Origin of the sequence: Lactobacillus sp. B4007 (assembly GCF_026535895.1) — a bacterium.
GTDB classification, from domain to species: Bacteria; Bacillota; Bacilli; order Lactobacillales; family Lactobacillaceae; genus Lactobacillus; species Lactobacillus panisapium.
This window is the reverse complement of the sequence record NZ_JAFNPA010000003.1, coordinates 115,343-230,685: the sequence shown is the minus strand read 5'-3', so window position 1 is coordinate 230,685 and position 115,343 is coordinate 115,343. Positions and strand designations below refer to the sequence as shown.

The window sequence follows — 115,343 nt, the reverse complement described above, 5'->3', positions numbered from 1 at the left end:
TGGTCAACGTGACCCATGATTGTTACTACAGGTGGACGCTTAATCTGATGCTTAGATTCCTTAGAGGCTTCCATTCTCTTATTGTATAAGTTATCAATATCAGACATGTCCTCATGAACTTTTTCTTCAGCATTAATTCCGTATTCAGCCGCTACTAGTTCAATTGCGTCCTTATCCAAAGATTGATTTTGATTAGTCATTACACCAAGCATGAATAACTTTTTAACAATTTCTGCTGGTTCACGATGAAGAATTTTACCCAAATCTTGTGCATTCATCCCAACTTCATAAACTAAAGTTTCTGGTAATGGACGCTCTTTTCTTTGAGTTGGCTGCTTTTTCGGCATTTGTTCATATTGCCGTTTCTTATTCTTGCGCTTACGCTTCTCTTGGTGCTTAGAATAAGTATTGTTGTTATTGCCAAATGCTTGATTCTTTCCTTTGCGACCTGGTTTACCATTATTACGTGAATTATGGCCATTACCACGATGCTTTTCTTCTTTGGCAGGCTCTGGAACAGAGTTATTGTCGATAGCCTTTGGCCGCTCTGAAGTAGCAGTTTGGTTTTGCTTCATTCTAGCTGGCGAAGGCTTAATAATTTTAGGACCGGTCACTTTAGGAGCAGAAGTTTCAACTTTGTTTACTTTAACAACTTCTTGCTTCTTGGCACTGGTTTCTTCCTTAGTTTCTTGTGGTTTACTTGTATTATTCTTATAAGACTGACGAGCCTTTTCAGTTTGACGATTCAGCGTACTCTCTTCAACTCTCTGTTTTTGTTTTAATTGTTTCAAAAGATCTTGTGCAGCGGGTTTCTGTGTTCTTGTGGATTGTTCTTGGTTAGAACGTTGCTGTGAATGATCTTGCTCTTTGCGATTGCGGTTATTTGAACGGTGGTTATTACTGTGCCAATTGTTCTTATTACTTTTACCGTCTTCATGGTTTTTCTCATTTTTACGAATAGAAGTAATAGAAATCTTAATCTTGCCACTCTTTTTAGCGGCCTTTTCTTGTTTTTTGGCGGGAGTGGGTTTACGAAAACTAACCTTTAACTGATTCACTTGTGAATCCTCTAGTGATGACATATGATTTTTTACATCAAAGCCAAGGTCTTTCGCCTTATTGACCACATCTTTATTATCGATGCCTAAATCTTTTGCAATTTCATAGATTCTTTTCTTAGCCATCAAATCACACTCCTTCATTTATCTTTTGTATTAACGCTTTGCAAAAACCTGTATCAGTAATCCCCAATACCTTACGGTTTTTACCTATTGCATGCGATATCTCGCTACTGCTGAATTCAGAAATGACAGTAACATCATTTTGCTTAGCAATTCGAGTAAGCTTTTCGCTTGTATCCGCGTGACTATCATTAGCCAAAATTACTATTTTAACTTTTTTTGCCTTTAAGCCAACTGATACGATTTCCAAACCGGAAACAAGCTTACCAGCTCGCTCAGCAAGCCCTAGCAAATTCAATGCCTTTTGTCTATTTTGCAACTTTAATCATCACCAAACAATTCTTTTCTTGCTTTTTGATGATCAACATAGGAATATAATTCTTCATAAAATGAAGCGGCAATTTTAACACCTAAGCTTCGCTCAAGAACTCCTTTTTCTTTTGCTTGCTCAATTTTGTCAGGATCAAGCGATACATATGCACCACGTCCTGGTTTTTTCCCTGTAGGATCAACAGAAATGTTTTTTTCCTTATCAATTACAATCCGAACTAACTCTTTTTTCGGTTGCATGGTATTGGTTAATAAATCTTTCCGCATCGGAATTTTTCTTTTTTTCAAAAGAGTTCACCCCCTGCCTTATTCGTCGACAGTATCTTCACTTTCAGTAGAAGTTGGTTCAGCATCTTGCTCTGTTTCTTCATCCTCTTGAGTAGAAGTAGCGGCATTCTCATCTTCATCATCAACTGAAGAATCGTCGTCAGCTGAAACGGAATCAGCAATATCTTCAGCGGCTTCATCTACTACATCGTTTAAAGCAGCATCTTCATTTTCCTGATTTGCTTCGTTTGAGCTTTCATCGACAAACTCAACTTCTGATTCTGGCCTGATGTCAATCTTGTAGCCCGTTAGCCGAGCAGCTAAACGAACATTCTGACCCTTTTTACCAATGGCAAGCGATAACTGGTAATCCGGAACAATTACCAATGCACTTTTTTCATCTTCTTCATCGCCAAATTGAACCGCAATAACTTCTGCAGGGTTCAATGCATTAGCAATAAAATCAGACGGATCTTCTTCATACTTAACGACGTCAATATTCTCGCCACCTAGTTCATTAACTACGTTTTGAACTCGGGCACCGCGTTGACCAACACAAGTACCAACAGGATCAATGTTTGGATCGTTAGACTTAACAGCAATCTTAGTTCTGTCTCCCGCTTCACGCGCAATCGAAACAATTTCTACTGTCCCATCGTAAATCTCAGGAACTTCTTGTTCAAAAAGACGCTTAACCATATCAGGGGCTGTCCGTGAAACAGTAATTTGTGCGCCCTTGGTATCAGAACCAACATGAGTGACAAGTACCCGAATTTGGTCTTGAGGGTTATAAGTTTCGTTAGGCATCTGGTCGTTTCTAGGCATAACAGCTTCAACATTACCAATTTTAACATAAACAAAGCGGTTGTCGCGCCGTTCAACTGTACCCGTAATCAATTCATCTTCATATTGTGAATATTCGTTAATGATATGGTTTCTTTCAGCTTCCCGCAAATGTTGCATAATAACTTGTTTAGCTGTTTGTGCAGCAATTCGACCAAAGTTTTTAGGTGCAACCTCAAATCTGATTTTATCGCCCAATTCGTATGCTTTATTAATGGCTAAAGCATCTTTCAAACTGATCTCAAGTCTGTCGTCGTGAACTTCTTCAACAACAACTTTCTCAGTCATTAATTTGAAATCGCCTCGGCGCTCATCAAATTCAACAACAACATTGGTTGCCTGATTATAATTCTTTTTATATGCCGCAACAAGCGCTGCCTCGATAGCTTCAACAATCACATCTTGTTTGATACCCTTTGTTTTTTCTAAAGTAGCAAACGCCTCTAGCATTTCTTTAGACATAAGTTTTAATCAGCCTTTCTAAAATTCAATTGCAAAACGTATATTTGCAATTAACTTACGGGGAATAGTTAATTGTTTCCGCCTTGTTTTTATCTTTACTTCTAATTCGATTTCATCAGTATTAAATGACTTTAACGTACCTTCGTATTCTTTTTCACCGAGAACTTTTTGGTAAAGGCCAACGTGAACGTAATTATTCAAAGCTTTTTGCCAGTCCTTCTCAGATTTTAAAGGTCGTTCGATACCAGGAGAAGATAATTCTAAAACGTAAGGATCGGGGAATGGATCAGGCTCGATTTCATCTAACTTGGCGGAAATTAATTCGCTAAGTCCAGCTATTTCGTCCATATCAATTCCATTTTCACGGTCAACATATATTCTTAAATAATTTTGACCTTTTTCTTTTGCGTATTCAATATCTACAAATTCATCATTGCGTTGTTCAATGATTGGTTTGATCTCTGCAAGTACAGAATCTTTAACTTTCGCCAAGTACTTTCCTCCGTAATAAAAAGAGTGAGCAAAACTTGCTCACTCCGAATCATTTATTCGAACTTCTTTAAGAAGTATACCATAATTATATTAATACTGCAAAATTTAAAAGAGTGAAAGTTGATTTTGGTCAGGCATCCCTTCCAAAACTTCATTTTCTTCTAAATAATCCATTATTGTTTGCGAAACTTTTCCTCTCTTAGATAAGTCTTCTTTGGAGAGAAATTCTTGCTCAGTCCGAGCAGCCACGATTTGCTTTGCGGCATTATTTCCTAGACCGGGAACAGCGTTAAACGGAGCCAAAATAGTATGCTTATCAATAATCTTAAAATTAGTTGCTTCCGAATTATTGATATCAACCATTTTAATCTTAATTCCCCGCTCAAGACACTCATTTGCAATTTCTAAAACAGTTAATAAGCTTTTATCCTTTGCTGAGGCATCATTACCCTTTTCTTGAATATCAGCCATTGCTTTCTTGACAGTATTTTTACCATGACTCATTGCTACTAAGTCGAATAGGTCAGCACGTACAGAAAAGTAAGCAGTGTAGTATATTTCAGGGTAATATACTTTAAACCAAGCAATCCGCAGAGCCATTAGAATATAAGCAGTCGCGTGGGCCTTCGGAAACATATATTTAATCTTCAAACAAGACTCAATATACCAGTCAGGTATTTTATCATTTTTCTTCAAAACTGCCATGTCATCATCACTAATGCCACGCCCGTGACGAACAGATTCCATCGTGGAAAATGCAACCTCTGGTTTTACCCCCCAGTGAATCAAGTCCATCATGATGTTATCCCGACACCCAATTACATCTTTCAACTTGCAAGTTCCATCATTGATAAGTTCTTCGGCGTTGCCTAGCCAAACATCAGTACCATGAGAAAGTCCAGAAATCTGTAACAATTCAGAAAATGTGGTTGGCTTGGTTTCTTCTAGCATTCCACGAACAAATCTAGTTCCAAATTCTGGCACCCCTAGCGTTCCAGTTTTTGACTGAATTTGTTCAGGAGTCACTCCTAATATTTTTGGACTTGAGAAGAGTGACATGACACCTGGATCATCTGGTGGAATAGTCAGTGGATCAACTCCAGACAAATCTTGCAGCATTCTGATCATCGTCGGGTCATCGTGTCCTAAAATATCAAATTTTAAGATATTATCATGAATTGAATGGAAGTCAAAGTGCGTTGTTTTCCAAGCAGCATCAACATCATCAGCTGGATATTGAACAGGCGTGAAATCGTAAATGTCCATGTCGTCAGGAACAACGACGATTCCCGCTGGGTGCTGGCCCGTCGTTCTTTTTACTCCACTGACGCCAGCGGCCAACCGATCTAGCTCGGCTTTTCTTAAATTAAGTTCTTTTTCTTCATCGTAATGCTTAGCATAGCCATAGGCTGTTTTATCAGCCACAGTGGCAATAGTACCAGCACGATATGAATTGCCTGGGCCAAACATAACCCGAATAAAATTATGGGCAACAGGCTGATAGTCACCGGAAAAATTCAAATCGATATCTGGGACCTTATCGCCGTGAAAGCCTAGGAAAGTTGCAAACGGAATATCTTGACCATCTTTAACGAGCTCGGCACCACATTTAGGACATTTTTTGTCGGGCAAGTCATAACCAGACCCATATTCACCATTTTCAAAAAACTCTGAATACTGGCACTCTGGACAACGATAATGCGGCGCCAAAGGATTAACTTCAGTAATACCAGACATTGTTGCAACTAGACTAGATCCAACCGATCCCCGCGAACCAACTAAATAGCCATCTTTATTTGACTTAGCTACTAGTCGTTGAGAAATCAAGTAAATAACGGCATACCCGTTAGATATAATCGAATTTAATTCCATATCCAAACGATCTTGAACAATTTTTGGAAGTGGCTTGCCATAGAGTTCATACGCTTTATCGTAGGTTAGCCGTTTCATTTCCTCGTCGGAATTTTCAATATGAGGTGGATACAGTCCATCCTTAATCGGCGCAATTTCTTCAACGGATTCAGCAATTTTGTTTGGATTAGTAATTACAATCTCTTTTGCAGCCTCTTCACCTAAAAAGCTAAACGCATCAAGCATTTCTTGCGTTGTATAAAAATGCAAATCGGCTTGTTTCTTGTTTCGTTCAGGATTACTACGCTGAGCAGAAATTAAAATAGTCCGGTAAATGGCATCATGTTCTTCTAAATAATGAGCATCGCCAGTTGCAACAACTGGTTTATCCAGTTCATGCCCCAACTTATAGATATTGGTTAGGATTTCTTCCAATTCTGCTTGGTCGGCAATTAAATGATCCTCAATTAACTGCGAATAATTTGCAGGTGGCTGCACTTCAAGGTAATCATAAAATTTAGCTTTTTTCCGTGCTTCGTCATACCCTTTCTGCATCATTGCAACAAAGACTTCGCCTTCAGAGCAACCGGAACCATATAGTAACCCCTCATGATTTTTAACTAAATCTGATTTAGGTGTACGTGGAATGCGGTAAAAGTATTTGGTACTGGCTATTGATACCAAACGATACATATTTTTTAAACCTGCTTGGGTTTTAGCTAAAACGGTCATATGCTGCGGTCGCGCCCTCTGAAAGACTTGTCCGTGGGCAGCATAATCATTCATTTTACCAAGATCATCCTCACCATACTTTTTAGTAAAAGCTTCTAAAAGCTTAAACATTAAGTAACCCGTTGCTTCGGCATCTTGATTAGCACGGTGGTGATGTTCAAGAACAACATTATATTTCTTTGCAAGAGAATCTAACGTATGACGCGTTTGTTCTGGGTGAAGCAGCCTCGAAACTTCAAGTGTATCAACAACTGGTTGCGTAATTTCTGCTAAGTCCGCACGTCGTAAAGCGGCATTAACAAAGCCGACATCAAACTGAACATTATGACCACATAACGGACGATCGCCATAAAAATCTTGAAACTGCTTAATAACAACAGCTTCATCATCGGCAGCCGTGACCATTTCATCAGTAATCGAAGTTAAATTAATAGTTTGTTCACTTAATGGATGATGCGGATTAATAAATTTATCAAAGCGCTCCAGGACTTCACCGTCCTTCATTTTGACAGCACCAATTTCAATAATAGTGTCATAAACAGAAGACAAACCAGTTGTTTCAACGTCAAAAATCACAAATTCCCGGTTTTCGTAAGTCATAGGAGCTGGATTTAGCACTAACAAAGCATGATCATCAATCATGTTGGCTTCCAGACCATAAACAATTTTGACACCATTTTTCTTACCAGCATTATATGCTTCAGGGAAGGCTTGGACATCTGCGTGATCAGTAATTGCAATTGCCTTTTGACCAAATTTTTTAGCTGCGGCAACAAAATCCGAAGCAGTATTAGTTGCATCAAGCTGACTCATATTAGTATGAAGATGCAATTCTACCCGCTTTTCTTCACCATCGTATTTTTCTTGCCGGCCGACATGTTCTACTGCTTCAAAGCTGGCAACATTGAAAACCACATCATGACTCCATTGATCTTCTGAAGCTGATCCCTGCATTTTTGCCCAGGTGCCAGGTTTTAACTCTGAGATGCTATTCATTTGTTCTTTGTCAGAAATAAATTTCTTGAAAGAAATTGAATCTGAATAGTCAGTAATTTCACCGGTAAAAATCACGGTACCCGTCTTTAATTCGCGACTTTCAATATTAAAAATGTTACCTTCAATTACAACATTACGCGTTCCGTCAATTACCTCTTTTATTTGAGTGATTGGTAAACTCTCGTTAAGTTGTCGGCTGCCATAGCGTGTTTTCCTAGTCGGATAATTATTTTGCTGCTTCGGTTTTTCTTTAGGCGGAGCGGCATTGTATGCCTCCTGCATAATTTGCTCATGTTGCTCTTGTAACTGCTGTAAGCTGGCCAAGTTACTCTGTGAATTTGCTTCGTCTATTTCGGTCACAAATTTAAGATTAAAAAAGCCATAGTCGCGCATTTCTTCAGCAAGCTGGTCCAGCATTTTTTGCTCAATTAGACCATCAACAACTAAATTATCGACTGGAATAATCCAACGACCATCCTCTTTTTTGGGTTTATGGCTAGAAATAAATTCGCGTGCCACCGGTTGTAAAACTTGCGAATTTTGCACAACAAAATGCCAATAGTCCGTGAGATAGTCGTCTAATCCATCTTTCGTACGCACAAATAGACGGGTTTTAACGAAAGATGAAAAAGTAGCATTTATCGCTTTATTTAGTGCGTCATATGTTTCAAATTTAAGGGGTGTAGTAAAAAGAACGTGAATATCCCACCTATGTTCTTTAGCGTAAACATCCACGTTCTCAATTTCGCCTTTTTGCAACAAATCATTATCTGAAAATTGATTTGGAAAATTAATTTGTTGTAAAAGTCGTAAGAAAAGTTCGTTTTTATTAGTCACGAAAATTATCCTAACTCTTTATTTACAAAATCGGCAAGCTCAGCAACCGAAATTTCGCTAGCCTTATCATCTGTTGGTCGCTTAACTTCCACAATACCTTCACTAGCCTTTTTACCAATAGTAATTCTAATTGGGGCTCCAACTAAATCTGCATCAGCAAATTTAACACCAGCCCGTTCGTTACGATCATCATATAATACATCATAATTAGAACTAAACATTTTCTCAAGTTTTTCAGCTAACTCGGTTTGTTCTTCATCCTTCATTTTCATTTGAACAATGTGCAAATCAAATGGAGCAATTTCCTTTGGCCAAGCAATGCCAAATTTAGTAAGATGTTGTTCAATAACAGCAGACAAAACTCTTGTTACACCAATGCCATAGGAACCCATGATTACGGGTTGTGTCTTACCATTTTGATCTAAGAAATTTGCACCCATTTTTTCGGTGTAGTACGTTCCCAACTTAAAGATGTGTCCTACTTCAATTGAAGTCGTAAATTTTAATGGTAAGTGATCAACTGGATCAGGTTCGCCCTCGTTCGCAACCCGAAGGTCAGCAAATTCATTTACTTTAAAGTCGCGGTCAAGGTTAGCATTCTTATACTGATAGCCCTCTTTGCCTGCACCAACAATGACGTTAATCAGACCTTCAACTGTCTTATCGGCAATCACTTTATCTGCCCAATCAGAAGCAACTGGGCCTACACTTCCCTTGCCAACTCCCGTGATTTCCTTTAATTCATCGTCAGAAGCAACACGAACAGAATCTGCATCAAGAGCATGAGTTAACTTGACTTCATTAATTTGTTTATCACCGCGAATAAGAACCAATACTTTTTCTTGTTCATTTACAATGTATAAAACGCTCTTAACAATTTTAGTCTTAGGAAAAGCTAAAAACTCAGCTAAATCAGCAATTGTTTCTTGTCCAGGTGTAGCAACTTCTGTTAATTCAGCTTCATCTTCGGGCTCTGGTTTAAAAGTATCTTCGCTGACTGCCATTTCCAAATTAGCAGAATATGTTCCTGTTTCATTGGTTGCAATAGTATCTTCACCAATTGCAGCAGGTGCTTGAAATTCAGTTGAGTTTTTGCCACCCATTGTTCCTGAGTCTGCAATTACTGGAGTTACTTTTACACCGCAGCGCCGAAAAATTGCTTCAAACGCCTTTTTTTCATCATCAAATTGTTGATCAAGTTGTTCTCTAGTTGCTGCAAAGCTATATGCATCAAGCATAATAAATTCTCTGGTCCGTAATAAACCAAATCTTGGGCGATTTTCATCCCGAAATTTAGTTTGAATTTGGTAAAGAGCAATTGGCATTTGCTTGTAGCTCTTAAGATTTTTGGCAACAATTTCTGTAAATGTTTCTTCATGAGTTGGTCCTAGCAGGCTCTGACGACCGTGACGGTCTTTTAACCTGAACATTTCTGGACCATATTTTTGCCATCTACCAGAATCTTCCCACAAAGTTGCAGGTAAAAGTTCAGGCATTGCCATTTCTGGCACATTAATTTTAGCCATTTCTTCTTCCATTATTCTTTCGGCCTTTTTTAAGACACGATAGCCTAATGGTAAATAAGCATAAACACCAGCCGTTACTTGACGGACATATCCGCCACGAAGCATCAGCTTATGACTTTCAGCAACAGCATCTGCTGGTGCTTCTTTTGACGTAGGCATAAATAATTTAGATTGACGCATTAACAATTCTCTCCCAAGAAATAAATTTCTAGATTTTATTTTATAAAGTAGCGGTAAATATCATTACCGGTAACTGCGATTATTAATAGTAATAAAAGGCCAAAACCAATTAATTCAACTATTGCTTCATGATCTTCCGATATCGGTTTGCCACGGAAAATCTCAATGAGATTAAGCAAAAGCTTTCCCCCATCAAGGCCAGGAATTGGCACTAAGTTCACAATTCCTAGATTTATTGAAATCATTGCCAAGAATGCTAATAAGTAGGTAAAGCCCATTTGTGATACCTGTGAAGTTTGTGAATAAATACCTACAGGTCCAGACAGCTTATTTAAGCTAAAGTGCCTAATCAAGCCGCCAAGTGCATTAAAAATCATTCCGGTTGTTGATACTGCCGTATCCCAACCACGCTTAGCCTTTGCAAGGACACGGTCATCACTTTTGGCTTTGATACCAATTTGATAAACTTTTTGACCTTGTACTTTTACCGTTTTGGGCTTAACAGAGACCGTCTTAGTTTTACCATGACTTGTTAAAACAATACTTAAAGCTTTGCCTTTACTGGCATTTATTTGATTAGAAATTTCATTAAAAGTAGTTGTTTTATGACCATTAATTGAAACAAATTTTGATCCAGGTTCAACCGCTGCTTGTTCAGCTGGTGAATTAGCTTCAACAGCTCCAATCGTAGTTGTTGCCGGACCGGGAATAGTAAAGGTCCAAAATAGAAAGACAACGAATCCCAAGATAATATTCATTAGGGGACCCGCAACATTAGTTGCAAGCTTTTGCCAAACATTAGCTTCTTGAAATTGGGTGTCACGAGGAGCAATGATTAATTCCGTATTGGATTGATCAATAACAGTTGCATCGTGATTAACCTGATAAGAAACCAATTTATCCTCTTCACCATTTTCATAGCCTTTAATAACGAGTTGATCCACTAAATCAACTTCTGTTATTTGAAGCGGCAGGCCCTCAATCGGAACGTCTGATCCAGAAGCATCAATCCGAACGACTTCATTTTGATCATTAGTCTGCAAAATTACAGTCATTCCAGGTTTAAGCTCAGTTTCATCGTCTTTACTGGCTAAACGAACATAACCACCAAGTGGTAACCAACGAATAGTATAAGTTGTAGGATTTCGACGAACTTGGAACAATTTTGGTCCCATACCAATAGAAAATTCGCGCACTAAAATACCGCATTTTTTTGCGACGATAAAGTGCCCGAATTCATGGACAAAAACCAAAAGACCAAATACAACTAAAAAGATTAGTATTCCCTTCATGGAATTCTCCTAATGCACGATTCCTAATAAAGCAGCAAAGACGGGTAAAACAAACAGCATACTATCAAACCGATCTAAAATACCACCATGTCCCGGCAGAATTTTACCTGAATCTTTAACGCCATAATACCGCTTATAAGCAGATTCAACTAGGTCGCCCATTTGACCTACAATGGATAATACAAAGGCAAAGATAACCATTTGCCAGAATGGATAATTAACATTAACAAAGTAAACGTAAATTGCGGCACATATTACAGCACAAATGGTTCCGCCAATTGAACCCTCCCAGGTTTTATTAGGACTAATTACAGGCCACAACTTATGTTTACCAATTTGCCTTCCTATCATATAGGCACCAGTATCTGTTAGCCATACTACAACAAAGACATAGCATAAAAGTGCTAACCCATTGCTGCTATTTCTAATACTTGCCATATAGTGAAAACCGGTACCAATATATAGTGAACCTAACGTGTAAACTGAAACATCGTCAAAAGTTGTCTTGTTTTTTGACAAAACTGTCCAAGTTAGCATCATCATGATTAAGGCAAAATAAATTCCATATTTAGTCCAATGGAATGGCATTGACTTAATAAAGCTATCTGGAACCGCCCAAGTAATTGTTGCAAGCAGTGCCAACAAAAAGTTAACAGAAACCAGTATCTGTTTTTTCATTAAAAAGATTTCACTGATGCCGACTGCAGCAAAGGCCACGGTCAGCCAGTCCATCCACAATCCACCCGCAATAACGATTGGAATAAATAAAATTAAAGCAATAACTGCTGTGATTATCCGTTGTTTCATATCAAAATTACCTAACTATCCGATTCATCTAGTTTGCCAAAACGGCGATGACGGTTCTGAAAATCAATGACAATTTTTTCTAAATCTTCTTTAGTAAAATCAGGCCAATTCTTCTGACTAAATGCAAGTTCAGAATAAGCCAGCTGCCATAACATAAAGTTGGAAATACGCTGTTCACCAGAAGTTCGTATTAATAAGTCTGGATCACTAAATTCTCCAAAACTAGCAGTCATCAAACGTTGAGAAATCATTTCTTCATCAATTTGATCACTATTAATCGCTCCTGTTTCAATTAGCGTTCCAATCTCTTTGACAGCTGAAGTGATTTCACTTCTTGAACCGTAATTAAAAGCAAAGTTCAAAATTAGTCCAGTATTATCTGCCGTTTCAGCCATTGCACGTTGAACAACATCATAAGTTTTACGCGGCAATTTGTCCAAAAAGCCCATGATATTGACCTTAACGTTATGCTCCATCAAGGTAGGCATAAACTTGTCAAAAAAACGGACTGGCAGATTCATTAAGTATGCGACTTCTTCTTTAGGACGAGCCCAGTTTTCTGTCGAAAAAGCATAAAGTGATAAAACCTTAATTCCCAATTCCTCTGCTGCTAAAGTAATCCGTTTAACATTGTTCATACCTTCATAATGACCTGCTACACGCGGCTTACCCTGCTTAGTAGCCCAGCGGCCATTACCATCCATGATAATAGCAAGATGATTTAATTGATTCTTTTTTACTGCCATATGTTAGCCTTGAGTAATTTCTTTACGTTTTTGCTCAGCCAGTTCATCAATTTTCTTGGTTGCTTGATCAGTTACCTTTTGAACTTCTTTTTCTAAATTACGTTGTTCGTCTTCGGTAATTTCATCGTCTTTTTGTTGCTTTTTAAGAGTATTCATAGCATCACGGCGGACATTTCTAATCGCAATTTTACCCTCTTCAGCCATTTTATTGACTTCTTTAGCAATCTCTTGTCTTCTTTCACCAGTCAATTGAGGAATTACCAGTCTGATAACTTTACCATCGTTTGCTGGAGTTAATCCTAAATTTGATGCTAGTAAAGCATGTTCAATATCATCCACACTGTTTTGATCATATGGCGTAATTAATAAAACACGTGGTTCAGGAATAGTGACACTAGACATCTGGGTTAATGGTGTTGGTGCACCATAATAATCAACTTTAACTCCATCTAGCAATGCGGCATTAGCAACACCAGCACGGATAGTACCCAAGTTTTTCTCAAAAACAGTGATTGATTTGTCCATGTTTTGTTTTGCTTTTTTAATTGTTTCGTTATTCATTTATTTGCCTCCTTCAATTACTGTTCCAATATGCTCGCCCATAACAACTTTCTTAATGTTACCTTCAGTATTTACGTTAAATACAATTAGCGGAATATTGGTATCCATTGAAAGCGAGCTAGCGGTCCGATCCATAACTTTTAAATCTTTTGAAATAACGTCGAGTTGAGTCAGTTCGCTAAACTTCTTTGCCGTTGGGTCTAATTTTGGATCGGCGGAGTAAACCCCGTCAACACCATTTTTGGCCATCAAAATAACATCGGCATTAATTTCCGCTGCGCGTAGAGCTGCAGTAGTATCAGTAGAGAAGTAAGGATTACCAGTACCTCCGCCCATGATAACAACGCGTCCTTTTTCTAAATGACGAATTGCTTTTCTTCTTATATAAGGTTCAGCAATTTGTCTCATTTCGATTGAAGTTTGCAATCTAGTCGGGACACCAACATGCTCCAGACCATCCTGAAGAGCTAAACCATTCATGATAGTTGCTAACATGCCCATATAATCTGCTTGTGAGCGTTCCATGCCAAGTTTTTCACCAGTCTCACCACGCCACATATTACCGCCACCGCAGACGATACCAATTTGAACTCCTAAATCGTGCACTGATTTGATTTCTTCAGCCAAATGACTGATAACTGTCGGATCTATCCCTGTTCCGTTGTTACCGGCCAATGCTTCTCCAGAAATTTTCAAAACGACACGTTGATATTTAACTTGAGTCATGACAACCTCCTCTATTAACTTAAATTATTCTAACATATTAAATACGCAAATGTGGGGCAACAAAACAAAAGAGAATAATTTTATTTTAAAAAAGTAAATTTCGCTAAATTTTTCTACATTACCACCTATATTTCTTTTTTACTTTTACTGTAGATAAAAAGTAACAGCACATTTCTGGTTCAATTCTAAATTTTTATGTAAAAAAATGCTTCGTTAAGATTATTAATTTATCCTAATAAAGCATTTTTCTATTTCTTTTTATTGTAAATATCTTTGTGCATGTTGAGCAGCATTTCTGCCGGAATAAAAGGCATAACCAGCGCAAGTACCCGGCATGTTAGGGCCATAGGTGTCACCTGTTAATCCTGCTGCATCATTACCGGTTGCATAGATACCAGAAATTGGTTTACCGTATTTATCTTCAAGCTCATTATCAGGGGTCACCTTTAAACCGCCCATTGTACAAAAAGCACCAACACTCAATTTGAAACCATAAAAAGGGCCTTTTTCTACCGACCTTAGATATTGGGGATCCTTACCAAAGAATTGATCCTCACCATTTTCAACAAACTGGTTGTATTCTCCAATCGTCTTTGTTAACTTTTCTTGAGGAAGATTCATTTCTTTTGCTAAATTTTCAATAGTGTCGGCTTTAAAAATAAATGGTTTGTTATCAATAAGAGCTTGATCAATTTCATCTTGTAAATGAGTCATTTTTTGCCCACGTTTAACATAGACGCCTAAGCCCATAAAATTCCCTTTTTCAATCATTTCGGTAATATTCTTTTGATCTAAAATACTATAGACACTATTTTGACTGTACAAAGCATTTCCAGCATAAGAGAAATTATAAATTACTGATTCATCAACAAAACGCTCGCCGTTCTCATTAACCCAAAGTAGTGGCTGCTGCCCAGCAGCAACGTTCATCTGACTGTTCATCATTTTAAAAGATGGTTCTTCAGGGTCTTTTAAATAGCCACCAAATAGCATTGCCATGCCCATTCCTGCTTTTTGTCCGCCTACTTGCCAACCTAAGCGTAAACCATCACCAGTACCTTTACCAGAAGAAACGGTAACTAATCTCGTCAAATCATAGTCAGTATCATGAGCCATCATTTCTGAATTGTTCAGATAACCACCAGCAGCTAGAATAACCACCTTAGCAGTAACTGTCTCAGTTTGACCATCAGCCTCGCTTTTAAGAGTTATTTTTTTCTTACCCCCGCGACAAATTTCCAAATCAATTGCAGAAACCGAAGTCAACAATTCGCCACCTAATTTTTTAAATTTAGGCTGTAACGCTTTATGCATCACTGCGTCCCCAAAGCCTTCATAAATATGCCAAGTAGCCTCTCCTGCTCCCATTGCTTGAACGCCTTCATACTTAACACCTTCATCATGGAGCCATTGGACATTTTCTGCACTAGCATCTAAATATTTGCGCCAAATTCTTGAATCAGCTTTATACTTTGAATATTCGACTTCTTCTTGCAAAACATCAATTGTTGAAACGTCAATTCCTTGCTTTTTCTGTAAATATGAATCAACTGCAAATAAACCCTCGCTATAATTAGCCGACCCACCTGTATGACGTCCTTTTTCGAGCATTAAAACTTGATTGCCATGTTCAACGGCGGTTAAGGCAGCAGCCTGACCTGCAGCACCCGAACCAACAACGACTACATCATAAGTTGATAACTTTGTTAAACTCATTAGACTTTTCCTCCAAAATAAACAATTTATGCTTTAATCCTAGCTTCTATCTGCGTAGAATGACAGGTAGAATATTTTGCGTCAGGCGAAGATGGAGGTTCGGGTAAAAATGAATTTTGATCAACTAAATACTTTTATATCAGTAGTTGAAACGGGCAGTTTCCAAAAGACTGCAAAGACTAAATATGTTAGCCAGAGATCTGTTTCTCAATCAATGCAAAAATTGGAAGAAGAATTAGGCTTTGAACTTTTTAAGCGTGGCAAAAACAAAATTATTGTTACTGATCAGGGACAAGCATTCTTCTTAAAAACTAAGGAAATGCTTCATAGCTACTTTGTTGAAATTAATTCTTTACGTCATCAAACTACATCAGTTCACCAAGAATTTAAAATTGGTTATTTTTCACCATTTGAAGGAGCATTAATGCGAAAGCAAGTTTATGCTTTCAGTAAGAAGTATCCGAACATAAAATTTAAAATTACTGAAGAAAGTATCGAGCACCTTATTTCTGATGTATCTCTAGGTATTCTAGATATGGCTTATATATTGGACTACGGTTCACAAGAATTTTTGACAAAAAATCTAACTAGCAAAACCGTATTTCAGAGCACAATGGTTATTGGCGTCAGCAAACTCAATCCCTTAAGTCAGAACAACACCTTTCCTATTAAAGCATTGAAAGATAAACCGATGCTCTACTATAGTCCAGAAAAAACTAATTATCTAAAACATGCTTTTCTTGCAACTTTGCCAGAAGCATATCAAAACATTCCAGTTGCACGTGTTTCAACAATTGAGCAAATGCAAACTTTAGTTACAGCTAATCAAGCTAATGCATATTATCCCGATGGTCTGATTCAATTAGGTTCTAATACCGAATCAGAAATTAGCTACCTACCTTTGCAAGGAAATGAAAACAGTCAAAAATTTAAAATTCAGTCTATTTATCCTAAGCAAAGCAAAAAGTGTAACTTAATTAATCAATTTTTAGGTTAAAAATCCTGTCATTGCATCTTGGGTTCAATTAAGCTCGATCTAATTAAACGTAATCTTGGCATGATTCTCTCAGAGCATAAACTATATTCAATAGTCACAAGACTTACATATTATCCATTATTGATCGTAGTGATTACCTACAGCATTCCTTATCTTCCAATTTAAACAGACTAAAGATATGCTTTGCACTAGTATCCAGATGAAAGCTGCTGTTTAAATGACTATCAAAAATTTAGGTTTAAACTAAAGCAAAACATGGTAAAAAGCAACAAATAGTTGACACCGGTTTATGCATAGCAGTTGAATTAATCATTATCTAGACTAAGAAAAGGACCAACTCCAATTAAATTTTGGGAGTTGGTCCTTTTCTAAAATCTAATAAATTGCTTTCATTTGCAACAGATAGCGATTTTTACGGATCGTATTTATCTTAAACAGTTTCGTGATCTGTTTGTAACAGTAAATTATATAGCGAGCCGTACAAATTAGAATCATTTCTAAACTTAGCAGCAACAATTTCCGGTTTAGTTAAAGTTTGACCGATAATCGAATTATCATCATTAACTAGTTGATCATAAGCTTGCTTAATTCCATCAATCAAGCATGATTGGGCACTAATTCCACCACCAATGGCAATTTTATTAACGTCAACCACAGTTTGCATGTTAAGAATTAAAGTAGCAATCTGCAAACAATACTGTTCAAAAATAGCAACTGCCTCAGGAACATGGTTTTTAATTGCTTCAAAAGCGTGAACACCATCGCTTACATCCTCATAATCTAATTGTTCATTTACCTGGCTAACAAAGCGAACTGCCGAGCATAGCTTGCCGATACTACCCTGCATATCCTTAGGATTAGAAATATCAGCAATCATGAAGCTCATTTCTCCGGCTTGATTATGCGTACCTTGAAGAAGGTGACCGTCGACTATAATACCGCTTCCTACTCCGGTACCCAAGGTAATCGCAGCACAGTTTTTTTCGTCTTTTAAGTTTCCTAACCAATTTTCTGCTAAAATGCTTGCTTTACCATCATTAATTACGGCAACAGGAAAATCTTCTGCTTCATAAATTTGACCAAAATCTATTCCATCTAAAAAAGGAATAGCACCACCAAACCTAATTTTCGTTTTGTCAATTTTACCTGGTGCACAAAAAGCTAAACCTTTAATTGAACCGGAATATTTTTGAACAATTTGATCAATTTGTGCCAGAAACTTGTCTTTACCATCTGGCGTGCTCACTTTACCTTTTTCAATTATATGACCAGATACATCAATTTGTGCGTACTTGATTTCAGTACCGCCAATATCAATACTTAAATAATTTTTCATACTAACCCTTCAAGAAAAAATTTAGTCAAAAACCAAATAACTATCAAAACTTAAATTTAACATGGAATCATCTTGAAACAATGTCTGATGAAATTTCCTTTTAAAATTATAACTTAAAAAAATTTCTTTTTTGATAAAATTAGATTTTATTTGTTTCTTTGCAAGATTTTAAAAAAATTTTTTTGTCTTTGAGAATATCTGACTAAGCAAAAAAACTGACTTCAATAAGTTTGAAATCAGTTTTAAGAAAAGTTTTTAAACAATTTGATAATGTTTAGTACCAGCAGTCATCCTAATTAATCTTGCGAAACACTATCAATTATAGTTAGCGCTTAATTTTTTGCAGCGTTTATTCCGGCTAAACGGCCAAACGTTTGAGCATGACTTGATGCTAGTCCGGGAACACGATCATTATATGACCCCCTTTTTATTTGTGTTGCTTAAAAAGCCATGGTAATAACTCTGGGGTATTAAAAGCTCTCGCCCAACTTGCATGCGGATTAGGCTTAACAGTGTTCTTAGGATAAACAGTGACCTTCAGCTGCTTGCCCCCTGCTTGGTGAATGGCTTCTTCAGCTTTCTTAGTTCCGAGTACCCCAACAGTTGGATCATCTTCGGCATGAAAGGCCCAAATTGGTAATTGTGACAAAGTCTTACCTTCTTCAGGGCTTGCAAGCATATACCGTCCCTTTCCTTGATCACCATAACCTTTTTTGCCATCATCATATACATAACCGGAACAAGGCACTAGAGCGGCAAAAAGATCTGCATGATGTACGCCCATATACCAAGTTGTCGAAGCACCATTTGATAAGCCAGTTAAATAAATGCGCTTCGTGTCAATGTTGCACTCAGATTCTATTTGTTTAAGTAAAATGAACAGTGCTTTGCGAAAATCTTTTCTGAACCACCCATTTAGAGTTGGTGCCCAAGTAGCTTGCGGAACTAAAATAACAGCATCTTCTTTAGTTTTAGCATAATCATGCAAGGTCTTTGGCACATCATTGGCCAGTAGCGGCATGCCATTGTTAAAACCACGCTCGCCAGAACCATGTAAAAACAGTACTAACGGCCGCTTTTTCCGATTGGTGCCAGAAGCATAAATTGAATAGCTTAATTGAATTGTATCCGTTTGAATAATTTTTTTATCAAAATCTGCTAAAAATGGATCTGGTTGAAAAGCAACTTCAATTTCAGGTTGCATCCCGTTAACGTGAAGCATTATTTGTGGCAAAGCTACCTGATTAATAAACTTAGACGGATCAAAACTTAAGGCTAACAATTCCTTGGTCAATTTAAAATAATAGATTATCTGATTTTGCTCTTCCTCAATCTTAGTTATTTGTAATTCTTTACCTTCTATTGTAAAAGAAATTCGTTTTTGTAAATCTTTGGTTATTTGACTTGGCGTAATCTTGGCGCTGGTTACGAAATAACCATTATCAGTAACTTCTTCTTGATACACTACATTTAATTTCATGCTCATAACTCCTATTTTGTTGTTTTTCTTAACCTATTGTTTCTAATAATTGCCAAAATCACAAAAACAATTCCGACAAATACTAAATACCACATTGCAATTCTGATAATGTTCATTGGTCCCGACAAATGTAAAATGGATGCTGTAAGTGCCATCGTGTATGGTGAAATAAAAGCTCCACCATTGTTAAATACTTTTGCCAAAGATAAGAAGAAATCCTTGGAAGTTGCTGGCACATCTTCCATTACCGCACCATAAATATACGGAAAAATAATATTCGTGGCAGAAATTACCATCATAGATATCGTGAATACCAGCATATTAGGCGAATGAAGCACGCCCCAATAGCCAATAACCCCTAACAACATCGTAAATACTGGTGTGTAATGTCCCAGTAACCGGTAAATTTTGCCATAAAAAGCTGTAAAAACTGCGCCAGCAAGTCCTGCTAACGCTAATGCAGTTGAGAAAAACTCTTGGTGTGCTAAATTTAGTTGCTGAATTACCAGCGGAGTATCTGTTTGTTGTGGCATAATTGCATTGAAATATACAAATGACATTAATATTGCTACTAACGCTAAGATCGGCACATTAGTAGTTTTCTTTTCGGATTTAGCTTTAACTAGTTCTTCTTTTTGCCGAGATTTAATTTGTGCTTCAGTCTCTTTGCTATAGCCTAAAGCAAATAACAAAATGATTGGGATAAACAGCAGGTAAACTAAATAAGCTGCTTGCCAATTAATTTCAAGTAGTAAACCAGCAACAAAAACCGCCAAGCTTTGACCAAATGTTTGAATTGCTGACTGATAACCAAGTAAGGTCCGTTGCTCATCCCCACTCCAAATATCTCCAATTAAACTGGCCGTTGAAGTTGAATATAAACCGTTACCTGCTCCTAATACAAAACGCGCAATTTGAATCAGGTGAAAGTTGGTGCTAAAAAATGGCGCAACGCCCCCAATTAAACCGCAAAATAAGCCAAGCAAAACGGTTTTTCTTTTACCCAAGTATTTAATAAATAACGTTGACAAAAGGACAAAGATTACCATCCCAATTGAAGGAATAGTCACTAATGCTTTCACATTCGCTACGCTTTCATGGGTAAAGTGCTTTGTCATCATTGGTAAAGTGCCCGAAACCGCACTAGCTGCAGTTAACAAGGTTGAAATTGATAAAATACCTACTTTTAAAAGTGGACTATTTTGCTTAATATTCTGAGTCATTTTCCTCTCCTTCCATGTAATCGCTTACTAAGATATTATAAGAGAAGAATATTGACTAAATATTGCAATTATTTTTATTAAATAGGTAAATTATTGACTTTTTAACTTTTTCCGATAAGTGGACGGTGTTGCACTATAGACATCTTTAAATATTTTTTGCAGGCTTCGAACATTGGCAAAACCGCATTGGTCGGCAATAACGGTAACAGGCAAGTCAGTATTAACTAGTAAATCATAGGCATGTTGTAAACGAATCAGCTGCAAGTAATGAATCAAGCTTGTTTGTACTTCGGTTTTAAATAAGCGATCTAAATATGCCTTTGAAAGACCAAAGTGATCAGCAACTTCGCCTAAGGTTAAGCTATCTCGATAATTGGCGGTTAAAAAATTAATGATATCTTTGACCTTGTCCTGCTTTCTGGCATCATTAAAGCAAATAATATTCTTTTTTGGTACAACAAAATTTTTGAGAAGAAGCGCCATTAAAAGATAAAAATGTCCTAATATTTCAATCTTATTTTCATGATCATGTTGATTAGTCCTAAGCTGATAAATCCTTGTTAGCTCAGTTTTTACCTTTAGCATTATTTCCTGATCAGTGATTTGAGAAATAAAATACAAATGATTAATTTCAGGCAGCAATTCATTCAAGAACTCAAATGGAACAAGAATGGTAATTGATCGACGAGCATCACCTGGACCAATATTTTCGACACCATGAACTTCACCAGAATTAATAATTATGAAATCGCCGTCACTCAAGTGCGTTTTGTGCCCCGAAGTTAGGTAATCGCCTTCACCATGAATAGTAAAATCAATTTCTAGGGCACGGTGCCAGTGTTTAGTAATTTGAAGTGCTGAAGAATTATGAATAATAATCTTAAACGGTAAGATTCCCTTAGTAACAATAATTTCATGACGAAACATCTTTATCTTCCTTTACTGTGGTAGATAATGATTAAGTAATAAAAAATGGCGTAGTAATTGATTAAATAATTGCGGTACTTCTGCCATTATATCGTGACCACAATTTGGCACAATGGCAGCGGTAATTTGAGGATTTTGTTCTGCCATCCAGTTTGCGAACTGAAAAGGATAATATGGACTCTTTTCAGCCGCAAAGATAATCATCTTCTGGCTGCTACGTTTAATTATTGTCCGCCAGTCTAGCTGAACATGCTCTCGCAATAAGTCCAAATTGGCTTTTCGATCAAATGGGTAAGCAATTTTGGCTGGTAATAATTCCGTCATAACAGAACTATCGATGCCATGAATCGTTTCATGCACCTGCGGAGCTAATAGGGTCAAGTCTTGGTAATTTTCCAAAGTAAAATTCATAAAGCCATAGTGCCAAGACTTCGTATTTAGCATATATGGGCTTTGATCAATAATAACTGCTATATCAATAATTTGCGGTTTAATTTTTAACAAGTTATAAATAATACTCCCGCCCATTGAATGGCCAATAAACGTGGCCCGAGTTATTTTTAGAAAACTTAATAGCTCAATTAGATCCTTAGTTAGTCTTTCAAGTGATTGTCCTTTGGCTGTACGCTGGCTTTTACCCATATTACGGTGATCATAAGTTAAAACGCTATAACCCATTTTTCTAAGGTAGGAAACTTGTTTTGTCCAAACTTCTTGATAGCCACCAAAACCGGTTATTAGAATCAGTGGCTTACCGGTGCCATAAAAATGAAAATTAAGTTCTACGTTATCGCTTGTTTTAAAAATACTCATTTATTTTCCTGTAAAAATTGCCAGGGATCGACAACTAGAAGTGGTCCCGCAGCGGTTTTTACCAAAGTTTTTTTACTACGATTAGCAGCATATTCCTCTAATGAAAAACCGTTTTGACCTTTGACTACTTGTACATCAGCGTGCACATGATACTGATTCAGCTTTTGCAAAAGTTCTTGGGCCTGACTTCTGTTTAACGTAGGAGTTTGATAAAGTAGCAAATCCAAGTCACTGACATGTTCCGTCGTGTTTTTAACCATTTTTACACCGGTTGCCATTTCATATCCTAACGAGCCTCCTATTCCCCACTGAAAATTGCTTAATAGCGGGACTATCTTTTGTAATGCCTGAAAAGGTGGAAGTTTTTGTCTATCTTCAGATAACCTTTCCCAACTATTATGTTGAATAAAGTACTGGGGATGATATTGCTTTTTAATGGCTGCAACATTTAAGTAGCAAGCAAACCTTTGCCTTCTTTCGTAACCTCTTATTCCAACTGGGATCAAATTATCGTTGATTAAGCCCCGTCTAACCACCACTGTTTTTGTCTCAGACAAAGAATCCTTTGCCCAGCCAGGTAAAGGATTCTCGGTTAAAACTAGGTCTTGCAAACTAGTGAATTGCAGTAAATCATTGGGCCATATTGCCGTTAATCGTTCCATTGGTCAAACACAGCTTTACGCATCTCATTAGTTGCCTTCCGGCCACTTGCAATGGCAACCGGATTTTCATACCTATAATGTAAATCGGTCGAGTGCTTCTTGGTACTTGTAATGGCCTCATTAATAATTTGCTCAACTTCTGAAACAGCCGCATCATTTGCGTCCCAAGAAGAAACATCAGGGACTAATTTATACAAAGCACCCAATTTGGCATAATTTTTAATGTCATAAGCCATTGCCGGAACGTGCTTCGTAGCTTCTTCTAGTTCTGGAATTGATCTTTGGGTAATTCGAGCAGCCGAAGCTTTTGACATTGCCTGAATGGTAATTGAATCATCAGCTAAGGCAATCATTCTGTTGGATTGCAAACCGTGGGCTAAAAAGCCGCCTGAAACTGCATCCCCTGGAATAAAGGCAATAACTGGATGACCGGCTTGCCGAGCCTTTGCATAGGCGGCTGCCGCAGAAGCTAAACTAATGTGAATACCTATCAATTCCTCCTTATACCCATAAGCTTGGCTTGGAACATCAACGATTAAGATAAGCGGACGTTTAACATCTTTATTTTGATCTTCAGCAACAATTTGATTAACGATTTTTGCAACTAAAAATCCTTCTTGCAACCCCACCTCACCGTGACGTACACGAGGAAAGCGGTTATTTTCATTAGGAACAATCGCAATAAATTCTTTGCCATCTTTTTCCGCATGAAGAACTGTTGGATAATCTGATTTTGCATTCGGTAAACCAGTTAGTTTTTCAAACCACAAGCGGCCACGAGACTTGGTAGTTGCCTTATCCCCAGCTACCGCTTGGTTTATATCATGCTTATTAGCCTGATTTTTAGCATAAAGAGAACAATATTGCTTTGTAGTAAGGGGTTTAGCAAAATCAATTTGATCAAGTAAAGATAGATAAAAATCAGATTGCTCAGTCCGATGAGCATCCTTTTTTTCTTCGATTGCTCTATCAATAGCTTTTTTAATAGTCGTGATATCATCTTCGTCAACTTCATCTGCAATTCCTGTAGCTACTCTTTGACGAGTTCCAAGCGTATTCCAAATTAAGTCCTTATCACTAGAATCAAATTCACGTACACCAGCTTCTTGTTCGATAACTTCGGGACCATTTAAAGCAATTCTAGCTTTTGGAGTTGTGATTAAGTATGACATAATTGCACTAGTAATTGACATTCCACCAAAGCTGCCGACCCTTCCCGGTACTAGTCCAATTACGGGAACATATTTTTTCAAGGCAATAATGGCATTTTGAATTTCAGAAATAGATAATAACCCGTAATTAGCTTCTTGCAGACGAACACCACCAGTATCAAGAATAATTATTGGGTATTCCTTTATACCTTGCTTGTTATCATCTAAGGTTTTTTCTAAAGCTGCGACTATTTTGGCGCCAGATACTTCACCAATTCCACCACCTTGAAACTTTCCTTCGATAGAAATAATTACGACCCTTTTACCGTTTAGTTTACCTTTGACAAGAACAACACCATCATCACTTTCTGGAACAATTTTTTGCGGCTCAAGATGTGGTGAAATCATATCATATTCTGGTCCAACTAATTCTCGACCAGTGCCTTTATCAATTAAAGCATTTGCTCGTTGACGACCATTTAATTCTACAAAACTATTCTTCATTATTTAATGCCTCCATTGCCTGTGTTAATCGTAAATTAACGACACCCGGTGTGGCTCCAAAATCATGAATAACAAACCTGCCTTGTAAAGGATACCTTGCAAAAAAGCGGTCAAGGACATTTTGCCAAACCTGTTTGAAACCGTCACTACCAGTCACAATTTCTAATGTAGTTTTGTCATCAGGATAAATTAATACTTCTAAATCTCCGGAGGCAACGACACCAACATGAACAAATTTAGTCACTGGCTGAGTGTTTTGATAGCTAAAATTAAGTTTTTCCATTTTATTAACCTCCTTATTATGACCATGACCTAAACTTGGCAGGTGGATTGTACAAGCCATGTGACCATTGCACTAAATCGTCCATTGTTTGAGCAGCCAGTAATGAACGTTTTGCATCCCGGCGGGCAACACCAATATCTTCTGGTAAAGCAACGATCCCTTGATCGCGCAGTTTTTGGACCTCTTTTGGCTTTGAGCGTAAGCCAACCGGTGTCACACCTGCTACTGCTTCAATTGCAGCTTTTCTTTGTTCCATACTATCAGTTTTATACAGATATGCGATTCCTTCTTCAGTCACGATATGGGTCGTATCCTCGGTATAAATCATAATTGGAACGTTAGCTAATTTAGCTTCTTTACGTACCTTTTCAGCATCTAAGTGATCAACAAAAACGGGCTTTTTATTAGAACCAAATGTTTCAACCATCTGCACAACGAGCTTTTGCCCTTTTGCCAATGGGTTATCTTCGGGCTTCAAGCTTTGCCAAGCAGGAGTTGAATGACGCCGACCGGTTGGATTAGAGCCCATGTTAGGCGCACCACCGAAACCAGATAAACGACCATTGGTGACTGTTGAAGAATTACCCCATTGATCGATTTGTAAAGTAGAACCAACAAACATATCACAAGCATATTGTCCGGCAACTTGGCCTAGGGCACGATTCGACCGCATTGTTCCGTCATTACCTACAAAGAAAATATCTGGCCGCGCCATAATGTACTTTTCCATCCCTACTTCACCACCAAACGAGTGAATTGATTCCACCCAGCCGCTTTCGATTGCTGGTATTAAGGTTGGAGTTGGATTTAGTTCCCAGTTACGACAAATTTTACCTTTTAAGCCCAGTTGCTCACCATAAGTTGGTAAGAGAAGTTCAATTGCGGAAGTGTTAAAACCTACACCGTGGTTTAAAGTTTGAACATTGTGTTTTTCATATATTCCCCGAATTGCCATCATGCCCATTAAAATTTGCAGTTCGCTAATTGCTTGTGGGTCACGGGTAAATAGTGGCTCAAGCTGGTAAGGCTGATCAGCGGGAATAACCACATCAACCCAACCGGCAGGAATATCAACTCTTGGTACTTGATCAACGATTTCGTTAGCTTGAACGATTACAATGCCATCATGAAAAGCTGCTGCTTCGACAATAGTCGGTGTTTCTTCAGTATTAAAGCCCGTATATAAATTGCCTTCATGGTCTACTTTATCAGCGGCTACTAAAACAACATTAGGAATTAAATCGATAAATAGACGGCCAAAAAGTTCCAAGTATGTGTGAATGTCGCCAACTTCCATGGTGCCATCAGAAATCATTTGCGAAACGCGAGTGCTCTGAGGACCTGCGTATGAAAAATCCATTTTGGCAGCAATTCCTAAGTCAAAAATGTCTAAATGCTCTGGCCTAGAAATACTTGACATAATCATATGTAAGTCATGAACTTTTTCCGCATCTACTTTTGTCAGTGCTTCTGACAAAAATGAAGCTTGCTTTTGATTATCGCCTTCCAAAACAACCTTGTCTCCAGGTTTAATTAGTGTCTCAAGAACCTTAACAACATCCTCTGTTTTAGCAAATTTCCCCTCGAGCAGTGTCGCCGCTTTTGCTAAGCGTGCATTTTTAGCATCCCGATGGGTGTGCCAATTTCTTTCAGTCATTATCTTTTCCTTTCCATTTATGTAATAAAAAATCTGCGTCATCAATCGTCATATTTGCCAAAGTTATATTAGCTAGTTGATTCGTTTTTGCCTTTAATAATTTAGTAAAAGCAGTTCCTGGAGCAAATTCCACGCTTACTTGTGGGTTGTATTCAAGAGCCACATTGATCATTGTTTCCCAAAAAACGGGATGAGTTAGGTTATTGGCCAAATCATAGCTAATTTCAGCTATATTTTTAACCGGATGCCCATTATTATTTGCTAAATAAATACAGGTAGGAGAATGCAACTCTAACTGCCCAATCTGTTTGGTCAATTTATCCGCCACGCTTTGCATCAATGGTGAATGCGAAGGATTCGGAACTTGTAAAAGTTTAGCCTTGGCTGCACCACTTTCTTTAGCTAATTGGAGTACGGCTTGAATAGCAGTTATTTTGCCAGACAAAGTGTTTTGCAATTCAGAATTTTGGTTTGATAAAAAGACCGGGTCTTTTTCCGTGTTCACTTGTTGCACCAAGTTCCCAACTTCTTGACGAGATAGACCTACAACGACACCCATGCCATAGCCTATTGGAAATGATGATTGCATTAGACTTGCTCGCAAACTTACAAGTTTAAAAACATCCTCTTTATTAATAACGCCGGCAGCATAGGCGGCGGCAAAAACTCCAAGTGAATGTCCCGCTACGATATCTGGCAGCCAGCCTTTTTCTTTGAGCTGATCAATTTGCTGAACTTGCAACAGCAAAATACTAAGCTGAATTTGTTGCGAATTTAGATAGCCCTTTTCACTGTCTACAAGCTTCACACCTGTCCAACTTTCAACCTTACTTTTTAATGTCGGGTCAATCTTTTGAAGCATCCCGGCCTTTTGACCCCCTTGACCGGGAAATAACCATAAGTATTTCAAGTTATCACCTCTTTGGATCTCACAAAAACAGTTTAACCCTAATCGATAACCATTTATAATAGATAATAGGAATAATAGTTAACTAAAAGGTTATCAATTGGTGTAAAAAATGAATTTAACCGGATTAAAATATTTTGTTAGTGTCGCAAGTATAGGTTCAGTGACTGAAGCAGCTAAGCTAGCATACGTAAGTGAATCAGCAATTAGTAAAACCATCAGGCAATTAGAAGAAGAAATAGGCGTTAAATTGTTTGACCGGCAAGGAAGAACAATTCAGCTTAACCAACAAGGAAAGATTTTTTATTCATATGTTTCCGATAGCTTAAATTTACTAAACCGTGGAATTAAGGCTGTCCAAACTAATAAAGACCAAGAAAATAGCCAAATTAATGTTCTTTTTACTGTTGGCTCACCGCTCATCCCACTTGTTGCCCTTAAAATGCAAAAATTACTGCCTAATGTCAGTCTAAATATTCATCAACGGACAACCTTCGCTAAGGATTTAAAGCAGTTTGATTTTATTATCTCTTCCAATAAAATCGACCATTTCACCGCAATTCCGTTATTAAAAGAAGAAATAGTAATTGGCTGGCAAAAGAATTTTATGCAAGGTAAACATAATTTAGATGTTAAAGATTTACCGAATTTTACTTTTGTCGGCGAAAGTGATGAAACTGAATTGCAACAAACAATTAATCAGTTTTTAGCTAAAAATGAATTAAAACTCAATTTTAAATATCAATCTGATGAACCAGCTACGGTGCGAGAAATGATTGCAGCAGGTCTAGGCATGGGCTTTATTCCCAAAGTTACCTGGGGAAGCTTTTTTACCAATTTTCATTTAATCGACAGTGCAAGAATTTTCCCCAATTCGCCGCAAAGAACAATTTATCTAAATACTCCCTACCAAAATTTAACTGATAACCAAAGATTATTTAGTAACGAAATCGCTGCAGTACTAACGGGTGCACAAAATAGTTAGAATATAATTACTAAAAATGGGCTTGCGTTTTTACCAAAAAGCGCATATATTAAACTGGAACTTCTTAGGGATCTCACGAATCTTCTAAGAAAGGTCTTAATTAAAATGGATAAATATCCTTATCCCACCTATAAAATTGCTGACATTGGTGACTACTTAAAAGTATTTGCTTGTACAGCAGTGATGTCTCAACCAATCATGTCCTTAATCATGGGAAGTGGTCAGCCTATAAGAACGCAGGACATTTTTGGTATTCTGTATAATTTAGTCAAATATACTGCTCCAGCCTTTATTTTTGGCATTTTATATACCACTATTAGAACTAATGATTTAGCGGGAAACTTTTCTTACCGCAAGCATCTGCGTTCAAGTTGGTCGAACTTGTTTGTACCAACTATTTGGTGGACTTTGATTTATTTACTAGGAATGCCTTGGCTCCAACAGATTAATCAATTTCATAATTTTGGTTCTTTTTGTTGGCATTTTATTAATGGTAACGCTGCGCCACATTTGTGGTACAACACAATGATGTTGCAATTTATCATCTTAATGCCACTTTTCTGGGCAATCAGTTGCTTTGTCGGCAATAACGTGAAAAAAGGAATTGCTGTAGCATTAATCACCCTAGTTTTATATTTAGCTTGGCTCTTGTTTTACGACACAGAGGTATTTCACGGTGCGCATGAAAAAACGTGGTATCTGCTTGATCGCGTGTTTATTTCGTTTTTTATCTACGGAGTCTTTGGTGTCCTCTGCTGGCAATTGCGGAATCAAGTTAATAACTTTTTACAAAAATTTTGGTGGCTGATCTTAATTGCTTTTGTTGCTTGTTTCATTTGGACCAATTTTGAATTATATCAGTTCGGTCATCCCGTTCTTTTTGCCAATGCACCGTATTATAAGCCATCAATGACATTTTATTGCTTAGCGGTTATTGCATTAATCGCTGCACTTTGCTTATATCAAGTACGAAAAAATTCAGAAACAGCTTTAACAGTTTTCCATTTTCTTGCTACTTATGCCTATCGTGCCTATTTATCAAATGTCTTTTGGAATCAACTGGTCTGGCGCGGACTAAATATGCAATTCCACGCAACATACCACCCATTCTTAACTTTCTTTGGCACATGGGTATTAACATGGATTTTGTCATTCACGTCAGCTTATTGTCTGCATATTTGGTGGACGAAAATAAAACAAATAATTTAACTAGATAAAAAGGCTTGGTTCGGTAGTCAACTGAATCAAGCCTTTTATGTTTTACTAATATGCGAAAATTACGTAATAAATAATTGAGTTTGAAAGCTTTACTTTTTGACAATAGAAGCTAATCCGGCCATGATGTTTTCATACTGCTGCTCATTTTCAACAAATTTGTCATTATTAACGATAATATCTGCAATTTCTTTAACCCTCAATGCCCCATGTTTTATCTTAAACTGGTCTTTTTTCTTGGTTCGTTCAACTATTTCATCAAAGGTATAGTTTTCCCCATTATCGATAGTTTGTTTCTTAAATTCGCGTTTCGCCCTAACCTCAAGAGGAGCTTCAATATAAATATTAAGCATCTTTGCTCCTAGTTCCTTTTTCAGGTATGCCCCAAGTTCTGAGCGATACAAACTTTCAATCGAAGCGTAATGAGTTCCTGCCTCCTGCATTTTACCAATTAGACGATACAAGAATTCACGAAAAATCTGTTCAGGATTGTTTGCATATAACTTTTTGAAATCATTTTCCGTTGGATGTCCGGTAAATTGATAGTTTCGTTCAAGCATCATCTCTTTTTCAATTGCAATGATTTTCATTCGCTTTATGCCAATACTATCAAAATAAAGTCCAGCTGCTGATTTACCGCATTCACTTAAGCCACCTAATGAGAACATTCCCTTAACATATTCTTTTCTCTTAGTAAATTGCTCATCGGTTATTTTCATGATAATCTCCTTTCATGACCGAAATGGTTTGTTACCATTTAATTGACAGTGCAATTGTATATGCTACCAGAAATAAACTTATTTGGCAAGCGCTTTCAGTAATCAGATAGGAAGGATACCAGAATTTCCTAACTATTTTTAGTCCAGACTTCGAACTAAAAGCTATAGTTTCGATATTTTATTAATCTATTTTGGTAAGTTTTGTTTTACCTATTTTTCTAATAAAAAAGAATCTTATCATCACTGATAAGATTCTTTTTTGCTTATATTATAATTTTAATTATTTCATTTGTTCTTGAACTTCAGCAGCAAAGTCTTCTTGCTTCTTTTCAATACCTTCGCCAACTTCATAGCGAGTGTAAGCAACAACTTCACAGCCTTCTGACTTAGCATATTCAGCTACTGTCATGTCGCCATCCTTAACGTAAGGTTGGTCAACTAAACAAATTTCACTTAAGTATTTGTTGACACGACCTTCAACAATCTTAGGAATAATGTTGGCAGGCTTGCCTTCATTCTCAGTTTCCTTAGTGAAAACAGCCTTTTGGCGATCAAAGTCAGCCTTTGGAACAGAATCCTTATCAAGGTATTCTGGGTTAATTGCAGCAACATGCATTGCAATGTTCTTTGCTGCTTCTTCGCTGTCACCCTTTAAGGTAACAACAGCAACAATTGCACCGCCGTTATGCTTGTAAGCACCAAAAACTTCATCATCGTTCTTATTAATTAAATCAAATCTTCTTAAAGTGATCTTTTCACCAATAACAGCAGTTAAGTTAGTGATTTCTTCACCAATAGTTGAATCACCCATTGGTGCCTTTAAAGCTTCTTCAACGTTAGCTGGCTTTGCAGCAAGAATAGCCTTAGTTACATCATCAACCAACTTAATGAACTTATCATTTGATGAAACGAAATCAGTTTCTGAGTTGATTTCAACAAGAGCAGCAGTGTTACCTTCAAAAGCGTATTCTGCTAAACCTTCAGCAGCAATTCTACCACTCTTCTTAGCAGCTTTAGCAACACCATTTTCTCTTAAGATATCAATTGCCTTTTCAATGTCTCCGTTAGCTTCAACCAAAGCCTTCTTGGAGTCCATCATTCCGGCACCAGTACGATCACGTAACTCTTTAACTTGTTTAGCAGTAATATTTGCCATTGATGTATCCTTCCAAATAAAAGCTAATTATTAAATTAATCTTCTTCTGAACTTTCTTCAGTTTCAGCTGCTTGTTCTTCGTCATCAGCTGCAGCGTCTTTAGCCATTTCAGCTTCAACGTTTGCATCGCTGTCATCTTGGCCTTGTTTTCCTTCGATAACTGCATCAGCCATTGCACCTGAAATTAAGCGAATGGCACGGATTGCATCATCGTTTGAAGGAATAACAACATCAACTGGATCTGGATCAGTATTAGTGTCAACCATAGCAACAACAGGGATACCTAAAATGTTAGCTTCGTGAACAGCAATCTTTTCCTTCTTAGGGTCAACTACGAACATAACATCAGGAATTCTAGGCATATCTTCGATACCACCTAAGAATCTTTCAAGTTTGTCCATTTCTTTAGTCAAAAGTGAAGCTTCCTTCTTTGGTAATACATCAAAGGTACCATCTTCTGACATCTTCTTTAAATCTTTTAATCTTTGAACTCTACTTTGGATAGTCTTCCAGTTAGTCAAAGTACCACCTAACCAACGTTGGTTAACGTAGTATTGACCTGCACGAGTTGCTTCTTCAGCGATTGAATCTTGTGCTTGCTTCTTTGTACCAACAAACAAGATAACTCCACCATCTTGAGCAACGGCTCTAACAAAAGCATAAGCGTCATCCAACATCTTGATAGTTTTTTGCAAATCAATAATGTAGATACCGTTTCTTTGAGTGAAGATATATGGAGCCATCTTAGGGTCCCATCTTCTAGTTTGGTGACCGAAGTGGACACCAGCTTCAAGTAATTGTTTCATTGAAACTACTGACATAATAAATTCCTCCTATGGTTTTAGTCCTCTCAAGCGGTCATTTCAACGCTTCACCAATGTTTGGCACCAAAACGTTGATCGCTCTTGATGTTTTCTAACTGTGTATTCACACAACACACAGATAAAATCATACTAAATTTAAGGCTAAGAATCAAGTCTAAAAATTAACAGCATGCTCATGTAAAAATTTTTCTTTCCATTGGCGTGTATGGTGTTTAAACCAATATTCTCTTTTTAAAGCTAAGCGTTTATCACTAAATTCTTCATGATAGATCATTTTGACCGGTCGCCTATTTTTAGTATATTTTGCACCCTTCCCCGTATTATGGGCCTCAAGCCTTTTAGTTAAATTGTTAGTAAAGCCGCCATAAAAACTTCCATCGCTGCACAATAAAACATAAAAGTAATATTTTGCTCGTTGATCGTGCTTGGCTTTTTCTTCTGGTGTTTCGCGAATGATTTTTTGAATCGCTGGTAAAAATGAGCCATCGTGATCGTGGACTTCAATAGCATCTTTTAAAACTAAGCCATCACTAGCAGTGTGCCTGACAGCTTCAATTATAATCAAGTTTGTATCTTCGCCGCGATGAGAAACATAAGGCTGAATGAATTTAATACTTAGGTCATGTTTTAAACAAAAATAGGCAATTTCATTTAACCGTTCGGGTCGATGAACCATGTACATCTTGCCCTTCATTTTTAATAAACCACTAGCAACTGCAATAATTTCTTCTAAAGTAATCATTATTTCATGGCGGGCAATTGCCTTTTTAGGATCGGGATTAACCTTGTGATCTTTGGCAACTTTAAAATAAGGTGGATTGATAACAATCACATCATAAGAATCTTTTCGCAAAAACTGGGCGGCATCCTTAACGTTTTTTTGAAAAACATGGATCCGATTTTCCATTTGATTCAATTGAACAGAACGCATAGCCTGTGAAGCAGCTTCTGGTTGAATTTCAACTGCATCATACTTTGCCCGGTTAAAATAAGCCATATAAATGCTCGCAGCACAATTGCCAGAACATAAGTCCGCAACTTTAGAGCTATCTTTAATCGCGTCTTTGGCCGTAGCCGCTAATAATAAGGTATCAAGTGAAAAACTAAAGGCATCTTTATCTTGAATAATTTTCAAATTATCGCTATACATATAGTCGATTCGTTCATTTTTGCTCAAATTTACCATAAATATTTTATCCCTTCGCAAAGCTTTGCTATAATATTTTACATCATTGGAGGAAAATATGTTTTATCACATTATACGGCCCATCGCCCGCTTCATTGTGTGGGTGTTAAACGGGCATTTACATGTTAATCATCAAGATCGTATTCCCGAGGGAAATTATATCTTGGCTGCACCTCACCGTACTTGGTGGGAGCCGATTTTATTTGCATTAGCTGCTAGCCCTAAGGAATTTATGTTTATGACTAAAATTGAATTATTCAAAAATCCAATTTTGCGCTTTATATTAAAGCACGCACATGCATTTCCAGTTGATCGTAAAAATCCAGGCCCATCCGCTTTAAAAACCCCAATAAAGGGATTAAGAAAAGGTAATTACTCACTGATTATTTTCCCATCCGGCACACGTCATTCGGCTGAACTTAAAAGTGGGACAATTGCCATTGCTAAATTATCTGGTAAACCAATTGTTCCGGTTGTTTATCAGGGGCCGTTAACTTTTACTGGGCTATTAAAAAGGGAACCGTTAGAAGTTTGTTTTGGGCAACCATTTCGGGTAGATCCGAAAATAAGGTTAACCCACGAAAATGAACATCTTTTAGATAATCAGCTAAAAGATGCTTGGAAAAAAATTGATCAGGAACAAAACCCTGCTTTTCATTATCATGCAAAATAAAAAGATTGAATTCGAAAGAGTTCAGTCTTTTTTTGTAGTGTTAAAATAAATTACAACAGTAATTGAATGGAGGAATTCTAAAATTGTTAGAAAAGTCGTTTTATAAGAAGATGCTAAGCAAGTCATTTCCTTTTCCAATTAAGGTAACTTATTGGGATGGCAAAAGTGAAATTTACGGCAATGGCACTCCCAATATTGAAATTGTTTTTAATGAAAAAATTCCAATTAGTGATATAACGCGCAATGCTTCCCTAGCTTTAGGAGAAGCATATATGGACAAAAAAATCGAAATAAATGGTAGTTTGCAGAAGCTGATTTTTGGTGCTTATGAAAGTGCTGATAGTTTTATGCGTTCCAGCAAGTTTCGTAAATTTATGCCTCACCAAAAACACACTGAAGAACAAAGTGAAAAAGACGTTCAAAGTCATTACGATATCGGAAACGATTTTTACTGTCTTTGGTTAGATCCAACCATGACATACTCATGTGCCTATTTTAAAAAGGACAATGAGGATGACTTAGAAAAAGCACAAATTGACAAAATTAAGCATATTCTTGAAAAGCTGAATCCTGAAAAGGGTAAAACATTACTAGATATCGGTTGTGGTTGGGGAACCTTAATGCTCACCGCAGCTAAAGAATATGGTTTAAAAGTCACTGGTGTTACTCTCAGTGAAGAACAATACAAGCTAGTTCAAAAGAAGATTTATGATGAAAACCTGCAAGACGTAGCTGAAGTTAAGCTTGAAGATTACCGTGAACTTGGTAATGAGCAGTGGGATTATATTACATCTGTTGGGATGTTTGAGCATGTTGGCAAAGAAAACTTGGGTCAATATTTCACTGATGTTGCCAAATACCTTAAAAAGGATGGTGTTGCGTTAATTCACGGCATAACTCGTCAGCAAGGTGGAGCAAGTAACGCATGGATTGACCGTTACATTTTCCCAGGTGGTTATATCCCCGGCTTAGAAGAAAACGTTCATCACATCGTTGCAAGTGGCTTGCAAATTGATGATATGGAAATGCTTAGACGCCATTATCAAAGAACTTTGGAAATTTGGGACAATAATTTTAATAAGCAACGTGATGTTATTGAAAAGAAAATGGGTGAACGCTTCACCCGAATGTGGGACTTGTACTTACAGGCCTGTGCAGCCTCCTTTGAATCAGGTAACATTGATGTTGTCCAATATTTACTAACAAAAGGTGCTTCAGGTAAAAACTTACCAATGACACGTGATTATATGCTAGGTCAATAAATAGCGCAAAAAAAAGAATGAGTTAACTCATTCTTTTTTATTGCCAAAATTTACATTTCAAAGATTTTTCCTGGATTAACAATGTCATTTGGATCAAATAACTTTTTAACCTCACGCAATAGCTCTGTATAATCATGACCATAGAACTCTTCGTAGTAATTTGCTCGTGCATAACCAATTCCGTGTTCACCAGACATATTGCCATCTAATGACTTAGCCGTCTTATAAAGTTCTGAAATGACTTTATCACTAGTTTTAGCATATTCTTCTGGTGTCATTTCATCAGAGCAGAGATAGATGTGCAAATTACCGTCGCCAGCATGCCCAAAACTAGGTATTCTAATCTTTAGCTCTTTTTCTAACTCTTCAATGCGGTCCAGCACATCAGGAATATGATTAATTGGTACGCAAACATCAATTTCATCCATTTTTGGCGTTGATTTCTGAATTGCCAGCAATAGCTCTTCCCGACACTTCCAGATCTTTTTAGCTTCTTCAGAGTCTGCACTTAAAACAATTGCTTCTTCAGCTTTAAACTTTTTAACAGTTTCTAGTGCTTGATCCAATTCTGCACGCCATTCTCCCTCAGTGAATGAGTCTAGGCCCATAATGATAAAACCATCACCATTCTTGATTGGAAATTCATCATTAGCATATTTTTCCCATAACTTAATTACTTTTCTGCCCATAAATTCAACAGTTGTTGGTACAACTCCAGAAGCTAAAATTGCTGGTACTGATTTAATAGCATCATTTAAAGTTGGGAAAGGAATGATAGCATTGATTGTCTTATGTGGTTTAGGATATAGTCTCAATGTTACTTCCGTTACAACACCAAGCGTTCCTTCTGCTCCAATAATTAAGTCTTTTAAAGAGTAGCCGGAAGATGATTTTACCGCTTTAGAACCAAACTTATATAATTTGCCATTCGTTAAAACCACTTTTAACTCACGAATATGTTCTCTGGTTACGCCGTATTTAATTGCCTTTAACCCACCAGCATTAGTTGACACATTACCACCAATTGTTGCCCAATGCATTGCAGGTGCTGGCATATAAGTAAATGGCTTATCAGCCAAATATTCTTCGATATCCTTTAATCTTATTCCTGCTTGTACGGTCATTGTTAAGCTATCTGGATCATATTCCAAGATCTTATTCATTTTAACCATATCAAGAGAAATACCGCCGTCAACAGATAAATTGGCTCCCATCAAGCCGGTTGAATTACCCCGTGGTACCAGAGGAATGTGCTTTTCATTCGCATACTTAACTACTTGGATAACTTCTTCATTATTAACCGGTTGAATAACCAAGTCCGGCAGAGCGGTTACTGTTCGAAATTGATCGTGATCCCAGTGCTTTGTAGGTTGATTAATAAAACGTTCTGGATCGGAAATAAATTTACTTAAGTTTGTCCGATCAGTTTGATCTATTTTATGATATTCCATGATATTTTTCTTCCCATTCCTAAATCATAAACTTAATTAATATCTGACATAAATAATCTACTCTTTTATGTAAACGCTGTCAATACTATATTGGAAACAAAAACACGAGCTCTTTGTGAACTCGTGCATAAAGTTAATTTTGGTTATTTTGAAGGGTATATAAGTTATAATAATAACCCTTTTGGGAAAGCAGTTCCTCGTGGTTACCACGTTCAATAATCTTACCATCATTTAGAACAATAATCTGGTCAGCATCGACGATAGTTGATAAACGGTGAGCAATCGCTAAAGTTGTTCTTCCTTTTCGTAAGCTCTTCAATCCCTGCTGAATCAAGGTTTCTGTTTCGGTATCAACATTTGCAGTAGCTTCATCTAAAACCAAAATTTTTGGATCAGTTACTAAAGTTCGTGCAAAAGAAATCAATTGGCGTTGTCCTTGACTAAATTCGCTGCCATTCTCGCCAACTTTAGCGTGATATTTGCCAGGCAATTTTTCAATAAAACTGTCAGCCTGGACAGTTTTTGCGGCAGCCTTAATTTCGTCATCGCTAATGTTTTGGTTATACAGCCTAATATTAGAATTAATATCACCGTAAAACATGAATGGTTCTTGTAAAACTAGACCTAATTTTTGCCGTAATTCCTTTTTCGGGTACTTCTTAATATCTACGCCGTCAATTAAAACTTCACCCCGGTAGAATTCATAAAAGCGCATCATAACATTAATGATTGAACTTTTACCGGAACCTGTATGACCTACGATTCCAAGAGTTTCTCCTGGATTAACGGTAAAGGAAATATCGTGTAAAATTTCGTTTTTTCCATCGTAGGAAAAGCTTACGTGCTTAAATTCAATTTTCCCTTGTGTGATTGTTAATCCCGGTTGCTCTTGCTGCTTAGGCTCATAATCAGTATTATCTAAAATTCGAAAAATTCTCTTACCAGCAACTATTCCGTCTTGGAAAAAGGTCATCTGGTCCATCATGTTTGCAATCGGATTAAAAAACTGCGAAATATATTGTGAAAAAGCGTACACAACACCTGCAGGCACAAAAGTCTGGCGTAGTGGAAAGCCAAAGTACATTAAAGTTAAAGCAAGGGCCAGAGAATAAAGCAAACTGGTTAAGGGCGAAAGTAAAAGCGAATTAAGATTGATCATGTTAAAACGGGTTTTCATTAGTGCCGTGTTTTCACTTTCAAAATGGCCAGTCATTCGTTTTTCTTGCTTGAATTGCTGAATCAGAGAAACACCTTCAATTGATTCATTTAAATTAGTGTTTATCCGGCTTAACCGCTCACGGTAACTACGATAGAGTTTGGAACTTCTTTTAGAATATTGCCAAATAATAAGTAATAATATTGGCAAGAAAGCCAATACGATTAGTCCAGCTAAAAAATTAGTTGTAAACATTGCTACTAGCGCTGAAATAATCGAAAAGAAAGAGATAACGACACTAGATAGGACCGTTAAAAAATTGCTCAAAGTCATCGTATCGTTTGTTACTCTTGACACAATTGAGCCTGCTGGCGTTTGGTCAAAATAACGCATTCCCAACTGATGGAGTTTTTGGTACAAGGCCGACCGTAGGCCCTCCAATGACTTTTCGGATCCAAGAGCAAAAAAGTATTCGTAGGTAAATTGAAGAATACCCTTAATTACTGAGCCAAAAGCATATAAAAAACCAGCAAACAAAATCACTTGCGTCGTAACATTGGCTTTGACTAAATAATTATCCAAGAAATACTGCAGACCATAAGGTAACAGCATATTAATGACGCTGACAAGAAATGCACCCACACCAGCAATAATCATTTCATTTTTAAAGTGCATCACAAAACGAAGTAGTCGCTTGAAGATGCCAATTTGTTCCTTGACAGGTATTTCTTTGGACCAGACTGATTCATAATTATTTTGTTCTTCCAAGCTATTCACCTACCTTTTCTTCTAATTCTTGCCGTTGCCACATATCAGCGTACCAGCCATTTTCTGCTAATAACTGATCATGTGTGCCTCGTTCAACAATTCGTCCGTCTTTTATTACCAAAATCAAATCTGCTCCCATTACGGAAGTTAATCGGTGAGTTGCAATTAAGGTTGTTTTCCCTTTTCTCTCCTGCCGAAGTGATTTCAAAATTGCCATTTCTGTTCTGGCATCGACTGCTGATAGCGCATCGTCCAAAACCAAAATTTTACTTTGCTTTAAAAGCGCCCTAGCAATAGACATTCTTTGTTTTTGACCACCAGATAAGGAAACGCCATTTTCGCCAATTAGCGTATTATATCCGCCAGGCATTTGTAGAATATCATTGTGCAAATCACTCTTTTTCGCAGCAGAAATGACCGCACTTTCATCGGAATTTGCATCAGAAAAAGCAATATTTTTTTGAATACTAGTAGAAAAGAGGTAATTGTTTTGCGGCACGTATGAAATTTGTCTTAATAGAACATTCAGAGGAATTTCCCGAATATCATGACCGTTTAAAGTGATTTTGCCATCATATTGATCAAATTCGCGTAACAAAAGTTGAATGATGGTCGTTTTACCAGCACCAACTTTACCGACCAAGCCAAGAGTCTGACCTGTTTTCAAAGTGAAATCAATATTGTGCAAAACTGGAATTTGTGGTTCATCTGGATAAGCAAAGGATTTTACTTCATATTTTAAGTCGCCATCAATATCTTGAGCATGAATGCTTTGATCAGCATTTTGATCAGTAATTGCAGGCTTTTCATCCAGTAACTTTTCAACACGGTCGTAACTGGCACTACCACGTTCTAGAATATTAAATAAATAGCCAATTGCAAACATTGGCCAAACCATGTTCCCAATATAGGCAATGAAAGAAACTAATTGGCCAATTGTAAGAGCCCGGTTACTAACCAATAACCCACCATAGATAATTGTAATTGTGTAAGTTAAACCGATTAGTAAAGTACCTAGTGGATCAAACAACGAATCCCACTTAAAAACACGTTTATTGATTTTGATCGTATTAGCAATCATATCATTGAATGCTTGCGTATCTTCTTTACCCTGACCAAAAGTTTTTAGGACCTTAATTCCTGAAACAGATTCTTGTGTTTTATTATTGAGGCGGGAAAAAGCAGCCTGTGATTCATCAAAGGCATCATATAATTGATCGCCCAACTTCCAAGCTCCCCAAGCTAAGAATGGTAAGGGAATTAAAGCAACTATCGTCAACCGCCAGTCAACAAAGATGATCATTGCGATCATGGTTGAAACACTCATTAATAAAGAATCGACCAAAGTCAAAACACCTTCACCAGCAACTTCTTGAATAGCTGAAACATCATTGGTTGCGTGCGCCATTAAATCACCTGTTCGGTGGCGTTGATAAAAAGTGCGATCCATTTCCATAAAATGCCGAAATAATTTCGAGCGCAACTGCAGTTCTAGTTCTGCCGCTCCACCCCATATTTGCCTGCGCCACAAGTAACGAAAGCCATATAATAGTAGTGCCGCGAAAATGATTGTCAAAATTAACAAGCCATATTCTTGCCAAGAAATATGTCCTTTATCGAGCTGATCAGCCATTAGTCCTAATATTCGCGGTGGAACCAAATTAATTACAGACGTTAAAGCCAAGAAGGTCACACCAATTAGGTACCGTTTTTTCTCCTTTTTAAAAAACCATCCAAGCTTAAAAAATATACCCATTTTTCACCTTTCTTTCCAAATAAAAAGGCGGAGAAATAATCCTCCGTCTTTATTTTCAATTCAGTAAGATTGACTATTTTTGATGCTTCATCATGTTCATCACCTGGTTAACCTTCTTAGCGGAAGGCTTTTGCCCCATTTGTGACATCATGGCAACGATCATATCCTCACTGATTGGTGGATTATCTTTAAAGTATTTCTTCATGTATGCTCTTGCACCATAAAAACCGCCAACAAGGCCAATTAATAATGCAACAATAATTAAAACAATCTCTAATCCTAAATTCATAAAATAATCACCTCAATTTGTCCAATAGATATATCTTACCGAAAATCTAAGTAAATTTAAAGACGTAAATTAGTCTTTTCGTAAACCTTTCTTCCGCTGAGCTTTCTTTGCTTTTTCAGAAGTAATTTCCTTGCCATTTTTATCAATTATGACCAGGTTTTCAACATCTTGCTTAAAACCGGCACGAAAGTTCTTGATAAATTCTTGATGAAGCTTTTCACGTTCTTTTTCTTCTTCATCAGACAAACCTTCTTTTTCTTTCTTATGATATAGTTCGTTTATCCGATTAATCATCTTTTTTTCATTGTCTTCTGTCATTTTTTGCACCTCTTTCGCACTTCTCAATAAAAAGAGTCTACCCTATTTCAGCTAAGAAAAAAAGTTTAATTTCTTAGAACGCTTGTTTGTATTATGACTTAATTTCTGTTAGAATATGTTTATCAGCAAATAGACTATCATGGGAGCTAAAGATGACTAACAAACAAAGTTCAAAACAATTACAAATTTTACGTTATATCTATGACACAGTTGAAAAGCGCGGATTTCCGCCAACTGTGCGAGAAATCTGCCAAGGAGTTCAACTTTCTTCGACTTCGACTGTTCACGGTCATTTGTCACGATTGGAACGCAAAGGCCTTATTGTTAAGGATGCCACCAAGCCGCGAGCATTGGAAATAACAGACGAAGGTAAGAAAGCCATTGGCGTTAAGCCAACTGAAATTCCTGTTGTTGGTGTTGTTACTGCCGGTCAGCCAATTTTGGCGGTTGAAGATATCGAAGATTACTTCCCTCTTCCACCAGATTTAGAAAATGATGCTGGTGACTTGTTCATGCTACGTGTTCACGGGGAAAGTATGATTAATGCTGGTATTTTAAACGGTGACAATGTTATTGTTCGTAAACAAAGCTCAGCAACAAATGGTGAAATTGTTGTTGCCATGACAGATGAAAACGAGGCAACTGTTAAACGTTTTTATAAGGAAAAAGATCATTATCGTCTTCAACCTGAAAATGATAACATGGCACCGATTATTCTTAATAGTGTTCATATCTTAGGTAAAGTTGTTGGTCTTTACCGCAATAATATTAATTAGCTTTTTAGTCTGTTAGATCGTTTAATTAAAAACTGTTCATTTACTTGATGAGCAGTTTTTTTAGTGTTTTTTTCAATGCCACTAAAGCTTTTTTTCTATGGTGCAGTTCTCTGATTGCAGCATCATTTTCCGCTATTTTTTCTTCGATTAGCCGAAGATTTTGCTCATGCTGCTTTTTTGTGCCACATGACTGATCATGCAGTGCTTTGATTGCGCAAATTTCTTTTAGTGAAAAGCCCAATTCTTGTAAGTTTTTTATTTCCTGAAATGATTCTACTTCATTATCAGTAAACCAATAATTTTTTCCCTTTCGTATTGGCGTTAATAAGCTTAATTCAAGATAAAACCTAACTGTATCCTTAGTAGTATTCATTTTAGTGATAAATTCTTTTAAATACATGTATATCCTCCTTGACGTTGGGTAAACCCCCCATAGTTAAATAGCGTTAGGAGGAAAGAAAATTGAAAATTTCAACTAATTTATTGACTATTATTTACGGAACAATAATGATAATTGCGGCCTTAGCTAGCATCCCCAAAATTCCTGTTTGGTTAATCTGCTTAAACGTTATCGCAAGCGTTTTCTTAATACTGACCTGCTTAACTGGTTACCATAAATATGCGCCAATTTGTTTATTTGCACTCTTACTCATTGCGTTAATTAATGGCTATTGCCTAAAGGGAAGAATCAATTGGCTTCACTGGTTTATCAGACTGACCATAACTATTGCTTTAAGTTGGTTAAACTGGTGTTTTTAAAATAATGGCATTATTTAGTTTACAAAAGAGACCTTCTGTTTGCTATTTAATTCCACTTCAATATATTTGTTACCATTTTTAACGTTAAGTCAAGTATAATCGCTTTCATAAAAAGAATCTGATGACTTTCCACATCAGCTATGCTTTTTAACTTCACAAAGTTTTTGGTAATTTTTAGCAATAAATGCCGATATTACAACATTTTTATTTTATATTGTGAATAATTTAGGTGTTTCACTTTGGTTTCACAGCATTACTTTTCACAAAGTCAAAACTACAATTGATCTAGTATGCTTGTTGATAGTTCCAGTCCTTTACCATGCGCATCTTTACCCCAGCCACGTTCTTGATGATCCTCAATATCATTAAGTGAATCTGCAGTAAATAGAATTTGCGCAAAATCAGCTTGCCGAAATTGTGCACAAGCAGCCATTGCGGCACATTCCATTTCAACGCATGCAGCACCAAGTTTCTTAAATTGCTTGACCTTTCTAGCAGTTTCTCTGAAAAAACCATCAGTAGTCCAAGTCGTTACCTCTTTGACTTTAAAACCATTTTGCACCATCAAGTTTTCAGTTTTAGTTAAAAAGCTGAACTCAAATCAACGAAGTTGCCTGGCTCCATGTAATGAAAAGATGTTCCTTCATCACGAATGGCTTTGGTCGGAACCAAAAAATAATTTTCTGGCAGATCAACAAGTGTCCCTGCTGAACCGATTGCTAAAATCTGCTTGACACCATAGCTAATGAGCCAGTCTAGCATTTGAACCGCAGCAGGAGCGCCAAGCATTGCCTGACACAAAGTGATTTTTTCTTTTGGCATCTCCACCTCATAAATTAAGGTCACTTTACCAAAGCAATCGAATTGACCCAAAACTCGGTGCGGATGCTGAGCTAAGAAGTCATCAATTGCTTCTTGCGTTAAAAAGGCAAAGAGCAATTTTGCATGAAAGTGATAATGCGTTTCATTTCTTTCATGATCTGGTTCTAAAACCGCACGCGGAGTTGAATCAAAATCTAATAAAAATGGTTTGCTCATCAAATTACCTCCAAATTAAGATATTGATTAAAATGCTATCATAAAAAGCACAAAAAAAGAACCATCTCTTAAATGCGAGATGGTTCTTTTTTAATAGTGAATTAACGACGTTTTTCCGCAATTCTTGCAGATTTACCGTGACGTTCACGTAAGTAGTAAAGCTTAGCACGACGAACACGACCGTGACGTAATACTTCAACTTTAGCTACACGAGGGTCGTTAACTGGGAAGGTACGTTCAACACCAACACCAGAAGCAATCTTACGAACAGTGTATGTAGCAGCAATGCCTGCACCCTTACGCTTGATTACGACACCCTCAAACATCTGAATACGTTCATGACTACCTTCAACAACACGTACGTGAACACGAACTGTGTCACCAGCACGGAAGTCAGGAATATCATCACGTAATTGTTCTTTAGTCAATTCTTGAATTAATGGATCCATAATTTTTCTCCTTCTGCGGCATTCATCAACGTCCTATGCGCCAGCGGAACACCCATAACTATTAATGCAAAAAATTTGCACCTCAATCATCTTAGCAAAATAAAGTTATTAAATCAAGCTTCATCATCTTCATGCTTAATTTCTGCAAGCAATTTCTTTTCTTCATCACTTAAGTGGTAATCTGCTAATAAATCCGGGCGATATAATGCAGTAGCACGCAAAGATTCTTTCTTTCGCCATTCAGCAATTTTTTGGTGATTGCCAGAAGTTAATACTGCAGGAACTTTCATCCCCTCAAAATCTTCTGGCCTGGTATATTGCGGATATTCAAGCAAACCATGTGCAAAACTTTCTTCAATTGGCGAGTCAGCATTCCCTAAAATTCCTGGAAGTAAACGAACAGTAGCATCGATCATGCTCATTGTTGGCAACTCACCACCAGTTAAAACATAGTCCCCAATCGAAACAGTCTCGTCTGCTAAGTCATAAATCCGCTGATCAAAACCTTCATAGTGACCACAAATAAAGGTCAAATTTTCTTCTTGGGACCAATTTTGTGCCATCTTTTGGTTAAAAGTTTTACCCTGTGGAGCTGTTATAATGACTTTGCCCTTATTTACCAGAGAATCCAATGCCTTTTTGATTGGCATAATTTGTAAAACCATGCCTGCACCACCACCATATGGCGTGTCATCAACGTGATGATGGACATCGCTTGTGAAATCTCGAAAATTTACTAAGTTAAGATCCCATTTTCCATCTTCCAGTCCACGTCCTAACATTGAAGTTGTTAATGGGGTAAACATATCAGGAAAAAGAGTTAAAACATTAATCTTCATCGCGTAAGCCCTCCAATAACTCAACATAAACTTTTTTATTGGCAATATCGACTTGCTTAACGACCTCATCAATATATGGAATTAAATATTCATTGCCCGAGTCTTCGGTTATTTCCCAGACATCGTTTGCACCGGGGGTTTCAATACCCGTAATTTTGCCTAGGTCTTGGTTGGTTTCGTTATCCAAGACTTGGCAACCCAAAATATCGCGGTAATAGTAGGCGCCAGCAGGTAATTCGTGTTGGTTTTCCTGACTAATTACGATTGTTTCTCCCTTTAATTTTTCAGCATCATCAATCGTACTGATTTCTTCAAACTGCAATAGCCAGAATTGTTTAAATGGTCGACTGCTTTTAACGGTTAGGACAAAATTGGGATTGTCTTTTAAAGAAAGTTCACTCCCCGGTGAAAAACGTTCTTCAGGAAAATCAGTAATTACTGTTACCTTGACTTCTCCATTTAAACCATGTGTGTTCAGTATGCGTGCGACATCGTAATATTGCATTTCTTCTCCTAAATTCAACAAAGAAAAAAGTTTGAAGCAAACTGCTTCAAACTTTTAAAGTAAACAAATCAATTATTTGTTAAATTTTGATTCATGCAGCTTCTTCATTAAGCCGGCACCAGAAAGAAGTGACCGAACAGTGTCTGAAGGTTGTGCACCCTTCTTTAACCATTCAAAGATTTTATCTTCATCAAGCTTCAATTCTTTTGGTTCTGAAACTGGGTTGTAGTAACCAACTTCTTCGATAAAACGACCATCACGAGGCATTCTTGAGTCTGCTACAACTATTCTGTAGAAAGGCTTTCTCTTGGCACCCATGCGGCGCATACGAATTTTAACTGACATATTAAATTCCTCCTAAAAACTTACGAATAATAATATAGCACTTTTTAAAATAGGTGTAAAGTGTTTTTCCTTAACAGATATTTTTTTAAGAATGATAACGCTTGACTTTCATTCTCTTCTTCTTGTTCTTCTTAAACTTTTTACCCATGCGGCGCATTGCAATCTTGCCCATTGGTGAATCCATTCCAGGAAGATTGCCCATGCCCTTTAGATTACCCTTTGTAATCTTGCTCATCATATCACGGGCTTGTTTGAATTGCTTAATCATTCGGTTAACTTCAACGATTGGTCGTCCAGAACCTGAAGCAATTCGCCGGCGCCGACTTGGGTTAAGCAATTCGGGATTTTCCCGTTCTGCTTCTGTCATTGAAGAAATGATTGCTTTGACGTAAACAATCTGTTTCTTATCAAAGTTCATGTTCTTCAATTGTGGGTTATTGGCCATGCCTGGAATCATTTTAATTAACTGATCAAGCGGACCCATCTTTTCAACTTGTTCAAGCTGGTCTACGAAGTCATTAAAATCGAAGGTATTCTCCTTCATTTTCTCTGCAACTTCTTCAGCCTTTTTGGCATCGTAATCTTGCTGCGCCTTTTCAATTAAGGTCAGCATGTCTCCCATGCCTAAAATTCTTGAAGCCATCCGGTCAGGGTGGAATTGTTCCAGATCACTTAACTTTTCACCTTGACCAGTATAAATAATTGGCTTACCAGTGACAGCTCGAATCGATAAAGCTGCACCACCACGGGTATCACCATCAAGTTTAGTTAAAATTACCCCAGTAATATCTAGTCGACTATCAAAACCTTTAGCCACATCCGTAGCGGCTTGACCTGTCATGGCATCGACGACAAGCAAAATGTTGTCTGGTTGAGCAACCTTTTTAACTTGCTCAAGCTCTTCCATTAATGGTTCATCGATTTCTAGTCGACCAGCAGTATCGATAATTACATAATCATTTTTATTGTCATCAGCCTGCTTTAAGCCATTTTCAACTATTTTGGCAACATTTTTTTCATCGTGTTCACTATAAACAGGAACATTTAACTGCTCACCAATTTGTTCAAGTTGATCAATTGCGGCGGGACGATAAATATCACCGGCAATTAACAATGGACGAGCTTTATCCTTGTCAATTAACCGCTTAGCTAATTTACCCACCGTAGTCGTCTTACCAGTACCCTGAAGACCAACCATCATAATGATCGTCGGAATATGCTTGGACTTGTTAAGAGTGGCTGCACTCTCACCCATCATCTTGGTCAGTTCATCATTGACGATCTTAATTACTTGCTGACCAGGATTCAGGCTTTCCTGAACTTCTTTGCCCAGAGCCTCTTTTTTAATCTTTTTAATGAAGTCTTTGACAACTTTAAAATTAACATCGGCCTCTAACAATGCCAATCTAATTTCTCGGCTAGCAGTATTGATATCTTCTTCGGAAATTTTACCTTTGCCAGTTAGGTTGCGTAACGCTTTTTGAATTCGTTCACTTAAATTTTCAAAAGCCATGAATCATTCTCCCCTCATTTTACTTAATAATTGTTCTATTTGACTAAGCGCACATGCTGATTGATTTTCTTTAATCGTTACAGAAATTTTAGTTAGTTTTTGTTCAATGTCATTATAATCTCTTTGCATATGCAATTTTTCTTCATAATTCGTCAAAAGCTTGCGACAGCGCCGAAGGTTATCATAAACTGCCTGTCTTGATACCTGATGATTAAGGGCGATTTCTCCCAAGGATAGATCATTATAATAGTAGTCTTCGAAATAGTCTTGCTGATTTTTGGTTAGCAATTTTCCGTAATAGGCGTATAAATCGCCTAATATTTCATTTTTTACGAGTTCATCCATTACTTTCACCTTGAACCAGTATAGCAAAAATACGGGTAATTGACGATCGAGAAAGCTAATATTGTCTGAAAATCTCCTACTGCGAAACTTGCTTTTTGATATTAATGCCTGTATTATTACGAATGTTTATTTCACATAGAAATATAGTAGAATAATTACAAAATTATTTGATAGGACTTAACTTTTTTAAAAACAACTATCATAATAGATAAGTAATATTAAAATCAATTTTAAAGCGATCCAAAGTAGTTTGATTATCAACTAGCAGTTTTACTTGAACAATTAGCTGAACTTGGATCATTTTAAGTCCTCTGATTTCGGAAAAAATAATAAGGAGATTTTAACGTGAATTTATGGAAAAAAATGAATCGAAAAGAAAATCCTAGTATTTATCAAGAAAAAGACGGACATTTAGTTCGAACATTAAAAGTACGGGATTTCTTAGCACTTGGTGTTGGGACCATTGTCTCTACGTCGATTTTTACTTTACCAGGTGAAGTGGCAGCTTTACATACGGGCCCAGCTGTAGCAATTTCCTGTGTGATTGCCTCAATCGTCGCTGGACTTGTTGCCTTTGCCTACGCTGAAATGGCAGCAGCGATGCCATTTGCAGGTTCAGTTTATTCCTGGATCAATGTTATTTTTGGCGAATTTTGGGGTTGGTTCTCAGGTTGGGCTTTATTAGCGGAATACCTAATCGGTATGGCTTTTGTTGCTTCTGGATTATCAGCTAACTTTCGTGCCTTAATTTCTCCCCTAGGTTGGCGTCTGCCGAATGCTTTAGTCAATCCTCTTGGAGTTAACGGCGGAGTCTTAGATTTAGTTGCCCTAATCGCTATTTTTTTGTGTGCTATTTTAGTTAGCTTCGGTGTTTCAAAAGCCTCCAAAGTAGAAAACTTTTTAGTGATAATTAAAGTCTTGGCAATTATTTTGTTTGTTGTGGTTGGTTTAACTGCAATTAAAAAAGCCAATTTTCTACCTTTTGTGCCGCAATACCGGGCAACAAGCCATGGTCCTTTCGGTGGTTGGCAAGGTATCTACGCTGGTGTATCAATGATTTATATTTCTTTTTTAGGCTTTGACACAATTGCTTCAAATTCAGCTGAAGCCGTTAATCCGCAAAAAACAATGCCACGCGGTATTATTGGTTCATTATTAATTGCTGTCGTTTTATTTGTTGCAGTTAGCCTCGTATTGGTTGGAATGGTACCATATCACCAATACCTTAATTCAGCCGAACCCGTTGGTTACGCTTTGCGGCATACTGGACATGGCGTAATTGCTGTAATCGTTCAATCTGTCGCCGTTTTAGGGATGTTTACGGCATTAATTGGTTTATGCATGGCCAGCTCACGCTTAGTGTATTCTTTTGGCCGAGATGGGATGTTACCTAAAAAATTAGGAAAATTAAATAGTGATCATCGTCCTGCCAATTCACTCTGGACAGTTGCAATCGTAGCTATTATCATTTCTGCCTTTATTCCTTTTTCATTTTTAACACAACTAGTTTCCGCAGGTACTCTGATTGCCTTCATGTTTGTTTCAATTGGAATTTATCGTCTGCGGCCTAGAGAAGGTCATGATATTGTGGATCCTGCATTTAAGATGCCTCTTTATCCCGTCCTACCGTTCCTAGCCTTTTTAGGTTCTTTCGCAGTTTTCTGGGGATTAGATTTACAAGCCAAAAAGTATATGCTCTTCTGGTCAATCATCGGGATACTAATTTATTGCTTTTACGGTATCAGACATTCCAACATTAATAATAGAAAATAAAAAAGCCTCTCGCTAACTAAATGATCCGTACCGTGTCAAGTAGACGGTCGAAATATTAGCGGGAGGTTTTTTACTTACCACACATTTTTGACCTATTCTTCCAGCAAGAAGTTTTTAGGAATCTTTTGACCAAAATGCAGCAATTTCTGATACCAATAAAAAGAATCTTTAATAAAGCGGCGATTGGTTCCTTTACCTTCATCGTCTAAATCAACATAGATTAAACCATATCGTTTAGACATTTGTGTCGTAGACGCTGATACCATATCAGTTGTCCCCCACATTAAGTAGCCAATTAACTCAATTCCATCATTTGCCAAAGATATTAACATTTCTCTGATATGTTCCTTTAAATAGGCAATGCGATAATCATCATGAACACGGCCGTCAGAAGTCAAGCGATCAGTGGCACCAAGACCATTTTCGACAATAAAAAGAGGTTTTTGATAACGATCATACAAATTTATCAATGTTAGTCGTAACCCAATCGGATCAATTTGCCAGCCCCATTCGTTTTTGGGCAAGTATTTATTGTAAACTCCAGTTGTCCGATTAGCTTTAGTCACCTGCAAGTTTGAAGTATCATAGGCCGCACAAACTGAGGAATAATAAGAAAAAGCAACAAAATCAGCTGTGTTCTGGCTCAATAACTTTAATTCATCCTGCGTCATTTTGATGTTGAGTCCCAAGTTTTTAATTTTATTGAACAAGGCGTTAGGATACTTTCCCCTAATTTGAACATCACTAAAAAGATAACTCTCACGCATAATTTCTGTTGCTGCTAACGCATTTCGCGGATCACTGTTATAAGGATAAACCATTGTACTGGTGATCATCCCACCGACTTGTAAATCAGAATAGTTTTGATGAATGTATTTCGTTATCTTAGCAGAGGCAACGAACTGGTAATGCATTGCCTGGTAGATTACTTCTTGAAAATTTTTGTTAGGAAAACGATCCTTGACTAATCCAGCTGAAGAATACGGGTGTCTGATAATGCTATCAATTTCATTTATTGGTATCCAATATTTTACTTGGTTATGATACCGATCGATAACAGTCTTAGCAAACCGATAAAAATAATCAATTAACTTTGGATCATACCAAGCATCATAGTTCATTATTAAATTAAGTGGCATCTCGTAATGGGATAACGTAATAATAGGCTGAATTCCGACTTCATGCATTTTGCGAAAAAGACGGTCATAAAATTCTAAACCTTGTTTATTAGGGTTAGTATCATCCCCATTAGGAAAAATTCTACTCCAAGCAATTGAAGTTCTAATTGCCTTAATTCCAGTTTGTGCTAGCAGTTCAAGATCTTTTTCATAGTAATGATAAAAATCTACACCATGTCTTTTGCCCCATTTTCTGGAGCTTTGATCTTTGATAGCGGTCAAAATTTTTTGAGTAGTCATATCGTTAACTTTTTGGTAATCAGTCACATCTATTTGTGGTTGATATTGCTCACAATCAGCAATCGACATGCCTTTCCCATCTTCATTCCATGCGCCTTCTACTTGGTTAGCCGAAGTAGCGGCTCCCCATAGAAACCCTTTTGGTAGGTAAAAATATTCCATAATTACTCCCTATGCTAAAACTAAAACAGGATCATCTATTGTAACTTTCTTTGCTTCATCTGAAGTAGTTTGTACAGGTAAAACTTGCAAAAAATCCTGGGTGTTAGTGATAATCATCATGATTGTAGGATCATAGCCAGCTTCCTTAATCTTATCTAGGTCAAACTCAATTAGTTCCTGACCTGCTGTAACTTTTTGTCCTTTTTCAACTAGCTGCCTAAATCCCTGACCCTTTAATTCAATCGTATCAATACCAATATGGAGTAAAATATCAGCGTTATTATCGAGGTGAAGGCCAATAGCATGCCCGGTTTTAAAAGTTGCTGTCACAATACCATTGCCTGGTGCATAAAGCCTTCCACTGGCGGGAATAATCGCTATACCTTGTCCCATTACGCCACTAGCAAAAGTGGTATCATCAACTTTTGAAAGATCCTCAATTCGACCATATGCCGGTGCATTGAGAGCATGCTCTGATGACTTATTTACAGCATCATTTAGCTTTTCTTGCGACTTTGTTTTCTCATCTGCTGGATCATCAAAGCCAATGAGCCAAGTAGCAATGAAGGTAACAATCGTGGCAACAATCATAACAATAATAGCCTGAATAACAAAGTTTTCTGTCTTTGAAACCCACATAGGTAAACTCAAAATCGCAGGCGTCACATAAATATAGGCTTTAAGTTTGAGAAAGCTAGCCACTAAGCCAGCAACAGCACCACCAATCATTGCTCCGTACATTGGCTTCTTAAGTTTTAAATTAACCCCAAATAATGCCGGTTCGGTGATACCTCCCAAAAAGGCTGTTGCACTTGAAGACAAAGCCAGCGATTTTAATTTTTGATCTTTACTTTTAAGTCCGACAGCTAAAGCCGCAGAGGCTTGAGAAATATTAGAGCAAAGAGCTACAACACGAATTATCGGATCAAATCCTTGTTCCGCAACGAGTTGAATACTAATCGGAGATAGTGCCTTATGAATCCCTACTGAAACTAGCCAAGGATAAGCCGCAGCTAGGATAGGAATAGCAATGAATCCTGCATGATGGAAAAGCCACATTGAAATAAACGCAATTCCCTGAGAAATCCAATTAGACAGTGGCCCAATAATTAAGAAAACTAACGGTGCAGTTATAAGCATTGTTAGCATCGGCTCCATAAAAACTTTAATCATTCCTGGAGTAATTTTCTTAACCCACTGATAAATATAGGACATAATCCAAACGGACAGAATTGCTGTGATTAAAGTTGATGAATACTGGATTAGGGGAACTTGTATTCTGAAAAACTTAAATGGTTTATTCGCAGTGACGATTTGTACCCAGTTAGGATTAACAGTTACCAGGCCAATAAAAGCACCTAACATGCTATCCGTATTAAAAATTTTTGCTGCCGAAAAGCCAACATAAGCGGGAATAAAATAATAGCCAGTATCAAAGATTAGGTTTAGCAGCTGATAAGTTTGGCTTTTATCTGATAAAACATTTGTGATCGTTAGAATGAGCAATAAGACTTTCCCCATCCCGGCTCCTGCCAATAAAGGAATGGCAGGCGCAATAGATCCAGTAATCGCACCAATAATTTTATCAAATAGATGCCCTCCAGTTTGCTTGGTACCCTCGGCTGGCTTAAGTTTAATCATTGATATTAGCTCATTATAAACTTCGTCAACATTGTTACCGATTACTAGCTGATATTGACCGCCCTTCTTGACCACTTGTAAAATGCCCGATATTGATTCGGCTTTTTGATCATCAGCTTTATTTTCATCTTTTAAAACAAAGCGGAGCCGAGTCGCACAATGAACGACTGACTGAATATTATCTTCTCCTCCGATTGCTTGCAAGATCTGCTGGATCATTGCCTGATATTTCATTTTTGATTCCTCGTTTCTGTAGTTATTTTGTTAATATGAATGGCTAAATACATAACTTCTTCATTACTCAGGTTATATGAGTAATTTTGGTGAATAAATTTTTTAATTTCTAGTGCGCATTCGTAAGCTGCAACATCACTATTTTTGATAACTGCCAAAATTTCTTTACTTAAATCGCCAAAGCCATGGCTTTTTTGCCCATACATCATGTATTTCCAGAAAAATTTTAGGTGTAAAACAAAACGGTTATAGCTCAGAGATTGACAATCAAGGTCTAAGTCAAAATAAAAACGGACTAGTTTGGTAATTTCCTTAATGAAATTAACCGATTGACGAAAATCATTGATATCATTGCCTAACTCCCCACTAATAATATGGACCGCAATAAAACCTGCCTCATCCTCTGGAAATTTCAACTTAAATTGATCATTTAAGAGCTTCAAAGCCCAAAGCCCATAATGATATTCCTTGGGATAATAATTTTGAATTTCCCATAAAAAATTATTATTCAAATATAGCCCCTTTTTCCCCCTCTCAACACTGGTGGCCAAGTGATCCGTCAAAGTTAGATAAAAACTATCGGCTAATTCAATGTTTTCTTCTTTTTTTAAGCGATCAACAATTTTCTGGGCTATTTGGAAAAAGATTGGCTCAGTTTCATGAATCGTTTGTAATAAAAGCTTTTTCTCTTGGGTATTAAAAGCCGTAAAAACTTTATAAATTTTTGTTCGATCAATTTCATCTCCTATCTTTTTGCCATAGGCAATTCCCTTACCCAAAACGATCATTTCCGCTCCTTCTTTATTATTAACGATGACACTGCCGTTATTGAGTATTTTCCTAATCCTCATTCCTACTCCTTTTAAAAACAAAAAGGCCCACCTATCCCATATTTGGGGATAAGCGAGCCTTGCACCGTCTTAGCGGTTAACAATTTCACTTTTTTCACTTGTCTTAATCATAATAACGCTTACAGCTATCTAAAGCAAGGTAATTTGCTAGATTTGCCAAGTAAAAAACTTGTATTTCACAACCTGTGTCATACAAGTTTCTTCTAAAGATTATAAATTAGCATCCATGTTAAAAGTTAATTTTGACATGTTAATGGAATCAATCATCATTTGTGCCCATAATTTTTCTGAACGCTTACGAGTATAAGCAACTGTTTCTTGGTTCGCCTTTGTCAAGTATTCAGTTAAGGCAGCACCGGACTTATCGCCAGCACCATCAATTATTTCGTGCACACGACGTCTGAAATATTGATTCAACTCATTTAAATAATCAGTATCCAACTGAACAAATTGTGGATAATGGCTTTCAACTAGTGCAGCAAGTGACTTGTAATACCACCATGCATCATTCATGTTATAGTCCATTGATGTATTGTTATATGATGGATCAGTATCACTCATATTTGCAAAGAATGGTACAAATGGCGTAAAAGTAGGTCCACCAATACATAGCCACATGATAGCTGCCTTATCAGCAGCAACATCATTTCTAATTTGTAAAATATGCGCATTTTGGGTCCGATTTAAACCAATTGGACGGAAACGGTGCTTTTCTTCTTCTGTTCCCTTGCCAAAAGGATCAAACGGAGTATTTTGATAATGGCTTCCTAAGACAAATTCGATATCTTCACGGGTAATTTTCTTAGCAGCCCGGCGAATAAATGGCAAATCACCATCAGTTGGTTCTTGTTCAATTTCAGGATTAAAATACTTTTGCCCATACCATACACGATTAGTGTTGTAATAACGATCTTGTTGACTGTAAGTACCAAAAATATGACGGAAATTCCAACCTTCATGGTCAACATTTAGGTGGTGATCAGCAACAAATTCTCGTATACCGTCACTCCACATGAAGTTATCTGAATCAGTGAAGTCAACCTGCTCAATTGAAACCCGATTAGCCGCAACAGCGTATGCATCATCTGGGATACGCTGTGCAACCCAATGATGACCAGTTACAATTTCCATGTACCAAATTTCATCTTTGTCACCGAATAAAACAGAGTTACCCGCAGGTGATCCGTATTTGGCAATTAATTTGCCTAAAAATTGGACACCGTCTTTGGCCGAATGAATGTATGGTAAAACAACCGACTGCATACAATCTTCATCTAAACCATCCTTCACCAAGGGATCATAGGCCAAAGCACGTTCATTACCATAGGTTGATTCTGTACAAGACATTGCAACATTATCTTGGTTAATACCACTTTCATCGTAATAACCCCGGTGCTTGTAATCAACATTAGGTACTGCAGGCACACGTTGTGCATCTTCTGGAAGATCCATTTCAAACTTATTAAGCCATGATTTTATCTTCCGCCCCTTTTCGCCTTTTGCCTCTGGGTGAATAATAAATTTTTGCGGGGTAATTGGTCGAAAAGTATCGTCATTTCGAGCAATCATCGTTGAACCGTCAACGGATGCTTTTTTCCCAACCAAAATAGTTGTACATGCGCTATATTCTTTCATTAATAAACTCCTTTTGCTTTTTTCTTTATCTTAAACCAAATCATGGAAAAGACCAACTGCATAATCAGCCGCGTCAAAATCGGCTAAATCGCTAGCTTTTTCGCCTAAGCCAACCAATTTTACCGGTAATTTCATTTCATTTCTAATTGCTAAAACAACACCACCCTTTGAAGAGCCGTCTAACTTGGTTAACACCAAGCCAGTCAATTTTGTCGTTTTATCAAAGTCCTTGGCCTGCAATAATGCATTTTGTCCAGTTGATCCATCTAAAACTAATAAAGTTTCGGTTGGTTCATCCGGCGCCTGCTTTTTGATTGTTCGCTCAATTTTTTCGAGTTCACTCATCAGATTCTTTTTGTTTTGAAGACGGCCGGCTGTATCAACCAACAAGTAATCAGCATGTTCCGCAATTGCTTTTGTTGTTGCATCAAAGACAACAGAGGCTGGATCGGCCTGCTCTTTTCCAGTAACTACCGGGACATCAACTCGTTTGCCCCATTCAACTAATTGTTCAACTGCTCCAGCCCTAAAGGTATCAGCTGCCGCTAACAAAACAGATTTTCCTTCATCTTTGAATCGTTTAGCCAATTTGCCAATCGTTGTTGTTTTACCAGCACCATTTACACCGACAAATAAATAAATATTTGTTTTACCGTCATCGTGAGAGCGCAATTTTTCATTAGCTGCATCCCCATTTTGATCGTAAAGTTCAACTAATTTTTCAACGATCACTTTTTTCAAATCATCACGTGACTTCGCTTTTTGCAATTTGGCTTCGTCTCTTAGTGCAGTTGTTAATTGCTCAGCCGTCTCGTAACCAACATCGGACTCTATTAACAGTTCTTCCAAATCGTCAAAGAAATCTTCATCAACTGTTCTAAATTGAGCAAAAAATTTATTTAAACGTGCTCCAAAGCCTTGGTTGGTCTTTTCTAGCCCTTTTTCATAAAGTTCAGTTTGGCTATCAGATTGATCAGTTTCTTCTTCAGCTTCATCTGCTTCAGACTTTGCCGTTACGTCACTTGAAGCTGTATCGTTGTCCTGAGACTGGTTTTCAGTTTCAACCGCAACCGGCTTTTGTCCATCTTCCTCTTCTGCCTTATTTGCAGCTGAACTTTTTGCTGAAATTTCGGACTGACTGTCAGCATCACTTTCTTTTAGATGACTATTTTCCTCTTCTTGCTCAGATTCAGACAGCTTTTCAGAATCGCTATCTGCCTGATCGTCATCTTGAGCCTCTTTGTCTTGGGATTCCTCTTCAGATTTTTTATTCTTTTCCTCTTCTTCATTGTCACCAAACAATGATTTTTTAATTTTATCAAATAAACCCAATGTTAATTTACCTCATTTTTTAGTTCTTTTAATGAAACGGAAAGTACCTGCGATACACCAGACTCCTGCATCACAACGCCATATAATTGGTCAGCACGCTCCATCGTGCCCCGCCTGTGCGTGATTACAATGAATTGCGTATGCATATCGTAATCTTCTAAAAACTTAGCAAAACGCGTTACATTAGCATCATCAAGTGCTGCCTCGACTTCATCTAATACGCAAAATGGTACTGGTTTGTATTTCAGCATAGCAAATAATAATGTAATGGCAGTCAGTGCCCTTTCTCCTCCCGAAAGTAGGCTTAGTCGCTGCAATTTCTTGCCAGGCGGTTGCGCAATAATTTCGACACCCGTCGTTAACATATCATCTGGATTGGTTAAAACAAGTTTCGCATTCCCTCCGCCGAAGACTACAGGGAATAATTGCGTGAAACTCTCAGATACAGCGCTAAACGTGGCGTTAAACCTAGCAGAAACTTCTTGATCAAGTTCTGCCATTGATTCCCGCAAATTATCGCGCCCCTTGATTAAATCATTTTGCTGGTTGTTTAGAAAATCATATCTCTTCTTAACGTCTTCATATTCTTCAATTGACTTAATATTTACCGGACCAATATCTTCAATTGACATTTTATGCAATTTGACACTTTTTTGCAGTCGCTGGCGGGTTTCTTCATCATTTTCACAGTCGGCTTGGGCTAAAGCTGCCTCAAATGTCAACGAATAATCTTTACTTAGTTGATCCAAGCGCTGATCGATTTGACTAGTTAACTGTGCAATTTTGACGGAAAAGCTTTCTTGTTCTGCCGCAGCATCTTTACGTAAATCATAGTTCCGGCTAGCAACTTGGTCTAGCTGCGTAATTTTAGCGTCAGCCTTACCTAATTGGGAACTTAATTGACTTAACTGCGTTTGCAACTGCTCTTTTTTTACCGCTCCATTTTTTTGCTCTTCGTCCATTTGCTGCTTTTTTTGCTGGTCAAGTTGGCCACTCTCATTGAGCGTCGCTAACTTTTTAGTTAAAGCAGTAATTTGTTTTTCATGCTGATTTAAATCACGTTTTTTATCTGACTGTTGCTTGCTCAGATTTTCTAATTTATTGGTATAAACTGCAATCTGTGGATCAAGTTCAGCTAATTTTTCCTGAACCTTTTGATTTAGAGCGGTAAAGTTTTCGATTCGATCCTGGATATTTTTAATTGCCGCTTTTTGTTGCTCAATTTGCTTAACAAAGCTAGCCTTTTGCTGCTCGGCTTTTGCAATCTTTTCCTTAAGCTCGACAACTTGTTCATCGCGTTCTTTTTTACGAACTTCAAATAACTGATTAGCTGCCTTTAAGCGGTTGACTTCTTTTTCTTGGTTTTGATAGGAAAGAACTGCCTCACCAAGTTCACGGCTATAATCCTGCTGCTTTTTTTGAGCTTCAGTAATTTTTTGGTTTAAAGCATCACTTTCAGCAGCTAAGGCGGTAAAAGCAGTTTGATCTTCTGTTAACTGCTTTTTTAATTGAACCCGGCTTCTTTGTAATTGATTAAGTTCAGTTACGGTTTGCAGTGGCGAATTATTTTTCTGGTTTCGCGTTCCCCCAGTCATTGAGCCCCCAGGCGAAATGACGTCACCATCTAACGTAACAATTCGGTAGCGAGCAATTCTCTGACGGATTTTCATGGCATTGTCAATTGTATCGACAATAATCGTACTGCCTAATAAATAATTGATAGCAGGCGTAATATCATAATCTGTGGCATTTTCTACTAACTGATTAGCAATTCCCTGAACGCCATCATAAGATTCGATAATTTTAACTGTTGAAGGCGGGATGAAATTTTCTCGTAAGCCATCAAGCGGTAAGAACGTTGCTCGACCAGAATGGCTACTTTTCAGTTGATTGATGGCATCACGGGCACTTGTCTTCGTTGTAGTAACTAAATCTTGCACACCGCCTCCAAGTGCAGTTGCCATTGCAGCTTCAAATTTAGCTGAAAAGGAGATTAACTCACCAATTGCACCGATCACGCCAGGATAGTTCGTTAAATTATTAAGAACATTTTTAACCCCATAATAATATCCTTCGTGCCGCTTACGAATGTTTTCTAAAGCTTCATAACGAGCATTTATCTGACTATAGCGCTGACTATTGGTATTGACAACTTGCCGCAAATCAGCTAATTTTTCCTGTTTTTCCGCTTGCTGGCTGGTTAATGCATTAACCTGGTCTTTTTTTGCTTGATGCTTTTCCTTCAGTTGTTTGCCAGTTTCACGCAATCTATCTAATTCTAAAGTTGCTTTTTGCAATTGAGCAGCAACATCATCATTTTGATATTCGTCATTTTCAGCCGTCCGTTTTAGTTCAGATTTCAAATAAACAATTTCATTATTATTAGAAGTCTGATCTTGCAAAAGTTGGATATAATCGCTTCTTAAATCATCTAATTTTTGTGATAACTTAGTCGGATTTTCATCTAATTGATTAGTTAATTCTGTCCGTTGGTCTTGCAAAAGCTTTTGTTCAGCAGCTAAACTTTGCTTATTTTCGCTTAATTCAGAACATTCATTTTGTAAGGTTACCACTTGCTTTTTTAAATCAACTAATTCAGATTCATATTCTTTTTTAGTAGCTTCACTATACTGTTTACTTTGCTCAGCTACTTGTAAACTGGTATTTATTTCGGAAAGTTTCTTTGTCAAAGCCAGCAATTCCTCTTGAATTTGCTCACGCTGCCCGCTAATTTCTTTGTATTCATCCCTTTTAGCAGCCACTGCAGCTTGCGATTCTTTGACTTCGCGATCAAGCTTTGACAAAAGAACTTGATTTTGATCAGCTTTAGTTTGAACGGACTTTTTTTGAATATCCAAATCCTCAATTTCAAAGGCTAAAAGTGTTTTCAGCTCTTGATCCAAGCCATCTTTTTGAAATTGGTATTCCTTTGCAAGGGAACTTTGCTCATGTAAGGGTTCAATTCGCTGTTCAAGTTCTTTCACTAAATCATTAATTCGAACCAAGTTATCAGTTGTTTGCTCAAGTTGAACTCTCGCTTCTTCTTTTTGCTTTTTAAAATGTAAAATTCCCGCGGCCTCTTCAAATAACCCCCGGCGGTCTTCAGGGTGTGAATTCAAGATTTGATCAACCCGACCTTGAGAAATGATGGCTAAGCTATCTTGCGAAATCCCTGAATCTAAGAAAAGCGCTCGAATATCTTTTTGTCTTACATTACGCTTATTAATCAGATATTCATTATCGCCTGAACGTAAGATACGCCTAGAGATGATGACTTGATCTTCATCAAAATTAAGTTCACGTTTATGATTATCAAAGATCATCGACACTTCGGCATGGCTAGCAGGCTTACGAAATTCACTTCCAGCAAAAATCACATCTTTCATATTCGAACCCCGGAGTGATTTTGCACTAGATTCACCCATTACCCAGCGAATAGCTTCCGTAATATTACTTTTACCACTACCATTTGGTCCAACAATGCCGGTAATTCCTGTATCAAATTTAATTCTGGTTTTTTCTGCAAAAGATTTAAAACCATCAATAATAAGTTCTGTTAACGGCAAGTACTCATCCCCCTAATTGAGTTTATGCAAAGCTGCACGTGCTGCTTCTTGCTCCGCAGCTTTTTTATTATGTCCTTTGCCTTGTGATAATACTTTACCATTAACTACCAGTTGAACGGTAAATCGTGACGGCATTTGTTCTTCTTTTATCACTTCGTACTCAATTTTTACTGGACCATCTTGTTGTAAAAATTCTTGCAAATCAGTTTTATAATCGCGAGAGGCATCAAATTTACCCGCATCAATCAAAGGAAAAACCGTCAAACTCAAAAAGTGTTCAACTGCATCCATGCCCTGATCAAGAAAAAGGGCACCGTTGAAAGCTTCAAATACATCTTCCAAAAGTGTCTTGCGTGAACGAGCACCTGCTTTTTCTTCACCATGACCTAGATTTATTTCTGCTGGAAAGCCAAATTTTTGAGCGAATTCAGCGAAGCCTTCGGTATCAACAATGTTAGACCTCATGCGAGTCAATTCGCCTTCATTTAGCTGAGGAAAGTTGCGGTATAAATAATCTGAAATAGCCAATTCAAGTACTGCATCGCCTAAGAATTCAAGCTTTTCGTAATCACGCACGCCATCTCCTGGGTGTTCGTTGGCGTATGAAGAGTGAGTGAAAGCTTCTTCTAATAATTTTGGGCTATTAAATCTAATTTTATATTTTGTTTTTAATTGATTAATAAATTTCGTACTGACCATCTTTTCAACCCCTTTTTCTTTATAAATTATACCAGTTTTTGTAAGCGAAAATGAAAAAGAAAACTATTACACAGACTTAATGCAATAGTTTTCTTAATTTTTAAATATTTTAATTGTTGCTTATTCAGAAAAATTGCTTTCTATTTAGCAAAACCAACGCGATACCATAATTGATGACTGTTATTCATCTTTGAAGGTTTGAACGAATAACCAGTCAGCTTGCTATTAAGCGCATCAATTTGATATAGGTTATAAGTTGGTACAACATATGCCTCGTCATTCATATACTTTTGCCATTCATGGAATTTTTCGACACGATACTTGTGATCAAAGGCTTTTTGCGAATCCATTTCTTTCAACAGTTTGGTATTTTCAGGAGTAACAAACCGAGAGTAGTTTTGCATTGTTCCTTCGCTATAAAGTTGTTCTTGTGATGGTTCACTTGATAACGTCCATCCACCTAAAAAGACATCAACTTTAGGATCATCATGCTGAACCTTATCATAGAAGGAATTAAATTCGCTCAGGCGGCCACCGACTAATTTAACATTTAGGCCTGCTTTGCCCCATTGCTGAATGTAATTTTGAATAATCGGCTCATCAATTGGTGTACTTGCCTTAGCCAATAAATTAATTGTTAATGCCTTACCTTCAGGAGTTGTGCGCCACTTACCCTTCTTTTTATAGCCAGCCTTGTCTAAAATTTGATTGGCTTTCTTAAGGTTAAAGGTATAGCCTTTATTACTCTTGTCAAAGTAATCACCATATTGTGCAGGAATTAAAGTTGGAATCTGAAAACTCAAGCCATCAGTATAGTGTTTATATACTGAATCCGTATTAATAGCATACGCCATTGCCTGCCGAAGAGATTTATCGTTCATCTTGGCTTTCGGATTCATGACATTCTTCGATTGCTTAGCATCCCATTTACCTACTTTAAATGCCATGTAGTAATATGCCAAAGGAATTTGAGCAACAAAGTTTACATCTTTAGTATCCTTAACTTCCTTCCACTGACTATTAACTACCCGAGCAATATCAAATTTATGACTCTTAATTGACTGAGAAGCAGATTTTGGTGAGACTACTTGATAAATAATTTTGTCTAATTTTGGTTTACCCCGCCAGTAATATTTGTTGGGAACCCAAGTAACTGATTGTCCTCGAACCACTTTTTGAACTTGATAAGGGCCAAAATATAATGGCTTCTTTCTAACTTGATCTGAGGATTCCAATTTTGAAAATGGAATGTTCTTCAAGTAGTGGTATGGTGCTGCACTTTCCCAAATATAGCCATTACCACTGTTATACATACCAGGCTTCAATTCTTTGCAGTGTAAAACTACTACACGACCATTTTCGCCATCTGGCATTTCAATTCCAGAAATGGTTTTTGCTTTACCTTCGTGATATTCTTCCATGCCATTAATAATATTAAATTGGGAAGCATAACGTTGAGATTTAGTCGCTTTATTAGCAATAATTTCGTATGCAAATTCGACATCCTTGGCTGTCACTTGTTTGCCATCAGACCACTTAACACCCTTTTTCACTGTAATCGTAACAGTTTTAGCTTTACGGTCTAATTTTAATGTAGCTGCTCCCTTATCATTAATTTTGTAATGATCGTCAGTATCAAAGAGGGATTCTTGACCAGGACTAGAAACGTCTGCACTAGGCTGATCCATTTGTAATTCCTCATTAAAAACGCCAGTAAATGGTGTATCAGACTCTAGCGCTATTTTAATTGTACCGCCCTGTTTTGCGGTTTTATTTGCTGTCTCAATCGGAAACTTGCTGGCAGTTTTTGCACCTTCATTGCTGCTATTATTGCCTTTACCACAGGCTACCAAAGTTAAAGCTGCTGCGGATACAACTCCCAGTGAACCTAGAAATTTACCTTTTTTCATAAAACTAGTTTCTCCTTATTAATTATTATTTTTTAATTGAGTATTCAAAACAAGTTAATAATTAAATAATATCATTAAAAATGAAAAACACAACATTTTTATTAATTTAAGTCTAATTATTTTGTATTATTAGTTCGACTAGAATTGCAAACAAAAAAGAGCAGAGATATTTTCTCTACCCTTTTAAATTGATCAACAAATTATTTTTATCTTACTTAGCAAAAGCAACTTGGTACCATAATTGATGACCATTGTTTAATTTCGATGGTTTCAATGAGTAGCCAGTAATCTTACTATTAACAGCATCGATTTGGTATTCATTATAAGTTGGAATGACATAAGCTTCATCATTCATGTATTTTTGCCATTCGTGGAACTTATCAACACGGTATTTATGGTCAAAGGCCTTTTGTGAGTCCATATCCTTAATGAGCTTCGTATTTTCTGGAGTTACAAAACGTGAGTAATTGGACATTGTCCCTTCACTATACATTTGCTCTTGAGATGGTTCTGTTGAAAGTGTCCAGCCAGCTAAAAATACATCAACCTTAGGATCATCATGTTGCACTTTATCATAGAAAGAATTGAATTCAGTTAATCGTCCACCTACTAGCTTAACGTTTAACCCAATCTTGTTCCATTGTTGAATAAAGTTTTGAGCAATTGGTTGGTTAATTGCTTGACCTGACATTGCCATAAAGTTAATTGTCAGTGGTTTACCATCAGGAGTAGTGCGCCACTTACCCTTCTTCTTATAGCCAGCTTTATCCAAAAGTTGGTTGGCCTTCTTTATGTTATAAGTATAACCTTTGGCATTCTTATCGAAGTAATCGCCAAATTGTGCAGGAATCAAAGTTGGAACTTGGAAGCTTAAGCCATCAGTATAATGCTTGTATACCGCATCAGTGTTCATTGCATAAGCCATCGCTTGCCGTAACGATTTGTTATTCATTTTAGCTTTAGGATTCATGACGTTCTTAGACTGTTTAGCATCCCATTTACCAACTTTAAAGCCCATATAATGATATGCTAATGGTACTTGGGCAACAAAGGTAACGTCGCTAGTACCCTTTACTTGTTTCCATTGGTTATTGATTACACGAGCAATATCAAACTTATGACTCTTAATTGCTTGCGAAGCAGAATTTGGTGAAATTACTTGGTAAATAATCTTATCTAATTTTGGTTTGCCACGCCAGTAATATTTATTTGGAACCCAGGTTACAGATTGACCACGATTAATTTTCTGTACTTTATAGGGACCAAAATACAAAGGTCTCTTTCTGATTTGATCAGAAGCTTCTAGTTTAGAAAATGGAATATCTTTTAAATAATGATATGGTGCGGCGTTTTCCCAAATATAACCGTTACCACTGTAATACATGCCTGGCTTCAATTCCTGGCAGTGTAATACTGCAACGCGACCGTTTTCACCATCAGGCATTTCAATCCCAGAAATAGTCTTGGCTTTACCTTCGTGGTATTCTTTCATACCATTAATTATATTAAATTGAGATGCATAACGTTGTGATTTAGTTGCCTTATTGGCAATAATTTCATATGCATATTCAATATCTTTGGCCGTTACTTGCTTACCGTCAGACCATTTTACGCCCTTTTTAATTGTAATCGTAGCGGTTTTAGCTTTACGATCAAGTTTCAAGGTAGCAGGACCTTTATCATTAATCTTGTAGTGATCATCTGTATCAAATAATGACTCTTGACCAGGACTTGAAACATCAGCGTCGGGTTGACTCATCTGTAATTCATCATTAAAGATACCTGTGAAAGGAGTATCAGTTTCTTCTGCAACCCTAAGTGTACCTCCTTGTTTCGCAGTCTTAGTTTTAGTTTCGATTGGAAACTTGCTTGCAGTTTTTGCACCTTCATTACTAGTATTGCTACTCTTACCGCAGGCTACTAATGTTAAAGCAGCAGCTGAAACAACTCCCAGCGAACCTAAAAATTTACCTTTTTTCATAAAACGAGTTTCTCCTTCTTAATAATTAATTTTTAATAGTGTTCGAAACAAGTTAATAATTAAATAATATCATTATAAATGAAAATTGCAATGTTTTAGTTAATTTAGTCTTAATCATTCTATATTATCCAATTTTCGGGGCATAATTTTAATTATTTAGCATAAGCTACTTTGAACCACAAATCATTCGATTGTGACGGTTTGACCGAATATCCCGTCAGCTTACTGTTAACCGCCGTAATGGTATACTCATTGGTTGTTGGAATGACGTAAGCCTGATCAAACATGTATTTTTGCCATTTATGAAATTGTTCAACCCGGTATTGGTGATTAAAGGCCTTTTGGGAATCAATCGCATTGAGCAGTTTGGTATTTTCGGGCGTTACAAATCGAGCAAAATTAAACGGAGCACCAGCACTATAATAATAAGCTGGTGAAGGTTCACTTGAAATACTGGTCAAACTCCAACCACCGGTAAACATATCAATTCCGGGAGCATCATGCTGGACTTTATCCGCGTAGGAATTGAATTCAATTAAGCGACCATTATAGAAACTAATGTTCAAGCCGATTTTATGCCATTGCTGTAAATAATTTTGATAAATCGGTTCCTGGGTATCATTACCTTGTTGAACCAAGAAAGTAATCTTCAAAGGCTTGCCATTCGGTTGAATGCGCCATTTACCTTTACGCTTATAGCCCGCTTTGTCTAAAATGGCATTTGCTTTCTTTAAATTATATGAAAAGCCTTTTACGTTCTTATCAAAATAATCACCATATTGTGCCAAAACCAAGGTTGGAATCTGGAAGGTCAACCCATTATTATACTTCCGATTAACATCCTTAATATTCATAGCATAGGCAATGGCCTGACGCAGTGCTTTATTATTCATCTTACTCTTGGGATTCATGACATTCTTGCCCTTTTTGGCATCCCACTTACCAACTCTAAAACCTATATAACGGTAAGCCAAAGGTATTTTAGCAATAAAAGTGGTATTTTTAGCATCCTTTACTTGTTGCCATTGATCATTAATAACATCAGCTACATCAAATTTTTGACTTTTGATTGCTTGTGACGTTGAATTCGTCGAAACAACTTGACAGACGACTTTGTCTAGCTTTGGCTTGCCCCGCCAATAGTACTTATTCGGCACCCAAGTAACTGATTGACCACGAACCACACGTTCTACGCGGTATGGGCCAAAAAACAATGGTTCTTTTCTAATTTGGTCCGCTGCCTCCAATTTATTGAAGGGAATCTTTTTGAGATAATGATACGGCTCCGCTCCCTCAGCAAAATAACCATTGCCACTATTGTACATGCCCGGCTTTAATTCAGTATATAAAATCGTTAGCGTACGTCCGTTTTCTCCGTCAGGCATAGTTAAACCAGAAATACTTTTAGCCTTGCCTTCGTGATACTCTTTCATTCCTTTAATAAAGTTTAGTTGACTCGTATATCTTTGTGATTTTGTTTCCTTATTTGCCAGAATTTCATATGCAAATTCTAGGTCTTTGGCAGTAACTTGCTTACCATCTGACCATTTAACACCCTGCTTGACCTTAATAGTGACGGTTTTATTTTGGCGATCAATTTTTAAAGTAGCTGGACCTTTGTCATTAATTCGGTAATCATCATCAATGTCAAATAATCTTTCATTACCTGGCGAAGCTAAATCAACATCTGTTTTTGAAAAAGCCAACTCACTGGCAAAAATTCCTGTGAACGGCGAATTGGTTTCAATAGCATACTTGACAGTACCACCTTGCCGAGCTTTTTTAACGGGCATTGCCGCTGGAAATTTGCTAGCTTTTGTTGATTGATCTGTTGCATTATTAGCATTCTTATTACTGCAGGCCGTTAAAGCACAGGCAGTAGCACTAATAAAACCAATGGTACCTAATAATTTCCCTTTTTTCATTAAATCACATTCCTTCATTACACTTTTGTTCTCACTAAAAGCAAGTTAATAAACAAATATTAGCATAGCCTTATAAAAATTCAACTGACTGGTAAAATCTTCAGTAATCAAAAGTGTATTATTTCCAATGACATTTTTTCTGCTTAATGACAATTTTTCAGCATAAAAAAACCCGAAATAAATTCGAGTTTTTTAGTTAGTTATTTTACATATGCAACTTTAAACCATTGTTGATTACTGTCTGATGGTTTAACCGAATATCCTGTCAGTTTACTATTAACTGCTGTAATCTCGTAAGAGTTATTAGTTGGAACAACAAAAGCTTGTTCGTTCATATATTCTTGCCACTTATGGAATTGTTCAACACGGTATTTATGATCAAATGCTTTTTGTGAATCGATATTCTTTAGCAATTTAGTATTCTCAGGTGTAACAAATCTAGCCATATTAAATGGTGCACCTTCGGTATATAAGTCTGCTGGAGATGGTTCCGAAGACAAACTCCATGATGCCATGTACATGTCAATTCCAGGAGCATCATTTTGCAGTTTATCGTAAAATGAATTAATTTCAGTTAAGCGCCCATTATATAAACTTACATTTAAACCAATTTTATGCCATTGCTGGATGTAATTTTGATAAATAGGTTCTTTCGTAGCATCTCCCTGCATAGCTAGAAACTTAATTTTCAGTGGCTTACCGTTAGGCTGAACACGCCACTTACCCTTCTTTTTATAACCAGCCTTATCTAAAATTTCATTGGCCTTTTTCAGATCATAAGGATATCCTTTAACATTTTTATCAAAGTAATCGCCGAATGGAGCAGGAATTAAAGTTGGAATCCTAAAGGTGAGGCTGCTATTATATTTTTTATTAACATCATCAAGATTCATAGCATAAGCAATTGCCTGGCGTAAAGCCTTATTGTTCATTTTCGCTTTAGAATCCATTACATTTTTGCCCTTTTTGGCATCCCATTTACCTACCTTAAAACCAAGGTATGAATATGACAAAGGAATTTGGGCTACGAAATTAGTATTTTTCGCATCCTTAACTTGTTTCCATTGTGAGTTAATTACTTTTGCAACGTCAAATTTTTGACTTCTAATTGCCTGCGAAGTTGAATTGGTTGAAACTACTTGACAAACAATCTTGTCTAATTTCGGCTTGCCACGCCAATAATATTTGTTTGGTGACCAAGTTACTGACTGACCACGAACCACTTTATCTACCTTATATGGGCCAAAGAACAATGGCTTCTTCCGAACTTGATCTGATGACTCTAGCTTACTGAATCGTACCTTTTTCAAATAGTGATATGGCTCGGCAGTCTCACTAAAATAGCCATTACCACTATTATACATTCCTGGTTTTAATTCATCATAGTGAATAACTATTGTGCGCCCATTTTCACCATCCGGCATTTCTAAGCCCGAAATTGTTTTGGCTTTGCCATCATGATACTCTTTCATACCCTTAATTGAAGCAATTGAACTAGTATATCTCTGTGATTTAGTTGCTTTATTAGCCATGATTTCATACGGATATTCTAGGTCCTTAGCAACAACTTGCTTGCCATCAGACCACTTAACACCCTTTTTAACCGTAATTGTGACTGTATTGTTTTTACGATCAATTTTCATGGTCGCAGGACCTTTATCGTTGATTCGATAATCATCATCAACATCAAATAAGGCTTCATTACCAGGAGAGGCGACATCGAAATCTGTTTTCGTAGTATATAGTTCATTAGCAAAAATTCCCGTAAAAGGTGAATCTGTTTCAATAGCGTATTTTACTGTTCCACCCTGTTTAGCTTCCTTTTTTGCTACTTCGGCTGGGAACTTACTTGCTTTTTTAGAATCATCAGTATTAGCCGAATTACTGCCTTTGCCACAGGCTACTAAAGTAAGTGCAGCAGCTGAAACAACTCCTAGCGAACCTAAAAATTTAACTTTTTTCATAAACGAGTTTCTCCTTCTTAATAATTAATTTTTAATAGTGTTCGAAACAAGTTAATAATTAAATAATATCATTATTAATGAGAAATGCAACAAAATTATTAATATAATTTTAATATTAAATATTTTTATTTAAATAAAAACTCGAAATAATTTCGAGTTTTAAAATCTTATTTTACATATGCAACTTTAAACCATTTATCGTTAAGATCTGATGGTTTAACCGAGTATCCGGTAATCTTACCGTTAACTGCAGTAATTTGATATGAATTAGTCATCGGAATGCAGTATGCTTCTTCATTCATATATTCTTGCCACTTGTGGAATTGTTCAACGCGGTATTTATGATCAAATGCCTTTTCTGAATCAATTGCATTAAGTAGTTTAGTATTTTCTGGTGTGACAAATCTAGTCATATCAAATGGCGCGCCCTCACCATATAAGTCATTTGGTGACGGTTCACTTGACAAGGACCAAGCTCCCGTAAACATATCGATTTCGGGATCGTCATTTTGAACTTTATCAACATAAGAATTAAATTCAATCAATCGATTGTTAATCAAACTGACATTTAAGCCAATTTTATGCCATTGTTGAATATAATTTTGCGTAATTGGTTCCTTACTTGGATCTGAACCCTCACTAACCAAAATTTTGATTTTTAATGGTTTACCGTTTGGCTGAACCCGCCATTTGCCTTTCTTCTTGTAACCAGCTTTGTCTAGCAGTTCATTTGCTTTCTTAAGGTTATAATCGTAGCCCTTGGCATCCTTATCAAAGTAGTCACCAAATTGAGCCGGAATCAAAGTTGGTATTTGGAAAGTCAAACCACCAGTATAGCGTTTGGTTGCCTGTGAAATATTCATAGCATACGCAATAGCTTTACGCAAAGATTTATTATTCATCTTGGCGTTCGGGTTCATGACGTTCTTACCCTTTTTAGCATCCCATTTACCAACCTTAAAGCCAAGGTATGAATACTCCAAAGGAATTTTAGCAACAAAGTTTACGTCTTTAGTATCTTTTACCTGTTTCCATTGTGAGTTAATAACACGTGCAACGTCAAATTTTTGACTCTTAATTGCTTGAGAGGCGGATTTAGTAGAAACTACCTGGCAAATAACCTTGTTTAGCTTTGGTTTACCACGCCAGTAATATTTGTTAGGTGACCAAGTTACTGATTGACCACGAACCACTTTATCTACCTTATATGGGCCAAAGAACATCGGCTTTTTCCGAATTTGATCTGATGATTCCAGCTTGCTGAATGGTACATTTTTCAAGTAGTGATACGGCTGGGCATATTCACTAAAGTAACCATTACCACTATTATACATACCCGGCTTTAATTTATCGTAGTGAATAATTAATTTACGACCATTTTCACCATCTGGCATTTCTAAGCCAGAAATAGTTTTAGCTTTACCATCATGATACTCTTTCATCCCCTTAATTGAGGCAATCGAACTAGTATATCTTTGCGATTTGGTCGCTTTATTGGCCATAATTTCATAAGAAAATTCCAGATCTTTAGCAACAACTTGCTTGCCATCAGACCACTTGACGCCCTTCTTAACCTTAATTGTGATTGTATTGTTTTTACGGTCAAGTTTCATGGTAGCTGGGCCTTTGTCATTGATTCGATAATCGTCATCAACATCAAATAAGCCCTCAAGACCAGGTTCCATAACATCCACATCGGTCTGGGTTGTGGTTAATTCACTAGCAAAAATACCGGTAAAGGGTGTATCCGTTTCGATAGCTTGCTTAACCGTCCCGCCTTCCTTGGTGGACTTGTTTGGTACTACAGGGGAAAATTTGCTAGCTTGCTTAGTATCATCGGTATTAGCCGAATTACCGCCTTTGCCACAGGCTACTAAAGTTAGCGCAGCTGCACTAACTACACCAAGTGACCCCCAAAATTTTGCACTTTTCATAATTTAACTCCTTCTAATTTCACGCTGGTAATATTTGAAACAAGTTAATGATTAAATATTAACATACAAAATTAGTATATCAATAAAAATATTAGATTTTATTTAATTTATTTTTTAATCTATATTAAGATAGTATTTGATTTTGCCATTTTAGTGCTACTATTATTATTTAACATAGCCAACTTGGTACCATAATGGATGATCATTATTAGATTCAGACGGTTTAAGAGAATATCCAGTAAGACGATCATTAACAGCATAAATTTTATATGCATTGTACATTGGAATAACGTAAGCGTCTTTAAACATGTACTCTTGCCACTCATGAAATTTTTGCACACGATATTTGTGGTTAAATGCTTTTTCTGAGTCTATCTCATCAATTAGTTTATTGTTTTCGGCAGTAACAAATCTAGTATAGTTTGCCGGACCACCTTCACTATATAGACCATTAGGAGACGGCTCATTTGAAAGTCCCCATGCAGCCATAAACATATCAACCGATTGATCATCATTTTGAACTTTATCGTAGAACGAGTTTATTTCAGTTAGCCTACCATTGAGCAAACCAACATTTAAACCAATTTTATGCCACTGCTGAATATAATTTTGTACAATCGGTTCCTGCGTTGCAGCTCCTGACATGGCCAAAAGGTTGATTTTTAATGGTTTGCCATTAGGTTGAACACGCCATTTGCCTTTTTTCTTATATCCGGCCTTATCCAAAAGTTCATTTGCTTTCTTTAAATTGTACGTAAAGCCTTTGACATTAGGATTGTAGAAGTCACCAAATTGTTTGGGAATTAAAGTTGGAATCTGAAAACTTAGGCCATTGGTGTAGCGCTTATTAACAGCAGCAATATTCATTGCATAGCCAATTGCCTGCCGCAATGACCTATTATTCATCTTGCTATTAGGATTCATGACGTTTTTGCCTTTTTTAGCATCCCATTTCCCCACTTTGAAGCCTAAATAGCTGTAATACAAAGGGATTTGCGCAATGAATTTTACTTTTTCGGTATTTTTTACCTCTTTCCATTGCGAATTAACTACCTGAACAATATCAAACTTATGCGATTTAATCGCTTGCGAAGCAGAATTAGGTGAAACTACTTGATAAACAATTTTGGCTAACTTCGGCTTTCCGCGCCAATAATATTTATTGGGGATCCATGTCACTGATTGACCGCGAACCAATTTGGCTAATTTATAAGGGCCAAAATAAAGTGGCTTTTTTCTAATCTTATCTGAAGACTCGAGCTTATTAAATGGAACATCCTTTAAATAATGGTAAGGCGCAGCAGACTCAACGTAGTAATCATTGCCGCTAAATGACATCCCGGGTTTTAACGATGAAAAATGTAAAATCATCCGTAACCCATTATCACCATCTGGCAATTCAATTCCTGAAATAGTTTTTGCTTTACCCTCATGATATTCTTTCAGTCCTTTAAGGACCTCCAGCTTAGTCGAATACCTCTGTGCCTTTGTTTTTTTATTGCCTAAAATTTCATAAGGATACTCAAGATCTTTAGCTGTTACCTGCTTGCCATCTGACCATTTAACGCCTTTTTTTAACGTAATCGTAATTGTCTTATTTTTTTGATTAATCTTAATGGTTGCTGGTCCCTTATCATTTATTTTATGGTAATCATCCGTATCAAATAGTGATTCTGCACCTGGTGAAGCTATCTGTGCATCAAAAGAAGTTGTAGCTAATTGATCAGAAAAAATACCAGTAAAAGGTGTATCAGTTTCTAAAGCTACCTTAACTGTTCCTCCTTGTTTAGCGGCTTTCTTAGGCATAGAACTAGGAAATTTACTTGCTGTCTTTGCATCATTGCTATTACTTTGATTATTTTTACCACAGGCAACTAAGGTTAGAGCAGCCATGCTGACAATACCAACCGAACCGATAGTTTTTAATTTGGTCATTATACTACACTCCTTTTTAATTATAATTAACTATTTATTAAATATTACCATATTTAAAGTTATAAATATAATTTTACTTTAATTTATGCAAAAAAATACTTCTAAAACTAGTTTTTTCTAGTTCTAGAAGTATCTTGTACTTAATCTTATTTGCTTAATTACTTAATAAAGCCAACTTTATACCATAATTGATGACCATTCGAATTGTCTGATGGCTTAGTTGAATACCCAGTTAGTTTATTATTAACTGCAATCACTTTATAAGAGTTATCCAATGGTAAAACATAAGCTTGATCATTCATGTATTCTTGCCATTGATGGAATTTTTCTACCCGATAACTATGATTAAAGGACTTTTGCGAATCAATCTCATTTAAAAGCTTATTATTTTTAGACGTTGCAAAGCGAGAATAATTCATAGGTGAAGACTCACCATACATTGAAGCTGGTGATGGCTCACTAGCTAAACTCCAGCCTGCCATATAAACGTCCACTTGTGGGTCATCATTTTGAATCTTGTCATAAAATGAATTAAACTCAGTTAATCGGCCACCAAGTAATTTTACATTCAAGCCAATCTTTTGCCATTGTTGGATATAATTTTGAACCGTTGGTTCTTGAGCTGAACTTCCTGTCATTGCCATGAAGTTAATAGTTAATGGCTTACCATTAGGTTGAACACGCCACTTACCCTTCTTCTTGTAGCCAGCTTTATCTAAAAGTTGATTGGCTTTCTTTAAGTTATAATTGTATCCTTTAGCATCCTTATCAAAATAATCGCCAAATTGAGCTGGAATTAGGGTTGGAATTCTAAAGCTTAAGCCGGAAGTATAATGTTGGTCAACAGAATCAACGTTAACTGCATAACCCATTGCCTGCCGTAGAGCTTTATTATTCATTTTTGCATTAGGATTCATCACATTTTTATCTTGCTTAGCATCCCATTTACCAACTTTAAAACCAATGTAGTGATATGCGAGAGGAATTTGTGCAACAAAGTTTACGCCTTTAGTGTCCTTAACCTCATTCCATTGGTCATTAACAACTTCAGCGACATCAAACTTGCGACTCTTGATACCTTGTGAAATTGAATTTTGTGAAATAACTTGCGAAACAATTTTATCTAGTTTTGGTTTACCACGCCAATAATATTTATTCGGAACCCAAGTTACAGATTGTCCACGAACAATTTTTTCAACTTTATACGGTCCAAAATATAATGGCTTCTTTCTAATTTGGTCAGAAGATTGTAATTTTTCAAATGGAATATTCTTTAGGTAATGATATGGGGCTGCGCTTTCCCAGAAATAACCGTTACCACTGTATAACATTCCAGGCTTCATTTCCTTAAAATGTAAAACAACCGTACGACCATTATCACCATCAGGCATTTCAATTCCAGAAATTGTCTTTGATTTGCCTTGATGGTATTCTTTTACGCCTTCAATTTCTTCCAGTTGACTACTATATCTCTGTGCCTTTGTCTTTTTATTAGCAAGAATTTCATATGGATATTCAAGATCCTTAGCGGTCACTTGCTTACCATCGGACCATTTAACACCTTTTTTAACCGTAATTGTGATAGTTTTAGCATTACGGTCAAGTTTCATTGTAGCTGGACCTTTGTTAGTAATCTTATAACTATCATCAGTATCAAATAATGATTCTTCTCCTGGCTCAGCTACTGAGCTATCTATCGCCGTTGTAGAAAGTTCGTCAGAAAAAACACCTGTAAATGGTGTATCAGTCTTAATAGCATACTTCAAAGTACCACCCTGCTTGGCCTCTTTAACAGGTACTGCTTGAGGGAATTTACTTGCCGTCTTAGCATTTTGGTTATTAGCAGTATTGCTATTTTTGCCACAGGCTACCAAAGTCAACGCTGCAGCTGAAGCAATACCTGCTGCGCGAAGAATTTTTGTCTTATTCATATTATTAAAACTCCTATCTAAATAATGAATAATCCCGTGTGTTCTTGGAATAAGCTAATACTTACATTTTAGCATAAGTTAGTTTAAGTTCAAATACTTATCATTTCATAAACATTAATGTATAGATAAATTAAAATTAACATTCTAATTAAATCCAAAAAAATAACTTCGTTTAATGACGAAGTTATTTTTAATATTAAGTTAGTTTTCTCTTTGTCTTGCATCACCAGCACGCTGGAATGCACGTCCAACATAGTTAACACTCAATGAAATTGCTAACAACATGACCGTAGCAGGTAGCCAAAGCCAAGGCCGACTTACAACGTTAACCGGATCGTTAGCAAAACCAATTAAGGTACCTAGTGAAGGAACTGTTGATGGCAAACCGTAGCCAATAAACGAAAGTGTTGTTTCAATACCAATGTTACTTGCGATTGCTAAAACCACATCAATAATAACCATTGAGGTAATATTCGGCAAAACTTCACGGAACATAATCTTTAAATCTGATGAACCTGAGGTTTTCGAAGCAAGAACATAATCTCTTCCACGTTGAGATAAGACGAACGCTCTAAAGTATCTCGCTGTAGTTGTCCAACCGAACATTGAGATAATCCATACTAAACTCACAGGACTATAATGCGGAATGACACTTACTAAAACAATTTCAATTGGCATAGCAGGTAAAACTTGAACAAAGTCAACTATTCTCATGATAATTGCATCGACATAACCGCCGTAATAACCAGAAACTAAGCCAACTACCAAACCAACAATTTCACAGACAGCAGTAACACCTAAACCAATCAAGATGGAGTTACGTCCACCCATGATTAGAAGGTTAACAATATCACGACCACCATCATCAGTGCCGAACAGATGACCGTTCATGCCCCATCCCATATAGGCATCAATAATATTTGTTTCTGTTACCTTTTCAGAATTTAAGAATAATGATCCTCCAAAAGTAAATAAGAGAATTAAAACAATAATGATAAATGCGGTAAGTGCAATTTTATCTTTGACAATTTCTCTAACTACTACCTTAAAACTTGAAGCAGGAGAAGAAACTTTTTTCTTTTTTACTTCTTGAGTTGAAGTGTTTTCTTTCTTTTCAGACATTTCTTTTCCTCCTTACTTAATTCTGATTCTTGGATCAACGATACTCATAATAATATCTGACAAAAGATTTCCGAGTAAAGTAAGGATACCAAAGATTAAAATCAATGCCGTCAAAGTGGTGTAATCACGTTGTCCAATTGAATCTAGGAATAGTTTACCCATTCCTGGGTAACTGAACACTGATTCTACAACCATAGAACCACTTAAAAGACCAGTAATAACTGTACCTATTGATGACGCAATTGGTAATAACGAGTTACGTAAAATATGTTTGTTGAAGACAACATTTTCGGGAACACCCTTACTGTGAGCGGTCCGAACGTAATCTTCGACTTTATTATCAACGATTCCTGTTCTCAGATACTGTACAATTGATGTCGTTGTTATCAATGCAACAAGACAAGCAGGCAAGATAATATGATAAATTTGACTGCCTAAAGTACCCCAGAAGCCAGAAGCGTTAGGTGAAACTGATCCAGAAATTGGGAACCATCCTAGCGTAAAACCAAATAACCAAATTCCTAAAATGTAAAAGACAAATGGCGGCACGGCAAAAGTAACGTAGTTAAAAATTTGAACTGCTTGATCTTGCCATTGATCTTGGTGACGTCCTGCAGTAACTCCCAAAGGAATAGAAATGCAGTAACTAAGAATAGTAGTCAACATTGCAAGCCAAAAAGTATTTACAGCACGATCAGCAATTAAAGAAGTAACTGGCACGTGTTGAATGTAACTGGTTCCAAGGTCGCCCTTAAATAAATTGCCAACCCAACGTCCATATTGAACTGGAGCTGGATCATAAAGACCTGCCGCTCTCTTCAATGCTTCAAGTTGCTTTGGATCAGTATTCGGATTGATTTGACCAGTAAATGGGTCACCTGGCATCATTTTAGCCAAGAAGAAGACTAAGATACTCAAGATAATCAATTGAGGAATCATAATTAATATACGTCTTAAGACTGTTTTCCACATTATTAGTCTCTCCCCTTTTCGTTTAATTCTTCTCGCTGAAGTTCATCTTTAGGTAATGCAACCCAGTGCTTTCCGGACACTTGTTGAAGTGGGAAGACACGACCGTCTTTATCATACCATTTACTTTGATCATTCTGAAATTCTTGTTCAACTTCTTCACGATGCTTCTTATGTTCTTCACGGTGCTCAACATCTACAACCGGAATCGCAGAAAGTAAACGTTTGGTGTAAATGTGAATTGGATGATTATAGATATCTTCACGGGTACCAATTTCAACTAGTCGTCCACGGTGCATAATTGCCAAGTTCTCAGACATGTGCTTAACAACACCTAAGTCGTGTGAAATAAATAAATATGCAATGTTGTACTGCTGTTGAATATGTTTCATGAAGTTCAAAACTTGCGCCTGAACCGACAAGTCCAAAGCACTCGTTGGTTCATCAGCAACGATTAGCCTTGGATTTGTTGCAACAGCACGAGCAACACCAATTCTTTGTCTCTGACCACCTGAAAATTCATGTGGGTACTTGTAGATAGCATCACTTGGCATACCAACGATATCCAATAATTCTTGTACTCGATCACGTTCTTGATCTGTAGTCAAATTTTCAAAGTTACGAATTGGTTCAGCAATGATGTCTTCAATTCGTTTTCTAGGATTCAAACTTGACATTGAATCTTGGAAAATCATCTGGACATCTTTGTTGTAATCAAGCTTTTTTCTATTCTTTGATTTAGTAATATCAACATCTTTATAAATGATTTGACCACTAGTTACAGGTTCTACACCAACTATTGCCTTACCTGTCGTTGATTTACCCGATCCTGATTCACCAATTAAGCCATAAGTCTCACCTTCGTTAATGGTAATACTTACGTCATCAACGGCACGAACATAATCTGTTATTCTGTTCCAAAAACCTGATCTAATTGGGTAATGTACCTTTAAATTTTTAACTTGAATAATTTCTTTAGCCATAATTACTCCCCACTTGCTTCAGCATCTTGAAAGTGGAACGTCTTCCAGCACGTGCATCTTACCCAGTGTCCTGGTTCAACTTCATGCATGACTGGTTCTTTTTCGTGCGCACTTGCTGGAATCCATGGGATTCTAGCCGCAAAACGATCACCTTCACGCGGCATATTTTGCAATGAAGGAACAGTTCCATGAATAACGTGTAAATCCTCATCCTCATCTTCAGATTGAGGCATTGAATTTAAAAGTGAGCGAGTATAAGGGTGAAGTGGATGCTCAAAAATAGTCTTAACATCGGCTTTTTCAACTACTTGACCAGCATACATAACAGCAACTTGGTCAGCAGTTTCAGCAACAACACCCAAATCATGAGTAATTAAAATAATACCAGAATGTGACTGCCGTTGAATATCTTCTAGCAAGTCCAAAATTTGGGCTTGAATAGTAACATCCAAAGCAGTAGTTGGTTCATCAGCAATAATAATTTCTGGCTTACATGCAATTGCCATCGCAATAACGATCCGTTGACGCAAACCACCTGAAAGCTCAAATGGATACATAGAATAAGTTTCTTCAGGCTTAGGCATACCAACTTGATTAAAAAGTTCAATTACCCGTGCATGACGCTCTTTTTCATTCATATCCGTATGATAATAAAGCGTTTCGGCAACTTGATCGCCAACCCGCATTAATGGGTTTAAACTTGCAAGAGGATCTTGGAAGATCATTCCGATCTTATTACCACGAATCTTATCAAACAAGGTTTCATTTAAACCTACGAGATTCAATTCATTATATAAAATATCACCAGTTACTTTTGTATTTTTATGGTCATACAGACCAATTATACTTGCAGCTATTGTACTCTTACCACAGCCAGATTCACCTACGACTGATAAAATTTCATCACGCTTCAGAGTTATATTAATATCATCGGCAGCATCATAAAATTTTCCTTGTAATCGGTAAGCAGTATGCAAATGCTGGATATCTAGCAAGAGATCACTTTGTTTTTCCAAAGGCCATTCCCCTCTCAAATTTTCAACAGATTTATTAAAGATACTTAATAAATTTATTTAATTTCTAATTATATACATCAAATCGGCTACATGCAAATGCCAAATCAATATTTTAGAAATTATTTTTGGTGAGCTGCAATATAATTAACCGCATCTCCCACTGTTTTTATTTTCTCAGCATCTTCATCTGAAATTTCTGAGCCGAATTCATCTTCAAGCTGTAAGATGAATTCAACAAGATCAATTGAATCTGCATCCAAATCATTGGTAAAATTGGTTTCCTTTGTAATTTTATCTTTATCAACTTCAAAATTGTCTGCCAAAATATCTCTAATCTTGGTAAAAATTTCTTCTTCGGTCATCATTTCTTCTCCTTGTTACTATTAGTTAATTCCGTTAGTTTTTAACCGCAAATTCGCTTCTAAATTCTCCGATAATATTTTCTTTTAGTATTTTATCAATTTGCTTAATCGTAAAGTAAACTGCTCGTTGATCTGAACGGCCATGCGTCTTAACTACTGGAGCATCAACTCCAAGTAAAACTGCCCCGCCGTATTTATCAACGTCAAACTTAGAAACCAATCCCTTCAATGCCTTTTTAATTAATAAAGCTCCAATTTTAACCATAAAACCACTATTTAGCAACTTATCTTTTAATAAATGGATTAAAACAGAAGATGTGCCTTCAATATTTTTTAAAACTGCATTTCCAGTAAAGCCATCAGTTGCAACTACATCGGCCTTGCCTTCCAAAAGTTCATTGCCTTCAATGTTACCAACAAAGTTAAGGTCACTATCGAGTAGCAATTGATAAGCAGATTGATGCAAATCGTCTCCCTTATCGCTTTCTGAACCATTATTAAGAAGGGCAACGCGTGGATTTTTGACACCCCGTACTTTTTCAGCATAATACGATGCCATTTTAGCCCAAGTTAAAAGGTATTCAGGTTTGCTTTTAGCATTAGCACCAACATCAATCATGTTAAAGCCATCATCCGAATTTTTAACCGGTAACGTAGGCATAAACCCTGGTCGTGCTATACCTTTAATTCGTCCAATAATGAAAATACCACAAGCAAGAATTGAACCCGTATTTCCTAAAGACAACAAAGCATCTGCTTTGCCTTGCTTCACAAATTGTGCAGCAACGACTAAAGACGAATCTTTTTTAGTCCTTATTGCTTTTACTGGTTCATCCTCATCATTAATGATTTCGGATGTTGCTACAATTTCAATCCGATCTTGATCAGAGCCAACCAGTTTTCTGATTTTTTTCTGGTCACCAAATAAAATAAATTTAGTGTCGGTTAATTCAGCCTTTGCTTGCAAAACGGCTTGGACAATAGCTTTGGGGGCATTCTCGCCACCCATTGCATCAACTGCAATTGTTCTCATTTGTCACCACAATCTTTTCTAAGTACGTTCTTGCTGTAATTGTTTATATTCTAGCACTTGTTGTAAATTTTTATGCGTAGAATTTGTTAAATTTGGATCTTTTTTGATTAATTCCTGTGCTTCTTTTTGCGCAACCACCAAAGTTTCATAATTATTCACTACGTTGCCGACCTGGAATTCCGGCAGACCAGACTGTGCTTTACCAAACAAATCTCCTTCACCACGCATTTTCAAATCCTCCTCGGCAAGCTTAAAACCGTCCGTTGTCGAAGCGATGATTTTCATGCGTGATTTTCCTGCCTCCGTTTTAGGATCAGCCAGAAAAATACAATAACTTTGTGTGCTGCCTCGACCGATTCGACCTCGAAGTTGGTGCAATTGACTAATACCAAAGCGATCAGCATTATAGATCACCATCATATTGGCATTTGCCACGTCAACCCCTACTTCAATTACGCTGGTTGTCACTAAGATATCAATTTGACCTGCCCCAAAGGCAGCCATAATGTCCTCTTTTTTGTTGCCAGGCATTTGACCATGAAGAAGTACTACTTTTTGGTCAGGAAAATCGTGACTTAATTTTTCAAAAAGCTCTTCTGCATTTTTTAAATCCAATGCCTCAGATTCGGTAATTAACGGTGTAACTGCGTAAATCTGGAAGCCCTGCGCCAATTGCTCGCGCATCAATTGATAGACTTCCTTCATTTGGCCACTAGTTTTCCAAGAAGACTTTATTTGCTTACGACCAGCAGGCAAATGACGTATTTCAGAAACAGTGGTATCGCCGTAGACAGTTAGGGCTAATGTCCGCGGAATCGGTGTCGCGGTCATTGCCAAAACATCAGGTACATTACCTTTATTTATTAAAGTTTGCCTTTGACTGACACCAAAACGGTGCTGCTCATCAATAATGACGACACCTAAGTTTTTAAAAATCACTTTTGCTTGAATTAAAGCGTGAGTTCCAACTACAACATTAATTGTACCATCTGTTAATTCGCGATAAATTTCCCGTCGTTCTAAAGTTTTGGTAGTCCCAGTTAATAGTGCACACCTAACTCCAAATGGTCGGAGTAGCTCATCAATTTTTTTAAAATGCTGAGTGGCTAAAATTTCCGTTGGCACCATCAGGGCCGCTTGAAAGCCTGCAGTAATTGCAGCATAAATGACATAAATAGCAACAATTGTCTTTCCTGAACCAACATCCCCCTGTAAAAGACGGTTCATCTGTCTAGTTGAATGAATATCAGCAAATATTTCATTGATTACCTGTTTCTGGTCAGCAGATAATTCAAATGGCAGTTCTTTAGTCAGCCGGGCTATTTCAGTTAAATCATATTTTTTGGCAATACCACGATTGTGCTTATTTTGACTAGTTAATTGGGCCAATTCTGTTTGGAAAATAAAGAATTCACGAAAAATTGCACTTCTTTTCGCTAATTGCGCTTCTCGTGCATTCTTAGGATGGTGCATTTGAACGATAATCTGTTGTTCAGAAAGCAATCTGTATTTATTTCTCAATGATTCCGGAACGATATCCTCAACTTCAGGTAAAAAATCTTCAATAGCTAAATTTATTAACTCAACAAGCTTTTTTTGCCGGATATTGCGGTTAACCGAATAAATTGGCGCCATTCCACTATCATTTTCTTTACTAGCGACAAATTTAAAGCCAGATAAGCTTTGTCTAGAAGCATTATACTTGCCATAAACAGCCACTTCTTTGCCAATTGTAATTTTGTCCTTTAACCAAGGTTGATTAAAAAAATTGACCATGACAACATCATGGTCAATTCTTATTTTAAAACTAAGTCTGCTTTTTTTATAACCAAAACGACTGACAAAGGCCTCAGTTGCTACTATTCCCTTCAGCATTACCTTTTGACCATCCATGATCTGATCAAGAGGTATCGTCTGCAGTTCATCGTAGCGAAAAGGAAAATAAAACAACAAATCATATATGCTGTAAATGCCTAAACTTCCAAGTGCAGCCGCAGTTTTTGTCCCGACACCTTTTAAGTCAGTGACAGGAGCAAACAACTTCTTTGTATTCATTTTTATTCAACAGAAATCAAGAAATTGTAGACAGGTTGACCACCATTATGAATTTCAAATTCAAGATCGTCATGCTTGTTCTTAAGTGCCTCTGCAACTTGGTTAGCTTCTTCTTTGTTAGAATCCCGACCAAACATAATTGTTATGATTTCGGAATCTTCATCCAGCATTTTTTCAACCATATCAATCGTTGAATTAATCAAATCCGTTTCCGCAACCTGAATGTCACCGTCAATGATGCCGAGATAGTCATTTTCATGAATCTCTACACCATTAATTGTCGTATCACGGTTCGCCTTAGTCACTTCACCAGAAACAACATCTTCTAAAGCATCTGTCATACTTTCAACGTTATCGTCAAGAGAATCATCAGCATCAAAGGAAAGCATTGCAGTCAGACCTTGTGAAATTGTTTTAGTTGGAACAATGCCAACAGGTATATCACTTACTTCAGCAGCCTGCTTAGCGGCCATCACGATATTGCCATTATTTGGTAAAACAATCGCCTTCTTAGCACCAGACTTTTTAATTGCGTCAATAATGTCTTGGGTAGATGGGTTCATCGTCTGACCACCAGAAATAATTCTATTGACTCCTTCGCTTTCAAACAGCTTACGAATACCGTTACCTGAAGCAACAGCAATTACAGCAAAATCAACACTTTCTTGCTCTTCTTCACTGTTATTAACGATTGTCTCGTGCTGAATCCGCATATTGTCAATCTTAATTTTACCTAGTTGGCCAAATTGCTTGCCGTATTCAAAGACAGCACCTGGATGCTCAGTATGAATATGGACTTTAGCAACTTCATCATCGGAAACGGCCAATAAAGAATCGCCTATTTGTGACAAGTGTGCTCTAAATTCTTCCAGGTCAAAAGGTTTTTTATTAGGAACATCGGCAGTCAAGTCAACCATGATTTCCGTACAATAACCATTAGCTATATCTTGAGTAGATAGTTGGGATTGAACTGATTGGTGGTGCATGGCATTAATCATTTCATCCATTTCACCTTCATCAGGCTGATAACGATCAGCAAAGTTTTCTCCTAATAAACCTTCTAAGAAACCTTCATAAATGAAGAGCAAGCCTTGACCACCTGAATCAACCACCCCAACTTGTTTTAAGACTGGTAATAAATCAGGGGTCGTCTTAAGAGCAGCTTTTGCCCCCTCTACAATTGCCTTCATTACTTCTTCAACATCGTCAGTTTCATTGGCCTTATTAGCACCTTCTTGGGCAGCAACCCGGGCAACAGTTAGAATAGTCCCTTCAACAGGTTTCATAACAGCCTTGTATGCAGTTGCAACACCATTTGAAAAAGCATTTGCAAGCTCTTGAGCATTTAAAGTTTTCATGCCTTGGGTAGCTTTATAAACACCCCTAAAGAGTTGTGAAGAAATGACCCCACTGTTGCCGCGAGCACCCATTAACATTCCCTTGGCAAGACTTTCAGTTAAGTCGCCAACACTTGTACTAGTATTTTCACTAACAGCTTTCGCGCCGCTTTCAATAGTCAAATTCATATTAGTACCAGTGTCTCCATCCGGAACTGGGAAAACGTTCAAGGAGTTAATAAACTCTGCGTTACGTCCAAGTCGATGCGTGGCCACACGAACCATATCTCTAAACTTTTTACTATCTATTTCCTTTAAAACCAATATTCTTACCCTCCGCTTGAGTTATTCATCAAGCACTTTAACACTTTGAACGATGACATTAACAGCTTTCGTATCAATTCCAAGTTGATTCTTCAAATTGAACTTGACGCTAGTTTGTACGTTACGGCTAACTTCTGAAATTTTTAGTCCGTAACCAACAATTATATAAACATCAACCGTAATTTTATTATCTTCTGACTTAACAACAACACCACGTTTATAATTTGCTCGATTTAGAATTCCATCAAAACCGTCTCGAATAGCATTCTTTGATGCCATCCCGACAACGCCATAATTGGATGTAGCTGCACTACCAACGACAATTGCAATTACTCCATTAGAAATGTCAATCAAGCCATCTTTTGTTTTGATTTTAACAGCCATGTTTATCCTCCGTATCATTGTTCTCAATATTATGAATCTATTTTATCATAGTAATCAAGTATTAATGCAAAATTCCATTTATAAAAAATACTTTTACGGTTGCAAAGATCTTAAGGATATGCTATCTTAGTTTAGTATGAAAACACAAATAAAGGAGGTTTAGCAAATGGCAAAAGATTATATAACTGGTAAAAAGACCACTTTCGGCAACACGCGTTCACATTCTTTGAATTCATCACGTCGTACCTGGAAGCCAAACCTTCAAAAAGTTCGTATTCTTGTTGATGGTAAACCAAAGCGTGTATGGGTTTCAACTAAGACTTTGAAGTCTGGTAAAGTAACTCGTGCGTAATAACGATAAAAACTGGCAGATTTATCTGTCAGTTTTTTATTTTATAAATTAAACATAAAAAACCATTTTTCTTTTTATTGAGCTGATAACAAATGCTCATTAAATTGAAAAATGGTTTTTTGCTAAATATTTTGGTAGCGATCAAGGTCTTTTGACTGTATAACGGCTAAAACACCTTGATCACAAGCCAGATTAAATGTCTCACTTGCCGGTAAAAACTCGTTTGAGCCAAAAGAAACGGGTATGGGACTGTTGTAACCAGTTAAATGATACTTTGACCCACTGATATTTAAATTTTGAACAGGCGTTAAGTTAATAACACCAAAATACTTATGGCCGGGTAATTTTTTTACGGTATAAGTTCCAGGCCGATAAAATTGAATTTCATTTTGCTGATCGACAATTGCTATTTTTTCCGTATAAGCACTAAATTCTGGTTTTAATACCATCAGTAAGTTATTCATAAAATGATCAAGACGGCCACCAGTCGATCCAAAGAGGGTTAAAAACTCTGCCCCGTAATCTTCAAACGCATATCTAATCATTAATTCAGTATCAGTCAGATCCTTTTCAGGTACCGAGTAGCGGATATCTGCCACTGTTTGTTCTATTTGCGAAAGTTCCTGCGGCTTTAAAGAATCAAAATCTCCAACTGCTAAATCTGGCTTTAAGCCCAATTCCCGCAACAAGATGCTGCCCCGATCAACGCCAATCAAAAACTCGCCATTTTGCCTAGCTTGCTTTAACTGTGCCGTCAAATCAGTTGGCCATTGATCCTTCGGCGCACCCAATAACGCTATTGCTTTCATCATTCATCAATACTCTGTCTTAATTTAGTAATTTGCTGGGGTATGCTGTCTTGACAGAAAAGATATGAACCGGCAACAAAAATTTCCGCACCAGCCTTTTTAGTTAGCTGTGCCGTTTCATCATTAATTCCACCGTCTACTTCGATTGGAACATTATCGCCAATAATTTTCTTAGCTTCTTCAATCTTAGGACATGATTCGGAAATAAACTTTTGTCCGCCAAAGCCTGGATATACGGTCATAATCAGAACTTGATCAATTAAAGCACTATATTTAGCCAAGACAGAAACCGGAGTATCAGGATTTAAGACCAGCCCCACTTTAACTTTACTTGCATGCAAAAATGCAATCCATTTGCTTAAATCTTCTTCATTAATTGCTTCATAGTGAAGCAGAATAAGATCAGCTCCTGCCTTAATAAATGCTGGAACAAGATCATCTGGATTATCACTCATCAGATGGACTTCTGCTTCTAGATCAGGGAAAGCTTTCTTAAAGTCGCTAACTACCTGAGGTCCAAATGACAAATTAGGAACAAAATGGCCATCCATGATATCAATGTGAAAGCGAGTTATTCCTGCATCTGCAGCAACTTGGATGTCTTTAATCAAATCTAAATTATTAATGTTTAAAATCGAAGGTGCAATCAAAATTATTCTCCTTACTTCAAATACTCAGGAATGCGACCATTTTCAATTTCTGACCGCATTAATAGGTAATCATCATAACGACTTTGTAAAAATTGTTTTTCTTCTACTAATTTTTTCACTTCACATTTAGGCTCTTTTAAATGCTGACAGCCCCTAAACTTGCATTTAGCACTTGCCTTTTTAAATTCAACAAAATAGTTGCATAATTCATTAATTTTAATCGGCGTAAAATCAAGCGCGGAAAATCCCGGAGTATCAGCCAAAAAGCCCTCACCCAATTTAAACAACTGGACAGTTCTAGTCGTATGCTTGCCCCGATTCAAGCTAGTAGAAATTGCTCCTGTTTTCTGTTTAAGGTCTTTTTTCAGGTGATTAATTAGGGTGGATTTCCCGGCACCCGATTGTCCAGCCAGTGTCCAAATTTGCGCAGAAGTAATGGCTAAGGGTAACTTAGCAGCCAAATCTTCCCATTTGTAGTAAACAGGGTAACCAATTTTGACATAGTAAGCTAAACTTTTACTAATCTCATTAAACCTGTTTGCATCGATCAGGTCACTTTTTGAAAGATAAATACTAACTGCCACTTTTTGCCAAGAGAAAAAGGTTAAATAGCGATCAAGCAGCTGCAAGGAAAAATCAGGCTCAACTGCCGACATTACCAATAAAACGTGATCAACATTGGCAAGAGCTGGACGACCGATCAGATTCGTTCGTGGTAAAACTTCGACTAAGTAACTTGTTCCTTGCTCATCTATTTGAATTTTGACGCGATCACCCACAACAGGCTTCATTTTGGTTTTCCGAAAAAGTCCGCGTGCTCGTGTCCGCACAACTTGATCCTTAGTTTGAACATCATAAAAACCGGCAATTAAGCCAATAATTATTCCTTCAGTCTGCTTTGTCATTTAGTCACCTTTTCATTCAGGATGGTTTGTCCATCGCGAACAACTCGTAATTCACCAGAATGGTTCTTCAGTAAAAATGGAATTGAGAAATTAACATCCCGCTTAATGTATAAATCACGATAAATATTATCAATCGAATGATTATCATCCGCAATATAAATCTGAACGTGATTGCCGCGCTTGTTTGATGAGTCATCGTCATCATCGTCTTCATAGGTAATCGTAAACGTTTTAATAACCGTAGAGTCTCTTTCGGCCTTGGGCCCTTCCGAAACACTCACAACAATCGTACTTCCTCTAGGAACCTCTGTGCCAGCAGATGGACTCATCGAAATGATATTCCCCTTTTTCACCCGTTTAGAATACGTTGGTGTTACTTGCAAAATCAATTCATGTTTATGAGCGAATTCTTGGACGGCCTTAAGAGAATAATTTTTAAAGTTAGGTAATTTTACACTCTTGCGCCGATCATTGTCATCTCTACCTTTAGAGACAACTAACGTAATTGTTGTCCTTGCCGGTTTTACTTCAACATCTGCCGCAATACTTTGCGAAATTACGTGGTTGACGGGAACATTATCAGAGAATTGATTTTCGCGAATAACGTCAAAGCCCATTTTTTCTAACTTATAGACGGCTCTTTCATATGCCTCTCCGGTTACATCAGGTACACGGACCATTCCCGCCCCGTCTGACACATAAATATCAACGAAGCGACCTTTCTTCAAACTTTTTCCTGCGCTTGGAGAAGTTCGAATAACTTTCCCGCGTTTGATACTGTTAGAATTTCGGTGCTTAATTTGTCCCACTTTGAGACCGACATTTTCAATTTGTTGTCGGGCACGGTCTTCCGATAAATTAGTCACATCTGGAATTCTAATATCATTGCGACTATTATTAGTAACAACAAAAAACATTAAGACGACTACTAAAATTGCTGCCAAGCCAACAAATAGCCACCACCATTTGTGATTGCGCAATGCTTGAAAGAAGTTTGTCTTTTTAGGTAATTCTTTTTCTTCATTTTGCTCAATCTCATCTTCAACCTTTTGCTCAGTTGACTTTGGCTTAGACTTAGCATTGAAATTAGGCAAAATAATAGTTTCATCGTCATTGACACCATGAGTCGGTTCAAAAACGGGTTCATCTGCGCGGGCTGGATCTAAACTAGTATCAAGATCTGATTGCATTTCCCTAGCAGAAGCATACCGGTCACGCGGGTCTTTGGCTGTTGCTTTTAGCACAACGTTTTCAAGTGCCTGAGGCACATTTGCATCTTTTTCCTTAATAGAAGGAATTGGCTCCTGGGCATGCTTAAGTGCAATCGCGACTGCCGAATCCCCGTTGAACGGAACCGAACCGGTTATTAATTCGTAAAGAATAATACCTAAAGAATAAATATCAGACTGCTTAGTAATTAAGCCGCCACGAGTCTGCTCGGGCGACATATAATGAACAGAACCAAGAGCAGAATTAGTTTGGGTAATTGAATTTTGATTCAGGGCTACAGCAATCCCAAAATCCGCTATTTTAATATTTCCCCTTTTATCCATGAGGATATTTTGCGGCTTTAAGTCACGGTGAATCACATTATGCTTATGAGCCAATGCCATCGCACTTAAAATTTGATCCATAATTCGGATAACATCATGCAAATCTAGGGGCGAATTTTGTAATATATAGTCCTTTAAGTCCGGGCCATCAACATATTCCATTACCATATAAGGTAATCCCTGATCAGTACCGACATCGAGAACCATGACAATATTTGGATGACTTAGTTCACTAGTCGCGAGGGCTTCACGCTGAAAACGAGCCAATGTCTGCGGTTCTTTTTGCAAATCCAATCTTAAGATTTTAACTGCTACTTTGCGCTGTAAAATGATGTCTTCTGCTAAATAAACATTAGCCATTCCACCTTCACCCAGCGTATCAAGGATGCGATAACGGTCACCTAATAAATATCCTTTATTGATCACTAGTCATCACCGCCTTCATTTAACACTAGGCAAACTGTGATATTGTCTCCACCACCTAAACGATTAGCCTCATTAATTAATTTATGACAACGGTCTTTAAGCGATAAGCCCTTAGTAGCCAAAATTTGTTGAATTTGCGGATCGCTTAAGGAATTGGTCAAACCATCAGTACATAATAATATCAGGTCATTATCCTTTAAATCGATTTGACAAAACTCGGGGTCAACCGTACTGGAAACACCTAGCGATTGCGTAATGATATTTTTTTGTGGGTGATTTTTTGCTTGTTGCTTGGTAATCTGACCCATTTTCACTAATTCATTAACTAGTGAGTGATCTTCTACTAATTGCGTAAATTGACCATCAGAATAGCCATAAGCCCTTGAGTCACCTAAATGAGCAATCAGGGCTTGGTGATCGAATACAATTGCTAAAACAATTGTTGTCCCCATTCCATTTAGATCAGGAAAGCGATCAGCGGTGCGCAAGATTGTTTCATTTTCAGAGCTCAATTGCACATCCAGCCATTTATGCGCACTAACACAATCGTTAAAATCAGTCATGCTAAAACTATGTCCGAGATGACTGACAGCCATCGTTGAGGCAACATCCCCGCCTTGGTGACCACCCATGCCATCACAGACAATCGCCATTGTTACATTACTTTTATTTTCAAAAACTTGAACAAAATCTTGATTACTTTTCCGTATCCGACCAATACTGGAAGCAAATGCTGTTTTTATCAAAACTTTAACCTCGCATCACAAACTTGGCAATGAAAAAGCCGTCACTATTATAACTATCAGGTAAAATTTTAAGCATCCCATTTGGAGCTTCAAGATTACCTGCTTTAAAAGACTGTAACCGATATTTAGAATGCTGCTCTAAAAATTTCTCGACTACTTCTTCATCTTCTTCAGTAGCAATCGTACAAGTTGAATAAACCAATTCACCACTTTCATTTAATAGCTTAGACACGTGGTCAAGAATATTCAACTGAATTTGCTGTAATTGTTTTAAATCAGCTGGATGTTTATTATACCTAATTTCCGGTTTTCGTCTTAACAAGCCTAAGCCGGAACATGGCGCATCAACTAAAATTTTATCAAATTGTTGTTGGTCAAAAGATTCATCTGCTTTACGAGCATCCATTGCCATCGTTTTTACGCGATCAATTACATTCATTCGTGTCGCGTTTTGACGAACTAAGCGAAGCTTATTTTCATGAATATCCAAGGCGATTACTTGACCAGTAGGTATTTTTTCAGCTATTTGAACGGTTTTACCACCCGGTGCACTACATGCATCAAGAACATTCTCATCACCAATAAAGTCAAATGCACTTACAGCCAAACTAGCAGCTTCATCTTGAACTGTCAATTCGCCTTTCTTGAACAAAGTAGAATTTACGATACCACCTCGACTAAGAACAAAGACATCATCAGATAATTGTGATCTTTGTGGTGCAAAATCAAGTTCTGTTAATTCAGAAAATACCTCATCAGGATTAGCTAAACTAGAAACGCGCACTGTATTCTTCGCGGTTTCATTAATGCTGGCTAAAATACTGCCAGCGCGCTTTTCACCCCAGTGACTAATCAGATATTCTACTAACCATTTAGGCGTGCTCTCTTTTACACTTAAATAATGGACTAAATTATTTTTTTCAGGTAAAACAGTCCCTCTGCGAATTAACGAACGCAAGATACCGTTAACGATTTTGTATCCAGTCGAATTTTTTTTGCCAAATTTCTTTGCTAGCAAATTCGCCTCGTTTAAAACGGCACGATCAGGAACTTTATCCATAAAAATGAGCTGATAACCCGACATTAGAAGTAACGGCTTCAGATACTCTTCCTTAAGTTTAGTTTTAATTAAATCCTGTAATTGATATTCCAAAAAGATTTTATATTGAACCGTACCATAAACTAGTCTTGTGGCAAAATTACGATCAGCTTGTGATAGATTCGTTGATCGCAAATTATTATTTAAACTGATATTGGAGTACGAACCATCACACAAAATACGAATTAAAGTTTCTAATGCAACTGCTCGCGCACTTTTATTTAGCAATTTGATCTCCTACTTTAAATTTACCACCTTGTCCGTTTAAAAAGCTTTTGACATCCATTCTCTTCTTGCCCGCTGGCTGAATCTCTTTAAGTTCCAAAACTGTTTTCTGAGCCATACTAATCGCAAAGCAATTATTGTTTGCAACCAAGGAGCCCACCGGTAAATCAGTTGTGGTAGAACTAACAGCAGCCTGCCAGACTTTTAGTCGTTTACCATCAACAAGTATGTAAGCACCTGGATCGGGATTAAGACCACGAATCAGGTTATTAGCCTGCGTTGCGGTCATAGTGAGTTTGATTTCTTCCTGGGCTTTACTAATATTAGGTGAAAAAACCACTTTACTTGCATCTTGTGGCGTTTTTTTAGACGGATCAGCAATTATCTGCGGCAAGGTTTGCAGTAATAAATCACGACCAACAATTGACAACTTAGCAAAAATACTGCCTGTTGTGTCATTATCCGCAATTTTGATGGCTTCTTGGGCATAAATGTCACCAGCATCCATCTCTTTTACCATTTCCATGATAGTTATTCCGGTTTCGGTATCACCGTTTATTAATGAGTACTGAATTGGTGCTCCACCACGGTATTTTGGTAAAAGCGACCCGTGTACATTAACAGCCGCAATTTTAACCGAATTTAAAAACTTGGTAGGCAAAAATTGACCGTAAGCAGCAGTAACAATCAAATCAGCGTGCATTTGAATTAGTTCTTCAACTTCAGGTGAGCGGGAAAGTTTTACTGGTTGGAAAATTGGTAGTCCCAAACTTTCAGCGGCAACTTTTACTGGCGTCTTAGTCAGTGTTTGCTTGCGACCAACCTTTTTATCAGGTTGAGTAACAACGCCCTTAATTTCATAGTCATTTGCAACTAGTCCCTTTAAGATTGGAACTGAAAATTCAGGTGTCCCCATAAAAATTACTGATGTCATTTATAAATTTCCCCTTTACATTATGCGTTCAGGTTCATTATCGATATAGATATTTAAACCATATTTTTTAACTTTTTGTGCAGAATCTTGAATTTGGTGCAACAAATTGTTCAAATTGTCCTCTTTTTTATATTTTACCAGTATTTGATAGTAATATTGGTTTTTTAGACGAGAAATTGCACTTGGCGTTGGACCTAAAATGATTGTTTCCGAATGCAGATGACTCTGAAGTTGCTTTTTTATCCTAAAGGCTTCGCGCGCAGCATTTTGTTCATTTTTAGATGCGACTGAAATCAAAACCGTGTAAAAATATGGGGGATAGTTTCCAGCATGCCTAACCCGCATTTCATACGCATAAAAATGCTCATAATCCTGTTTTTTAGCTAGTTTAATAGCATAGTGATCTGGATTAAAAGTTTGAATAATGACTTCGCCCGTTTTTTCAGCACGTCCAGCACGTCCAGCAACTTGTGTGAGCAATTCAAAAGTGCGCTCAGAAGCATTATAATCTGGGACCCATAATCCTGTGTCCGCATTTACCACGCCTACTAAGGTAACATTTGGAAAATCAAGACCTTTTGCGATCATTTGCGTTCCCAGCAATATATCTGCTTCATGATTACCAAACGCATCCAAGATTTTTTTATAAGCACCCTTGCGTCTTGTAGTATCCACATCCATTCGCAATACTTTGGCTTCGGGCAGAAGTTCATTCAATTCTTCCAGCACCTTTTGCGTACCTGTTCCAAGAAACCGAATTCTGCTGCTTTTACAATTAGGGCACTCACGCGGAATTGAAGTCGAGTAGCCACAATAATGACACTGCATTTGGTGCGTATCTTTATGCATCGTTAACGAGAGGTCACAGTTGGGACATTTCATAACATAACCACATTCGCGGCAGAGCATAAAATTAGCAAAACCGCGGCGATTAAGCATTAAAATTATTTGCTCATGCCTAGCTAATCTATCCTCAATTGCTTTCACTAATTGGACAGACAAATCTAGCTGATTTCCAGCAAAATCAGCTTGCTTAAGATCTACTAAATGAACTTCAGGCAGTTTTTTATTATTTGCCCGCTGCGGTAATAATAATAACTGATAAACACCCTTTTGTGCTCGCGCACGACTCGAAAGAGAAGGCGTTGCACTGCCTAACACTAATGGACAGGAATTATACTTGCTACGCCAAATTGCAACATCACGGGCATGATAGCGCGGATTATCCTCTTGCTTATAAGAAGATTCATGTTCTTCATCAATTACAATTAACCCGATATTCGTTAATGGTGCAAAAACGGCACTGCGTGCGCCAACAACTACGCGAACTTCTCCGCGGCGAATTCGGCGCCACTCATCGTACAATTCACCTTCTGATAACCCACTATGCAAGACGGCAATTTGATCTCCAAATCGATCTTTAACTTGTTCAACCATTTGGGGAGTTAATGAAATTTCCGGTACCAGCATCAAGGCATTTTTACCGAGAGCAAGGGTTTTACTAATCGCATTAAGATAGACTTCGGTTTTCCCACTGCCAGTAATTCCTTCCAACAAAAAGGTTTGTGCTTTTTTGTTTTCAATGGCAGGGGTGATTTGAGCTAAAGCAGCTGTTTGTTTATCATTTAATACAACTTGATGATGGTTTTTAGTAGGTGTTGCAAAACCAGCTAGGGGATCACGGTATATTTCTGCCTGATCTTTACGTAACCATCCTTTGTTCACAGCACTAGTAAGAGTCGCCGTGTTAATTTCAGCCTGTTTTTCTATCAAAGTTTGTTTCAACGGAAACTCATCATAATGCTGAATCACAAACGTAAGCAACTGTTTTTGTTTAACCGCGTTACTTCTGAGTTCTTCATAAAAAGCAAGATAATCTTTTTGCGCTAACGGCAATGAATAAACGTTTTCCGTTTTTACTTTTGCACGATTTTCAACGATGTATTCAACCTTGGCCTCATCATTGCGAAGAAGTTTACGGATATACGCAATTTCACGATTATCAGTAACTTTAGTTAAATCAATCGGATCACCTTGAAAAAAGGGTAACGCCTTTGCTTGATCAGAAATCGGTGTTAATACTTTACGGTAATTAGCCCGCATCACTCGCGGAAGCATGGTTTTTAAAATTGAAATGCGATAAGAAAATACTCGCTTTGCCAGTGCCTTGGATAAGTCCACTAGTTCATTTGTTAATGGCGGCATTTCATCCACTACTAAAAGCAAATCTTTCAGCTGACCTTGATATTGACTTTTTTCACTTAAACCTACAACAAAGCCCTGCAACTTGCGTGAACCGAACGGAACAAAAACGCGAGAACCAATTTCGACTTCATCTAGTTCATCTGGAACATGATATTCAAAAATGCGGTCTGTTTGCTTTGCCGCAATATCTACAATTATTTGCGCAATCATTAAATCACCTTTAGTAAAAATGACCTCCATCTCATTGGGATGGAGGTCATATAATTTAACCGATTACTGATTAACCTCACGATGACTTGAATCGACGGTAACTTTGCCGGCTTCAATCTCTTCAAGGGCTTTACCAACTGGCTTTTGTGATTTGTATTCTTTTAATGCCTCTGGCTCGCCAGCCTCTAACTCATGTGCTCGCTTGGCAGCAAGTACAGATAAAGAATAGCGTGAATCAACTTGTGCCAATAATTTATCAATTGATGGGTATGTAACTCTCATTTTTAATCCTCCCTGACCATCTTACGATAGGTATCAATTACTCTTTTAACGCTAACGTGTTCTGCATCAACAATTGCCTTGATATGATCAACGGCGTTAGCAACAGTATCATTTACAACTGCATAATCATAATCTTGCATAACTAAGATTTCATTACGTGCCTGCTTAATTCGACCCATAATGACATCTTCAGATTCTGTTCCACGATTTTCTAAACGCAAGTGTAAAGTGTGCAAATCAGGTGGTGTCAAGAAGATAAAAACACCATCCGGCATTTTTTCCCGCACCTTTTGAGCACCATTAACGTCAATTTCCAGTAAGACGTCCTTACCTTCATTCAACATCTTTTGAACAGGATCAAGCGGTGTACCGTAAAAATGATTTACGTAATTATTATATTCTAAAAGCTTCCCCTGGTTAATAGCTTCCTGAAATTGCTCTTCACTAACAAAATAATAATCTCGACCATCAACTTCACCTGGTCGCGGCTTCCTCGTAGTCATCGAAACCGAATATTCGAAAGGAAAAACCTTATTTTCTACAATTGCACTTTTAACGGTACCTTTTCCAACTCCTGAAGGACCCGAAAGGACAAGTAACAAACCTTTTTCTGCCATGCCATACTCCCCTATAAAAAGCTAATATGTCTAGTTTGCACTAAATGCGCAAGTTTTTCAAGTTCGATCATTATTGTTGTATTATACTTTGAGCACAAGTTTACACTCTTAAACAAAAAACTTTAAATAAAAAGCTTGTTTTTCGAAACAAATGTTCTTATAATATAAATAGTCAAACAGATGTTCGAAATTTACTGAGGGTTGATTTGATGAAAAACTCACTTAAGAAAATCTATCATTACTTATTTGATTATGACGACGACAGACTGAGTATCTATAATCAGTTTCACAGTGAAATATTATCTTCTTTACAATATGCCTTATTGCATCGCGCCTACGCTTTAATCAGCTATCAAGATGGCAGTAGCGAAATTGGCCAGATTACTAAACAGGTTTCGGCCGGCAGGTTCGTTTTAAGATCGGCTGACTGTAAATTACTGAAAGTAATCGACTTGGACAATATTTTCAGAATTGATTTGGATTAAGGTTTGTTAATTTAACTATAAAATATTATGCACTAAAAAAGCTCAAGAACTTAATGGAGTTCTTGAGCTTTTCGTTGTTTTACTTTCTTAATTTAAATAGAAAGTTTCACTTTTAATTTGAAAACCTGCGTTTTGGTAGGCATGAATTGCCGCTTGATTGTCCGGTTCCACATCAAGAACAAACTTTTTCATGCCTTTTTCTTGTCTTATTGCCATCATTTTTTTAATAAAAAACGTGGCATAGCCGTGACCGCAAAAGTCCTTAGCAACAAACAGGCCAAAGAAATAATCAGATGAGCCAGGATCAATAGCGCAGTAGCCAACAATCTTGCTATGATCAGTTAATACAAAATTGATTTTTTCTTTATCTTTAAAGCCTTCAGTAACATATTTCGTTGACGATTCAATGCTTTCAGCAAATGCTTCGCTATATAAGTCAACAACCGTTTTGATATCACTTTTGGTCATTTCACGAACTGCCAAAACTTGATTGAGCATATCTTCTTTATCGATTGACTTTGGATTGGTAGTTTCCATGTGGTAATCATGATCATCAATTTTTAAGTTCGTATTCTTTAAAAAATCCGGATTGTTATCAATAAATGGTTTTTCAGAAACAAAACAATAATCAAAATAACCATATTTATTCATGATTTTTTCTGCCCGCTTTATCATTTCCCTTGCAATACCTTGCCGGCGATATCTAGGACAGACTTCCACGTGCACTTCAACTTCGTCAGTGGGCTTTTCATCAGCATATAACATTGTCAATCCAACCATCTTGCCATTATCAAGCGCATAGACAAATGTTGGCATGTCGGAAAAATAATTATATTGGTTACTTAAATAAATTTCATTATATGTGCTGTCTTCTGCACGTACACTGTCGGTTAGCTTTTGGGCAAGTAAAATTTCGGCTTCATTAAGAGTTACCTTTTCAAAGTATTTCATTTTTTCTTTTTAAAACTCCTCATTAGGTCTTTCGCATTTTGCTTCGCCGCTTGGGTAACATCGCTTCCAGCCATCATTTCCGCAATTGCAGTTACAGTTTCTTCTTGTGTCAGTGGCCCAATTTGCGTATAAGTTGCGCCATCCTTAACTTGTTTAGCTACCAGATATTTTTGGTCACTGGCGGCCGCTACTTGCGGGGAGTGCGTAATCGCAATCACTTGCTTGTGTTCACCAATTGAATGCAATTTTTCACCAATAGCAGCCGAAACCCGACCAGAAACACCCGTATCAATTTCGTCAAATATCATTGTGCCTACAGGTTCTACACGGCTAAAAATAGCTTTAAGTGCTAAGATCAAACGTGATTGTTCACCACCAGAAACTATTTTAACTAACGGTAACAAATCTTCTCCGGGATTAGGTGCAATTAAAAAGACAACTTCATCCGTTCCCTTTTTAGTAAAAGTCTTGGTTGGTGAAATAGCAATTGCAAACCGCGCTTTAGCCATGTACAGGTCTGCTAATTCCTGCTTTATCTTTTCTTCAAGTGAACGGGCCACCTTTTCACGAGCTTGGTGCAATTTATCAGCTCTTTCGGTCAATTTTTGCTCTATTGCAGTAACACTTTTTTGCAGCTTTTCTTCGTCTAAACCGCCCGTTTGATATTGACCTAATTCTTTTTTGACTTTTTCATAAAAAGCAAAAACATCTTGTAAACTCGGTCCGTATTTTTTCTTCAATGAATTAAGTAAGTCCAACCGATTGGTTACGTACTGGAATCTTTCTTCATCAAAGTCCATTTCATCCAAGACATTTGAAAGCTCACTGCGAGCATCACTCAATGCATAAACACCATCGTCAATCGTCTTAGCAATGTCTTTAAATTTACTGCCATACGTAGTCAAATCATTAGCTGCTTGTTGCGCGTTGCCAACTAAGGCTTCAATCCCATGTTCTTCATCATCATAAAGCTGCATCAAATAATTAGCAGTATCGACAATTTTTTGATAATTGTTAAGCTCGTTATATTCTTCTTCCAGCTGTTCGTCTTCGTTAGGATCAGTCAAATTTGCTGAAGATAACTCCTCATTTTGAAAGGTTAAGATATCCTGCTTTTGGGCTAGTTCTTGTGCATCACTTTTTAAGTGGTTTAACCGGTCCGTTAATTTTTGCCAAGTTGCAAACTCATCTTGATACTGCTTTAGCTGGTCTTTAAATTCATCCGAAGCATAATTATCGACTAAATCAATTTGACGATCCTGGTCCATTAAAATTTGTTGATCATTTTGACCATGAATATCAACAAGGTAGTTACCAAGCTCACGTAACACGTTAATGGTCGTCAACTGTCCGTTAATTCGAACAACATTTCTGCCCTTAACTGCTAACTCGCGACTAATAACCAGTTGACCATCTGAATCAGGTAAACCGTATTTTTCACATAAATTGGTTATTTTTTGAGAGTCTTCCCCAATTTCAAAAAGACCGGTTACTACAGCCTTTTTTTCACCGCTTCGAACCATTTCTTTTTGCCCACGGCCACCCATTAGCAATGAAACAGCGTCAATAATAATTGATTTACCTGCACCAGTTTCACCAATTAAAACCGTCATGTGTTCTTGAAAACGAACTTTTAACGCTTTAATAATAGCAAAATTCTTAATATCCAGCTCAACTAACATTGTCTTCTCCTACAATTCAGAAATTGCCCGTCTAACAACGTCTACAGGTGTTTGCGTCCACAAACACTTGCCACCATTTGCCTCGTTTTTTTGCAAATGAATCAGAAATTCGATATTTCCCTTACCGCCTTTGATGGGGGAATAATCAACATCTAAAACATTAAAACCAATCTCACGTGCTTTTGCCACTGTGTGTTCAATAACAGCACAGTGCACAGCATGATCATGGACAATGCCATGCTTACCAACGTTTTCGGGACCCGCTTCAAATTGCGGCTTAATCAAGCAAACAGCATCGCAGCCATTTTTTAGAATCTGATACATTGGGGGCATGATTAAATCCAGCGAGATAAAGGATACATCAGTCATCGCAAAGTCAGGCAACCCAAGAGTAAAATCTTCTGGTTTACTATAACGGAAATTTTGCTTTTCCATTACAACCACACGTTGATCATCCCGTAATTGCCAGGCAAGCTGATTATAACCAACATCAAGTGCATACACTAGTTTGGCATGATTTTTTAACGCCACATCGGTAAAGCCACCAGTTGAAGCGCCAATATCCAAACATATTTTATCAGTTAGATCAATCTTAAAAGATTTTAGTGCTTTTTCGAGCTTAAAACCACCACGGGATACGTATTTTTTACCAGAATCTTTAAGGTAAAATTTTTCATCGATAGGAAAACTAGTCCCACTCTTATCAATTCTTTGGTGATTATGATCTGAAACTAGGCCAGCCATGATTGCACGCTGTGCCTGATTTCGTGAATGAAAAAGTCCCTGCTTGGTCAGTAAAATATCTGCTCTCTCTTTTGTCATTTAAAGCACCTTTTGGTATAAATCAAGAAAGCCAGCTAAAATTAGGCCATTTAATCCAACCAATGTTGACTTAGCATGAATGGTTAAACGTAATAATTCTTGGCGGCTTTTTTCAACTCCTAAAACTGTCAAAGTGTTATTTTTGCCACTTTCTTGATCTTTATGAGTCTTTTTGCCTGCTTCTTGACTTGTTTCAGTAATATCTACCAGGTCATCATAAATTTGATATGAGCGACCAAAATCTTTTGCAAAGGCCAGTAATTTGGCTTTGCTTTGCTCATCAGCTTCAGCGTAGACAGCTCCCATTTCAACACAAGCTTCGATTAAGCATCCGGTCTTAAGCCATTCCATCCGATCAATCAGTTTTTCATTATCAGCAACAGCTTGGTTATTAGTTGAGTCAATATCCAAATATTGGCCACCAACCATGCCATTAGCGCCAATTGCAGCGGTAATAATTTTAACTAATGCAATTGAATTACTTCCTTCAGCAATCCATTGAATGCCCAAAGGTAGCAGTGCATCCCCAGCTAAGATAGCTTCAGCTTCCCCCCATTTGCGGTGACTAGTAAGCATACCACGACGATAATTGTCATTATCCATGGCTGGAAGATCATCATGAATTAATGAGTATGTATGAATTAATTCAATTCCGCAACTGATCTGTATCTCCTTTGGCCCAATTTCTTTACCTAAGGAATTAATTGTTGCCAGAAAAAGCAGTGGCCGTAATCTCTTTCCACCAGCCATTACCGAATAAGACATAATTTGACTAATTTGCTTATCATCAATATCTTCTTTTAAATGGGTAGCTAAATACTCATCGATGACACTTGTCCATTTGTTCTTAAATTCTGTAAAGTTCATTTTTATTATTCTTCCGGTGCTGCAGCATTATTAGGGTCAAGTTTATGCTCTGTGCCATCACTATCAATTAACTTAGCGACAGTTTCTTCAGCCTCAGTCAAGCGCTTATTTAAATCACGACTTAACTTAACGCCAGCTTGAAATTCATCAAGAGCGTCTTCCAAAGGAACATTACCATTTTCAAGGTTATTGACAATTTTTTGTAATTGCGTCAGTTCTTCTTCAAAATTATTTTTCTTGGTTGTCATTGTCATTTCTCCTAGTTGTTTTTACAATTGCTTTTGCTTGGCCATCTTTAAAATGAAGATTCACTTCATCTTTTACATTGACTTGTTCAATTGAACCCACAGTTTTTGCTGCAGTGTCAGTTACATATACATAACCACGCTCAAGTGTTTTAAGTGGGCTGTAATCATCAAGTTGTTGCCCTAGTTGAGCAAGCTGATGCCGTTTTTCGCGTAACAAGTTGCGCATATTAGCATTTAATTTTTGATAGTAAAAATTCTCTTGCTGTAATATCTGCTCAATTCTTTTAGCCGGATTTTGCGCAAATAATTTTTGGGTACTTAATTGATAGCTTTGCCTATTTCTCTCAAGCAGATGTGTCATATTACGTTGAAGTCGATCACGTAAAAGATCCAAAGTTTGTGCTTGCTCATCGTACAATCTAGCCGGTTCGCGCATAATAACAGAATGATTGATCCGATTCAAAGCATCGCGCCGAACACGAATAACATTTTGCATACTAGAAAGCATACTACTTTGCAATTGATGAATATTGGCTAATTCATCGGTTAAATTAGGTGTTGCATATTCTGCAGCTGCAGTTGGAGTGGCAGCACGTGCATCAGCTACTAGATCACAGAGAGTTGTATCGGTTTCGTGACCAACTGAAGAAATAACCGGCATTTTCATGTCGTAAACTTGCCTAACGACGGCTTCTTCGTTAAAAGGCCATAGATCCTCTAAGGAACCACCACCCCGACCAATTATCATGACATCATATTTATCACCATAATTAGCGATTTGCTTCATTGCGCTTACTAAGGAATCTGCTGCTCGGTCACCCTGTACCTGTGCAGGAAACAGATCCACTTGTGCATGTGGAAAGCGGCGATTAGCAGTTACTAAGATATCATGAATAACTGCACCAGAGGCACTAGTAACAACAGCAATATGATCAGGAAAACGTGGGAGCGGTCGTTTATGCTCTTGAGCAAATAAACCTTCCTGGGCTAATTTCTTTTGCAATTGCTGTAACTGCTCATACAAAGCCCCTAGTCCAGCTGGTTCCATTGCTTCAGCATAGAACTGATATGTCCCTTGAGGGCCATAAACATTGACATACCCAGTGATATAAACTTTCATTCCCTCTTCAGGCTTAAACTTCACCTTATCAAAATAAGAACGAAACATAACAACATTGATTTTTGATTTTTCATCTTTTAAAGAAAAATACTGGTGTGAATTTCGTCTGTAACGAAAGTTCGAAAGTTCACCTTGAAGAAAAACCTTGTGCAAATACGGATCATTTTTAAACTTTTGCGTAATGTAATAATTTAAATCCGTAACGGTAAGATATTTGCTATCTTCCATTTTTCCTCCTTGTCAATGCGACTACCTGTTCCATTAATGATTCAACGGTCAATGGTCCGATTCCACCTGGGACCGGTGTAATGTATTTGGCTTTTGGTAAAACCCCTGCAAAATCAACATCACCAATTGTTTTTCCATTTTGCCGGTTGATGCCAACATCGATTACGACGGCATCATCTTTTACCATATCTGCTGTAATCAGACCTGCTTGACCAGCGGCAGAAACTAAAATATCAGCTTTTCTGGTGTATTCATCAAGATGTTTCGTTTTCGTATGTAAAATTGAAACTGTGGCATCACGCTCAAGCATTAATGCAGCAAGTGGCTTACCAACAATACTACTGCGGCCAATAATTACAACATTTTGTCCACGAAGATCAATCTGGTAGTAATCAAGTAAAGCCAAAATTCCGTGAGCAGTTGCCGGTTCAACAAAATGATCTCCCCGCCATAAACGGCCGACATTACTTGGTGTGAGACAATCAACATCTTTACTTGGACTGATGTGCTCTAATGCTTCATTAAGATTAATTTGATCTGGAACGGGTAACTGAATCATGATTCCGCAAACTTTTGCATCTTGATTTAAGCGATCAATTAAAGTTAATAAGTTATTCTGGGTTTCATTTTGTGCAAGTTGATACACTTGTTGCTCAATTCCAACTTCAGCAGCTCTTTTTTTCTTGGTTTTCAAGTAAAGCTGACTACTGGGATCATCACCAATATTAATTACACAAAAAAGAGGATTTAGCCCGCGTTTTTTTAAATCCTTTACTTTTTCTTTAAGTTTACCAGCACGTTTTTGCGCCAGCAACTTTCCATCCAGCAATTGTCCCACTACAAATTCCTTTTCTAAAAAAATAGCCGGCCTCTAGCCGACTATTAGTTATTTTTTGATAAAGTTTGCCAAAATACCGTTAATAAATGGCTTTGTTTTAGGATCGGCAAATTCATCACATAAGTTTAAAGCTTCATTTACTGCCGCTTTAGGCTCTATTTCATCACTGTACTTAATCTCGTATAAACTAACTTCCAAAATTGCAAGTGAAATTTGGTTAATTCGGTCAATTCGCCAATTTTTCTTTAAGTAAGCAGCAAGTTGGCCTTTTAATTCATCCCGCTTTTCAATTACGCCTTCAATAATAGTTTTTGAATAAGCAGAAAGTTCTTTCAGATCAAGCATCGCAACAGTTTTAGCTTCAACTTCGGCAGGAGTATATTTAGGCTCTTGATTAGCTAAATATACTGCTTGCATTGCAACTCTACGACTCTTGTGTTGATTCATTTTTACCCTTTTCATCAATGTCAGAGAACAGTTGAGAAGTTCCACCATCATCCTGTTCTTCTTCCGGAAATACCAAGCCGATAACATGAACGTTAATTTCTTTAAGGGTTAAATCAGTCATTTGAAGAACCTGACTCTTTAACGACTTTTGAAGCTCCTTGGCAATTTTAGGTACGTTACAACCAGCTTCAAAGCTAACGTAAACATCAGCAATCAAATCGCCCTCATCATTGACTCTGATTTCGATCCCACGGCGACGATCTTCACGACCTAAAACCCAGTTAATCCCAGATCTAACGTTACCATGCATTTCGGCAACACCGTCAACTTTTTCGGCAGCAATGCCCATGATAACTTCGAGAACACTAGGATCAATTTCGATTTCTTCACCGTTATTTTTATCATTTAAGACAATTTTTGAACTATCTGCCATTTTGTTTTACCTCAAAAAAACTACTTATTTGTTTGCACGAGATACGTAACTACCATCGACTGTATTGATAACTAAAACGTCACCTTCATTAATAAAGAATGGGACATTTACAACAAGGCCAGTTTCCATTGTAGCGGGCTTACCACCACCAGAAGAGGTGTCGCCTTTAATGTTCGGCTCAGTCTTTGCAACCGTCAATTCAACGGTGTTTGGCAATTGGATTCCTAAAGTTTTGCCTTCATGCATAATGACACTGACATCCATATTTTCTTTCAAATATTTTGCTTCGTCAGTAATTTGATCATTCGGAATAGCCAACTGATCATAAGTTGTCGTATCCATGAAAACATAGCTTGAACCATCATTGTACAGGTATTGCATTCCCTTAGTTTCAATTTCTGCAGTTTCAACTTTTGCAGTTGACCGGAATGTATATTCCTGAACAGCACCGGTATTCAAACTCTTAAGCTTTGAACGAACGAAAGCACTACCCTTACCAGGTTTAACATGTTGAAATTCAACAATCCGCCATAAGTCGTTATTATACTTAATGGTTAGGCCATTCTTAAATTCGTTAACTGAAATCATTGTCATATTAAGTACCTCATCTCCATAATAATATCTTACCAATTCATGAATGATTTTACTATCAATAATATTTAACTTTATAAAGAAATTAATTCATCTTTGGGCAAAGTTGATAATGTTTCTGGTGTTTGGTCATGAACAAGGATGTCATCCTCAATGCGAACGCCACCTTTATTAGGTAAATAAATTCCTGGTTCTACGGTGTGAACCATATTATTAACTAATTTTTGCTTTCCAAATGGTAGCGCAGGCTGACAGAGTTCGTGTATTTCTAAGCCAATGCCATGACCGATTCCGTGACCAAAATATTGACCATATCCTTGCTCATTAATGTAATCTCTTGCTGCTTGATCAACATCTTTGCCGTAATTACCAGCTACCGCAGCTGCTATACCACGTCGTTGAGCTTCATGAACAATTTCATAAATTCGATACATTTCATGGTCAACCTTACCTACTGCAACTGTTCTAGTGATGTCAGCCGCATAGCCGTGGTAAAACGCACCAAAATCAATTACGACCATGTCACCGTCTTCAATCATTTTATCACTGGCAACACCATGGGCCCAAGCAGAGCGGACACCAGACGCAATAATCGTATCAAAGCTGGGACCATCGCCACCATTGATTTTAAACAGATAATCAAGCTTAGCTCCAATATTGCGTTCAACTGCACCAGGTTTGATTAAAGGCAGTATACCGTTAAAACTGTCCATCGATACGTCAATTGCATGACGTAAAGCGTCAAGTTCAAGGTCATCTTTAACATTGCGAACTCGTTCTACCAGTTCTTCGCAAGTCGCAAACTCAATTTGCGGATTCAATTCTTGAAGATGCGCAAATTCAATTGCTGAAACAAATTCGCCTTCAATTAAGACCTTATTTAAATTTAGAGCTTTTAGCTGGTTGCTAATTTCTTCATCCTGATTAGCTTTTTTCATAATGACTTTTAATTCGCCAGGAGCTTCGAACTTAATCTGATCAGCAAAGCGTGAATCAGATAATAAGATTCGGTCGCCTTGAGCGGTTAAAATCAATTGTGCTTCTTCACCCGTAAAATTCGTCAAATAACGGTAATTAGCCTGATTGAAAATCAAGATTGCATCAGCATTTTGCTCTTTTACTAATTTTGTCACTTCATCAATACGTCTATTTAACAGAGTTAATAATTCGTCTTGCTCAGTCATTGCTAGTACTCCTTACCTAAATACTTGAACTAATTTTACCGCGAAAGCCTGATAGATAACTAGCTAATTAAATTAAATATTATCAATTTAAAAACAGAAAAAAGACGAGAAGCACATGCTTTTCGTCTTCTTATTAAGAACTAAATTACTTAGCTTCTTCTTCAACTGGGATAACAGAAACTTGTTTTCTGTATTTATCCTTACGTTCAAATTTAACTACACCATTTACTAATGCAAATAATGTATCGTCTCCACCTTGACCAACGTTCTTGCCTGGGTGAATCTTAGTACCACGTTGACGATAAATAATCGTTCCAGCATGGATAGTTTGACCATCAGCAGCTTTAGCGCCTAAACGACGACCAGCTGAGTCACGACCGTTAGCAGTAGAACCTCCACCCTTGTGGTGGGCAAATAATTTAAGATTTAAAATATTCATTATCTCTTTCACCTCTAGCTTAATTCAATCTTTTCAACTGTAACCTTAGTATAAGGTTGACGGTGACCATATTTTGAATGTGAGTGCTTCTTAGGCTTGTACTTGAAAGTTACAACTTTCTTTTCCTTACCTTGTTTCTCAACTTTAGCAACTACTTTGGCACCCTTAACAAGTGGAGCACCAACTTTAACGTCGCTACCATCAGAAGTTAAAATTACTTGATCAAAAGTAACTTCCTTACCTTCTTCAACGTCAAGCTTTTCTACAAAAACACTATCGCCTTCAGCAACTTTATATTGCTTACCACCGGTTTTAATAATTGCGTACATTTACTGCCCTCCAAAAAAATACTTAGACTCGCCAATTGAGGTGCTTTCTTTTAGTAAAAGACTTCTTACCTCAAAATGTGCGGTTGCAGATGTGAAGGTCTCCACACATACAACTATTTCATATTACTACTCTAAGAGCAATTTAGCAATATAAATCAATCTTATTTCGCTAATTTAGATTAGATTTGCCACTTACCACCATGAACTTTAGCAATATTTTCAGTGACGATAAATGCTTCATTGTCGATTTCGCGTGCTTTAGCTACTAACTGCCCATATTCATTAGTATCAACGACTATTACTAATTGCTGTTTATCCTTGTCAGTATAACCTCCGACAACATTAAAAACCGTTAAGCCATCATAATCTTCCTGCAACATGTCACGAATTTCATCTAATTTACTATTACTCATAATGCGAACCTGGTATTTTTTATCAAAACCAGTTTCAGTATAGCGCATTGTAATGGTAGTAATAACTTGTGAAAAAGCTGCCAGCAAGAATGCTTCTGTACCATCAACAAAAAGATTCAAAACAATAATGGTCATATCAATTGCCATCAATGACATGGCCGGATCAATATAGAAATATTTCTTAATAATCAATGGTGGAATTGTCGTTCCTCCTGAAGAGGCATTAATGCGGTATAACATTGAAACGCCAATTCCCATTAAAACACCACCGTAAATGACAGCTAGCATATTATTCGAAGTCAACTTAAAACTTGGCGTAATTGCCATTAGTATTGGCAAAAGCATGCTGCCCAGAGCTACTTTTTTTAAAGTTTCTTTACCAAGGAAAATGACTGCTAGAACCAGCATAAGCAAGTTTACAATAAAGACGGTTAAAGAGCGGTTAATTCCCCACACTGCATCTACTAAAATTGAAATACCGGTAGAACCTCCAGCCGCAACATTAATTGGAGCATAAAAGAAGTTGATTGCAATCGTAATTATTTCTAACCCAGCTAAAAAGAACAGCCAGTATTGCCACGTATGTTTATGTTTTATGTTTCCCATCTCATCTTCCTTTCATAAAATATAGTTTTTAATTATACAAAAAAAGATCTATTTAGCCAAGAAATATGCTAAAAACGACGTTTTTTGGCACTTGATTTAAACAGATCTTTATTATTATAATTTTTAATTAAGTTTCCATAAAGTTTGCTAAATATGCTTTACTGTTCAAGCTTTTGGTATTCAATCGTTTGATTACCTTCGTAAGCAGGTAAGCCCTTTTCCGCACGGTATAGTGCTCGTTCAAAGGACTGGAATCCTTTGCTCGAACTAACAGCAAATTTAACATGATATTTACTGGCAAATTCCCTAATGTTCCAAGTACTATCATGGGCTGCAAATGCCGTTACTAGGATAACAATATCTAAATCTTTAATTTGATTTTCAATGACCTTCTTTTTTCCCTGAAAGGCATCAATTGCAAATGGAATTCCATGGTAACTTTTGACAATTCCTTCAAGAATAGCTTCATTCTGATTGTCTCCAACTGCTATTCCTACGCGTTCATAGTGTAAATCTAGGTCTAGGCGAGCTAATTCTTCCTCTGTCTTATCGGACTTAACCTTTTTCTTTTTGATCTTGCTAGCAGTTTGCGGTGGATCAACCTCATATATCCACCTAATTTTAATTGCCTCCGATGGATCTTTTTTAATCCGAACATCCCCATCATACCAGGCCAAATCGACTATTGAGCCATCAAGCAATGGGACATTACCTTCAGAAAACTTGCTGGCGTCAACCGGCAAAAGAATACTTTTACCGCGAATGCGCAATTTTTGTCCTTTAATATTGCGACTAACTGAATAGTGCCCCGGTCTTCCTTGAACAACCCCATATTTAAAAGTTGATATCTGATCAACTTCCATACTGGGGAGTTGGTGGTAACCGACCACCCGCAAGATTTCTGCTTCATAATTCGAATTATTTTGCTCAGGTAATGCCTCAACAATATCCCCACTCTTTAAATTCAAAGCATGTATTTGGGACTCTTTGAGTGTAAATACCCGTCGATTGCTGTCATTAATCAGATCACAACCTGACAAAAGCCGAATCACGGTATAACGCTTGCCTTTACGATAATCACGTTTAGGTGCTGGCTTTTTCTCCAAGGCTTTTTCAAATACCTTTTTATTAATCGTCTCTTTAGTCGTTTTAGACGAACGTACTGCCTGTTCAAGCTTGTTAACGCTCTGACGAAACGATGGCGTATTTCCTTGAATAAACATCAGATGGTGAATTGCTGCTAGTGCCGTCTTTTTTGCTTTTGAATTGCCTGGAGAAAGTAATAATTCTGCAAGACTCGAAAATAGACTTTCTAGTTGCTGCTTCTCAGAATCGGCATTCTTTGCCTCACTTGGAGCAGCGTCTTTTTCATTTTCAGTCATCCCGATAATCAGCTTAATTGCCGCCAGACTATTTTGCAAACTCTGGTCATCACCACTTGTTTTAGCCAAGATTTGCTTTAAATTATTTCGATAGTCAAACATTTTTCTCAACTTCTTTGTTTCTTTTAAGTATGGTTAAGTATAACAATTAAAAAAGGCCAGCACAAAGCTGGGCCTTTCGTATCCACGTTCTGATTATCTTTTACACTAAAATGCTCCACCACCGGAACCTCCGCCAAAGCCTCCGGATGAATTAGAACCAAAACCACCATTTCTTACACTAGTTGAACCAGCAGCAATTCCTTTAATAAAGCAAGAATTAAAGTTCGTAATAAAACTATAGTCATAGAAATTATTCTTAGCTAAGTCTTCTTGCCCAAATTCAAGTTTAAGCTTTTGCAAAACCTTCTTAGCTAAACCAAATGAAACCGCGTAAGGCAAAATATCTTCCCAAATCGTCAGATCGCCGATATCCTTCACGTCAAAGCGACCGATATCTTTCAACATTTTCTTGAAACTGCGTACCTTTTCGGCCTCAACAACGCCTTCTTCCGAATAGAGATTAGTTTGCCGTTTGTTTTTGAACATACTAAACCAACTAATTATGAAAATTAATGCTTCACCAATAAGTACCATCCAGAAGAATCTCCGCACAAAGAATACTGAGATAGCAGCAGCTAATAAACTAACTAATCTAGCAGCAACAATGGTTCTATTACTTTTTTTATTTTGGTCAAGCAAATCATTTGGCATGTAGCGATTTTTTGCAGATGAACAAAATTGTCCTTCGGCCCAAGCATCAAATTGACGCCCTAGTTTTTTACCGCGGGCTTTCTTAATCTGCTTGGTCGTAAAACTCTCACCATCTCCCACATGGTAAAATAAAAACTTCAGTAAATCATTTTCATCGCAAACTTTTTGATCAATTGCAGAGATTCGATAATGCGCTTTAAGCCCTTTCTGGTCCTCTTCAATTTTAATCCTCTTCTGCTTTGCTAGCTCCAGCAAGTAAGCAGTGAAGGCTTTGCTATTAGGACGTTTAGTTGTATCAATGATTTGAGCTATTACTGGATCAGCAGTAGGTATTTCATAACCATGAGCTAAGTTCCTGATTTTAGCAGGCTTAAAGCCCACCTTTTTAGCAGAAAAGCCCTTGATAATAGCGAAAATTCCCGTTACTAAACTGACTAAAATTAACCCAATACTAATAAACAGATTACGGTTTTCTTTTTGTTTGTTCTCATTTGCAAGCTTTTGTTCTTGCTTGATAATCGCTTGTCGGCGATTTACCTTTTCGACACTTTTATTTTTAGCAGTCACACTAGTTGGGAAAATCGTCCGGATCCTAATTCCTGTACTACCCGCAAGATTTTTAGCAGTGACAACTATGCGACCTTTTTCAGGATCGACTTTAGTAACGTTTTCCAGTGGTCCATGCGACCATGCTTGCAGATCTTTTACAGGACCTGGAAAAATAATGCTAGCCTTAACATTTTCTAATTTAGTATTCCAGCCATTTCCAATAATCATAAAATTAAGTTCAGCAACATCACGATAATTAGTAATAGCGTTGGTTATCCGGTAAAAGTATGTTACTGTTAAGCGCTCATTTTTCTGGGAGACGGATTGCCTAACAGTGAACAAATACCCTTTGTCTGTCTTACTTACTTCAGGTTGCGGGTACTTATTGACCGGTCCATCATTTGTTTGCGTAGTTACCTTTAGATGTTTAATTTTCTGATTTTGATTAAGATTTTGCCTATAAAAGACCCCATTAGCATTCGAATGAAATTCATAAACGATTTTACGTTTCAATGATATCGATCCATCGGAGTTTACCTTTGAAGTGACTTCATTGTCTTTAATGTTGTAACTAACCTCAGCTTTTACTTTTTGCGCCGAAGCTAAGCAAAAGATAAGCACGCCAATAAGTGATATTAGCCTATAAAGCTTGTGTTTCATCTTTTTTTCTACCTTTATTTAAATTGATTAACATTTTGACTTGGGATTTTGAGTAAAATGCCCGTTTTGCTCGATTTTGGATAATCGAATGATAAAGCTATCGTACAAATTCTGCTTGTTAATACTGGTTTTAGGTTAAGTGTTTTTAATGGCGGCTAAAAACACTTACCAGTTTTAGTCATGCTAAATTTGACCATAAAAAAGTGCGGTACTCAGGTCGGACTCCTTATTTTAATCGATCCCAATGCTGGTCTAAAAGGTAGTGCCAGCAATTTAGCTATCACAGGTTCTGAAAAATCCGCCAAAAGCAGCCTGCAGAATGTAAAATAAACTAAAGTTTTCCTTCAGCTGTTCGGAATAAAAAGGTGCTCTTTTTCTCAAATAAGTAAAACACAAATTGTGGCGATCTTGCTTCTGATAATTATTTAATTTGCTCACTGTATGGGCTTGTCTCTTAGCCGCCTTATTCCATCTTGCGGTAATTGATAATATTTTTTGATCAGTATTCAAGCTTTGGCGGTCGGAAACTCTGGCGCAATTACCAACGCAACTACAGCTAGCTATCTTTTTGATTAAACAAAATAAGCCGTAATTGTTAGCCAGCGTACTGGATAATGATAATCGCTTTAAGATTTGGTGCTTCATAATTTATCTCACTAATTAAATTTTAATCAAGCACAATTATACAGATAATATAATTAAATTGATATAGTAATTAAAGTAAATTTGTCATCTTATTTTCGTGCTAATTAAATTAAATAACTTGTGATGAAAAAATGAAGAAAGTCTTTAAGTCAAGATAAAGTGAAATTTCTTGTTGCAATTAGCAAAACTTTTCTCTATAATAACTTATGTTCTTTGCGAGAAACAAAGAGATGGTCTGGTAGCTCAGCTGGATAGAGCAACGGTCTTCTAAACCGTGGGTCGTGAGTTCGAATCTCACCCGGATCATTATTTTTAGTTAAGACAAGTTTTACTAGATAGTGAAACTTGTCTTTTTCTTTGCTTAGCTTAATAGTTTGTCCAAATTTATTTCGATAAAAAGTAGCTATAGCACAAAAAGGCAGCTGTTATTATTAAGATAACAGCTGCTTTTGATTACTGGAAGTTCGGTTACTCTTCTTTTTGGAATTTAGCCAGAATAGCCTTTTGGCGATGAGAACTAACTCGGTAATATGCCGAAAATAGTCCAGCAAATGTAAATACAATAACGGAGCCAACAAGCCACCAGCCAAAATGAACTAAATGAAATTCCTCCAAGAATTCATCAAGTGAGCAGATCATTTTAAACCAGCCGCCAAGACCAACGAAATACCATGCTGTTGCTTTATTAGTAAAGCTAATTGCAGTCCGAAAATCATTATCATCTTTGATGATTGTTTTCAAAACTTTTTGGGCACGACTTTTTTCAAAATGAATTTTTAAATTTGGCATTATCCAATACCACGGAGATATTTTGGCAATGGATTTACTAGAGTTATCAAAATCCTTAACGAAACGCTTATAATCGGAAAGCTCCATTAACCCCTGGTTTAACGGAAATGAAAATAACAGCCAATCACCAATTAGGCTGATACAGTTAATAAACAAAGAAATAATAATCACCCTTCTTTAAATTTTATTGTGCTAAAAATAACATGAAATTAGTATTTTGAGTCAATTTTACTCTTTCAAAATTACTAAAGTTTATTATAGCTAAACAAATTATGTGACGGGTAAAAATCATTTTTATTCTAGCAAGTGGTGGTTAGTAATAACTTATTTAAAAGCAAAAAAGCTGTCTCAACTAAATTTGAAAACACATAATATTTTAGTTGAGACAACTTTTATTAAGCACGTAATAATTGATCCACAATCAATCAATTATTGTTTGCCATTATATTCATTTTTAAACTTCTTTAACATCGCTTTTTGCCGCTTTTGGCTCACCCGGTAATAACCTGAAAACAATCCGGTAAAGGTTAAAAGAATTGTGCCACCAATTAACCACCATACACTGTATAAATGTACTTCATTGAAGAAATCATACAAAGAGGAAATCATCTTAAACCAACCACCGAGAGATACAAAGTACCACGCAGTTGTCTTGTCAATGAAGCTCATTGCTGTCCGAAAGTCTTCGTCATCTTTTACAAACTCACGTAAAATCTTTACCGCACGTTTTTTCTCAAGGTGAATCTTCCAGATCGGCGCAAACCAATAAATAGGTGAAATTTTGGCTTCAGTCTTACTAGACTGGTCAAATTCTTTTAAGAAACGATCATAATCATAGAGCTCCATCAGCCCTTGATATAAAGGAAACGCAAAAAGTAACCAGTCACCTAATAAACTTAGAAAATTAATAAATTCAGAAATTTTAATCACTTCTTTGGAAAAACTTGAGTACTTTGGAAGATCCCAAATACCTCCTAATTACGTTAAAACAAATTTTAGATTATTTTTCAATATCTATGTCTGATCAATATTCAGTACTTAATTTACTCAAATTAAAACATTGCGGCGTTTTCAATGATATAAATATTCGATTAATGAAAAAGATAATAAAATATTTTCCATGATAAAATAACAAAATAGCTATTTTATTTTTCCCTATTTCAACATGATTCATCTTTAGTCTACTTCTACACCAGACTTTTAGTAATTGACGAATAACCTAAGTTAATGCACTATAATTAATAATTTGTTTTGATTATCATCCCCTTTAAATATTTTACAATTATAACATGAATACTGCCTAATCAAATATTTTTTAATATATAATTAAGATATAAATTTTTAATAATTAGCTTGAATTATCGAAAGTTTCAAGCCTTTTTTAATAATTTTTTTCTTCAAACTTGCTTTTTTATTTTTTCTTTAGTATGATATTGCTTAAATATTTATGAGAGGTTTACTATTATGACGACATTGAAGAAATTCACTCAACCGCAAGTTAAATATTATTTTTGGTACTTTAGCTATTTGATCTGAGTGCCTATTCGTTGTTATCTTAGCACACAGTTCAATTAAGAATGACAATTGTGTGATGAGATGCTTTTAAAATAATGCCTTCTTTTAAAAATCGCACAGTTGTCGTCGTCTGTGCGATTTTTTATTGGAGAAATAGAGAGAATGAAAACTTTTAAAAAAATTGGATTAGATACCTTAAACGGGCTTTCAACAGGAATTGTCGTAGCCTTGATTCCGGGAGCATTAGTTGGTCAATTGGTTAAAATGCTATTACCGCTTTGGCCTGAACTAAATTTTATTTTAGTCTTAACTTCCTTTGCCTCTGCCCTTCTACCTGCTATTAGTGCCGTTTGCGTTGGCATGACTGGAAAACTATCGCCAATTCAAACTTCATCAATGGCATTGGCAGCAACTGCTGCAGCGGGCAATTTCAACATGATTAACGGCAAAATAGTTGTTATCGGCAACGGAGATGTCATTAATACCGCAATTACGATTATGATTGCATACGGTCTAGTTTTATTCCTAGGTAAAAAACTTAGAGCTTACACTATTTTACTTGTACCACTAATTGTTCTGCTTGTAGCTGGTGGTATCGGCTGCTTAACTCGCATTCCAGTTAGTCAAGCGACCAAGTTAATTGGACTTGGTGTAGAGAATCTGACCAAACTACAACCTATTCTAATGGGCTTTTTTATGGGTATTGTCTTTGCCCTGCTTGTGGTTTCACCAATTTCGTCAGTCGGAATTGCAACTGCAATTAATATTTCCGGTATTGCCGCTGGTTCCGCTAACCTCGGTATTACGGCAGCTGCCTTTGCCTTAGCTATTTTTGGTTGGAAATCAAACTCTTTCGGTACTTCTATTGCACATTTTCTTGGTTCACCCAAAATGCAAATGGCTAACTTACTTACCAAACCTAAGTTATTGATTCCGTTAATGGTAAATGCTGGTATCATGGGAGTATTAGGTGCGATTTTTAACATTCAAGGTAATCCGATGAGTGCCGGCTTTGGTTTTTCAGGTTTAATTGGGCCTGTGGCTGCAATGGCAAACCGTCCAACTAATTTTAGCAATATTGCATTAATGACGATCTTATTCTTTATCTTACCGATCCTGTTAGGCTTAGTTGCTAACTACCTTTTAAGTAATAAGCTAAACTTCTTTAGTAGTAAAGACTTTGAATTAGATTTTAACTAGTAAGAGCGACATTAAAATAAAAAAGCCCATTAAAGCCTGCAATACTTTAACTTGTGTTTGAAACTCAGTTAAACATTTGCTAGCAATAATGGACCTTTTTTAATTAGCGCTTATAAACAATTTTACCATCCGCCATTGTTAAAGTGACTTTAGCAAAGCGAATTTCGTCAGTTGGAACTTTAAATAAATTACGATCAAGGACAACAACATCGGCCAATTTGCCTGGTTCTAATGTACCTAAATCTTGTTCAAATGATTCTGCATATGCCGACCATTTGGTGTATGCACGCAAAGCTTCCGCTAAAGTAACAGCATGCTCTCGGAAATATCCACCCTTGGGCTTTCCTTCAGTTGGTTCACAGCGTGAAACGGCTGCATAAATTGTCCAAATAGGTTTAATCGAATAAACTGCCGGAAAATCTGAACCAAAGGCCAAGTGGGCCTTTGCATCTAAAATTTCCCGATAAGGCCAAGCTCGTGAAAGCCGCTGTTGTCCAATACAAGGTAAATAACCCCCACTCATGTAATCACCTATACAATGTTGCGGTTGGACAGCACACATCACATTTAATTTTTGGAGGCGATTAATATCATCTTTTTTAATAGTATCGATGTGCTCTAAGGAATTATGCAAGGTAAGCTTTCCCAATTTAGACTGTGCATTCTCAAATGCATTTAGAGCCATTGTGCTGGCTTTGTCACCAATAGTATGAATCTTAACCGGATAACCCTTCTTTTGTGCATCTAAAACATATTGATTTAGCTGGACTTGGGTTAAAGAAGTATCGCCATAAACTCCTGGATCATTGTCATATTCTTTACTTAATAATGCTGTATGTGCCTCAATTACACCATCTAAAACTTGC

General features: G+C 37.1%; 103 protein-coding genes, 1 tRNA gene, 1 pseudogene and 1 other annotated feature (2 of these 106 running past the window's edge). Of the genes and pseudogenes, 12 read left to right on the top strand and 93 right to left on the bottom strand.

Going from position 1 to position 115,343, the window contains the following annotated elements; translation table 11 throughout:
- The 13 genes from infB to J3U54_RS06265 all read right to left on the bottom strand — a co-directional run.
- A protein-coding gene (gene infB / locus J3U54_RS06325; protein WP_267385492.1) for a translation initiation factor IF-2 crosses the window boundary here: on the bottom strand, window positions 1-1,184 show its 5' portion. It extends 1,462 nt beyond the left edge of the window; only the first 1,184 of its 2,646 coding nucleotides appear in the window; its start codon is at window positions 1,182-1,184; its stop codon lies off the left edge, out of view.
- Between the two features lie 4 nt (window positions 1,185-1,188).
- Window positions 1,189-1,500, bottom strand: coding sequence for a ribosomal L7Ae/L30e/S12e/Gadd45 family protein (locus tag J3U54_RS06320; RefSeq protein ID WP_220219769.1), 312 nt, complete (start codon window positions 1,498-1,500; stop codon window positions 1,189-1,191).
- Between the two features lie 2 nt (window positions 1,501-1,502).
- Complete coding sequence (gene rnpM, locus J3U54_RS06315; RefSeq protein ID WP_103751751.1) at window positions 1,503-1,799, bottom strand: RNase P modulator RnpM; 297 nt, start codon at window positions 1,797-1,799, stop codon at window positions 1,503-1,505.
- 18 nt (window positions 1,800-1,817) lie between these two features.
- Complete coding sequence (gene nusA / locus J3U54_RS06310; RefSeq protein ID WP_103751752.1) at window positions 1,818-3,083, bottom strand: transcription termination factor NusA; 1,266 nt, start codon at window positions 3,081-3,083, stop codon at window positions 1,818-1,820.
- Window positions 3,084-3,101: 18 nt separating this feature from the next.
- Window positions 3,102-3,575, bottom strand: a complete 474-nt coding sequence (gene rimP, locus J3U54_RS06305; protein ID WP_103751753.1) for a ribosome maturation factor RimP — start codon at window positions 3,573-3,575, stop codon at window positions 3,102-3,104.
- A 105-nt stretch (window positions 3,576-3,680) separates the two neighbouring features.
- Window positions 3,681-7,991 carry a PolC-type DNA polymerase III gene (locus J3U54_RS06300; protein ID WP_267385491.1) on the bottom strand — a complete coding sequence of 1,437 codons (4,311 nt, stop codon included), beginning with the start codon at window positions 7,989-7,991 and terminating at the stop codon, window positions 3,681-3,683.
- A 5-nt stretch (window positions 7,992-7,996) separates the two neighbouring features.
- Window positions 7,997-9,697, bottom strand: a complete 1,701-nt coding sequence (locus tag J3U54_RS06295; protein ID WP_267385489.1) for a proline--tRNA ligase — start codon at window positions 9,695-9,697, stop codon at window positions 7,997-7,999.
- A 35-nt stretch (window positions 9,698-9,732) separates the two neighbouring features.
- Window positions 9,733-10,989, bottom strand: coding sequence for an RIP metalloprotease RseP (gene rseP, locus J3U54_RS06290; RefSeq protein ID WP_267385487.1), 1,257 nt, complete (start codon window positions 10,987-10,989; stop codon window positions 9,733-9,735).
- A gap of 9 nt (window positions 10,990-10,998) precedes the next feature.
- Entirely contained in the window at window positions 10,999-11,796 is a 798-nt protein-coding gene (locus tag J3U54_RS06285; RefSeq protein WP_103751757.1) for a phosphatidate cytidylyltransferase, read from the bottom strand.
- 11 nt (window positions 11,797-11,807) lie between these two features.
- Window positions 11,808-12,542 (bottom strand): isoprenyl transferase, encoded by a 735-nt coding sequence (locus tag J3U54_RS06280; protein ID WP_267385486.1) that lies wholly within the window; start codon window positions 12,540-12,542, stop codon window positions 11,808-11,810.
- A 3-nt stretch (window positions 12,543-12,545) separates the two neighbouring features.
- Complete coding sequence (gene frr / locus J3U54_RS06275) at window positions 12,546-13,103, bottom strand: ribosome recycling factor (RefSeq protein ID WP_220219776.1); 558 nt, start codon at window positions 13,101-13,103, stop codon at window positions 12,546-12,548.
- Window positions 13,104-13,829 (bottom strand): UMP kinase, encoded by a 726-nt coding sequence (pyrH, locus tag J3U54_RS06270; RefSeq protein ID WP_220219777.1) that lies wholly within the window; start codon window positions 13,827-13,829, stop codon window positions 13,104-13,106.
- A 258-nt stretch (window positions 13,830-14,087) separates the two neighbouring features.
- On the bottom strand, window positions 14,088-15,545 hold the full coding sequence (locus tag J3U54_RS06265; RefSeq protein WP_267385485.1) for an FAD-dependent oxidoreductase: 1,458 nt from the start codon (window positions 15,543-15,545) through the stop codon (window positions 14,088-14,090).
- Window positions 15,546-15,654: 109 nt separating this feature from the next.
- Between J3U54_RS06265 and J3U54_RS06260 the strand changes: the two genes are divergently transcribed.
- Window positions 15,655-16,542, top strand: coding sequence for a LysR family transcriptional regulator (locus J3U54_RS06260; RefSeq protein ID WP_267385484.1), 888 nt, complete (start codon window positions 15,655-15,657; stop codon window positions 16,540-16,542).
- Window positions 16,543-16,972: 430 nt separating this feature from the next.
- On the opposite strand, the gene J3U54_RS06255 is transcribed toward J3U54_RS06260, so the two are convergent.
- The 10 genes from J3U54_RS06255 to J3U54_RS06210 form a co-directional block, all read right to left on the bottom strand.
- Complete coding sequence (locus tag J3U54_RS06255; RefSeq protein WP_267385483.1) at window positions 16,973-17,878, bottom strand: ROK family protein; 906 nt, start codon at window positions 17,876-17,878, stop codon at window positions 16,973-16,975.
- Between the two features lie 427 nt (window positions 17,879-18,305).
- A complete protein-coding gene (locus J3U54_RS06250; RefSeq protein ID WP_267385482.1) occupies window positions 18,306-19,358 on the bottom strand; it encodes a PHB depolymerase family esterase in 1,053 nt (350 codons plus the stop codon).
- 11 nt (window positions 19,359-19,369) lie between these two features.
- On the bottom strand, window positions 19,370-20,581 hold the full coding sequence (locus tag J3U54_RS06245; protein ID WP_267385481.1) for an MFS transporter: 1,212 nt from the start codon (window positions 20,579-20,581) through the stop codon (window positions 19,370-19,372).
- A gap of 90 nt (window positions 20,582-20,671) precedes the next feature.
- Window positions 20,672-21,508 (bottom strand): AraC family transcriptional regulator, encoded by an 837-nt coding sequence (locus J3U54_RS06240; protein WP_267385480.1) that lies wholly within the window; start codon window positions 21,506-21,508, stop codon window positions 20,672-20,674.
- A 12-nt stretch (window positions 21,509-21,520) separates the two neighbouring features.
- Window positions 21,521-22,321 (bottom strand): alpha/beta fold hydrolase, encoded by an 801-nt coding sequence (locus tag J3U54_RS06235; protein ID WP_267385479.1) that lies wholly within the window; start codon window positions 22,319-22,321, stop codon window positions 21,521-21,523.
- Entirely contained in the window at window positions 22,318-22,983 is a 666-nt protein-coding gene (locus J3U54_RS06230; protein ID WP_267385478.1) for a malonate decarboxylase holo-ACP synthase, read from the bottom strand. The genes J3U54_RS06235 and J3U54_RS06230 overlap by 4 nt, the downstream gene beginning before the upstream one ends.
- Window positions 22,971-24,638 (bottom strand): biotin-independent malonate decarboxylase subunit beta, encoded by a 1,668-nt coding sequence (gene mdcD, locus J3U54_RS06225; RefSeq protein ID WP_267385477.1) that lies wholly within the window; start codon window positions 24,636-24,638, stop codon window positions 22,971-22,973. Before mdcD ends, J3U54_RS06230 begins: the two co-directional genes overlap by 13 nt.
- The gene (gene mdcC / locus J3U54_RS06220; protein WP_220268081.1) at window positions 24,628-24,921 is read right to left on the bottom strand and encodes a malonate decarboxylase acyl carrier protein; all 294 of its coding nucleotides are present in this window, start codon (window positions 24,919-24,921) and stop codon (window positions 24,628-24,630) included. The genes mdcD and mdcC overlap by 11 nt, the downstream gene beginning before the upstream one ends.
- 16 nt (window positions 24,922-24,937) lie before the next feature.
- Window positions 24,938-26,578, bottom strand: coding sequence for a malonate decarboxylase subunit alpha (gene mdcA / locus J3U54_RS06215; RefSeq protein ID WP_220232070.1), 1,641 nt, complete (start codon window positions 26,576-26,578; stop codon window positions 24,938-24,940).
- Window positions 26,571-27,488, bottom strand: a complete 918-nt coding sequence (locus J3U54_RS06210) for an ACP S-malonyltransferase (RefSeq protein ID WP_267385476.1) — start codon at window positions 27,486-27,488, stop codon at window positions 26,571-26,573. The genes mdcA and J3U54_RS06210 overlap by 8 nt, the downstream gene beginning before the upstream one ends.
- Before the next feature lie 109 nt (window positions 27,489-27,597).
- Here J3U54_RS06210 and J3U54_RS06205 point away from each other — a divergent pair, with 109 nt between their 5' ends.
- Window positions 27,598-28,470: a LysR family transcriptional regulator gene (locus J3U54_RS06205; protein ID WP_220268084.1), complete on the top strand. Its 873-nt coding sequence runs from the start codon at window positions 27,598-27,600 to the stop codon at window positions 28,468-28,470.
- A gap of 105 nt (window positions 28,471-28,575) precedes the next feature.
- Window positions 28,576-29,679 (top strand): acyltransferase family protein, encoded by a 1,104-nt coding sequence (locus J3U54_RS06200; protein WP_267385475.1) that lies wholly within the window; start codon window positions 28,576-28,578, stop codon window positions 29,677-29,679.
- A gap of 98 nt (window positions 29,680-29,777) precedes the next feature.
- Here the strand turns inward: J3U54_RS06200 and J3U54_RS06195 are convergent, their stop codons facing one another.
- The 4 genes from J3U54_RS06195 to J3U54_RS06180 all read right to left on the bottom strand — a co-directional run bounded on the left by J3U54_RS06195 (window position 29,778) and on the right by J3U54_RS06180 (window position 33,570).
- Window positions 29,778-30,404: a hypothetical protein gene (locus tag J3U54_RS06195; RefSeq protein ID WP_267385474.1), complete on the bottom strand. Its 627-nt coding sequence runs from the start codon at window positions 30,402-30,404 to the stop codon at window positions 29,778-29,780.
- A gap of 280 nt (window positions 30,405-30,684) precedes the next feature.
- Entirely contained in the window at window positions 30,685-31,560 is an 876-nt protein-coding gene (gene tsf, locus J3U54_RS06190) for a translation elongation factor Ts (RefSeq protein ID WP_220219795.1), read from the bottom strand.
- Between the two features lie 35 nt (window positions 31,561-31,595).
- Entirely contained in the window at window positions 31,596-32,381 is a 786-nt protein-coding gene (gene rpsB, locus J3U54_RS06185) for a 30S ribosomal protein S2 (RefSeq protein WP_267385472.1), read from the bottom strand.
- A gap of 157 nt (window positions 32,382-32,538) precedes the next feature.
- On the bottom strand, window positions 32,539-33,570 hold the full coding sequence (locus J3U54_RS06180) for a GIY-YIG nuclease family protein (protein ID WP_267385471.1): 1,032 nt from the start codon (window positions 33,568-33,570) through the stop codon (window positions 32,539-32,541).
- A 58-nt stretch (window positions 33,571-33,628) separates the two neighbouring features.
- Between J3U54_RS06180 and J3U54_RS06175 the strand changes: the two genes are divergently transcribed.
- Entirely contained in the window at window positions 33,629-34,243 is a 615-nt protein-coding gene (locus tag J3U54_RS06175) for a lysophospholipid acyltransferase family protein (RefSeq protein ID WP_103751765.1), read from the top strand.
- Window positions 34,244-34,326: 83 nt separating this feature from the next.
- Window positions 34,327-35,505 carry an SAM-dependent methyltransferase gene (locus J3U54_RS06170; RefSeq protein WP_267385470.1) on the top strand — a complete coding sequence of 393 codons (1,179 nt, stop codon included), beginning with the start codon at window positions 34,327-34,329 and terminating at the stop codon, window positions 35,503-35,505.
- 50 nt (window positions 35,506-35,555) lie between these two features.
- Here J3U54_RS06170 and J3U54_RS06165 read toward each other — a convergent pair whose 3' ends face one another.
- From J3U54_RS06165 to J3U54_RS06145, 5 genes are all read right to left on the bottom strand, one after another.
- The gene (locus J3U54_RS06165; protein WP_267385468.1) at window positions 35,556-36,956 is read right to left on the bottom strand and encodes an FAD-binding oxidoreductase; all 1,401 of its coding nucleotides are present in this window, start codon (window positions 36,954-36,956) and stop codon (window positions 35,556-35,558) included.
- A gap of 133 nt (window positions 36,957-37,089) precedes the next feature.
- On the bottom strand, window positions 37,090-38,889 hold the full coding sequence (locus J3U54_RS06160; protein WP_267385467.1) for an ABC transporter ATP-binding protein: 1,800 nt from the start codon (window positions 38,887-38,889) through the stop codon (window positions 37,090-37,092).
- Window positions 38,882-40,636, bottom strand: a complete 1,755-nt coding sequence (locus J3U54_RS06155; RefSeq protein WP_267385466.1) for an ABC transporter ATP-binding protein — start codon at window positions 40,634-40,636, stop codon at window positions 38,882-38,884. Before J3U54_RS06155 ends, J3U54_RS06160 begins: the two co-directional genes overlap by 8 nt.
- A gap of 73 nt (window positions 40,637-40,709) precedes the next feature.
- A complete protein-coding gene (locus tag J3U54_RS06150; protein WP_267385465.1) occupies window positions 40,710-40,925 on the bottom strand; it encodes a YneF family protein in 216 nt (71 codons plus the stop codon).
- A 69-nt stretch (window positions 40,926-40,994) separates the two neighbouring features.
- Window positions 40,995-41,243 carry a DUF896 domain-containing protein gene (locus J3U54_RS06145; protein WP_103751772.1) on the bottom strand — a complete coding sequence of 83 codons (249 nt, stop codon included), beginning with the start codon at window positions 41,241-41,243 and terminating at the stop codon, window positions 40,995-40,997.
- Window positions 41,244-41,395: 152 nt separating this feature from the next.
- On the opposite strand from J3U54_RS06145, the gene lexA reads away from it, so the two are divergent.
- Window positions 41,396-42,019 carry a transcriptional repressor LexA gene (gene lexA, locus J3U54_RS06140; protein ID WP_103751773.1) on the top strand — a complete coding sequence of 208 codons (624 nt, stop codon included), beginning with the start codon at window positions 41,396-41,398 and terminating at the stop codon, window positions 42,017-42,019.
- 40 nt (window positions 42,020-42,059) lie between these two features.
- Here lexA and J3U54_RS06135 read toward each other — a convergent pair whose 3' ends face one another.
- Window positions 42,060-42,419, bottom strand: a complete 360-nt coding sequence (locus tag J3U54_RS06135; protein ID WP_267385464.1) for a MerR family transcriptional regulator — start codon at window positions 42,417-42,419, stop codon at window positions 42,060-42,062.
- 62 nt (window positions 42,420-42,481) lie between these two features.
- Between J3U54_RS06135 and J3U54_RS06130 the strand changes: the two genes are divergently transcribed.
- Window positions 42,482-42,778, top strand: a complete 297-nt coding sequence (locus tag J3U54_RS06130) for a hypothetical protein (protein WP_267385463.1) — start codon at window positions 42,482-42,484, stop codon at window positions 42,776-42,778.
- 274 nt (window positions 42,779-43,052) lie between these two features.
- Here the strand turns inward: J3U54_RS06130 and J3U54_RS06125 are convergent.
- The 7 genes and pseudogenes from J3U54_RS06125 to ylxM form a co-directional block, all read right to left on the bottom strand.
- Window positions 43,053-43,819, bottom strand: a pseudogene (locus J3U54_RS06125) (nucleoside phosphorylase).
- A 98-nt stretch (window positions 43,820-43,917) separates the two neighbouring features.
- Window positions 43,918-44,265, bottom strand: coding sequence for a 50S ribosomal protein L19 (rplS, locus tag J3U54_RS06120; protein WP_103751777.1), 348 nt, complete (start codon window positions 44,263-44,265; stop codon window positions 43,918-43,920).
- A gap of 113 nt (window positions 44,266-44,378) precedes the next feature.
- Window positions 44,379-45,104 carry a tRNA (guanosine(37)-N1)-methyltransferase TrmD gene (gene trmD / locus J3U54_RS06115; protein WP_267385462.1) on the bottom strand — a complete coding sequence of 242 codons (726 nt, stop codon included), beginning with the start codon at window positions 45,102-45,104 and terminating at the stop codon, window positions 44,379-44,381.
- Window positions 45,094-45,609, bottom strand: coding sequence for a ribosome maturation factor RimM (gene rimM / locus J3U54_RS06110; protein WP_267385461.1), 516 nt, complete (start codon window positions 45,607-45,609; stop codon window positions 45,094-45,096). Before rimM ends, trmD begins: the two co-directional genes overlap by 11 nt.
- 72 nt (window positions 45,610-45,681) lie before the next feature.
- The gene (gene rpsP / locus J3U54_RS06105) at window positions 45,682-45,954 is read right to left on the bottom strand and encodes a 30S ribosomal protein S16 (RefSeq protein WP_103751780.1); all 273 of its coding nucleotides are present in this window, start codon (window positions 45,952-45,954) and stop codon (window positions 45,682-45,684) included.
- Window positions 45,955-46,039: 85 nt separating this feature from the next.
- The gene (gene ffh, locus J3U54_RS06100; RefSeq protein WP_267385460.1) at window positions 46,040-47,467 is read right to left on the bottom strand and encodes a signal recognition particle protein; all 1,428 of its coding nucleotides are present in this window, start codon (window positions 47,465-47,467) and stop codon (window positions 46,040-46,042) included.
- Between the two features lie 3 nt (window positions 47,468-47,470).
- Window positions 47,471-47,812: a YlxM family DNA-binding protein gene (gene ylxM, locus J3U54_RS06095; RefSeq protein WP_267385458.1), complete on the bottom strand. Its 342-nt coding sequence runs from the start codon at window positions 47,810-47,812 to the stop codon at window positions 47,471-47,473.
- 345 nt (window positions 47,813-48,157) lie between these two features.
- Between ylxM and J3U54_RS06090 the strand changes: the two genes are divergently transcribed.
- The gene (locus J3U54_RS06090; protein ID WP_220219809.1) at window positions 48,158-49,585 is read left to right on the top strand and encodes an APC family permease; all 1,428 of its coding nucleotides are present in this window, start codon (window positions 48,158-48,160) and stop codon (window positions 49,583-49,585) included.
- A gap of 92 nt (window positions 49,586-49,677) precedes the next feature.
- Here J3U54_RS06090 and J3U54_RS06085 read toward each other — a convergent pair whose 3' ends face one another.
- The 23 genes from J3U54_RS06085 to J3U54_RS05975 all read right to left on the bottom strand — a co-directional run bounded on the left by J3U54_RS06085 (window position 49,678) and on the right by J3U54_RS05975 (window position 84,288).
- Window positions 49,678-51,165, bottom strand: a complete 1,488-nt coding sequence (locus tag J3U54_RS06085; RefSeq protein ID WP_267385456.1) for a glycoside hydrolase family 1 protein — start codon at window positions 51,163-51,165, stop codon at window positions 49,678-49,680.
- A 9-nt stretch (window positions 51,166-51,174) separates the two neighbouring features.
- Window positions 51,175-53,040 (bottom strand): PTS beta-glucoside transporter subunit IIBCA, encoded by a 1,866-nt coding sequence (locus J3U54_RS06080; protein WP_267385455.1) that lies wholly within the window; start codon window positions 53,038-53,040, stop codon window positions 51,175-51,177.
- Window positions 53,037-53,891: a PRD domain-containing protein gene (locus J3U54_RS06075; protein ID WP_267385454.1), complete on the bottom strand. Its 855-nt coding sequence runs from the start codon at window positions 53,889-53,891 to the stop codon at window positions 53,037-53,039. Before J3U54_RS06075 ends, J3U54_RS06080 begins: the two co-directional genes overlap by 4 nt.
- A 210-nt stretch (window positions 53,892-54,101) precedes the next feature.
- Window positions 54,102-55,526, bottom strand: a complete 1,425-nt coding sequence (locus J3U54_RS06070) for a C69 family dipeptidase (protein WP_267385453.1) — start codon at window positions 55,524-55,526, stop codon at window positions 54,102-54,104.
- Window positions 55,527-55,556: 30 nt separating this feature from the next.
- Window positions 55,557-56,858: a signal recognition particle-docking protein FtsY gene (gene ftsY / locus J3U54_RS06065; protein ID WP_267385452.1), complete on the bottom strand. Its 1,302-nt coding sequence runs from the start codon at window positions 56,856-56,858 to the stop codon at window positions 55,557-55,559.
- A 2-nt stretch (window positions 56,859-56,860) separates the two neighbouring features.
- Window positions 56,861-60,424, bottom strand: a complete 3,564-nt coding sequence (gene smc / locus J3U54_RS06060) for a chromosome segregation protein SMC (protein ID WP_267385451.1) — start codon at window positions 60,422-60,424, stop codon at window positions 56,861-56,863.
- 12 nt (window positions 60,425-60,436) lie between these two features.
- Window positions 60,437-61,123 (bottom strand): ribonuclease III, encoded by a 687-nt coding sequence (gene rnc, locus J3U54_RS06055; RefSeq protein WP_103751786.1) that lies wholly within the window; start codon window positions 61,121-61,123, stop codon window positions 60,437-60,439.
- Window positions 61,124-61,263: 140 nt separating this feature from the next.
- The gene (locus tag J3U54_RS06050; protein WP_267385449.1) at window positions 61,264-63,033 is read right to left on the bottom strand and encodes an oligopeptide ABC transporter substrate-binding protein; all 1,770 of its coding nucleotides are present in this window, start codon (window positions 63,031-63,033) and stop codon (window positions 61,264-61,266) included.
- A 211-nt stretch (window positions 63,034-63,244) separates the two neighbouring features.
- Entirely contained in the window at window positions 63,245-65,014 is a 1,770-nt protein-coding gene (locus J3U54_RS06045; RefSeq protein ID WP_267385447.1) for an oligopeptide ABC transporter substrate-binding protein, read from the bottom strand.
- Between the two features lie 152 nt (window positions 65,015-65,166).
- The gene (locus tag J3U54_RS06040; protein ID WP_267385445.1) at window positions 65,167-66,939 is read right to left on the bottom strand and encodes an oligopeptide ABC transporter substrate-binding protein; all 1,773 of its coding nucleotides are present in this window, start codon (window positions 66,937-66,939) and stop codon (window positions 65,167-65,169) included.
- Window positions 66,940-67,139: 200 nt separating this feature from the next.
- A complete protein-coding gene (locus J3U54_RS06035; RefSeq protein ID WP_267385444.1) occupies window positions 67,140-68,903 on the bottom strand; it encodes an oligopeptide ABC transporter substrate-binding protein in 1,764 nt (587 codons plus the stop codon).
- Between the two features lie 167 nt (window positions 68,904-69,070).
- Window positions 69,071-70,837, bottom strand: coding sequence for an oligopeptide ABC transporter substrate-binding protein (locus tag J3U54_RS06030; RefSeq protein WP_267385443.1), 1,767 nt, complete (start codon window positions 70,835-70,837; stop codon window positions 69,071-69,073).
- Between the two features lie 165 nt (window positions 70,838-71,002).
- Window positions 71,003-72,772, bottom strand: coding sequence for an oligopeptide ABC transporter substrate-binding protein (locus J3U54_RS06025; protein WP_267385442.1), 1,770 nt, complete (start codon window positions 72,770-72,772; stop codon window positions 71,003-71,005).
- 158 nt (window positions 72,773-72,930) lie between these two features.
- Entirely contained in the window at window positions 72,931-74,703 is a 1,773-nt protein-coding gene (locus J3U54_RS06020; RefSeq protein ID WP_267385441.1) for an oligopeptide ABC transporter substrate-binding protein, read from the bottom strand.
- Between the two features lie 201 nt (window positions 74,704-74,904).
- Window positions 74,905-75,825, bottom strand: a complete 921-nt coding sequence (locus J3U54_RS06015) for an ABC transporter permease (RefSeq protein WP_103751792.1) — start codon at window positions 75,823-75,825, stop codon at window positions 74,905-74,907.
- Between the two features lie 12 nt (window positions 75,826-75,837).
- A complete protein-coding gene (gene opp4B / locus J3U54_RS06010; protein WP_103751793.1) occupies window positions 75,838-76,797 on the bottom strand; it encodes an oligopeptide ABC transporter permease in 960 nt (319 codons plus the stop codon).
- 2 nt (window positions 76,798-76,799) lie between these two features.
- Window positions 76,800-77,777 carry an ATP-binding cassette domain-containing protein gene (locus J3U54_RS06005; protein ID WP_103751794.1) on the bottom strand — a complete coding sequence of 326 codons (978 nt, stop codon included), beginning with the start codon at window positions 77,775-77,777 and terminating at the stop codon, window positions 76,800-76,802.
- Between the two features lie 2 nt (window positions 77,778-77,779).
- Window positions 77,780-78,793: an ABC transporter ATP-binding protein gene (locus tag J3U54_RS06000; RefSeq protein WP_267385440.1), complete on the bottom strand. Its 1,014-nt coding sequence runs from the start codon at window positions 78,791-78,793 to the stop codon at window positions 77,780-77,782.
- Between the two features lie 119 nt (window positions 78,794-78,912).
- Complete coding sequence (gene acpP / locus J3U54_RS05995) at window positions 78,913-79,155, bottom strand: acyl carrier protein (protein ID WP_103751796.1); 243 nt, start codon at window positions 79,153-79,155, stop codon at window positions 78,913-78,915.
- A gap of 34 nt (window positions 79,156-79,189) precedes the next feature.
- A complete protein-coding gene (gene plsX, locus J3U54_RS05990; RefSeq protein ID WP_220219822.1) occupies window positions 79,190-80,188 on the bottom strand; it encodes a phosphate acyltransferase PlsX in 999 nt (332 codons plus the stop codon).
- 18 nt (window positions 80,189-80,206) lie between these two features.
- Window positions 80,207-82,243, bottom strand: coding sequence for an ATP-dependent DNA helicase RecG (recG, locus tag J3U54_RS05985; RefSeq protein WP_220234646.1), 2,037 nt, complete (start codon window positions 82,241-82,243; stop codon window positions 80,207-80,209).
- 2 nt (window positions 82,244-82,245) lie between these two features.
- A complete protein-coding gene (locus J3U54_RS05980; RefSeq protein ID WP_103751799.1) occupies window positions 82,246-83,904 on the bottom strand; it encodes a DAK2 domain-containing protein in 1,659 nt (552 codons plus the stop codon).
- A 21-nt stretch (window positions 83,905-83,925) separates the two neighbouring features.
- Window positions 83,926-84,288 carry an Asp23/Gls24 family envelope stress response protein gene (locus tag J3U54_RS05975; protein ID WP_103751800.1) on the bottom strand — a complete coding sequence of 121 codons (363 nt, stop codon included), beginning with the start codon at window positions 84,286-84,288 and terminating at the stop codon, window positions 83,926-83,928.
- Between the two features lie 166 nt (window positions 84,289-84,454).
- Here J3U54_RS05975 and rpmB point away from each other — a divergent pair, with 166 nt between their 5' ends.
- Complete coding sequence (gene rpmB / locus J3U54_RS05970) at window positions 84,455-84,640, top strand: 50S ribosomal protein L28 (RefSeq protein WP_046307139.1); 186 nt, start codon at window positions 84,455-84,457, stop codon at window positions 84,638-84,640.
- A gap of 122 nt (window positions 84,641-84,762) precedes the next feature.
- On the opposite strand, the gene J3U54_RS05965 is transcribed toward rpmB, so the two are convergent.
- The 10 genes from J3U54_RS05965 to gmk all read right to left on the bottom strand — a co-directional run bounded on the left by J3U54_RS05965 (window position 84,763) and on the right by gmk (window position 95,301).
- Entirely contained in the window at window positions 84,763-85,449 is a 687-nt protein-coding gene (locus J3U54_RS05965) for a thiamine diphosphokinase (protein WP_267385560.1), read from the bottom strand.
- The gene (gene rpe / locus J3U54_RS05960) at window positions 85,449-86,102 is read right to left on the bottom strand and encodes a ribulose-phosphate 3-epimerase (protein WP_267385559.1); all 654 of its coding nucleotides are present in this window, start codon (window positions 86,100-86,102) and stop codon (window positions 85,449-85,451) included. Before rpe ends, J3U54_RS05965 begins: the two co-directional genes overlap by 1 nt.
- 8 nt (window positions 86,103-86,110) lie before the next feature.
- Window positions 86,111-87,004 carry a ribosome small subunit-dependent GTPase A gene (rsgA, locus tag J3U54_RS05955; protein ID WP_220219825.1) on the bottom strand — a complete coding sequence of 298 codons (894 nt, stop codon included), beginning with the start codon at window positions 87,002-87,004 and terminating at the stop codon, window positions 86,111-86,113.
- A complete protein-coding gene (pknB, locus tag J3U54_RS05950; protein WP_267385439.1) occupies window positions 87,001-88,983 on the bottom strand; it encodes a Stk1 family PASTA domain-containing Ser/Thr kinase in 1,983 nt (660 codons plus the stop codon). The genes rsgA and pknB overlap by 4 nt, the downstream gene beginning before the upstream one ends.
- A complete protein-coding gene (locus J3U54_RS05945; protein WP_220219827.1) occupies window positions 88,983-89,729 on the bottom strand; it encodes a Stp1/IreP family PP2C-type Ser/Thr phosphatase in 747 nt (248 codons plus the stop codon). The genes pknB and J3U54_RS05945 overlap by 1 nt, the downstream gene beginning before the upstream one ends.
- A 4-nt stretch (window positions 89,730-89,733) precedes the next feature.
- Complete coding sequence (rsmB, locus tag J3U54_RS05940) at window positions 89,734-91,056, bottom strand: 16S rRNA (cytosine(967)-C(5))-methyltransferase RsmB (protein WP_267385438.1); 1,323 nt, start codon at window positions 91,054-91,056, stop codon at window positions 89,734-89,736.
- A complete protein-coding gene (gene fmt, locus J3U54_RS05935) occupies window positions 91,046-91,987 on the bottom strand; it encodes a methionyl-tRNA formyltransferase (protein WP_267385437.1) in 942 nt (313 codons plus the stop codon). Before fmt ends, rsmB begins: the two co-directional genes overlap by 11 nt.
- A gap of 15 nt (window positions 91,988-92,002) precedes the next feature.
- Window positions 92,003-94,402 (bottom strand): primosomal protein N', encoded by a 2,400-nt coding sequence (priA, locus tag J3U54_RS05930; protein ID WP_267385436.1) that lies wholly within the window; start codon window positions 94,400-94,402, stop codon window positions 92,003-92,005.
- A gap of 63 nt (window positions 94,403-94,465) precedes the next feature.
- The gene (gene rpoZ / locus J3U54_RS05925; protein WP_103751808.1) at window positions 94,466-94,684 is read right to left on the bottom strand and encodes a DNA-directed RNA polymerase subunit omega; all 219 of its coding nucleotides are present in this window, start codon (window positions 94,682-94,684) and stop codon (window positions 94,466-94,468) included.
- A gap of 2 nt (window positions 94,685-94,686) precedes the next feature.
- Entirely contained in the window at window positions 94,687-95,301 is a 615-nt protein-coding gene (gmk, locus tag J3U54_RS05920) for a guanylate kinase (protein ID WP_103751809.1), read from the bottom strand.
- 209 nt (window positions 95,302-95,510) lie between these two features.
- Here gmk and J3U54_RS05915 point away from each other — a divergent pair, with 209 nt between their 5' ends.
- Window positions 95,511-95,786, top strand: coding sequence for a hypothetical protein (locus J3U54_RS05915; RefSeq protein ID WP_103751810.1), 276 nt, complete (start codon window positions 95,511-95,513; stop codon window positions 95,784-95,786).
- A gap of 87 nt (window positions 95,787-95,873) precedes the next feature.
- Here J3U54_RS05915 and J3U54_RS05910 read toward each other — a convergent pair whose 3' ends face one another.
- The 17 genes from J3U54_RS05910 to J3U54_RS05830 form a co-directional block, all read right to left on the bottom strand.
- Window positions 95,874-96,737 carry a GNAT family N-acetyltransferase gene (locus tag J3U54_RS05910; protein WP_103751811.1) on the bottom strand — a complete coding sequence of 288 codons (864 nt, stop codon included), beginning with the start codon at window positions 96,735-96,737 and terminating at the stop codon, window positions 95,874-95,876.
- A complete protein-coding gene (gene recN / locus J3U54_RS05905; RefSeq protein WP_267385435.1) occupies window positions 96,734-98,419 on the bottom strand; it encodes a DNA repair protein RecN in 1,686 nt (561 codons plus the stop codon). Before recN ends, J3U54_RS05910 begins: the two co-directional genes overlap by 4 nt.
- Before the next feature lie 9 nt (window positions 98,420-98,428).
- Window positions 98,429-99,241 carry a TlyA family RNA methyltransferase gene (locus tag J3U54_RS05900; protein WP_267385434.1) on the bottom strand — a complete coding sequence of 271 codons (813 nt, stop codon included), beginning with the start codon at window positions 99,239-99,241 and terminating at the stop codon, window positions 98,429-98,431.
- Complete coding sequence (locus tag J3U54_RS05895) at window positions 99,242-100,108, bottom strand: polyprenyl synthetase family protein (RefSeq protein WP_267385433.1); 867 nt, start codon at window positions 100,106-100,108, stop codon at window positions 99,242-99,244. It lies immediately after the preceding gene.
- Between the two features lie 5 nt (window positions 100,109-100,113).
- Window positions 100,114-100,356, bottom strand: coding sequence for an exodeoxyribonuclease VII small subunit (locus J3U54_RS05890; protein WP_103751815.1), 243 nt, complete (start codon window positions 100,354-100,356; stop codon window positions 100,114-100,116).
- On the bottom strand, window positions 100,337-101,704 hold the full coding sequence (xseA, locus tag J3U54_RS05885) for an exodeoxyribonuclease VII large subunit (RefSeq protein ID WP_220219833.1): 1,368 nt from the start codon (window positions 101,702-101,704) through the stop codon (window positions 100,337-100,339). Before xseA ends, J3U54_RS05890 begins: the two co-directional genes overlap by 20 nt.
- Window positions 101,694-102,542, bottom strand: coding sequence for a tetrahydrofolate dehydrogenase/cyclohydrolase catalytic domain-containing protein (locus J3U54_RS05880; protein ID WP_267385432.1), 849 nt, complete (start codon window positions 102,540-102,542; stop codon window positions 101,694-101,696). The genes xseA and J3U54_RS05880 overlap by 11 nt, the downstream gene beginning before the upstream one ends.
- A gap of 48 nt (window positions 102,543-102,590) precedes the next feature.
- Window positions 102,591-102,989, bottom strand: coding sequence for a transcription antitermination factor NusB (nusB, locus tag J3U54_RS05875; RefSeq protein WP_103751818.1), 399 nt, complete (start codon window positions 102,987-102,989; stop codon window positions 102,591-102,593).
- Entirely contained in the window at window positions 102,967-103,422 is a 456-nt protein-coding gene (locus J3U54_RS05870; RefSeq protein ID WP_103751819.1) for an Asp23/Gls24 family envelope stress response protein, read from the bottom strand. The genes nusB and J3U54_RS05870 overlap by 23 nt, the downstream gene beginning before the upstream one ends.
- 24 nt (window positions 103,423-103,446) lie before the next feature.
- Window positions 103,447-104,016, bottom strand: coding sequence for an elongation factor P (gene efp, locus J3U54_RS05865; RefSeq protein ID WP_103751820.1), 570 nt, complete (start codon window positions 104,014-104,016; stop codon window positions 103,447-103,449).
- Window positions 104,017-104,087: 71 nt separating this feature from the next.
- The gene (locus J3U54_RS05860; protein ID WP_220219836.1) at window positions 104,088-105,197 is read right to left on the bottom strand and encodes a M24 family metallopeptidase; all 1,110 of its coding nucleotides are present in this window, start codon (window positions 105,195-105,197) and stop codon (window positions 104,088-104,090) included.
- Between the two features lie 145 nt (window positions 105,198-105,342).
- Window positions 105,343-105,636: a 50S ribosomal protein L27 gene (gene rpmA, locus J3U54_RS05855; RefSeq protein ID WP_046307181.1), complete on the bottom strand. Its 294-nt coding sequence runs from the start codon at window positions 105,634-105,636 to the stop codon at window positions 105,343-105,345.
- A gap of 14 nt (window positions 105,637-105,650) precedes the next feature.
- A complete protein-coding gene (gene rplU / locus J3U54_RS05850) occupies window positions 105,651-105,965 on the bottom strand; it encodes a 50S ribosomal protein L21 (RefSeq protein ID WP_103751822.1) in 315 nt (104 codons plus the stop codon).
- A gap of 14 nt (window positions 105,966-105,979) precedes the next feature.
- Window positions 105,980-106,060 (bottom strand) — a sequence feature (ribosomal protein L21 leader region).
- An 84-nt stretch (window positions 106,061-106,144) separates the two neighbouring features.
- Window positions 106,145-106,984 carry a YitT family protein gene (locus J3U54_RS05845; protein ID WP_103751823.1) on the bottom strand — a complete coding sequence of 280 codons (840 nt, stop codon included), beginning with the start codon at window positions 106,982-106,984 and terminating at the stop codon, window positions 106,145-106,147.
- A gap of 158 nt (window positions 106,985-107,142) precedes the next feature.
- Window positions 107,143-108,468 (bottom strand): DUF2325 domain-containing protein, encoded by a 1,326-nt coding sequence (locus J3U54_RS05840; RefSeq protein ID WP_267385430.1) that lies wholly within the window; start codon window positions 108,466-108,468, stop codon window positions 107,143-107,145.
- Window positions 108,469-108,573: 105 nt separating this feature from the next.
- Window positions 108,574-110,328 (bottom strand): DUF2207 domain-containing protein, encoded by a 1,755-nt coding sequence (locus tag J3U54_RS05835; RefSeq protein WP_267385429.1) that lies wholly within the window; start codon window positions 110,326-110,328, stop codon window positions 108,574-108,576.
- Between the two features lie 273 nt (window positions 110,329-110,601).
- Window positions 110,602-110,973 (bottom strand): hypothetical protein, encoded by a 372-nt coding sequence (locus J3U54_RS05830; protein ID WP_267385428.1) that lies wholly within the window; start codon window positions 110,971-110,973, stop codon window positions 110,602-110,604.
- 232 nt (window positions 110,974-111,205) lie between these two features.
- Here J3U54_RS05830 and J3U54_RS05825 point away from each other — a divergent pair.
- A tRNA-Arg gene (locus J3U54_RS05825) sits at window positions 111,206-111,279 on the top strand.
- Window positions 111,280-111,441: 162 nt separating this feature from the next.
- Here the strand turns inward: J3U54_RS05825 and J3U54_RS05820 are convergent.
- Complete coding sequence (locus J3U54_RS05820; protein WP_103751827.1) at window positions 111,442-111,933, bottom strand: hypothetical protein; 492 nt, start codon at window positions 111,931-111,933, stop codon at window positions 111,442-111,444.
- Window positions 111,934-112,191: 258 nt separating this feature from the next.
- Window positions 112,192-112,692 (bottom strand): hypothetical protein, encoded by a 501-nt coding sequence (locus J3U54_RS05815; RefSeq protein WP_103751828.1) that lies wholly within the window; start codon window positions 112,690-112,692, stop codon window positions 112,192-112,194.
- 747 nt (window positions 112,693-113,439) lie between these two features.
- Here J3U54_RS05815 and J3U54_RS05810 point away from each other — a divergent pair.
- The gene (locus tag J3U54_RS05810; protein ID WP_220219895.1) at window positions 113,440-114,477 is read left to right on the top strand and encodes a PTS sugar transporter subunit IIC; all 1,038 of its coding nucleotides are present in this window, start codon (window positions 113,440-113,442) and stop codon (window positions 114,475-114,477) included.
- A 103-nt stretch (window positions 114,478-114,580) separates the two neighbouring features.
- Here J3U54_RS05810 and J3U54_RS05805 read toward each other — a convergent pair whose 3' ends face one another.
- Window positions 114,581-115,343, bottom strand: partial view of an amidohydrolase gene (locus tag J3U54_RS05805; RefSeq protein WP_267385427.1) — the 3' end only. 860 nt of this gene lie beyond the right edge of the window; the window shows 763 of its 1,623 coding nt (coding positions 861-1,623); the start codon falls outside the window, past its right edge — the gene reads right to left on this strand; it ends in the stop codon at window positions 114,581-114,583.

Bases quoted from the DNA above. Each gene is read 5' to 3' on its own strand.
- nusA (WP_103751752.1), bottom strand. From the start codon at position 3,083: ATGTCTAAAGAAATGCTAGAGGCGTTTGCTACTTTAGAAAAAACAAAG.
- J3U54_RS06295 (WP_267385489.1), bottom strand. From the start codon at position 9,697: ATGCGTCAATCTAAATTATTTATGCCTACGTCAAAAGAAGCACCAGCA.
- rseP (WP_267385487.1), bottom strand. From the start codon at position 10,989: ATGAAGGGAATACTAATCTTTTTAGTTGTATTTGGTCTTTTGGTTTTT.
- J3U54_RS06285 (WP_103751757.1), bottom strand. From the start codon at position 11,796: ATGAAACAACGGATAATCACAGCAGTTATTGCTTTAATTTTATTTATT.
- J3U54_RS06280 (WP_267385486.1), bottom strand. From the start codon at position 12,542: ATGGCAGTAAAAAAGAATCAATTAAATCATCTTGCTATTATCATGGAT.
- frr (WP_220219776.1), bottom strand. From the start codon at position 13,103: ATGAATAACGAAACAATTAAAAAAGCAAAACAAAACATGGACAAATCA.
- pyrH (WP_220219777.1), bottom strand. From the start codon at position 13,829: ATGACTCAAGTTAAATATCAACGTGTCGTTTTGAAAATTTCTGGAGAA.
- J3U54_RS06265 (WP_267385485.1), bottom strand. From the start codon at position 15,545: ATGAGTTTAACAAAGTTATCAACTTATGATGTAGTCGTTGTTGGTTCG.
- J3U54_RS06260 (WP_267385484.1), top strand. From the start codon at position 15,655: ATGAATTTTGATCAACTAAATACTTTTATATCAGTAGTTGAAACGGGC.
- J3U54_RS06255 (WP_267385483.1), bottom strand. From the start codon at position 17,878: ATGAAAAATTATTTAAGTATTGATATTGGCGGTACTGAAATCAAGTAC.
- J3U54_RS06250 (WP_267385482.1), bottom strand. From the start codon at position 19,358: ATGAAATTAAATGTAGTGTATCAAGAAGAAGTTACTGATAATGGTTAT.
- J3U54_RS06245 (WP_267385481.1), bottom strand. From the start codon at position 20,581: ATGACTCAGAATATTAAGCAAAATAGTCCACTTTTAAAAGTAGGTATT.
- J3U54_RS06240 (WP_267385480.1), bottom strand. From the start codon at position 21,508: ATGTTTCGTCATGAAATTATTGTTACTAAGGGAATCTTACCGTTTAAG.
- J3U54_RS06235 (WP_267385479.1), bottom strand. From the start codon at position 22,321: ATGAGTATTTTTAAAACAAGCGATAACGTAGAACTTAATTTTCATTTT.
- J3U54_RS06230 (WP_267385478.1), bottom strand. From the start codon at position 22,983: ATGGAACGATTAACGGCAATATGGCCCAATGATTTACTGCAATTCACT.
- mdcD (WP_267385477.1), bottom strand. From the start codon at position 24,638: ATGAAGAATAGTTTTGTAGAATTAAATGGTCGTCAACGAGCAAATGCT.
- mdcC (WP_220268081.1), bottom strand. From the start codon at position 24,921: ATGGAAAAACTTAATTTTAGCTATCAAAACACTCAGCCAGTGACTAAA.
- mdcA (WP_220232070.1), bottom strand. From the start codon at position 26,578: ATGACTGAAAGAAATTGGCACACCCATCGGGATGCTAAAAATGCACGC.
- J3U54_RS06205 (WP_220268084.1), top strand. From the start codon at position 27,598: ATGAATTTAACCGGATTAAAATATTTTGTTAGTGTCGCAAGTATAGGT.
- J3U54_RS06200 (WP_267385475.1), top strand. From the start codon at position 28,576: ATGGATAAATATCCTTATCCCACCTATAAAATTGCTGACATTGGTGAC.
- J3U54_RS06195 (WP_267385474.1), bottom strand. From the start codon at position 30,404: ATGAAAATAACCGATGAGCAATTTACTAAGAGAAAAGAATATGTTAAG.
- tsf (WP_220219795.1), bottom strand. From the start codon at position 31,560: ATGGCAAATATTACTGCTAAACAAGTTAAAGAGTTACGTGATCGTACT.
- rpsB (WP_267385472.1), bottom strand. From the start codon at position 32,381: ATGTCAGTAGTTTCAATGAAACAATTACTTGAAGCTGGTGTCCACTTC.
- J3U54_RS06180 (WP_267385471.1), bottom strand. From the start codon at position 33,570: ATGGTAAATTTGAGCAAAAATGAACGAATCGACTATATGTATAGCGAT.
- J3U54_RS06175 (WP_103751765.1), top strand. From the start codon at position 33,629: ATGTTTTATCACATTATACGGCCCATCGCCCGCTTCATTGTGTGGGTG.
- J3U54_RS06165 (WP_267385468.1), bottom strand. From the start codon at position 36,956: ATGGAATATCATAAAATAGATCAAACTGATCGGACAAACTTAAGTAAA.
- J3U54_RS06155 (WP_267385466.1), bottom strand. From the start codon at position 40,636: ATGGGTATATTTTTTAAGCTTGGATGGTTTTTTAAAAAGGAGAAAAAA.
- J3U54_RS06150 (WP_267385465.1), bottom strand. From the start codon at position 40,925: ATGAATTTAGGATTAGAGATTGTTTTAATTATTGTTGCATTATTAATT.
- J3U54_RS06145 (WP_103751772.1), bottom strand. From the start codon at position 41,243: ATGACAGAAGACAATGAAAAAAAGATGATTAATCGGATAAACGAACTA.
- lexA (WP_103751773.1), top strand. From the start codon at position 41,396: ATGACTAACAAACAAAGTTCAAAACAATTACAAATTTTACGTTATATC.
- J3U54_RS06135 (WP_267385464.1), bottom strand. From the start codon at position 42,419: ATGTATTTAAAAGAATTTATCACTAAAATGAATACTACTAAGGATACA.
- rplS (WP_103751777.1), bottom strand. From the start codon at position 44,265: ATGGATCCATTAATTCAAGAATTGACTAAAGAACAATTACGTGATGAT.
- trmD (WP_267385462.1), bottom strand. From the start codon at position 45,104: ATGAAGATTAATGTTTTAACTCTTTTTCCTGATATGTTTACCCCATTA.
- rimM (WP_267385461.1), bottom strand. From the start codon at position 45,609: ATGCAATATTACGATGTCGCACGCATACTGAACACACATGGTTTAAAT.
- rpsP (WP_103751780.1), bottom strand. From the start codon at position 45,954: ATGTCAGTTAAAATTCGTATGCGCCGCATGGGTGCCAAGAGAAAGCCT.
- ffh (WP_267385460.1), bottom strand. From the start codon at position 47,467: ATGGCTTTTGAAAATTTAAGTGAACGAATTCAAAAAGCGTTACGCAAC.
- ylxM (WP_267385458.1), bottom strand. From the start codon at position 47,812: ATGGATGAACTCGTAAAAAATGAAATATTAGGCGATTTATACGCCTAT.
- J3U54_RS06085 (WP_267385456.1), bottom strand. From the start codon at position 51,165: ATGGAATATTTTTACCTACCAAAAGGGTTTCTATGGGGAGCCGCTACT.
- J3U54_RS06080 (WP_267385455.1), bottom strand. From the start codon at position 53,040: ATGAAATATCAGGCAATGATCCAGCAGATCTTGCAAGCAATCGGAGGA.
- J3U54_RS06075 (WP_267385454.1), bottom strand. From the start codon at position 53,891: ATGAGGATTAGGAAAATACTCAATAACGGCAGTGTCATCGTTAATAAT.
- J3U54_RS06070 (WP_267385453.1), bottom strand. From the start codon at position 55,526: ATGAAAGAATATAGCGCATGTACAACTATTTTGGTTGGGAAAAAAGCA.
- rnc (WP_103751786.1), bottom strand. From the start codon at position 61,123: ATGGTCAGTACGAAATTTATTAATCAATTAAAAACAAAATATAAAATT.
- J3U54_RS06050 (WP_267385449.1), bottom strand. From the start codon at position 63,033: ATGAAAAAAGGTAAATTTCTAGGTTCACTGGGAGTTGTATCCGCAGCA.
- J3U54_RS06045 (WP_267385447.1), bottom strand. From the start codon at position 65,014: ATGAAAAAAGGTAAATTTTTAGGTTCGCTGGGAGTTGTTTCAGCTGCT.
- J3U54_RS06040 (WP_267385445.1), bottom strand. From the start codon at position 66,939: ATGAAAAAAGGGAAATTATTAGGTACCATTGGTTTTATTAGTGCTACT.
- J3U54_RS06035 (WP_267385444.1), bottom strand. From the start codon at position 68,903: ATGAAAAAAGTTAAATTTTTAGGTTCGCTAGGAGTTGTTTCAGCTGCT.
- J3U54_RS06030 (WP_267385443.1), bottom strand. From the start codon at position 70,837: ATGAAAAGTGCAAAATTTTGGGGGTCACTTGGTGTAGTTAGTGCAGCT.
- J3U54_RS06025 (WP_267385442.1), bottom strand. From the start codon at position 72,772: ATGACCAAATTAAAAACTATCGGTTCGGTTGGTATTGTCAGCATGGCT.
- J3U54_RS06020 (WP_267385441.1), bottom strand. From the start codon at position 74,703: ATGAATAAGACAAAAATTCTTCGCGCAGCAGGTATTGCTTCAGCTGCA.
- J3U54_RS06015 (WP_103751792.1), bottom strand. From the start codon at position 75,825: ATGTCTGAAAAGAAAGAAAACACTTCAACTCAAGAAGTAAAAAAGAAA.
- opp4B (WP_103751793.1), bottom strand. From the start codon at position 76,797: ATGTGGAAAACAGTCTTAAGACGTATATTAATTATGATTCCTCAATTG.
- J3U54_RS06005 (WP_103751794.1), bottom strand. From the start codon at position 77,777: ATGGCTAAAGAAATTATTCAAGTTAAAAATTTAAAGGTACATTACCCA.
- acpP (WP_103751796.1), bottom strand. From the start codon at position 79,155: ATGACCGAAGAAGAAATTTTTACCAAGATTAGAGATATTTTGGCAGAC.
- plsX (WP_220219822.1), bottom strand. From the start codon at position 80,188: ATGAGAACAATTGCAGTTGATGCAATGGGTGGCGAGAATGCCCCCAAA.
- recG (WP_220234646.1), bottom strand. From the start codon at position 82,243: ATGAATACAAAGAAGTTGTTTGCTCCTGTCACTGACTTAAAAGGTGTC.
- J3U54_RS05975 (WP_103751800.1), bottom strand. From the start codon at position 84,288: ATGGCTGTTAAAATCAAAACAAAAGATGGCTTGATTGACATTTCTAAT.
- rpmB (WP_046307139.1), top strand. From the start codon at position 84,455: ATGGCAAAAGATTATATAACTGGTAAAAAGACCACTTTCGGCAACACG.
- J3U54_RS05965 (WP_267385560.1), bottom strand. From the start codon at position 85,449: ATGAAAGCAATAGCGTTATTGGGTGCGCCGAAGGATCAATGGCCAACT.
- rsgA (WP_220219825.1), bottom strand. From the start codon at position 87,004: ATGACAAAGCAGACTGAAGGAATAATTATTGGCTTAATTGCCGGTTTT.
- fmt (WP_267385437.1), bottom strand. From the start codon at position 91,987: ATGACATCAGTAATTTTTATGGGGACACCTGAATTTTCAGTTCCAATC.
- priA (WP_267385436.1), bottom strand. From the start codon at position 94,402: ATGATTGCGCAAATAATTGTAGATATTGCGGCAAAGCAAACAGACCGC.
- rpoZ (WP_103751808.1), bottom strand. From the start codon at position 94,684: ATGAGAGTTACATACCCATCAATTGATAAATTATTGGCACAAGTTGAT.
- gmk (WP_103751809.1), bottom strand. From the start codon at position 95,301: ATGGCAGAAAAAGGTTTGTTACTTGTCCTTTCGGGTCCTTCAGGAGTT.
- J3U54_RS05915 (WP_103751810.1), top strand. From the start codon at position 95,511: ATGAAAAACTCACTTAAGAAAATCTATCATTACTTATTTGATTATGAC.
- J3U54_RS05910 (WP_103751811.1), bottom strand. From the start codon at position 96,737: ATGAAATACTTTGAAAAGGTAACTCTTAATGAAGCCGAAATTTTACTT.
- recN (WP_267385435.1), bottom strand. From the start codon at position 98,419: ATGTTAGTTGAGCTGGATATTAAGAATTTTGCTATTATTAAAGCGTTA.
- J3U54_RS05900 (WP_267385434.1), bottom strand. From the start codon at position 99,241: ATGACAAAAGAGAGAGCAGATATTTTACTGACCAAGCAGGGACTTTTT.
- J3U54_RS05895 (WP_267385433.1), bottom strand. From the start codon at position 100,108: ATGAACTTTACAGAATTTAAGAACAAATGGACAAGTGTCATCGATGAG.
- J3U54_RS05890 (WP_103751815.1), bottom strand. From the start codon at position 100,356: ATGACAACCAAGAAAAATAATTTTGAAGAAGAACTGACGCAATTACAA.
- xseA (WP_220219833.1), bottom strand. From the start codon at position 101,704: ATGGAAGATAGCAAATATCTTACCGTTACGGATTTAAATTATTACATT.
- nusB (WP_103751818.1), bottom strand. From the start codon at position 102,989: ATGAATCAACACAAGAGTCGTAGAGTTGCAATGCAAGCAGTATATTTA.
- J3U54_RS05870 (WP_103751819.1), bottom strand. From the start codon at position 103,422: ATGGCAGATAGTTCAAAAATTGTCTTAAATGATAAAAATAACGGTGAA.
- efp (WP_103751820.1), bottom strand. From the start codon at position 104,016: ATGACAATGATTTCAGTTAACGAATTTAAGAATGGCCTAACCATTAAG.
- J3U54_RS05860 (WP_220219836.1), bottom strand. From the start codon at position 105,197: ATGACTGAGCAAGACGAATTATTAACTCTGTTAAATAGACGTATTGAT.
- rpmA (WP_046307181.1), bottom strand. From the start codon at position 105,636: ATGAATATTTTAAATCTTAAATTATTTGCCCACCACAAGGGTGGAGGT.
- rplU (WP_103751822.1), bottom strand. From the start codon at position 105,965: ATGTACGCAATTATTAAAACCGGTGGTAAGCAATATAAAGTTGCTGAA.
- J3U54_RS05845 (WP_103751823.1), bottom strand. From the start codon at position 106,984: ATGGGAAACATAAAACATAAACATACGTGGCAATACTGGCTGTTCTTT.
- J3U54_RS05840 (WP_267385430.1), bottom strand. From the start codon at position 108,468: ATGTTTGACTATCGAAATAATTTAAAGCAAATCTTGGCTAAAACAAGT.
- J3U54_RS05835 (WP_267385429.1), bottom strand. From the start codon at position 110,328: ATGAAACACAAGCTTTATAGGCTAATATCACTTATTGGCGTGCTTATC.
- J3U54_RS05830 (WP_267385428.1), bottom strand. From the start codon at position 110,973: ATGAAGCACCAAATCTTAAAGCGATTATCATTATCCAGTACGCTGGCT.
- J3U54_RS05810 (WP_220219895.1), top strand. From the start codon at position 113,440: ATGAAAACTTTTAAAAAAATTGGATTAGATACCTTAAACGGGCTTTCA.